Here is a 111,820-nt window from a genome sequence, read left to right on the forward strand (position 1 = left end):
GGCGGGTGTGTCGTCGTTCGGCATTTCTGGGACGAATGCGCACGTGATTTTGGAGGCTGCGCCCGAGGTCGACGCGGAGCCCGAGGCCGTCTCGGTGGGTGGTGCGGAGACGGTGTGGGTGGTGTCGGGTCGTACGGAGGAGGCGCTGCGCGGGCAGGCTGAGCGGTTGCTGTCCGCGGTGGAGGGGGCGGAGGCGCCGGACGTCGCGGCGGTGGGTGCGACTTTGCTCTCCCGGTCGCTCTTCCACCACCGGGCGGTGGTAGTGGGTGGCGACCGGGACGAACTGGTCGCCGGGCTGCGGGCGTTGGCGGTCGGTGAGTCGGGTGGAGGTGTGGCGCAGGGCGTGGCGCGGAACGGCCGCCGGGTGGCGGTGCTGTTTACCGGCCAGGGTGCGCAACGGCTGGGGATGGGCGAGGAGTTGTACGGGCAGTCGGCGGTCTTCGCGGCGGCCTTTGACGAGGTGGTGGCGGAGCTGGATCGGCATCTCGATGTTCCGCTTCGGGATGTGGTGTGGGGTGAGGATGCGGATGAGTTGAATTCGACGGGGTGGGCGCAGCCTGCGTTGTTTGCGGTTGAGGTGGCGTTGTTCCGGTTGCTGGAGTCCTTCGGAGTGCAGCCGGACTTTCTGCTGGGGCATTCGATCGGTGAGGTGGCGGCCGCGTATGTGGCGGGGGTCTTTGGCCTCGTGGATGCGTGCCGTCTGGTGGCTGCGCGGGCGAGGTTGATGCAGGCGCTTCCGGTGGGTGGGGCGATGGTGGCGATTGCCGCGCCGGAGGAGGACGTACGGCCCTATCTGCCGGACGTGGTGTCGCTCGCGGCGGTCAATGCGCCGGGTTCGGTGGTGGTTTCGGGTGAAGAGGCTGCTGTCCTCGAAGTGGGCGATCACTTCAAGTCACAGGGCGTGAAGACGACCCGGCTGCGGGTCTCGCATGCGTTCCACTCGGCGTTGATGGAGCCGATGTTGGAGGACTTCACCGCGGCGATTGCCGACGTGTCCTTCGCCGAGCCGCGTATTCCGGTGGTGTCGAACCTGACCGGCGAGCCCGCAGATATGACCTCGCCCACGTACTGGGCCCAACAGGTGCGTTCGGCCGTCCGGTTCGCTGATGGTCTGGCGTGGCTGGCCGGGCAGGGTGTGGACACCTTCGTGGATGTGGGTCCGGATGGTGTCGTGGCCGGGCTGGCGCAGGCGAATGTGGAAGACGCGGTCGCGGTGGCGTTGATGCGTAAGGACCGTGAGGGTCTGCGCACCGCGCTGCTGGCGGCCGGGGACCTCTTCGTCCAGGGTGTGCCGGTCGCGTGGGATGCCCTGCTCGGCGACCGTAGGCCGGCTTGGGTGGACCTGCCGACGTATGCCTTCCAGCGGCGCCGTTACTGGCCGCAGGCGTCCCTCGCCGGTGGTGACGTGACGGCCGCCGGACTGGCGTCCGCTGAACACCCGCTGCTGGGTGCGGTGGTGTCGGTACCGGAGACGGGCACGGTGGTGTTGACGTCGCGGTTGTCGCTGCGGGCGCAGCCATGGCTCGGTGACCATGCGGTGCACGGGACGGTGTTGTTCCCGGGAACGGGCTTTGTGGAGCTGGCGGTTCGGGGTGCGGACGCCGTTGGGGCCGGTGGGCTTCGGGAGTTGAGCGTAGAAGCGCCGCTCGTCATCCCCGAGGTCGGAAGCGTTCAGGTCCAGGTCGTGGTGGCGGACGCCCGGGTGGAGATCTACTCGCGCCCCTCGGACGACGACGCGTGGCTCCGGCACGCGACCGCCGAACTCGGCGATGCCGTCGCCGCCGGTGAGGGCGGGTGGCCGTGGCCGCCGGAGAGCGGTTCGCGCGTGGACCTCGCGGGCTTCTACGAACTGGCCGCCGACGAGGGCCTGGTGTACGGCCCGGCGTTCCAGGGTCTGCGGCAGGTGTGGCAGGCCGACGGCGCGGTGCTGGCCGAGGTCGAGGTGTCCGAGGGTGAGGCCGACCGGGCCCGCAGGTTCGGCGTGCACCCGGCACTGCTGGACGCCGCGCTCCAGGCCGTCGCCTACGCGGAGTTGGCCCCCGCGCCGTCCGGCCGGGTGCCGGTGGGCTTCGCCGATGTGACCCTGCACGCCGAGGGTGCGACCGCGGCTCGGGCCCGGGTGGTCCGTACCGGCCCGGACTGTGTGAGCGTCGAACTTGCCGACAGGGACGGTGAGTTGGTGCTGTCCATCGGCACCGTGACCCTGGGCGCACCGCCCGCGTCCGGGTCGGCGGCCGGTGCCCGCAGCGGTACCGCGCTGGCCCTCGACTGGCCGGCGCTGCCCGTATCCGACGACGGCGTGGACGACGTACGCTTCGCGTTCGTCCAGGCGCCCGGGGCCGACACCGGCTGGCTGCCGGAGGCGGCGTACCCGGGGCTCGACGATGTCCTCGCCGACGAACACCCGTGCCAGTACGTGGTGGTGGCCATGTCGGGGCAGCCCGCCGAGGGCGCGCCGGACGACATGGTGCGGACGGTCCACGCCACGACGCGCCGGGCCCTCGAACAGTTCCAGTCCTGGCGGGCCGAGGAGCGCTTCGCCGACACGACGCTCGTCGCCCTCACCCGCGGCGCCGTCGCCACCCACCCCGACGAGCCGGTGCCGGACCTCGGCGCGGCCGCCGTATGGGGCCTGCTGCGCACCGCGCAGCGCGAACACCCGGGCCGCGTCCTGCTCGTGGACGCCGAGCCGGGCCAGGCCCTCGACGTACGCCGGCTGGCCCGGGCCGTACGCACCGCGGAACCTCAACTCGCCCTGCGCGGCGCGGAGATCAGGGCGGCGCGGTTGACCCGCGTCGCTCCGCAGGACGAGCCGCCGTACGCCGCCCCCGAAGGCACGGTGCTGGTCACCGGCGGTACGGGCGGGCTTGGCCGGGAGGTGGCGCGGCATCTGGTCCGTGTGCACGGTGTGCGGAGTCTGTTGCTGGTCAGTCGTCGTGGTCTCGCGGCTGAGGGTGCACAGGAGTTGGTCGACGAGTTGGGTGCGGATGGCGCCGAGGTCACCGTCGTGGCGTGCGATGTGAGCGACCGCGATGCGCTGGCGGAGCTGTTGGCGGATGTCCCGTTGACCGGTGTCGTCCACACGGCGGGTGTGGTGGACGACGGGCTGGTGTCGTCGCTGACCGCCGACCGGCTGGACCGGGTGCTCGTACCCAAGGTGGACGCCGCCTGGCACCTGCACGAGCTGACCCGGGACCGCGACCTCACGCTGTTCGCGGTGTTCTCCTCGCTGTCCGGCATCCTCGGCAACCCCGGGCAGGCCAACTACGCCGCGGCCAACGTCTTCCTCGACGCGCTCATGCAGGCCCGGCGCCACGCGGGCCTGCCCGGCGTCTCCATGGCCTGGGGCGCCTGGACCCAGGACGTCGGCCTGACCGCGGCGCTGACCGAGGCCGACATGCGGCGGCTGGCCCGCTCGGGCATGCGCCCGCTGTCGGTGCCGCAGGGCCTGGCCCTCTTCGACCGCGCCCTGACCTCGGGCCGGGCCCTCCTCGGCCTCGCCGACCTGGACCTCGCCGCCCTCCGGGCCCGCGACGACCTACCCGTCTTCCGTGCGCTGGCGGGCGGCCCGGCGCGGCGCCGCGCCGGTGACGCGCAGCGGCTCGCCGGCGGCCTCGCCGAACGGCTCGCCGGACTGACCGGACCGGAGCGCGAGGACCACCTCCTCACCCTCATCCGCGAGCACGCGGCGGCCGTCCTCGGCCACGCCTCGGGCCAGCACCTCAACGACACCACCGCCTTCCGCGAGATGGGCTTCGACTCGCTGATGGGCGTCGAACTGCGCAACCGCGTCAAGCGCGGCACCGGCCTGCCGGTCGCCGACTCGATGGTCTTCGACTACCCGACGCCGCTGCGGCTCGCCCAGTACCTGGCGAGCCTGCTCGACGGCGTCACCGTGAACGCGGGCGGCGCGCCGGCCCCGGTCCTCGCCGACGACGACCGGCTGGCCATCGTCGGCATGGCCTGCCGCTTCCCCGGCGGTGTCACCAACCCCGACGAGCTGTGGCAGCTCGTCTCCTCGGGTGCCGACGCCATCGCCGACTTCCCCGACGACCGCAACTGGGACATCGAGCAGCTTTACGACGCCGAGGGCACCCGCAGCTCCGTCACCCACAGTGGGGGCTTCGTCGCGGCCGACGGCTTCGACGCCGGCTTCTTCGGCATCTCGCCCCGCGAGGCGCTGGCGATGGACCCGCAGCAGCGGCTGCTGCTGGAGACGTCCTGGGCCGCGCTGGAGGACGCCGGGATCGACCCCCAGTCCCTCGCGGGCAGCCCCACCGGCGTCGTCTTCGGCATCAGCCAGTCCGGCTACGGCGAACTGGTCAGCCCGTTGGAGGAGACCCAGGGCCACCTCCTGACCGGCGGTGCCTTCAGCGTCGCCTCCGGCCGGGTCGCCTACACGCTCGGCCTCGAAGGGCCCGCCGTCACCGTGGACACGGCCTGTTCGTCGTCGCTGGTGGCGCTCCACCTCGCCGGCCAGGCGCTGCGCGCGGGCGAGTGCTCGCTCGCGCTGGCCGGGGGCGTGACCGTGATGGCGACTCCGGCCACGTTCGTGGAGTTCAGTCGGCAGGGCGGTCTGTCGTCGGACGGGCGATGCCGGGCGTTCGCGGATGCCGCCGACGGCACTGGCTGGTCCGAGGGGGTCGGCGTGCTGGTCGTCGAGCGGCTGTCGGACGCCGAGCGGAACGGTCACGAGGTGTTGGCGGTGGTGCGGGCCAGTGCGGTGAATCAGGACGGTGCGTCGAACGGTCTTACGGCGCCGAATGGCCCCTCGCAGCAGCGGGTGATCCGGCGGGCGTTGGCCGCGGCTTCGCTCTCACCGTCCGAGGTGGATGTGGTGGAGGCGCACGGTACGGGGACGACGCTGGGTGACCCGATCGAGGCGCAGGCGCTGCTTGCCACCTACGGCCAGGACCGCCCCGCCGAACGGCCGTTGTGGTTGGGGTCGTTGAAGTCGAACATCGGTCATACGCAGGCGGCTGCGGGTGTGGCGGGTGTGATCAAGATGGTGCTGGCGATGCGGCACGGGGTGCTGCCGCAGACCTTGCACGTGGACGAGCCGAGCACCCGGGTGGACTGGACGGCCGGGCAGGTGCGGCTGCTCACCGAGGCCATGCCGTGGCCGGAGACGGGTCGGGCGCGGCGGGCGGGTGTGTCGTCATTCGGCATGTCCGGGACGAACGCGCACGTGATCTTGGAGGCCCCGGCGACCCCGACCTTGACCCCGACCCTGACCCCGGCAGAGGTCGGGGACGCGGGACAGGGCGAGGCCGAGGGCGCCGAGGAGTCGGCCGTGGCGTGGGTGGTTTCCGCCCGGTCCGAGGGCGGGATACGGGGTCAGGCGGAGCGGTTGTTGTCGGCGGTGGAGTCGGCGGGGTTGGAGCCGGTGGGTGTGGGTGCGGCGTTGTTGTCGCGGTCGGTGTTCGATCATCGTGCGGTGGTGGTGGGTTCGGGCCGGGAGCAACTGACGGCCGGGCTGCGCGCGTTGGCGGCGGGCGAGCCGGTGGGCCATGTGGTGAGTGGGGCCGCGCGTAGTGGTCAGGGTCGCCGTGTGGTGTTCGTTTTCCCGGGTCAGGGTGCTCAGTGGGTGGGTATGGCCGCGGGGTTGATGGGTTCTTCGGAGGTGTTCCGGGAGTCGATGGCGGCTTGTGGGGAGGTGTTGCGGCCGTTTGTGGAGTGGGATCTGCTGGGTGTTCTTGAGGATGAGGCTGCGTTGGTGCGGGTGGATGTGGTGCAGCCGGTGTTGTGGGCGGTGATGGTGTCGCTGGCTGCGTTGTGGCGTTCGTGGGGTGTGGAGCCGGCGGCGGTGGTGGGTCATTCGCAGGGCGAGATCGCCGCGGCGTGTGTTGCGGGCGGGTTGTCGTTGCGTGACGGTGCGCGTGTGGTGGCGTTGCGGAGCCGGGCGATCTCGGCGGCGCTGGCGGGCAGGGGTGGCATGGTGGCGGTGTCGCTGCCGGTGGATGCTGTGCGGGAGTTGCTGCCGGAGAGTGTGTCGGTCGCGGTTGTCAACGGCCCCGGTGCGGTGGTGGTCGCGGGTCCGGTGGCGGGGCTGGACGCGCTGGTCGCGCGGTGCGAGGAAAAGGGGGTGCGGGCCCGTCGGGTCCCGGTGGACTATGCCTCGCATTCGGCGTATGTGGAGTTGATCGAGGAGCAGGTCCTCGCGGATCTGGCTGAGGTGAGGCCGGTCTCGGCTTCCGTGCCGATGTATTCGTCGGTGTCGGGGGAGCTTATTGATACCGCGGCTTTGGATGCGGGTTACTGGTATCGCAATCTGCGTCAGACGGTCGAGTTCGAGAAGGCGACCCGGGCTTTGGCTGCGGATGGTTTCACGGCGTTCGTGGAGGTCAGTCCGCATCCTGTCTTGACTGTGGCGGTGCAGGACACGCTCGGTGAGGACATCGTGGCGACCGGCACCCTGCGCCGTAATGAAGGCGGCTTGGACCGCTTCCTGCTGTCAGCCGGGGAGTTGTTCGTGCACGGCGTCCCGGTCGCCCTGGACCGCCTGTTCGCCGGGCGCAGCGCGGAGTGGGTGGACCTGCCGACGTACGCCTTCCAGCATCGCCGGTACTGGCCGCAGGCGGCGGTGGCGGCCCATGACCCCGCGCTGCGCGACCCGGTGGACGCGGAGTTCTGGGCATCGATGGAGCGCAGCGACGTCGCCGAACTCGCCCACTCGCTGGGCGTCGACAGCGCCGCGCTGTCGGACGTGGTGCCCGCCATGCTGCGCTGGCGCGACCAGCGGCAGTCCGCGTCGGAGGCGGACGGCTGGCGCTACCGGGAGACGTGGGCGCCGGTGTCGGCGACGGGTCGGCTCGTCGCCGCGCCCGCCGCGCGCTGGGCGGTGGTCGTGCCCGCCGGGTACGCCGCCGACCCGTGGATGGCGGCGGTGGCCGAGGCCATCGGCGGCGAGCTGATCGAGGACGACGGCACGGCCCCGGCGCTGAGCCCCGCCTGCCTGGGCGTGGTGTCGCTGCTGGCGGTACGGGACGACGTCGAAGGGCTGCTGTCCACCGTCCGGCTGGTGCAGCAGGTGCGGGTGCCGGTGTGGGCCGTGACGCGCGGCGCCGTCGCCGTCCATGGCGAGGAGCGGATCGTCGGCGTGTGGCCGGGCGCGACCTGGGGCATCGGCCGGGTGGCCGCGCTCGAAGTGCCCGAGCGGTGGGCGGGTCTGCTGGATCTGCCCGAGGTCGTCGACGACGCGGTCCTGCAGCGGCTGCGCGCGGTCGTCGCGGGCGGGCACGGCGAGGACCAGCTCGCCGTCCGCTCGTCCGGGCTGTACGCACGGCGCCTGGTGCACGCCCCGGCTGCCGGCCTGCCCGCCACCTGGCGGACCAGCGGCACCGCGATCGTGACCGGCGGCACCGGCGGGGTCGGCGCCCATGTGGCGCGCTGGCTGGTCGGGGCGGGCGCCGAGCACGTCGTCCTGGTCAGCCGCCGCGGCCCGGCCGCGGACGGCGTACCGGAGCTGATCGCCGAACTCGAAGCCGCGGGCGCTCGGGTGAGCGTCGCCGCCGGAGACATCGGCGACCGGGACACCGTCGCGGAGCTGATCGCCGCGGTCCCCGCCGACCTGCCGCTGCGCACCGTCATGCACGCGGCCGGCGTGGTCGACGAGGGCGGCGCCGTGGCGGGCCTCACCGCGGACGCGTTGCGCGCGCAGCTGCGGGTCAAGGTCACCGGCGGGCTGCTGCTCGACGAACTCACCCGCGACCTGGAGCTGGACGCGTTCGTCCTGTTCTCCTCGGGCGCCGCGGCCTGGGGCAGCGCAAGCCAGGGCAGCTACGCCGCCGCCAACGCCTGCCTCGACGCGCTCGCCGGGCACCGCCGGGCGCGCGGCCTGCCCGCGCTGTCCGTGGCCTGGGGCGCCTGGGACGCACCGGGCATGATGGCCGCCGACGCCGACTACGCCCAGTACCTCGCGCGGCTCGGCGTCCACCCCATGCGGCCCGAGCTGGCGGTCGCCGCCCTGCACCGGGCGCTGAGCGACGGCGACACCAATGTCGCGGTCACCAACATGGACTGGTCGCGCTTCGTGCCGACGTTCGGCATGGCCCGGCCGAGCCGCCTGTTCTCGCTGCTGCCGGAGGTGGCCACCGCCGAACCGGAGGAGACGCAGGAAGGCGGCGGCCACCTGCGCGCCATGAGCCCGCAGGAGCGCTACGACCACCTGCTCGCCGCGGCCCGCGACCACGCCGCCGCCGTCCTCGGCCACGACTCGGGCGAACAGGTCGACGCCGCCCATGCGTTCAAGGAACTGGGCTTCGACTCGGTGACCGCGGTGGAGTTCCGCAACCGGCTCCAGACCGTCACCGGCCTGAGCCTGCCGACCACCCTCGTCTTCGACTACCCCAACGCCTCCCGCGTCGCGGGCTACCTGGCCGAGCGCTTCGGCGACACCTCGGCGCAGACCGCGCATGCACTGCCGGCCCTGCCGGTCCTCACGGCCGCCGACGCCGACGACCCGATGGTCATCGTCGGCATGGCCTGCCGCTTCCCCGGCGGCGTGGACAACCCGGCCGACCTGTGGCGCGTCGTCACCGATGGCGTCGACGTGATGTCCGGCTTCCCCGACGACCGCGGCTGGGACCTCGACGCGCTCTACGACCCGAACGGCGAGCGCGCCGGCTCCTCGGTCACCCGTGAGGGCGGCTTCCTGGACGACGCGGGCGGCTTCGACGCCGCATTCTTCGGCATCTCCCCGCGCGAGGCCATGGCCACCGACCCGCAGCAGCGGCTGGTGCTGGAGGCCTCCTGGGAGGCCCTGGAACACGCGGGCATCGACCCAGCCGCCCTGGCCGGGACCCCCACCGGTGTCTTCGTCGGCGCCGCGCCGTCCGGCTACAGCGAAGTCGCCGGCGCGACCCCCGAAGCCCAGGGGCACCTGCTCACCGGCGGCCTGCTGAGCGTGCTGTCCGGCCGGGTCGCCTACACCCTCGGCCTCGAAGGGCCCGCGGTCACCGTGGATACCGCCTGTTCGTCGTCGCTCGTCGCCCTGCACTGGGCCGGTCAGGCGCTGCGCGCGGGGGAGTGCTCGCTGGCCCTCGTCGGCGGCGTGGCCGTCATGGCCACCCCGGGCGGCTTCGTCGAGTTCAGCCGCCAGGGCGGCCTGGCCGCCAACGGCCGGGTCAAGGCCTTCGCCGAAGCGGCAGACGGCACCGCCTGGTCCGAGGGCGTCGGCGTACTGGTCGTCGAGCGCCTGTCGGACGCCGAGCGGAACGGTCACCGCGTACTGGCGGTCGTACGGTCCGGCGCGGTCAACCAGGACGGCGCGTCCAACGGCCTCACGGCGCCCAACGGCCCCTCGCAGCAGCGGGTGATCCGCCAAGCGTTGGCCGCGGCTTCGCTCTCACCGTCCGACGTGGATGTGGTGGAGGCGCACGGTACGGGGACGACGTTGGGTGACCCGATCGAGGCGCAGGCGCTGCTCGCCACGTACGGTCAGGGCCGCCCCGCCGAACGGCCGCTGCTGTTGGGGTCGTTGAAGTCCAACATCGGACACACCCAGGCGGCCGCAGGTGTGGCGGGCGTGATCAAGATGGTGCTCGCCCTGCAGAACGGGGTGGTGCCGCGCACCCTGCACGTCGACGCGCCGTCCTCCCAGGTCGACTGGTCCGCGGGCGGCGTCGAACTGGTCACTGGGCAGGTGGCCTGGCCGACGACGGACACGGACCGGCCGCGCCGCGCAGGTGTGTCGTCCTTCGGCGTCTCGGGGACGAACGCGCACGTGATTCTGGAGGCTGCGCCTGCCATCGAAGCCGAGCCGGAGGTCGAGGCTGAAGCGGTCCCGGACGGTGGTGCGGAGACGGTGTGGGTGGTGTCGGGTCGTACGGAGGAGGCGTTGCGGGCGCAGGCTGAGCGGTTGCTGTCCGCGGTGGAGGGGGCGGAGGCGGCGGCGGTGGGTGCGGCGCTGTTGTCGCGGTCGGTGTTCGAGCACCGGGCGGTGGTGGTCGGTTCCGATACGGATGAACTGGTCGCCGGGCTGCGGGCGTTGGCGTCCGGTGAGCCGGGTGGGGGTGTGGCGCAGGGCGTGGCGCGGAAAGGGCGCCGGATCGCGGTGTTGTTCGCGGGGCAGGGTGCGCAACGGCTTGGTATGGGGCGGGAGTTGTACGGGGAGTCGGGAGTGTTCGCGGCGGCCTTCGATGAGGTGGTGGCGGAGCTGGACCGGCATCTCGATGTCCCGTTGCGGGATGTGGTGTGGGGCGATGACGCGGATGAGTTGAATTCGACGGGGTGGGCGCAGCCTGCGTTGTTTGCGGTTGAGGTGGCGTTGTTCCGGTTGCTGGAGTCCTTCGGTGTACGTCCGGACTTTCTGCTGGGGCATTCGATCGGTGAGGTGGCCGCCGCGTATGTGGCGGGGGTCTTTGGCCTCGTGGATGCGTGCCGTTTGGTGGCTGCGCGGGCGCGGTTGATGCAGGCGCTTCCGGTGGGTGGGGCGATGGTGGCGATTGCCGCGCCGGAGGATGAGGTGCTTCCGCATCTGCCCGAGGGCGTATCGGTGGCGGCGGTCAACGCTCCTGGTTCGGTGGTCGTTTCGGGCGAGGAAGCGGCCGTGGTGAAGGTCGGTGAGCATTTCAAGGCGTTGGGGGTGAAGACGACTCGGCTCCGTGTCTCGCACGCGTTCCACTCGGCGTTGATGGAGCCGATGTTGGAGGACTTCATGGCGGCGATTGCCGACGTGTCCTTCGCGGAGCCGCGTATCCCGGTGGTGTCGAACCTGACGGGCGAGCCCGCGGACATGACCTCGCCCACGTACTGGGCCCAACAGGTGCGTTCGGCCGTCCGGTTCGCCGATGGTTTGGCGTGGCTGGCCGGGCAGGGTGTGGACACCTTCGTGGATGCGGGTCCGGACGGTGTCGTGGCCGGGCTGGCGCAGGCGAACGCGGAAGACGCGGTCGCCGTGACCCTGATGCGTAAGGACCGTGAGGGCCTGCGCACCGCACTGCTGGCCGCCGGGGACCTCTTCGTCCAGGGCGTGCCGGTGACGTGGAACACCCTGGCCGGTGGCCGGAAGCCGGGCCGGGTGGACCTGCCGACGTACGCCTTCCAGCGGCGCCGCTACTGGGCCCAGCCGAAGCCGACCGGTGACGTGACTGCGGCAGGGCTGGCGTCTGCGGAACACCCGCTGCTGGGTGCGGTGGTGTCGGTGCCGGATTCGGGTGCGGTGGTGTTGACGTCGCGGTTGTCGCTGCGGGCGCAGCCATGGCTCGGTGACCATGCGGTGCACGGGACGGTGTTGTTCCCGGGAACGGGCTTTGTGGAGCTGGCGGTTCGGGGTGCGGACGCCGTCGGGGCCGGTGGGCTGCGGGAGCTGATCGTAGAAGCGCCGTTGGTCGTTCCGGCGACCGGGAGCGTTCAGGTCCAGGTGGTGGTCAACGACGACGGTGGGCTTGCGGTGTACGCCCGTACGACGGATGACGAGCCCTGGACCCGCCACGCCACCGCCGTACTGGGCGACGCCTCCCCCGCTGAGTCGGCCGGGTGGGAGTGGCCGCCTGCCGGCGGTTCGCGGGTCGACGTCTCGGACTTCTACCGACTGACCGCCGACCACGGCTTCGTGTACGGCCCGGCGTTTCAGGGCCTGCGGGAGGTCTGGGCCGGTCCCGAGGAGGTCTACGCCGAGGTGGCGGTCGGGGACGACGAGGTCGACCGGGCCCGTAAGTTTGGTGTGCACCCGGCGCTGCTTGATGCTGCGCTCCAGGCGAGCGCCTTTGTGGGGCTGGAGCCTGTGCCGGCCGGGCGGTTGCCGTTCAGCTTCTCGGACGTGACCTTGCATGCCGGTGGTGCGACGGCGACCCGGGTGCATCTGGTGCGGACGGGTGCGGACAGCATGCGGGTCGAACTGGCTGACACTGATGGTCAGTTGGTGTTGAGCATCGGTTCTTTGGTGATGCGGCCGGTGGCGGTCGGGGCGGTGGCCGGTGGTGTGCGGTCCGGTCTGGTGCTGGGGCTGGACTGGTCGTCGGTGGTGGCGTTGTCGGAGGCGTTGCCGGGTGGGGATGTGGCGGTGTTCGGTGCGTTGGATGACGTGGAACCGGGCGCGGATGTGCTGGTGTTGGAGGCGTGTGGTGTCGCGGGTGACGTGGTGCGGTCGGCGCATGAGCTGACGGCGTGGGTGTTGGCTCAGGTGCAGCGGTGGCTGGAGGGTGAGCGGTTCGCCGGGAGTCGGTTGGTGGTGGCGACGCGGGGGGCGGTGGAGACGGAGCCGGGGGAGACGGTCACTGATCTGGCGGCTGCGGCTGTGTGGGGTCTGGTGCGGTCGGCGCAGGCCGAACACCCGGGTCGTATCACGTTGTTGGACGTGGACGTCTCGGTCACCGCGCTGGATGCCGGTCTGGTCGCCGAGGTGGCGGCCGGTGTGGAGCCGCAGGTCGTGGTCCGGGACGGTGTCGTGCGGGCTGCGCGGCTGGTGCGTGTGCCGGCCACCCCGGCCAGCCCGGATACGGAGCCGGCCGGCTTCGGCGGGGGCACGGTGCTGGTCACCGGCGGCACCGGCGGGCTGGGCCGGGAGGTGGCCCGCCACCTGGTCCGTGTGCACGGTGTGCGGAGTCTGTTGCTGGTCAGTCGTCGTGGTGGCGGCGCTGAACTGGTAGCAGAACTCGCCGAGTTGGGCGCCCGGGCACGGATCGCCGCGTGTGACGTGGGTGACCGCGATGCGTTGGCGGAGCTGCTGGCGGATGCCTCGTTGACCGGTGTCGTCCACACGGCGGGTGTGGTCGAGGACGCGGTGATCACCTCGTTGACTGCAGATGGGCTGGCTCGGGTTCTGGCGCCGAAGGTGGATGCGGCCTGGCATCTGCACGAGCTGACCCAGGATCAGGATCTGTCGGCGTTCGTGGTGTTCTCCTCCCTCGCGGGTGTTCTCGGCAGCCCGGGGCAGGGCAACTACGCGGCGGGCAATGTCTTCCTGGACACGTTGATGCAGCACCGCCGTCACGCCGGTCTGCCCGGTCTGTCGATGGCGTGGGGTCCCTGGTCCCAAGGTGCGGGCCTGACGGGCGAGTTGTCGGACACGGACATGCGCCGTATCACTGCCTCGGGCACCCCGCCCTTTACCGTGGACCAGGGTTTGGCGATGTTCGACGCGGCCCTGGCCGGCCCGCAAGCCGCGATCGCCCTGACCCGGCTGGATCTGAGCGCCCTCCGCACCCGAAGCGACCTTCCGCCACTGTGGCGCACCCTCGCCGGAAAGCCTGCCCGCCGCGCCGCCGGGAGCCACCATGCCGAACCGGCCGACCTGGCCCGCCGGTTGGCCGAGCTGCCCGATGCCGCGACGCGGGACGCGTACCTGCTGCGGCTCGTCGCCGACCACGTGGCCCTCGTACTGGGCCATACGCCGGGCGACGGGCCGGACGTGACGAAGGAGTTCCGTGAGCTGGGCTTCGACTCGCTGACCTCCGTCGACCTGCGCAACCGCCTCCAGGCGGCCACCGGTCTGTCGCTGCCCGCGACGCTCGTCTTCGACCACCCGGACGCCGCCACTTTGGCCGGTTTCCTGGGGACGAAGTTCGGCGACGTCGGTGACGTCGGCGGCCCGGCCGCTGCCGCGCCCGACGCTTCGGCGCCGAGGGACCCGATGCAGGACCTCTACCTCGGCGCGCTGGAGAGCGGCCGGGCCGACCTCGGCGACGCGTTCGCGCTCAGCGCGGCACGGCTCCGCCCCCGTTACGGCGACGCCGAGCGGGCGGGGCGGCGGCCGGTGCCGGTGCGGCTGTCGGCGGGGGACAGCGGTCCGCACCTGGTCTGCGTCTGCCCGCCGCTGGCGCTGAACGGGCCGCAGACGTACAACCGGTTCGCGGCCGAACTGGCTGCGGACTGGAAGGTGTCAGCGCTGGTGGCGCCCGGGTTCGTGGCGGACACCCCGCTGCCGGAGAGCGGCGAGGTGCTGATCGCGACGCTGGCCGACGCGGTGCAGGAGTACGTCGGGGACGGTCCGTTCGCGCTGGCCGGGCTGTCGTCCGGCGGTGTGCTCGCCCACGAGATCGCGCGGGAGTTGCAGCGGCGGGGCCACGACCCGCTGGCCGTGGTGCTGCTCGACTCGTACCCGATGAACAGCCCGGTGCTGAAGCGGTGGAAGAACGAGATGGCCCGGGTCGGACTGGAGCGGGCCCGCGCGCTGGACCGGCGCCAGGCCGACGAGGGGTTCCGGCTGGAGGAGATCACCGCCTCGGCCTGGATCTGCGGCGAGTTGCTGCTCGACTGGGAGGCGCGGGGGCTGACGGTGCCGTCGTGCCTGGTCCGCGCCAGCGAGCCGGTGGTGGCTGAGGACGGCAACGGCACCGGATGGCAGACCCCGGTCATGGCCTCGCAGGTCATCGACGTGCCGGGTGACCACTTCAGCATCATGGACCGGCAGTTCGCGACGTCCACGGCGGCCGCCGTACGCGACTGGCTCGCGGAGGTGACCGCACAAGCCGACTCCGTACGCGCCGACCGCCTCTACGCGGACTGACCTGTCGGCTGTGCCCCCGAGCGGCGGGGACCCGGGCGCACCGGGCCCCCGCCACCGCGCAGTTCGACCTCGTGCAACCCCGTCGCTCCACCGTCCGTCCCTGCGCGGATCTTGACCCGTCTTTGAGCTGGGCTCGGCAGGCTCTCCATCAGCGTCAGGAACTCGCATGCGCCACAGGCGTCACATGCGTCCGGACGCCGGGTGGCGCAAGAACCCTTGCGAGACTGGCTGGGGCGGCGTCCAAAGTTCCCAGTCAGGAGACTCCAATCTCCCCTAGCGGGAGGGGAGTTCGGAGCACTGAGGGGTGGTGGAGAGGCGAAGGAGCCCCGCCTCGAATCTTGCGTAGCGGTCGGTGCGGACCTCGCCGCGGTGTGAGCCGTACAAGAAGGCGGTCGACCAGTGGCTGCGGGCGGATCCGGAGGCGCCGCGCAAGCAGCGGCATACCGCGAAGCGAATCGGCAGGCGGTTGGCGGCTGGAGGAGGAGTTCAGCGTCACCCTGCCCTACACCAGTTGTTCGGCGAAGGGACGGGGACGGCCACATCGTGTCATCGCCGCCTGCGACCAGCAGGAGATCAGCCGTAGGATCCAGGGGGATTCAGGGAGATCTCGCAGATTCCCGGGGACTGCCCCGGCCGGCCGGACGTCGATGCGCCCCCTGGAACCTCCCAGAACCAGAACGCCCATGTCGCTGCCGCGGGCAGGAGCGACCAAAATGCCTTCCCAGTGGATCCGTCAGCTCGCGCTCAGTGGCATCCACATGGCCCCCTGTCGGTCCGCCTCAGCCTGTCAGCACAGCCTGATCAGCCTCGTCGCTCGTCCCAGGCCGACCGCACCTGGCCCCGCACAGCCGCTGACGGCGGTAATCCTGCGGTCCCGAATGACGCCGTTCTCCGGGCCACCTCAACTCACCTGATCTTTACCAACCACCTGCAGAATGAGGCAGATTGGAGTCGCCTGGTGGGGCCACTGGACGCTGCCTCAGCCACGAGACGCCGCAACGACCAACAGAGGGGTTCCCAGTAACATGCTGGAGCGCTACCAATGTCTGGACCAACTGACCGAGTTGCTCGACCGATGCGCCGAGGGGAACGGCGCGACGGGTGTCATCAGTGGAGCGGTGGGCTTCGGGAAGACCACGCTGTTGGAGGCCGTGGCGGCCAGAGCCGTGGCCCGCGGGTACACGGTGCTCGGCGCAGTCGGGTCCGTCGTTGAGAGTGCGATTCCGTACGCGGTGGTGGAGCAGCTCTTCCAGTGCGCCGAACTCGCCGGTACCGACACCGACTTGCAGGCACAACTCCAACGAGCCCGGGAGGAGAAGGAAGAGACCGCGCACCCGCAGTCGGCGGCAGGGGCCGCCCAGACTTTACAGGCCTTCCACGGGCTGATCGCCGAACTCAGCGCGCAGCAGCCGGTGGTGCTGTGCGTCGACGACAGCCAGCACGTCGACGCCGAGTCGCTGGCGTGCCTGCTCCACCTCATCCGGCGCTGCCGCCGCAACCCGGTCGTGATCCTGCTCACCCTCGGCCCGTCCGGTGCGGCCCCCTGTGAGGGGATACTCGCCGAGCTGGCCTGCCGGCCGGGCGTGGCGCACGTACGGCTGGGCGCGTTCGACGAGGAGGGCATGGCCCGGTTGATAGCCGACCGGTTCGGCCCGGCCGCCGCCGAGCAGTACGCGCCCGGTTTCTACGCCATGAGCGGCGGCAATCCGCTGCTCGCGCAGGCCCTGGTCAGCGATCACACCGCCCGCCCGGCGCACCCCGAGACCGGTTACCACCCGGTCGCCGCCGACCTGTTCCGCGAGGCGTCGGTGGCCTGCACCCGCCGCAGCGGCCTGCACGGCCTGCGGGTGGCCCGGGGGCTGGCGATAGCCAACGGCGCCGGTTCGCCCGCGCTGCTCGCGCAGTTGGTCGGGCTGGAGAAGTGCGAGGTGGACGCGGCGATGAAGATCCTCACCGAGTCCCGGCTGATCGAGGGGCCGCGCTTTCGGCACCCGGCGATCCGCTCGGCCGTACTGGACAACATGTCGGCCACCGACCGGGCCCGGCTGCACCACCGTGTCGCCGGGCTGCTGCGCAACGACGGCGCGCCCGCCATCGTGGTCGCCCAGCACCTGATAGCGGCGGGCGTGGTGGAGGACGAGTGGGCGCCGCGCTTCCTGATGGAGGCGGCCGACCAGGCGCTGCGCGAGGACCGGGTCTCCCTGGCGGAGCAGTGCCTGCAACTGGCCGACAACTGCTGCCACGACCGGCACAAGAGCCACGTCATCAAGGCGAAACTGGCGCGGATCAAGTGGCGCGACCAGCCCGAGGCCGCCGCGCGCATCATGCTGTCGCTGGTGGGGCCGGCCAGGAGCGGGGACCTGCCGGGCGCGCTGCGGCTGAAGGTGGCGAACCGGCTGCTGGTGCAGGGCCGGGTCGCCGACGCCGTCGAGATCATGGCACCGCTGTACGCCGAGGCCGCCACCGGTACGGCGGCGCAGGCACCCGCGGTGGCGCCGCACTGTAACGCCCCGCAGTGCTGCAGCCCCGCATCGCCCGCGTCCGCGCCGGGCCGCGTACCGGCGCAACCGCTCACCCCGGCGCAGCCGCTCGCGCTGGAGCTGGACGTGACCCGGCTGTGGCTGGCGTACACCTATCCCGGGGTGCATCAGCAACTCGTCGGCGATCTGTCGGCCGGGCGGCACCGGCCCGCGTTCTCGCACTGGATCGGCCGCCCCCGGCTGTCCGCGATACACACGCTGTGGGCGGTGCTGACCCGCGGCGCCGACGACGTGCTGGTGGCCGAGGCGGAGCGGGTGCTCCAGCACCTCCAGGTCGAGGACGACACCATCAGCTCGCTCAACTCCGCGATGGCCGCGCTGGTCTACGCCGACCGGCTGGAGTCGGCGGCCGCCTGGTGCGGCCGGCTGCGGACGGCCGCGACCGAGTGCCACGCCCCCACCTGGCACGCCCAGTTCACCTCGACGCGGGCGATGATCGCGCTGCGCCGGGGTGCGTTGCGCAGCGCCGCGGAGTCGGCCGAGGCCGCGCTGCGCAGCATGTCGGTGGAGGCGTGGGGCGTCGAGATCGGCATGCCGCTGGCCACCGCGATCGAGGCCAGGACCGCGATGGGCGACCACGCGGCCAGCGCCGAACTGGTCAACACCCCGGTCCCGCCGGGCCTGTTCGAGACCCGCTTCGGCCTGCACTACCTGTATGCCCGCGGCCGCCACTACCTGGCCACCGGCTACCACGACGCGGCGCTGCCGGACTTCATCCAGTGCGGGGAGAAGGCCCAGGAGTGGGATCTGGACTCGCCGACGCTGGCGCCGTGGCGGACCGGTGCGGTCGAGGTGTGGCTCCAGCGCGGGCAGCGGGAGCGCGCGAGCCGGCTCGCCGACGAGCACCTGGCGCTGGTGCGGCGCGGCCAGCGCCGCGCCCTCGGGGTCGCACTGCGGGTCCAGGCCACCACCCGGCCCACCGCGCAGCAGGCCCAACTCCTGGGCACCGCCGTCGACATGCTCCAGTCCGCGGGGGACGACTACGAGTTGGCGCTGACGCTGGTCGAACTGTGCCGCGCCCACCAGCGGCAGGGCGCCGCCGCGCAGGCCCGGCTGCTGGTCCGGCAGGCGTGGCGGATGGCCGGCGAGTGCGGCGCCGAAGGGCTGTCCTCCTCGCTGATACCCAAGTCCGTCGTCGGGGTCCCGGCGGAGCAGCCGCGCAGCCTGCCCCCGGCCGACAACGTCGTCACCAACGTGCTGTCCGAGGCCGAACTGCGGGTCTGCTCGCTGGCCGCCCGCGGCAACACCAACCGCGAGATATCCGACAAGCTCTTCGTCACCGTCAGCACCGTCGAACAGCACCTCACCCGCGCCTACCGCAAACTCAACATACGCCACCGCCGCGAACTCCCCGCCAGCCTCGCCTCCTGACCTCCTGACCTCCCAGAGCCGCCCCGCCCCTCTGGGAGCGGGGCGGCTCTCCACACTCCCGTGGGGTGGTTACAGGTGGTGCGGGTCAGGAGGAGAGGTGCCAGACCTGGGCGGAGCTGCCGTTGCAGTTCCACATCTGTATGGGGTCGAGGTTCGCGGTGTCCGAGGAGCGGTCGTCCCCGCACAGGGAGGAGTCGACGCCGAGGCCGTTGGGCGTGCCGGGGCCGGTGGGGCCGTCGTAGCCGGTGGTCGCGTCGCACAGGTAGGAGGTGCTGGGCGCGCCGGCCGGCGCGTCCTCGCGTCGCCCGAACCGTCGCCGGTGCCCCAGCTGTTGGAGATGACGTTGGCCATGCCGACGTCGAGCGACGCCTCGACGCCCCACCCGGTGCCCCCAGCAGGGTAGTTGCTCTGCCGGCCGCTGCGTCGACCTTGCGGAAGCAGCCGTTGGTCGTGGTGCACGCGGGCAGGCCGTACTGCGAGCGGTACGTGGCCAGGTCCGACTCGAGGTTGGGGTTGTCGGCCAGTTCCGTGACGGCCACGGTGACGCTGCCGCCCTTCGAGGCCGGTATGAGCGTCAACGCGTACGTCGTGCGCGTGGCCCGCCGCGCCGCCACCCTCGACGCCGCGCGGCAGGGAATCCAGTGACCACTTCGGCAAGATCCTCCTGCTGCCGTAACGGCCGGAGACCTCCGCTCCACCGGGCCCGACCCGCGGACAAGGGCGGAACGGCGAACTATAGGGGTGGGTTAGGGGGACGGAACACTCCTCCGCCGCCCTAGCGTCTGCGCAGCGGGGTCGAGCTGTGGTGGCCGGGGGCCACCTGGCATCCGGTCCGGTCCATCCGCGCGATGCGCGGCTGCTGTGCGGTGGGCCGGTGGACAACGCCGTACGTTTCGCACCCCACCCCCACCGCCTCCGCTGGCGCGAGCCGCCCGGCGTTCGCCCGCATCGTCGGCACAGACGAATCCGGAATGGGAGTTTCCTGATGCCACTCGACCCCTCGGTCAAGGCCGTCCTCGACATCCTTGACTCCGCCGGCGACAAGCAGCTGCACGAGCTGCCCATGCCCGTCGCGCGGGCCGCCTACGATCAACTCGCCGGGTTCGGCGGCGAGCCGGCCGTTGTCGCCCGGACCCAGCACACTTCCGCCGACGGCGTCCCCGTCCGCCTGTACTGGCCGGACAGCCCCGGCCCGCACCCGGTCCTGCTCTTCGTCCACGGTGGTGGATGGGTGCTCGGCAGCCTGGACGGCTACGACGGCGTCGCCCGGGACCTCAGCGTGCACGCCGACTGCCTGGTGGTCAGCGTGGGATACCGGCTCGCCCCCGACCACTGCTTCCCCGCCGCGGTCGAAGACGTCATCACCGTGGCCAAATGGGTGTTGAGGACCGCCGAGTCGTTCGGCGGCGACGCCGACCGGGTGGCGGTGGCCGGCGACTCGGCGGGCGGCAACCTCAGCGCGGTCCTGGTCAACGAACTGCCCGGCAGGTTCCGGGCACAAGCACTGCTCTATCCGGCAACGGACCAGACCAGGCAGCACCCTTCGATCCGGGAGAACGGTGAGGGCTATCTGCTGACCGAGGGCACGTTGCGCTGGTTCAGCGAGAACTACCTGGGCGACCAGGACCCACGCCACCCGTGGGCATCGCCGCTGTACGCCGCGGACGAGGTGCTCGCGGCCGCCCCGCCGACCCTGGTCGTCACCGGCGAGTTCGATCCGCTGCGGGACGAGGGCGAGGCGTACGCGGCACGGCTGCGGGCGCTCAGCGTCCATGTGGAACACCGGCGCTACGACGGCATGATCCACGCCTTCTTCTCGATGCGGGGCATGGTCCCGACCGCCGGAGAGGCCCTGAACCAGGTGACCGGCTTCCTCCGGGACGCCTGGAAGTAGGCCGCCGCGGGCGCGCCGACTGATCCCGTCGGTCGGGTGGGCGGTGCCGAGCCCGGCACCGCCGTACACCGCCGTCGTGGCTGAGCGCCGTGGCGGGAGGAACGGCGCCGAGGAGACCTGGTGCCGTCAGAGGGTGAGGGCCATGTGGTGTGGCCCTCACCGACTTCGATCGGGTCAGCTCTCCATGACCCTGATCGCGGACCCGGGGCAGACGATGGCCGCCTCCCGCACCGCCTCATGGGTCTCCAGCGGCGGCGACGCCGCCAGCACGATCACGCTGCCGTTGTCCTGGTCCTGGTCGAACACCACCGGAGCGATCTGCACGCAATGGCCGGAGCCGCAGCACATCTCCTGGTCGACGACTACGCGCATGACTGCCGTCCTCTCTTGTGATGTCACCACTTGACCGGCAGATCTTGCAGGCCACCGATGATGCGGTTCTCGCGGCGCTTGAGTTCCGTGGGATGAACAGCCAGGTCCAACGTGGGGATGCGATCCAGCAAGGTGTCAAGGACCGTATGCAATTCCACGCGGGCCAGCGACTGGCCGACGCAGGCGTACGGCCCGGCGCCGAACGCCAGATGCGGGTTCGGCGCGCGCCGCAGGTCCATCTCGTCCGGCTCCTCGAAGGCCTCGCCGTCGCGATGAGCGGACGCCAGGCTGCAGATCACCGTCTCGCCCGCAGGCAGGACCGACCCGTCTATCTCGGCCTCCTCGCTGACGTAGCGGGGGATGCCGAACCGGGGAAGGTCGTAGCGCAGCACCTCCTCCACGGCGGTGCGGATCAGCGACCGGTCGGCGAGCAGCGCCTCCCAACGGGAGCGCTCGGACAGCAGGATGGCCGTCATCTTGGTGATCATCACAGCGGTGGTGTGGTAACCGGCGATGAACACCTCCATGCCGGTCTGGATGATCTCGGCCTCAGTCAGCCGGCCCTCGCCCTCGTCGTCCTGGTGGAGAAGGTCGCTGATCAGGTCGTTGCCGGGGTTGACGCGCTTGTCCGCCACGAGCGCGGTGAAGTAGTCGGTGAAGTCCTGCTGAGCCTTTTCGATGACCTCCGGGCTGTTGGTATGACTCAGCCGGGTGTCGGCGAGGTTGGTGAACGTCTCACGCTCCTCGTAGGGCACGCCCAGCAGTCGGCAGATCACGCCGATCGTCATCGGGAACGCCATCACCGACGCGAGGTCGGCGGGCGCCGGCCCAGCGACGAGGTCGTCGACCAGGGAGTTCGCCCACCCCTTGATCCAGGGGCGCATGTCGTCGCTGCGCGCGGCGGTCAGCGCCCGCAACACCAGCCGCCGCCAGCGCAGATGCCCCTCGCCCACGCGGATGTCGGTGGCGCTCAGACCCTGCCTGCCGAAGGGGCCTCCCGTCTTGCTGACCCGTGCCGCGTCGTTCGCGGTGAGATAGCGGTTGAACCGCGGATCCGCGAGCATGGCGCGAACGTCCTGGTAGCGGGTGAGGAGCGTGGCCTGGTCCCCACTCGGCAGCCGGACGTGGGCGACCGGGCAACCGGACCGCAACTGCTCCAGTTCTTCGGCGGGTTCGAGGGGACTTCGCACCTCGAACGGGTAGTCGGACACCGCGCCTGCTTCTATCTCATTGCCCTCGGTCACGATGGCGAGTTCCTTACATTCAGCCGGGGTGGATGCTCGCCGAGGCTAGCCACTGCCCCACGGCGAAAGCGCTTGCCAGAACGTTTTAGGGGGCGGCCAGAGCGTGCTTAGGGGGCCGGTAGGGGCCGCCCTGATGCCGTCGCCTGACAGGATTTTCGACCCCTCAGCAATAGAGTTCGGCCCGGCCATGCCGACTCGATGAACCACGAAATCTCCTCAACGGCAACGGCAACGGCATCGACGGTCCGGCCGGGGACTGTACATCCGTTCGCGGACGAACTGGCCGCCGACTGGAAGGTCTCCACCCTGGTGGCACCCGGGTGCACGGTGCACTCCGCGGTGTACTCCACGCTGCCGGAGACCCGCGAGGTCCTGATCACCACGCCGGCCGACGCGGTGGTGCAGGAGTACATCGGTGACTCTGTCTTCGCTCTCGCCGGCTTCTCCTCCGGAGGCGTACTCGCCTACGAGATCGCACGGGAGCTGCACCGGCGGGGCAACGACTCTTCGGGCGCGGTGCTGCTCGACCGGGAGCCACGAGGACTGGCCATACCATCGGGGCGACCACTTCGGCATCATGGACCGGCAGTTCGTCGCGTCCACCGCCGCAGACGTACGTGCACGGCGGTTGGCGAGTGTGACCGGCCGGGCCGAGTGGGGAATGCGGCAGGGGCGCCGGAAAACCCATACCCCCTGCCGTTCTCAGGCCGGTATCGCGGCCGAGATCTTCGAGATGACGTCCGCGGCGTGCGTGTCCAGATAGAAGTGCCCGCCCGGCCAGATCCGCAACTGGAAAGGGCCGTCAGTGTGCCTCTCCCAGGAGTTGGCCTCCGCGGCCGACACCATCGGATCCGCGTCGCCGATGAACGCCGTCACCGGGCAGGTGAGTTTCGGCCCCGGCGCGTACACGTACGTCTCCGCGGCCTTGTAGTCACTGCGGATGGCCGGGAGCACCATCGCGGTCATCTCGGGGTCGTCGAAGATGTCGGGCGCGGTACCGGCCAGCGACCGGATCTGCTTGATGAGATCTTGATCGCTGCGCTCGTAGACGCGCTCGTTGCGGTTGAGGTCGGGAGCCCGGCGCGAGGACACGAACAGGTGGGCGAGCTTGACGTCTTCAGCCTCCAGGCGCCGCGCGACCTCGAAGGCGACGGTCGCGCCGAGGCTGTGGCCGAACAGGTACAGCGGTTGTTCGGTCAGCGGCCGGATCACCTCGGTGATCTCGTCGGCCAGTTCGGCGACTGTCTCCCGGAGCCGTTCCAGCCGCCGTTCCTGCCGACCCGGATACTGGATCGTGAGCACTTCGACGCCTGGTGAGAGCGCCTTCGCCACGGGCAGGTAATAGCTTGCCGCACCACCGGCGTGCGGCAGGCAGACCAGTCGGGCGGACGCGTGACCCGCCGGGCGGAAGCGGCGAATCCACAGGTCGGGGTCGACAGCTTGCATGGGATCGGGTCTCCTCGTCGGGTCTCTCAGGCAAGGGGAAACACGGCGATGCTATGTGTGCCCCTGGAGGATCAGGACCCCTAACTCGTACGACGTGGGGTTCGGTCTAGGGGTGTGGTCATTCGTCCGGCCCCGACTCTCCAGGTGTGACCAGATGCAAAGGGGAGGGAGTTGACGCTCATCCGGCTGCGGGGCGGCGATGACAGGGTTCGCCTCCGTCTCGCACCCATCTGGAACCGTTTTCTGTGACTCACCATGTGGAGTGCGTGGCGATCCTTGAGCCGGTGGCCAAGGTGTCCCTGACCTGTGGTTTTGTGTCAGCGCATTATGTGCGGTGTGGGCGTTACGGGCGAATCGTGACGCCGAAATGACGCTCGTCCTGATGGGTGTCAGGCGACCTGTTGCGCAGGCCAGGCCCTGTCAAGGTGGCGAGTAACGATGGTGCGCCGAGGGCAGGCGACGCTCAGTGCAGAGCTGCTGGTTCCTTCTGGTCAGCTGTCCCGGAAGAGACCAGTGAACGGGGTGACCTGCAGTGATGGGCGGTTGATGACAGCTGACCTGCGCGAATGACCTTTCCGCTGTTTCGCGTTCGTGCCGGTTGATGCGGCCGGAAGTCCCCGAAAAGTCCCGGAGGAGCCCCATTGCTGACGGACATTGTTTCGGCTCTATCCGCTCACGTGGGGCTCGTCGAACGTTCCATTGTCGTCGAGGAGAATCCGCACGCGCGGAGCTGACGGACTCGATTGCTGTCAGCCTTGCCGTGAGTCGGGGAGAGGAGTAACTGTCCCAGGCCGGGTAACGGCTGAAGTCGTGGGTCGAGTCGACGCTCTCCGGTGGACGCACGCGTGTGTACGGGCGTGGATCATTTTGTGGGATCTCAACGCACCTGTCATATATCGAAGTTGTGACCTGGTTCTCTATGTCGACTCACACCAATGCCCACGTGCTGTCTCAGGGCGTGGCCATTTCCTGGGTCTCGCTCTTGAGCGGGCTGCGGTTCGAGAGGGGGGTGGCTGGGCGCCGGGGGCGGAGTGGGTGCCCGGCTACGGCCCGGCCGGTTCTTCGTCGGCGGCAACCAGGGTGTCGCGGATTCCCATACGCAGATGCTCGACGTGGAAGAGCGCCTGGTCGAGAAGTTCGGCCACGTGGTTGTCGTAGAGGGCGTAGACGATCGAGCGGCCGTGGCGTTCGCCGGTGACCAGTCCGAGGTTGCGCAGGAGGCGGAGCTGGTGTGAGCAGGCGGAGGCTTCCATGCCGACGGCGTTGGCGAGGTCGCTGACCGAGCAGGGGCCCTCCTGGAGGCGGGCCAGGATGTACAGCCGTGAGGGCGTGGCGAGGGCCTGGAGGGTGGCGGCGACGTCGGCGGTGCCGACCGCGTCGAGGCGCTCGCGGGTGGTGGCGCTGCTGGCGGTGTCGGTTCCGTGGCCCATGCGGACATCATACCGAGTACGAATGAAGACCTGTTCAGGTGTTCCTGTATGGTGAAGGCTGTTGCTCCATCCGCCCGTGAAGGGTTGTTTTTGTCGTGTCTTCCGTCCTGGATCAGAGGCCGACGTGCGCTGTTGCCGGGCCGCGCCCGGTAGTGCCCCGGCGCCGTACGCGGGTGCTGGCGCTACCGGAGGCCCGGTGGGCGCTGGCAGCGCTGGTCCTGTTCTTGGTCGCTCTCCCGCTCAGCCTGCTCGACGCCCCCGCGTGGACGTGGGCGCCGCTGTTCGCCGTCACCTACATCACGGGCGGCTGGGAACCGGGGTGGGAGGGCCTGAAGGCTCTCATGGACAAGACCTTGGATGTGGATCTCCTGATGGTGGTCGCCGCCCTCGGCGCCGCCGCCATCGGTCAGGTCCTCGACGGGGCGCTGCTGATCGTCATCTTCGCGACCTCCGGCGCCCTGGAGGCGGTGGCGACCGCGCGCACCGCGGACTCGGTGCGTGGACTGCTCGACCTCACCCCCTCCACCGCTACCCGGCTCCTGCCGGACGGTCGGGAGGAGCTGGTCCCCGCCGAGTACCTGCGGATCGGGGACACCATCCTGGTACGGCCCGGCGAGCGAGTCGGCGCTGACGGGCAGGTCCTGGAAGGGGCCGGCGACGTCGACCAGGCCACCATCACCGGCGAGCCCCTGCCGGTGGCCAAGCAGGCTGGGGACGAAGTGTTCGCCGGCACCGTCAACGGCACCGGTGCGCTGCGCGTGCGGGTCGAGCGTGATCCGGCGGACTCGGTGATCGCACGGATCGTGAAGATGGTCGAGGAAGCCTCCGAGACCAAGGCCCCCACCCAGCTCTTCATCGAGAAGATCGAGCAGCGGTACTCGATCGGCATGGTCATCGCGACCCTCGCCGTCTTCGTCGTACCGCTCGCCTTCGGCTCTGACCTCCAGCCTGCCCTGCTCCGGGCGATGACCTTCATGATCGTCGCCTCGCCCTGCGCGGTGGTCCTCTCCACGATGCCGCCGCTGCTGTCCGCCATCGCCAACGCCGGACGCCATGGCGTGCTGGCCAAGTCCGCCGTCGTGATGGAGCGCCTGGGCCAGGTCGACGCCGTCGCCCTCGACAAGACCGGCACCCTCACCGAGGGCACCCCTCGCGTCACGGACATCCGTCCCCTGCCCGGTTCCGGCCTGGACGACGACGATCTACTGGCTCTCGCGGCGGCGGCCGAGCACCCCAGCGAGCACCCACTTGCCCGCGCCGTCGTCCTGGCCGCCCGCGACCGCGGCCTCGGCATCGCGGTAGCGGGTGACTTCTCTTCCGTACCCGGTCAGGGCGTCACTGCCGTCATCGCGGGTTGCACCGTGCAGGTCGGCTCCCCGGCCCGCCTCACCCGGACCGGCGCCCCGAAGCCGGAAGACGTCGTGCAGTCCCTCGAACGCGAAGGGCGTACTGCGGTGATCGTCCTGCGCGACGGCGCACCGGTCGGGGTGCTGGGCATCGCCGACCGGCTCCGCCCCGACGCCAAGGCGACCGTGACCGCGCTCACCGAACTCACCGGCCGCACACCGGTCTTGCTGACCGGCGACAACGAACGCGCCGCCCGCCACTTGGCGGCGGAGGTCGGCATCACGGACGTACGCGCCGGCCTCCTGCCCCAGGACAAGGCCGCCGCCGTCAAGGAATGGGAGACCGAGGGGCGACGGGTGTTGGTGGTCGGCGACGGCGTCAACGACGCCCCGGCCCTGGCCGCCGCACACACCGGTTTCGCCATGGGCAAGGCCGGATCCGACCTCGCTCTGGAGACCGCCGACGCCGTCGTCGTCCGTGACGAACTCGCCACGATCCCCGCCGTGGTGACCCTCTCCCGCCAGGCCCGTCGCCTGGTCATGCAGAACCTGGTCACCGCCGGGGTCTTCATCACCGCGCTGGTGGCATGGGACCTGATCGCCACGCTCCCATTGCCGCTCGGTGTCGCCGGACACGAGGGCTCCACTGTCATCGTCGGCCTCAACGGCCTGCGCCTGCTGCGGGAACGCGCATGGCCCCGACCCGCCAAGGACACGGCATGAGCAAACGCCCCCGACGCGCCCGCACGGCCGCCCCCGACGCGGCTGCCGGTGCCCGCTGCACGGTCACCGTCTGCCGCGGGTGCTGCTGCGGAACCCTGACCAAGGTCCCCCGCCTCGACCACGAAGCCCAACTCGCCGACCTGCGAACCGCGCTGGCCGGGGTGGCGATGATCCGGCGGACCGACTGCCTCGACGCGTGCGAGCGCGCCAACGTCATCGTCATCCAGCCCTCCGCCGAAGGCCGCAAGGTCGGCGGGCGACCGGTCTGGCTCGGCCAGGTCAACGACCCGGGCGCCACCGCCGACATCACCACCTGGGTCGAAGAGGGAGGCCCCGGCCTGGCCGAACCCCCCGACATCCTGGACCTCTACACCTTCCAGCCCTCACGGCGCGTCCGGCACGAACTCGAAGACTGATCCGCCTCGGACGGTCTCCTCTGCTCTGCCTTCGCGGCTGGGTGAACTCGGGGTCGGTCAGTGAACCTCGGGACGAAGGCCAGCCAGTGAATGGGTCAACGCCAAGGTCGGCTTCTGGTACTGAGGCGCGGAAGCGGTCCGATGAACAACTGACGGTGCTCATCGTGTTGGTGTTCGGCGTCCTGGTCCGCGCCGACCGCCTTCGGGTAGGGGATCTTGAGTGTGGTCGGACAGCTCGCCGACGGCATTACCCGGTCAGGTCACTGACATCTGTCTGTGGTCCGGGCGCCGACGCCGGACGGCCTGCGGACGGTGAACGCCGCGCCGAGAAGCCCGGGCCGGGGCAAGGTAAATGCGTCGACAGCGCCCGCCGCACCCGGCAGAGTGGCCGCCCGTGACGAGCAGTGAACTGTGGACCCGTGCGACCGCCGACCGCTACGACGCCGAAGAGACCGAGATGACCTCGGCCGCCGTCCTCGGACCGACACTCCACTTCCTCGCCGAACTCGCCGGAGACGGCCCGGCACTGGAGTTCGCCATCGGAACCGGACGAGTGGGCGTCCCGCTGAGGGAACGCGGCGTGCCGGTGGTGGGCATCGAACTGTCCGAGCACATGACAGCGGTCCTGCGGCGCAAGGTCGACGAGAGCATGCTCCCGGTCGCCGTCGGGGACATGACCACCACCGTCGTCCCCGGCGAGTTCACCCTGGTCTATCTCGTCTACAACACCATCACGAACCTGCTCACTCAGGACGAGCAGGTCGAGTGCTTCCGCAACGCCGCGCGACATCTGCGGCCCGGCGGCCGATTCGTCATCGAGCTGGGCGTACCACCGCTGCGGTTGCTGCCGCCCGGCCAGGTCGCGGTGCCGTTCGACGTCTCCGAGCGGCATCTCGGCTTCGACACCTTCGACCTGGTCGAGCAGATTCTCGTCTCGCACCACTTCACCCGCGACGGCGACGACGGCCGCTACCGCCGCGGCAACTCCCGTCACCGGTACGCCTGGCCGGCGGAACTCGACCTGATGGCACGGATCGCAGGGCTCGAACTGGAACGTCGCGTCGCGGACTGGGATGGAGCACCGTTCACGCAGGACTCCGCACAGCACATCTCCGTGTGGCGCAAGCCGACCTGAGGGCGGGTGTGAGGTGTGGGGGCGCCGGGTCACCCCGTCACGGGCGGGAAGAAGGCGGTGCGAGTGAGGAAGTCCCTGATCAACTGGCGCCAGACGAACCATTCGTGGCCGCCGTTGACGAAGTCCGCGGTCAGTCCGACGCCCTTCTCGGCCAGGGTGGACACCACGCGGGCGTGGTAGGAGTGCCCCGCTCCGTGCACGCCGCTGGGCGTGACGCTCGGTTCCTGCCAGCCGCCGCCGACGAAGACTCCCGTCTTTTTGATCGCCGCCACCTGCGCGTCAGTGATGTCCGAGGCGTCCGGGACGGTGAAGGGGGCGATGACGCCGGGGCTCAGCACCCCGTAGAAGCCGAACCGGTCGGTGTGCTGGAACAGCAGCGACATCGCGACCGAGCCGCCGAAGCCCTGTCCGCCCACGGCCCGCTGGGCGGGGGAGGTGGAGACACGGTAGTGCGACTCGACGTAAGGAATGATGTTGTCGGTCACGTTGGCGTCGAAGGCCGGATATCCGCTGGAGTCGTCCGTCTCTCCTAGGGAGTTGGGCATCACGACCACCATCGGCTGGATCTGCCCGGTGTCGATGAGTGTGTCCAGGATGTTGGACACATCGCCCTGGGTGCTCCAGTCCGTCTCGTTGTCACCCCCGCTGAACAGGTAGAGCGTCGGATACGGCTTCGACCGGTGCGTGTCGTAGCCGGGCGGGGTGTAGACGGCCAGGCGGTTCGTGCCCGCGGGAATGATCGGGCTGGACGTCGGATAGCTGATGTCTGTCAGCTTGCCCTGCTCGCCGTCGGCGGGAGCCTGCCAGCCGTAGTCGACCGTCCCGAACTCGGGATCCGAGGGAACGTAGACCTGGCTGAGGGCCTGGGCCGAGCCGGTGGTCCGGCCGCTCCTCGTGTTCCACGGCGGGTTGCTCGGATCGGCCACTTGAGCACAGCCGGTCTGCGTCGAGCTGGAACAGTCTACGTAGAAGCCGTAGTTGAAGACTCCGGACGGCAGCGGGACCGTGTAGGACCACACGCCTGTACGGGAGTTCTTGGTCATCGTGGTCACCGGCCAGTTGGCCGCGGAGGAGTTGGGGGAGCCGATGGGTATGTCGCCCGGTTCCCACTGCGCGGGCAGCAGCCCGGGTGTGGCGATGGTGGTGTCCTTGTCGCCGGCCAGGGCGGAGAGCTTGTAAGGGTTGGCGAAGTACCACTCGCCTTTGATCTGGACGCTGGTGGCGTCGGGGTCCCTGTAGCGGAACGTGACCTGGTAGCCGGTGGGTCCGGTGCCGGTGTGGACGACCTGCGGGGCGAGGCCGTGTGCGGTGTCGGATCTCTTGTCGGCGTGTGCCGGGCCACCGCCCGCGGTGAGGACGAGCGCGGCGGCCAGGACCGCGAGGGTGCGGAGCGCCGCTGTGCCGCGGCCCGTGAGGAAGGAGAGCATGGCGGTGGAACCTCCAGAAGTGGGGCGGGAGTTGGCGGGCTCCCGCCCCATGGGACGGACGCTGGGCCGGACGCCGGCTGCCGTGGGCGACCGTCAACTCGTCGGCAGGCTTGCCCAGAAGGTGAGGTCGTGCTCGGCGGCGAAACCGTCGCTGACCTTGGAGCACGCCGCCGGCGCCTTGTTGCTCGCCGGGTCGGTGTCACATGCCTTGAGGGACATGAGCGCGCCCGTAGCGGGTTTGTACGTCGGCCAGTTGGGCGTCCGCGCTCCGTTGGGGTCGCCGGAGGCGGCGAAGTCACCCCAGTAGGTGATCATCTGCCGGGACAGTTCCAGTTGGTCGTCGTCGTACGGCAGGGTCTGGCCGAGGTAGTCCCAGATGTAGCCGAGGTCGTCGACGTGGATGGCGCCGCCGAAGGGGAAGTCGCGTGCCGTCGTGCTCTTCTGTTGGAGGCGGTAGATCGAGGTGAAGTGCGGGGTGTCGTTCTCGGCGAACTCGTAGGCGTAGGTGGGCACATAGCGGGACAGTGCGGTGAACAACTGCCGGCGTGTGTAGGAGGTCGAGCCGTTCTGGACGGCGGTCCAGGCCTCACCCGGTGTCTTGTAGGCGCTGAGCGGATACTCCGCGAGCACCTTGTCGGCGTTGGCGCCGTACGTCGCGCGCACCTGTTGCTCGTACACGGCGGCCGTCATCGGAGTTCCGAGATAGTCGTAGTTCTGGAAGGTGAACAGGCCGCGTTCGCTGTTGGTCTGGCCGAGCATCACCGGGACACGGTTGAAGTTCCCTGTCTGGACGGCGGTTTGGGGGTTGAGCGGGAAGGCCGTGCCGCCGACGGACGGTGAGATGCCCGCCGTCTTCTGTGCGGCGAGGAGTTCGGCGGCGGGCTTGGCGCGCAGACAGGCGAGGACGTCGGAGGCGGTGTCGCAGCCGACGGTCTTCACGAACGTGGCGCTCTGTGTCTGCCCCGCGGCGGCCGTCTGGAGACTGCAGCCGCCGCTGACGATGACGGCGTGCGTGAACAGGCCCTTGGCGGTGGGCGAGGCCAGTTCGTCGCAGACCGCGCTCGCGCCCGCGGACTGCCCGGCGATGGTCACGTTCTTCGGGTTGCCGCCGAACTGGGAGATGTTGGTGTGGACCCAGCGCAGGGCGGCCTGCTGGTCGAGCAGTCCGTAGTTGCCGGGGCCGTTCTTGTTCTCGGTCTGGAGCTGGGGCAGGTTGAGGAAACCCAGGGCGCCGAGGCGGTAGTTGATGGTGACGACGACGGCGCCCGTCTGGTCGACGAACTTGCGCGGGTCGGTGTCCTGGCCTGCGCCGCCGGTGTTGCCGCCGCCGTGGATCCAGACCACGACGGGTGCGTTCGCTTTGGCCTTGTCCGGGGCGTACACGTTGAGGGCGAGACAGTCCTCGCTGGTGATGGTCTTCTCGTAGCCCGGGTCCCAACCGCTGTTCTGCGCACACCGGTTGGCGAAGGCGGTGGCATTGCGCACCCCGGACCACTTGGCCACGGGCTGCGGGGGCTTCCACCGGTTGGCGCCGGAGGGATCGGCGGCGTACGAGATGCCGAGCCACTCGTCGTAGCCGGTCCGGCTGTCGCCACGGACCTTGCCCGCGTCGGTCCGCACCACCAGCGAGGAGGGGTGCGTGGCGGCGACGGGGCCTGCTCCGGCGCGCAGGGCGTCCGCTGCGACGGGGGACAGCAGCCCCAGGCCGAGTACCCCCACGGCGGCGAAGGCGATGGCGGATTTGCTGAACGGTCTCGTTGTGGTCATGGTTCCCAGCTCCTGACTCTGTGATCGGGAACGGTGAACTGCGTGGGGGAGAAGGGGACTTGGGCGAAGGACGACCTCGACGGACAGGGCGTCGACGCCGTGCGCAGGGGCGGCTGCCAACCGGTGAGCCCGGTGCGGAGGGTGTGCCGCGAGCGCTGAGTGGTGTCCGGGCGTGCCGGTGTGTCTACGAGAACCTAACCGTCCGGCAAGATTGTGAGCAATATGTGCGACGAGATTTTCAGCAATCGCTGAGTGGCTGTCCGCTCAGGAGATGCCCTGCATGATCTTTGACGCGGGCAGAGCCGGCGGGGTGGCTTTGCGGCGGAAGCGCTCGGCGAGGAAATCCACGAACAGGCGGACCCGGGCCGGGCTCTGATCGTCCGGCAGACGCAGGGCGTACAACAGCCGTTCCGGTACCTCGGTTCCCGGCAGCACACGCACCAGGGAGCCGTCGGCGAGTTCGTCCTTGATCTGGCCGACCGGCAGCAGCGCGATCCCGCGGTCGGCCAGGGCCGCCTTACGGAGACTTAGGTAGCTGTTGGCCGAGTAGACCGGGTCGCTGATCTTCAGGTGGACGTCGTGCCCGGCGTGCCGTAGGTGCCAGATCTGGTAGTTGGTGTTGACGAGGCAGTCGTGGTCGGTCAGGTCGGTCACCTCGGCGGGCTGTCCCTTGCGCCGCAGGTAGCCCGGTGACGCGCACAGCTTGAAGTCGAGGTCGGCGATCTTCCGCAGGACGACATTCTGGTTACGTACATGGCGGGTCGGAAACGTCACATCGCCGGTGTGGAACGCCACGTCGAAGCCGTGCTCAAGAAAGTCGTAGGCGCGCTCGGACAGTCCGTTGACCTCGAACCGGATATGAATCTCCGGGTATCGGGCGGAGAACTCGATGACGGCGTCGACGACGTCTTTGCTGCCCACCCACTTGGGCCCCATTATCGCGAGGGGACCTTCGAGCTTGTCGTGCATGTCGCCCAGTGCGGCCTGTTCGTGATCGATCTCGTCGATGATGCGCTTCGCGAACTGCGCGTACCGTACGCCGGCGGGAGTCAGACCGATGGCCCTGGTCGTACGGTTGACGAGCCGTACTCCCAACTTCCTTTCCAGCTCGGCCACATGACGCGATACAAGCGAACCCGAGATCCCCAACTCACGGCCTGCCTGGCGGAAACTGAGGGCCTTGGTCACGCCGACGAAGCTGCGCATGATGGTCAACTGGTCCATCCCACTCCCTCCTCGCCCTTGAGGACATCTTTCGTCATGTGACCATCTCGTCGATTTCCAGGTCAACACGGGGGACCTACCGGTGGCGCATCTTCTGAATGCACTATTGGCAGGCCCCTTTGACTTGGCTTCACCGGTGGTCGGGCCTACGGCGGATCAGCGGTGGGGTGCGGCGCGGGGTCGCTCACCTGGTGTCCTCCGGGCCGGCCGAGGGCCGCATCCGGGGAGCCCCCGAGCTCGGCAGCCGGTGACCGATGTATGGAACGTACGGAGCGCGTCGCCGGGGCGAGGCCGAGTCCGGCGCGGGCCCCGGCCGCGTTCATCGCGGCGCCCGAGAGCGGGCCGCCGATCGGGCTGGACCCGTGGAAGCACACCGTCCACAACGCCATGATCCGGCCGCGCATTTGCGGACCAGCCGTCAGTTTCAGTGTGGCGTTCCCGCCCGACATGAACATCATGGTGCCGGCGGCCACCAGGATCGGCACGGCCAGTTCCACGGCCAGGTCGGTGGTGAGCGCCGCAGCCGCCAGGGGGATGCCCGTGTCTGCCGAGGACAGGACCAGATATCTGGGGACCCGTCCACCGGCGGCCCGCCGCCGGGCCGGTCGACATCGCCGCGGTCATGAACCCGAGCCCCGCCGAGCCCACCCGCAGCCCGCTGTCCGCCATACACGGCAGTGAGACCGGCCATTCGAACGCCGGACAGCCGACCAGACCCGTCATCGCCGGCGGCACCGTCAGTCGGCACGAGCCTGATGGCGTTGACCAGGAGCAGCCGCTGACTCCGGACGCCGCGATCAGCCCTTCGGCGATCGCCGGCTCCACCACCCGTGCGAGATTGACCGAGGTTGCGTAGAGGGAGACGGCGTTGACCAAGCGCTCGGCGCCCGCTGGTTCCAGGAGCCTCGACTTACGGGGCGGCTTCTCGAACGCGCCGCTCACTCCCAGCACCAGGGACTGAACGGCCAGCAGATACTCTGCACAGCGGCCCTCACGCCGACCACAGTGGCCGAGTGCGTGAGCGTCAGGACCAGCCACGCCTGCGCAGCCCCCCGCATCCAGCCGCCCACCGGCGACACCGGCCGGCCGTCAGCCGGCTTCCCCGCTCATGCCTGGGGGTAGAACCGCTCCAGGATGTTGTCGACCACGGAATTGAAGCGTTTCGGGTTCTCCCAGTAGTCCGAGTGCGGTGCGCCCTCGACCATTTCGACGTTCGCTTCGGGCAGCAATTCCCTGAGGCGGTCGTAGGCGGGCGGATACATCATCAGGTCGGCGGTGCCCTGGATGAAGGTGATGTGCACGCCGGCGTTGATCGCGTCGCGGATCTGCTGCACCCGGATCGAGTTCTTGACGGAGTTCCGGCTCGGCGTCGAGCGGCCGGGACCGGTTGTGTTGATGCTTCCCATCTGGAAGAAGAGGAAGACCTTCTCGGGCTCCTTCTCCTGGAACTCCTTCAGGAGCAGGAAGTCCTTCACCGGAAGGTCCCGCACCGCGGCGCGGCCGATGTCGTCGAGTTCGGAGATCTCGTCGCCGACCGGGCTGAGGTTGCTCGCCATCACCGCGCCCGCGACCCGCTCCGGGTGGGTGACGGCCAGCTTCAGCGAGCCGTAGCTGCCCGCCGACTGGCTGAGCAGCAGCGCCCGGTCGAGGCCGGCGTGGTCCAGCACGGCGAGGATGGCGTCGGCGTATTGGGCGTTGTCGTACTCGCCGCTCTTCGAGCGGGAGAGGCCGTAGCCCGGGAAGTCGATCGTGATGACCTGGTAGCGGTCCTGGAAGTGGGGGACCTGCTGCCACCAGGCCAGATGATTGCCGCCTCCGCCGTGCAGGAGCACGAGCGGGCGGCCCGCACCGTGGGACTCGTAGTAGACGTCGAGTTCGTCCGTCGTCGCGTAGGGCATGTCCCGGTCACCAGTCCCGGTTTCCGTGCCAGGCGATCTCCAGGCCGTGCCCGTCGGGATCGATGATCATCGCCGACCTGGACTTGTCCTGCGGGCGCTCCTTGTAGTCCTCGTACGGAATACCGAGCCGGTCCAGGTTGGCGACGAAGGTGTCCCAGTCCTCGACCTCGACACAGGTGTGGAAGAGGTGCTCGCCGCGCCGGTGGTCCACCGTCGAGACCGGGATCTCGACCGAGGGGTAGAGCTCGAAATGGAGGTGGAAGTTGCCGTTGCTCATCAGCAGCGTGGTGGCGTCCGGTACCCACTTGCTGACGTTGATCGGCGTCAGGCCGAACACATTCCCGTACCATTCCGCGGTTCGCCTGAGGTCGGTGACCGGGACGTTGGTGTGGTGAATGCTGTGCGCGAGCACAACCTTCTTCGCGTCTGATTCTTCGCTCATTTCCGTCCTTTGCATCCGGAAGAATTGCTGCTTTTCGAAGTGAGGGAGTGGCTAATGTTGTCCCTCTTTGTCGAAGGTAACAGTCGAAATGCCGACTGAGTAGCCCGTCTATTGGAATCCGAGTGATGTGCGATCTGCATCAGAGGCGGGTGGGTCGATCCGTGTCCGCCGGTACCTGTACGAGGACCTCGTCCCCGCGGACGACCACGTCGTAGGTCTGGAGCGGGATGCGGCACGGCAGCTTCGTCGCTTCCCCGGTCGTCAGGGAGAAGCGCCCGGCGTGGAACGGGCACTGGATCTCCAGGGTGTCCGGATGCACATCGCCGATGTCGAGCCAAATCGTCCCGTGGGTGCAGATGTTGGCGACGGCGTAGATGTCGCCACGGACGGCCAGTGTCAGGATCTCGTGGTCGCCGACGGTCGTGACGATGCGTCGGCCTTCGTCGAGCAGCTCCCTGACGGAGCCGACGCGCACGAGCTGCTCGGCGGCCGCGTCCGAGTCGGTGCGGCCCGCCGCCCTGTCGGGGCCGCGGTCGGTCATTGTCGCTGGTCCTCTCTCGGATCAACCGGTGACGACCCCGCCGTTCACGTCGATGACGGTCCCCGTGACGAACGAGGCCTCGTCGCTCGCCAGGTACATGATCGCGCCGGCGACGTCCCGGGGAGCGCACATGCGTCCCAGCGGGGTCTTCGCCAGCAGGTCGGCACGTACCAGCGGAGGCAGGGTGTCCAGGTCGGGCACATCCTCCTCGATGTGCCCGGTGGCCACCACATTGACCGTGATGCCGAAGGGCCCCAGTTCCCGGGCCATCTCGTAGGTCAGCGAGATCAGCCCTCCGCGGGCGGCGGCGAACGACGGGTTGAGGTCCCACCCCCCGCATCTGCCGTCGCAGGTGGTCAGGTTGATGACGCGCGGCGCATCACTCTTCTTGAGGTGCGGCAGGGCCGCCTTCGTGTTGAAGAAGGCGTCCTCCGTGACGTCCATGGAATGGCGCCAGATCTTCCTGTCGGTGTCTTCGAGGGTGTGCCGTTCGTGGGAGCCCGTGCCGTTCACGACGACGTCTATGCCACCGAATCGATCGCTGATCCAGTTCAACACGTCTTCCTGTGTGCTCTCTTCGGTGTAGAGCTCCGGTGCGTCGGCGAGATTGTCGGCGAGCCTGAACTGCGGATCCTGTGCGAAGCCGACGACCTGGTCCCCGTACTTCGGATCGAGTTTGGCGATGGCGCCGAGTGCCTTCTGGTGAAATCCGCTCAGGATCGCCACCTGCATTCCGGCTTCGAGCGCCGTCCGTACGATGGCCAGTCCTTTCGCGCCCACACCACCCGAGATGATCATGGTTTTGCCCTTGACGGTCAACATCTGTTCCACGCTCTCTGTCGGTCCGGAATCAGGCGCAAATCCCAGGCCTTTCTTGAATCCACCGGTCGACGAAGTCGTAGGTGGACCTCATGGTGTCGCCGAATTGTCCAGGATGGTCTTCCAGTGCAGTCATCGGCTTGAACTGATGATTGGCCCCCTCGATGAACGCCAGCGTCCTGTCCTCGCTGGTCGCGCTCTCGAAGATGGTTTCGGCCGCGGCGAATTCCCAGCCGGCGGTCATCCCCATGACGAGGAGCGGCGCGGCGATGCCGCGGACGTTGCCCACGGCCGTGTTGTAGCTCGACGACCAGTCGACTCCGCGGAGACTCGATTCGTCGTATCCGTAGGCGTCGGTGGTCCGCACGGCGTACGAGTCCAGGAAGGTCCGTACGGTGGTGGCCAGTGCGCCGGAGTGGTACGAGGCGGTGTACGACCGGTCGTTCTGGGGCGGCCGAACGCACCTGATCACTTCCCGGGACAGCGATCCGTCCGCCCGGAGCAGATCGCGTGCCTCCCTCGACCGTGACATCAACCGCGTGTCCTGCGGATACAGCTTGTTGTTGCGGAAGCCGTGTGCCGCGCCCGGAACGATGAAAGGCTCGTCGTCGGCATATCGACCGGAGCCGCTCTCGATCAGCCGCAATCGCCGCAACGCCTCGTCGATCAGACGGTTGTTCCGTACGCCCTGTTCGTGCTGGAACGCGCGGATGAACTCGTCCGGATATGTCGAGCCGTCAGGGGAGAAGCCGTTCGCGGGATTGAACAGGTCGAGGCTCGCGTCGATCCGTACACCTCCGTCTTCCGAGACGACCGCGGGATCCAGGCTCAACAACCGCATCGCCCCGTTGCCCCAGTTGGAGTCCAGGAGCATGAGGCCATCGGCGGGCGGCAGGCCGTCGAGCGTGGTCGAGCACTTCACGAGCTTCTCCGGGCCCGCGAAGGCCTTGGCGCCGTTCTCAGCGAGATTCTGATAGGCGCTCAGCAGCGTTCCGCCGCCGCTGTGGCCCAGCAGAATGACCTTCTCGATACCCGGAAAGCTCCTCAGGAAGCGGATCGCATGGCTGACATCGACGAGTTTGCGGTCCAGGCCGGCATTCTTTTCGGCGACGTTCGCGCACAGGACGTGGTACCCCCGTGCACTCAGTTCGTCGCCTGCCGAGAAGGACAGGTAGTCCGCATCGGAGTGCATGACGAGGACGGCGATCCCGGCCCTGGCTTCACCACGTGGTCGGTACAGGGCGCCGGGCACTCCGTGGGCGAGCCGGATCAAAGCGGCGTTGTGCTCCATGTTTTCGTGAATCTCCCGTCTTGAATGTGTGTCCGGCGACGAGGCGGCCGCGTTTCAGCCGGCTCGCCGCGCGTCGGGGTCCGGAATCAGAACGGCGTCGAAGAGCCGCCGCGTGTAGGGGCTCCAGGCGGTGCGGTCGTCGTCCTGGCTCGCGAACACATCGACGATCCGGCCCTGTTCGAGGACGGCGACACGTCGCGCGATGTATCGGACGACCGCGAGATCGTGGGTGATGAAGAGGTAACTGATCCCCAACTCAGCCTGCAGATCCGCGAGAAGGTTGAGCACCTGTGCCTGGATGGAGAGATCCAGCGCGCTGACGGCCTCGTCGCAGATCACCATCGCGGGACGTGTGATCACCGCCCGCGCGATGGCGACTCGTTGCCGCTGTCCGCCCGAGAGTTCCGCGGGACGGCGCTGCGCCGTCTCCGGCGGCAGCCCCACCCGCTCCAGTGCCTCGGCGACGCGACGCCGCCGCTCCGCCCGAGTCAGTCCCCGCTCGTGCACCAGCAGTCCCTCCTCGACGATCGAGCCGATGCGCCGGGACGGGTTGAGGGATCCGAAGGGATCCTGGAAGACGGTCTGGACGACGGACGCCAGTTCTCTTCGGTCGGCCAGGTGGCGGGTCGTGACGGGAGAGCCATTGACGCGGATGGTGCCGCTCGTCGGCCGTACCAGTCCCTGGATCGTCCGCGCGATCGTCGTCTTGCCCGACCCGGATTCACCGACCAGACCGAGCGTCTCACCGCGCCCGATCTCGAACGTCACTCCGTCGACCGCGCGGTACGGCGGCCTGCGGTGCCTCATGCCGTAGTCGACCACCAGATCGCGGACCGACAGCAACTGCTCGTCGGGGCCTCGGACTTCAGACATGCGCCACCCCCTCCCGCAGTTCCGTGCCGTGCACGCATCGGCTCGCGTGCCCGGTCTCGTCCACGTCCAGATACGACAGGGGCGGGTGCGCTCCGCACTCGTCCGCGGCCATCGGGCAACGCTCCGCGAATCGGCAGCCGGGTGGCCGCTCGTGAGCCGACGGCATCCGTCCTGTGATGACCAGGAGCCTCGAACCCCTCGACTGCAGATGCGGATCCGCGCGACGCAGGGCCGCCGTGTACGGATGCGCCGGATGCTTGAGGACGTCGCGGGTCTCGCCGATCTCGACGATCTCGCCGGCGTACACGGTCAGTACTCGATCGCACATGTCCGCGACCACACCCCAGTCGTGGGTTACCAGGACGATCGCCAGTTCGCGCTGTCGCCGAAGTTCCTTCAGCAGCCCCAGGACTTCCTTCTGGATCGTCACGTCCAGGGCGGTCGTCGGCTCGTCCGCGATGAGCAGGTCCGGTTCCCCCGCCAACGCCAAGGCGATCGCGACCCTTTGGGCCTGGCCGCCGGAGATCTCGAACGGATACTTCCGGAACGCTTCCTCCGGAGACTGGATACGGACCGCCTCAAGCAGCCGCAACGCCGCTTCGCGCGCCTCCTGCCTGCCCAGACCGCGGTGGCGGCGGACGGCCTCGACGAGTTGGTTCCCGATCCGGAACATCGGGTCGAGCGCCGACATCGGATCCTGCCCGACGTACGCGATGCGCTTGCCGCGTATCCCGGCGAGAACGTCTTCGCCGGCGGTCACCAGATCGACGCCGCCGAGCATTACGGCGCCTTCGACCGTGGTGTTGCGGAAGACGCGGACCAGGGCGCGCACCATGACGGATTTCCCGGCTCCGGACTCTCCTACGAGTCCCAGGACCTCGCCACGACGGACATCGAAGCTCACGTGGTCGACCAGTTTCACCGGCTGGGCGCCGACCGTCGAGACCGTCAGGTCCCGCACGCGGAGCAACACACCGTCCTCGTCCGTCCCGACGACGCCTCCCGCCGGGAGACCGCTCGCCCGACTTCCCACCCGCTGACGAGGCACCAGCACCACGCCGCGCACCGCACGCCGCAGCCGGCGCGAGCGGCGCCGTGCACCGGCCGGACTCTGGACGACCTCGCCGAGCACGCCCAACGCGACGATGGTCACCGCGATCGCCAGGAGTGGAGGAAGCATCATCCACGGATCGGAGGTCAGGTACTGCGTCGCGTCACTCAGCATTCCGCCCCAACTGGGCGCGGGTGGCGCGACGTCCAGGCTGAGGAACCCGAGGCCGACCTCGGTCGTCAGCGCCACCGCCGCGATCATCGAAGCCTGCACCCTGATCAGATCGGCGAGGCGTGGCGCGAGATGCCGCCGCACAACCGCCCGGTGCGACAAGCCGGTCGCTCGCGCCGATGTGACGTACAGTTCGCCGCCCAAGGTCAAGGTCGCCCCGCGGACGACGCGGTAGATGATCGGGCTCAGGAAGACCGCCGTGGCGGCCATCACGACGTAGAGGTCGTAGGGGAAGACGGCGAACACGACGAGACTGATCAGCACCGGCGGCACGGACTGCAGGACGTCGAAGACCGCGGACACCGCGTCGTCGAACCGCCCCCGGAGATATCCCGCCGCCATGCCGGCCGAGCCGCCGAGGACGACGGTGAGCACCACCACGATCGCCGTGGCCACGAGCGTCGGACGGGCGCCGTACAGAAGCCGCACCAGCAGCTCCCGGCCGAGTTCGTCGGTGCCCAGGAGATGACTCCCGCCCGGCCCCTGGAAAGGTGCCGAGAGGTTCTGCACGTCGCTTCCCCCCGGCGCGATGACCGGCGCGAGAAAGGCGGTCAATACCACGAGGGCAATCCACGCGTACGCACAGCAGGTCACCGTACGAGCCTTGCGAGCGGGCCTGCGGCGCCCGGTCGGCAGCGTTTCGCTCACCGCGTTCGTCATGACGACGCCATCCTGATTTTCGGATTGAGCACCACGTACAGAATGTCCATGAAAATGTTCACGAGAATCACGTACGCGGTGAAGAACAGCACCGCCGCCAATGCCACCGGCAGATCGTGCTGAGTCGCCGCGGAGACGGCGAGGCTGCCGACGCCGGGATAAGCGAAGACGGTTTCGATCAGCACCGTCGCTCCGACGACCGAGACGAGCTGGACGCCGATGTACGACATCGCCGGCACGATGGCGTTGCGCAATGCGTGCCTGTAGATGACGGACCGGCGCGAGAACCCGTTCGTGACATAGGTGAAGATGAACTCGCTGTGCATCACATCCGTTATGGACTGCCGGACCTGTTTCGCGATGAAGCCGACCATGCCGAACGACAGCGCGACGACCGGCAGGACCAACGTCCTGAGCCACGGGCTCACGCCCTCGTCGAGCGGGGCGTACCCGTTGAGTGGAAGCAGCCCGAGCTTGAGCGCGAACGCGTAGATCAGGACGATCCCGATGAGGAATCCCGGAACCGCGAACGCCACGAGCCCGCCGATGTCGACAACCCTGGCGACCCAGCCACCGCGCAATGCCGAGACGACACCGAGGAAGATGCCGATCACCACACTCACCAGGGTCGACAGGAACACCAGGGACAACGTCGGCTGCCAGCGGCTCGCCATCATGTGGGTGACCGGCTCGCCGGTGGTCAGCGAGGTCCCGAAGTCACCGTGCAGCGCGCCCTTCAGCCACGACCAGTACTGGACGGGGAGCGGTTCGTCGAGGTGCAGTTTCTTCGTGAGCTGGGCGACCGCCGCGGGGGTGGCGGTCGAACCCAGGATCGACTGCGCCGCATTGCCCGGGGTCAGTGCCACCAGAGTGAAGGTCAGAACCGACACCACCAGTAGGACGACGATCCCCATCGCGGCGCGGCGCGCGAGAACCAAGAACATTTTCTCCCCTGTCTCAGCTCGCCGGAGTCATGTACACCGGATCGGGGAACACGCCCCAAGCGCCGGGCACCTTCAGGTCCTTGCTCGCGTAGTAGGTGCTCGGCAGGCCGACGACGTCCACCAGCCAGGCGTTCTCGGTGATGTAGCGGCCGAGCTTCGCCCAGGCGGTGGTCGCCGCCGCGCCGCTCGCCGCGCTCGCGGCGAGGTACTGGCTCTGGTAGCTCGCCGACGGCGGCGCCGTCTCGATGGGGTTGAACAGACCGCCCGGCGTGAAGATGCGGGCCGTGGTGACGGTGAACGCCATGCCCTGCATCTGCTGGATGACCGCGGGATACTTCCCGCTGCCCATCTCGCTGCCGTATGCCTGGATGCTCGGGGCCGTCCTGAACTGCACGCTCACACCGATGGCCTTGAGTTGCGGAGCGAGCACCTGGGCGATGGTCGACGACAGGGGGTCAGTCGATTCGTACATGATCGGCAGCGTGAAGCCGTGCGGGTATCCGGCCTCGGTCAGCAACTCCTTGGCCTTCGCCACGTCGTAGGAGTAGACGTTCGTGTCGTAATGCCCCGAGTACCCGGCGGCGGCCACTTGCTCGGTGGGCGTGCCGTTGACGGCCTTCGCGTCCGCGGGCCGGTTGATCGCGTAGTTCAACGCCTGACGCACCTTCAGGTTGCCCAACGCCGGCACGAGTTTGCCCTGACGGTCCAGAAGGAGGATGCCGTAGATGCTCGTCGCGGGATTGCTGACCGTGTTGAGCCCTGCGGCCCGGGCGGTCTTGTCCTCCGAGGGCGTGCCCTGCTCCATTGAATGGCTGCCGGCCTGGACCGACTCCAGCCTCGAGGCGTTGTTCCCGATCACCTTGACCACGACCCGCTTCCAGTGCTGGAGCGCCGGGTTGAAGTAGTCGGGGTTGCGTACGAAGGTGTAGGTCGTGCCCGCCACGGTCGAGCCGGCGTCGAGCGTGTAGGGGCCCGCCCCGAACGTGGCGACCCCCAGGTCCTTGGATGTCAGCTTCTTCGCGCTCACCGGGGTGCCGAATGCGCCGCTCTGGTCGAACTGGAGCTGTGCGTCGGGAAAGGCCCGCGAGAACCTGATGTCGAGCGTGGTCGGGTCCGGGGTGGACCACCCGGACACCGGGAAGGTGTCCGTGGAGATGGCGTTGGCCTGGATCACCGCCTTCACATAGGCTTCCAGGCCCTGCGCGGTCAGAGTGCTGCCGTCCGAGAACCGGACGCCCTCGCGGAGTGAGATCCGGACCTCTCGATTGCCCGTGCCGACGTACTGGAAGGCCTTGGCGAGCTCGGGTTGGAAGGTCGTGTATCCGGTCTGAACGAGGAGGCTGTCGTAGGCGAGGTTGTTCGTCACCTGCTTGCTCGACTGCAGCATGGGGTTGAGCGTCGGGGGAGCGCTGCCTTCGTAGACCGTGAGCGTCGAGCCGTCGCCTTTCGACGACTGCGTCGCGGCGCCGCCACAGGAAATCAAGCCGGCACCGAGAACGACCGCCAGCGCGATCTTCGCCGACACTTTCATCAGATCCGGTACGCCGGCCCGTTGCCCTCTCGTCATTGAGACGGGCACATTTATCGACATCCGTACACCTCCCACTGCGTTGGGTCAATTCCGTGACATTCGAGCCGATGGACCGCTCATCCAGTGCCCGGTCAATCCAGTGCACGGTGCGAAGTACGGGCTTCCGTCATTGCTGAGAAAAGGGCCAATCAATGTCGCTCGTCTGCGTAGAAGGTAACAGCGGGTATGTGGCCTGAGTAGCCCTCGTCAGTCGAATCCGAGTGTTGTGGGATTTGCATCAGAGGCGGCCGTCCGACGCTGCGCGGTGGCCGCCGGCCAGGGTTCCGGAGTGGTTCGCACAGGCTGCGTCTTGCCTGGTCGGAAGCGGGTGGGTGCCCCGGCGCCTGCTCGATCGGACTGGCCCGGGTGACCGATCCCGGGGATCTGCGCGGCCCATGCTTCTTCGGCCAGATCGACGACGTCGGCCCGTGGTGGAGACCTCGTGGGCCCGGTGCGACACCCTCATCCTCCGAGACTCCGGCCGGTCGAGTTTCCGCGGCTGGGGTGATGCAGGTTGGGCATCACTCGGATTCGGACGACGGGGCTACTCACGGTGAATTCCGACTGTTACCTTCGATGAAAGGGGAACGCCACAGCCGACGATTCATCTGTCTGCGCGAATTCGGAAGGGTTTAGATGTCCACCACTGAGAATCCGCCGTGTTTTTCCGCGGCAGTGGGCTCCCATGAACACACCAAGCGCCTTGTCTCGGGCGAGGTCGGAGTGCCGGGATATTCCCTGGAATTCGTCGACGTGTCACCGATCATCGCCGCGTTCCGGAGGATGGTGCGGCGGCTGGAGTTCGATGTGTGTGAACTGGCGCCCACGACATACGTGGTGGCCAGGGAGGCGGGGGTGGAGATCACCGCGCTGCCGGTGTTCCTGGGGCGCGAGTTCCATTTCACGAACATCGTGTGCGGTGCGGGAAGCGGGATCGAGAAGCCGTCGGACCTGTGCGGCCGGCGGGTCGGGGTGCGGGCGTACACCGTCTCGACAGGGGTATGGGCGCGGTCGTTGCTGCGGACCGAGTACGGGGTGGACGCGAACTCGATCACGTGGATCGTGGACGACGAGGAACATGTGGAGTCGTTCGAGCTGCCGGGTAACGTGCGTCAGGCGCCCGCGGGCATGTCGTTGGCGGACCTGTTCGAGGCCGGCGAGATCGACGCGGCGTTCACGGGCCCGGCGGGGATCGGCCGGTCGGGACCTCCGCGGGAGGGCTGGGACGAGAGCACCGGTGGTCCGGCGGGGCGAGTGGCGTACCCGTTGTTCGAGAACACCGACGAACTGGCGCGTGCCTACTACCGCGCCACCGGCGTGTACCCCCTGCACGGTGTCGTCGTGGTGAGGAAATCGGTGGTGCGTCAACACCCGGATTTCTGCGGGGCGTTGCGGGAGGCGCTGGAGGCGGCGAAAGAGCCGTTCCTGGCGAGCCTGCGCGCGGGCGAAGGCGCGGGCAAGGAGTTCGACCACTTCCAGCAGATGCGTTCCATCGTCGGCGACGATCCATTGCCGTACGGGATCGAGGCCAACCTGGCAAGCATCGACGCCCTGCTCGACGCCGTAGTCGACCAGAACATCGTCCGTTCCCGTCCCGCCGTCGAGGACCTCTTCGTCGAAGTCGAATAGGCCCGATCGGTCCCGGCCCCCTGCCGACAGCCGGCCTGCACAGGAAGCGACACGACAGACCCATGACCCCTTCCATATCGATCGTGCTGGGCAACCACCCGCACACCGAACTCATCAGGTCCAGGACGGAATTGGCCTCGGTGGGGGTGTCGTTCCCGGCGATCTCCCCGGTCCACTCGGCGTTCCACGACATGGTGCGCCGACAGCGGTACGACGTGTGCGAGATGGCGCTGGCGACGTACCTCCAGGCGCGGGAGGCGGGCAAGCCGTTGTTGCTGCTGCCCGTGGTGATGGTGGGGGGTTTCCATCACGGGAACATCCGGCGTCCGCCGGGCGGTCCGGCGTGGGAGCCGGAGGACCTGGTCGGCAAGCGCGTCGGGGTGCGGGCGTACAGCACCACGATGGGGATGTGGGCCCGGTCGGTGCTGGACGAGGAGTACGGCGTCGGCGCGGGTGACGTCACGTGGGTGACGACCGAGGACCCGCACGTGGTGGAGTACGCCGAGCCGGACAACGTGGTGCGCAACGCCGGGGACCTGAAGCAGGAGCTGCTCGCGGGCGGGTTGACGGCCGCGATCCTGAACGGTCAGGAGAACCCGGACCTGGAGTCGGTGGTCCCCGACCCGGTCGCGGCGGCACTGCGCTGGTACGCCCGGCACGAGACCGTCCCGGTGAACCACATGGTCGTCGTGACCCGGTCGGTGCTGGAGCGGATGCCGGAGGTGGTGGCCGCCGTCTACGAGGACCTGGCCGCGGGGATCGACAAGGCCGAACTGCCGCCGGCCGACGGGTCGGGGGGCCAGGTGCCCTCGCCGGTCCGCTACGGCCGGGACGCGGTCCGCACCGCCGTGGAGCTGGCCGGCCGGGCCGCACTGCGGCAACGGCTGATCAGCCGTCCCGTCGGCAATGTCGACGACCTGTTCGCACTCTGAGTTCCGCCACCCGAGAGCCATCGAGAAGCATCTGACGAGGACTTGAGAAGGATGAAGTGACATGCCCTTGCGGCCACGGATCATCACCAGCATCGACCGTGCGGACGGCGCGGTCGCCAAGGCCCTCGGCGAGCACGGGGTGGCCACCGTCCACGAGGCCAACGCGCGGACCGGGGCGATGCACGGCATCCACCCGGTGACTCCCGGCCTGACCGCGTCCGGTACGGCGGTGACCTGTCTGAACCACGCCGGTGACAACACGATGGTGCACGCCGCTCTGGCCGAGTGCCGACCGGGTGACGTGCTGGTGGTGGGGGTGACCGCACCGTCGGAGCACGGGATGTTCGGCGACCTGCTGGCGACGTCGGCCAGGGCGCTGGGCCTGGCGGGCGTGGTCCTGGCCGCCGCGGTGCGCGATGTGCGGTCCCTGCGGGAGATGGAGTTCCCGGTGTGGGCGCGGGCGGTCGCCGTGAGCGGGACGGTCAAGGTGTCGCCGGGCTGGGTGAACGTCCCGATCAGTTGCGGCGGGGTCGTGGTGAACCCAGGGGATGTCGTGGTCGCCGACGACGACGGGGTCGTCGCGGTCGAACGGGCCGACGCCGCAGGGGTTTTGGCGAACGCGCAGGCGCGGACGGAGAACGAGGAGGCCGTCCGGCCGCGGTTCGCCGCGGGGGAGCTGAGCGTCGAGTTGGGCGGGCTGCGGCCGATGCTGGCCGGACTGGAGAGGGACACGCGGTGATCATCGACTGTCACGGCCACTTCACGACGGCTCCGCCGGGGCTGGCGGAGTTCCACGAGGCGCTGCTTGCGCCGGGTGCCGACATCGCGGCTCTGTCGGTGGCGGGCCCGCGGGGATTGTCGGAAGAGCAGGTGCGGGAGGCGATCGAGCCGGAGCAACTCCGGTTGCAGCGCGAGCGCGGGATCGACCTGACGTTGTTCTCCCCGCAGGCCTCGGCGATGGCACACCACCGCGGTGACCCGAAGGTCAGTGCGGCATGGACTCGGGCGTGCAACGACCTGATCCACCAGGTGTCGAGGCTCTACCCGGACCGGTTCGCGCCGGTGTGCCAGTTGCCGCAGTCCCCGCAGGCGGCTCCGAGGGAGTGCGTGTCCGAACTGCGGCGCTGCGTCGAGGAGTTGGGGTTCGTCGGGTGCAACCTCAACCCCGATCCGTCCGGGGGACATTGGACCGGGGCGCCGATCACCGACCGGTCCTGGTACCCGCTGTACGAGGCGATGGTCGAACTGGACGTGCCGGCGATGATCCACGTCAGCGGCTCGTGCAACCCCAACTTCCACACCACCGGCGGCTATTACCTCGCCGCGGACACGACGGTGTTCATGACCCTGCTCTCCTCACGGCTCTTCCGGGACTTCCCGACGCTGAGGCTGATCCTTCCCCACGGGGGCGGGGCGGTGCCCTACCACTGGGGCCGCTACCGGGGCCTGGCACAGGAACTGGGCTACCCGCCGCTGGAGGAGAGCGTCCTGGACAACCTGTGGTTCGACACATGTCTGTACGGATACCAGGGCGTACGCCTGCTGACCGAGGTCGTACCGGTCGAGAACATCCTGTTCGGGTCGGAGATGATCGGCGCCGTCCGCGGGATCGACCCCGTCAGCGGACACGCCTACGACGACACCAGGCGGTACGTCGAGGCCGCCCCGAGACTGGACGAGGGCGGCCGAGCCGCGATCTACGCGGGAAACGCGCTGCGGGTCTACCCCCGACTGGCGAGGCGGACGGCCGACGAGCCGGTGGGGAGCGGACGTTGATGCCGTACGAGGACTGGCCTTCGGGACTGCGGAACCGGAGCGGGCTGAGCAGCCGGGTGCGGACGGTGGCCCAGCCGAACATCGTGCGGGACCGGGAGCGGTTGGAGGCGGCGAGCCATGAGCCGTTCCGGGGTGTCACGACGTCGGCCGGACCGGTCGCCGGCCTCTTCGACCGGACGCGCGGGACGGCGGACCTGTCGGCGGTGGACGGCGCGGCACGGACCTACCTGGACGCGCTGAGCGACGGGCAGCGGCAGGTGACGCGGTTCCCGCTGGACGATCCGTCGCGGCGGCAGTGGGCGAATCCGTCGGTCAACCTGCTGCGGCACGGTCTGCTGCTGGAGGACCTGGACGCGACGGCGCGGGACCGCGCGCTGGACGTGGTGCGGGAGAGCCTGAGCGAGAGCGGCTTCCAGGCGGTGCTGAACTGCATGCGCCTGAACCGCACGATCGGGGAGATCCGCGACGAGGTCGCCGACCTGAACGAGTTGATGTACTGGTTCAGCCTGTACGGCGAACCGGCACCGAGCAGCCCGTGGGGCTGGCAGTTGGACGGGCACCACGTCAACGTCAACTGCACGGTCGTCGACGGCCGACTGGTCACCACTCCGACCTTCCTGGGCGCAGAGCCCGTCGCGGCCTTCGACGGGACGTTCGTCGGCACCTGGGCGTTGCAGGCCGAGCAGGACACCGGCAGCGCGCTGTACAAGTCGCTGACAGACGTGCAGCGGGCGGCGGCCACGCTGCACACCGACATGCCGCCCGACCTGTTCACCGGTGCGGGCCGCGACAACTACGAACTCGACTACCAGGGCGCCCCGTTCTCGACCTTCACCCCGCGACAACTCGCCCTGGCCCTGGACCTGATCGCGGTGTACGTGGGACGTGAACGCAAGGAAAGCGCCGAGGCGAGAATGGTCGAGGTCGTCGACCATCTCAGCGAAACCCATTTCGCATGGGTGGGACATCCGAATCCTGACGGCGTCTTCTATTACCGCGTGCACAGCCCGGTGATCCTTATCGAGTTCGAGCATTCGCGCGGCATCATGTTCGACAACGACCACCACGCGCGGAACCACATTCACACCATCGTGCGGACGCCCAACGGCAACGACTACGGCCAGGACTATCTGCGTCAGCACCATGAGCGTTTCCACGCCGGGACGTGAATTCCCCGGCGTCGTCAACAACCCGTCTGGTCACGAGCGGGATTTCCGGACCGAGGAGCGAAGGTGTCGTATCGGATTGCAGTTGATATTGGCGGGACGTTCACGGACTGTGTCGTCGTCGACGACCAGGACCGCCGGTACGTCTCGAAGGCCCTGACCCGGTACGGCGCTCTGGAGGACGGCGTCCTGGAGGCGGTGGAGGTCCTCGCCGCCTCCGAACTGGGCCTGACATTGCGGGAGTTGTTGGAACGGACCGAGTCGTTCGTACACGGGACGACCCAGGCCACCAACGCCCTGGTGACCCACTCGGGCGTGCGGGTCGGTCTGCTGGCGACGCGCGGCCATGAGGACGTGCTGCGGATCGGGCGGGTCTACTCCAAGATCGCGGGCCTGGCCGAGCGCGAACTGGTGCACTCCACGCGCCTGCACAAGCCGGCCGCGCTGGTCCCGCAGGAACTGGTGGTCGGGCTGAACGAGCGGATGGACTGCGACGGCGACGTGGTGGTCCCGCTCGACGAGGACGAGGTCGCGGCGGCGGTCGACCACCTCGTCGAGGGCGGTGCGGAGGCCATCGCGGTCTCCCTGCTGTGGTCGTTCGCCAACGACGCCCACGAGCGGCGGGCGGCCGAGATCGTCAAGGAACGCGCGCCGCACGTCTTCGTGTCGGTCAGCTGCGAGGTCGCCCCCGTACTGGGCGAGTACGAGCGGACGGCGACGACGGCGGTCAATGCGTACGTCGGGCCACGGGTGACGGTCTATCTGGAGGCGCTGGACGCCAAGCTGCGGGCGAACGGCTTCCGGTCACCGCTGCTGGTGATGCAGGCCAGCGGGGGACTGACATCGGTGGCGGACGCGGCCGCGCGCCCGGTGGTGACGCTGGACTCGGGCCCCACCGGCGGCATCATCGGCAGCCGGGCGCTGGGCGAGCTGTACGGCGAGTCCAACGTCATTTGCACCGACGTCGGCGGCACCTCGTTCGACGTGGGGCTGGTGCTCGGCGGCGAGGTGCCGCTGGCGACCGACCCGATCGTGGCGCGCTACAGCCTGCGGCTGCCCAAGGTCCTGGTGGAATCGATCGGCTCCGGCGGCGGCTCGGTGGCCTGGATCGACGAGGGCGGTCTGCTGCGGGTCGGCCCGCACAGCGCCGGCTCCCGCCCGGGTCCGGCCTGCTACGGACTGGGCGGCACCGACGCCACGGTGACCGACGCCGACCTGGTCCTGGGCTATCTCGACCCGGACGCGTTCCTCGGCGGCCGGATGAGACTGGACCGGGACCTGGCGCTGAAGGCGCTGAGCCGGCTCGGCACTCAGCTCGGCATGGAGCCGGAAGAGGTGGCGACCGGGATCTTCCGCATCATCAACTCCCAGATGGCCGACCTCATCCTGAAGCTGACGATCGAACAGGGCAACGACCCGCGCGACTGCGTCCTGGCCGCGTACGGCGGTGCGGGCCCGACCCACGCGGCGTTCTACGGCGGCGACATCGGCGCCAAGGAGCTGATTATCCCGGCGCGTTCCACGGCGTTCTCGGCCGAGGGCATGCTGGCCTGCGACATCACCCACACCGCGGACGCCAGCCACAGCCTGCGTTCTCCGCTGGCCGACCGGGAGATCCAGGCCATGGAGACCACCTTCCGGGCGCTGGAGCGGCGGGTCCGGGCCCAGTTCGCGGCGGAGTCGGGCACCGACGAGGACGTGGAGATCTCCCGGTACGCCGGTGTCCGGTTCCGGATGCAGCCGCAGACGCTGGTCATCCCGGTCGACGACGACCTGCTGCGGACGTCCGGCGGCCAGGGGCTGATCGACCGGTTCGCCGAACGCTACGGCCGGCTGTACGGCGGCGGCGCGTTGCTCGAAGGCGGCGGCATCGAGATCGACCTGCACCGGGTCGTGGGCCGGCGCCGCGTCCCGCGCCCGGCCGCAGCCCCGGCTGCCGCAGCCTCGTCGCTCACCGCCGACGCGGTCAGCGGGGTGCGGCCGATCCACTTCGAGGACCGCGGTCGTACGGAGACGACGGTGTACCGGGGCAGCGCCCTGCGGCCCGGCAACGTGCTGGAGGGACCCGCGGTGGTCCAGCGCATGGGCGACAGCGTCGTCGTACCGCCGGGATTCACCGCGCGCGTCGACGACCAGTTGAGCCTTCGACTGACCCCACGGGCCCCGGCCGGTGCCGCGGTGGACAAGTAGAGAGCGGGGAAGACGAGATGACGACTACGGCAGAGGCATCATCCGGTCCGCAGGTGGGGACGGAGGCGGCACTGGACCCGGTGACGTTCGAAGTCATCCGGCACCGGTTGTGGGCGATCAACGACGACCAGGCGCGGATGGCGGCCCGGCTGTCGGCCTCGCCGGTGGTGTACGACGGCTTCGACTTCAACGCGGCACTGGTCACCGCGGACGGCCGCGGCCTGGTCACCGGGGTGTACATCATGCACCACGGTGCGGCCCTGGACGACTTCGTGCGCAAGCTGCTGGCCGACTGGCCGGCGGACGACCTCCACGAAGGCGACATGTTCTACACCAACGACCCGTGGTGGGGTGCGCTGCACGCCAACGACGGCATCATGGCCTCCCCGCTGTTCTACGACGGGCAGTTGGTCGCCTGGACCGGGATCGTCATGCACGACGACGACGTCGGCGGCCCGGTGCCCTCCAGCTTCGTGCTGGGCGCCACCGACCGGTTCGGCGAGGCACCGCTGTTCCCGGCCCTGCGGATCGTGGAGAACTGGGAACTCAAACGGGACATCGAGCGGGCCCGGCTGCGCAACAGCCGCACCCCACAGGTCAACGCGCTCAACATGCGTGCCCGGATCGCCGCGCTCCGCGCCACGCAGGAGCGGATGAAGGAACTCATCGACCGCTACGGCCTGCCCGCGTTCCTGGCCAGCCAGGACGGCATCATCGACTACGTCGAGCGGGTGGTCCGCGGCCGGCTGCGGGAGATCCCGGACGGCACCTGGTTCGCCCAGGGCTACCTGGACCACGACGGCACCAACGACGAGGTCTACCGGATCTGCTGCCGGGTCACCAAGCGCGACGACAACCTCGTCATCGACTTCGAGGGCACCTCTCCCGAGGCCCAAGGCCCGGTCAACTGCGCCCGCCCGGCCATGGAGGGCGCCGTGGTCGGCTGCCTGCTGCTCGCCCTGTGCTACGACCTGCCCTGGTCGGTCGGGGCGCTGCGGCGGATCGTGGAGATCCGCGCCGAGGAGGGCAGCATCAACAACGCCGCGAGCACCGCCGCGGTGAGCCTGTCCTCCATTCAGGGCACCCTGTGCACCCAGGATGTCACCGCCAGCGCGATCGCCAAGATGCTGCTGAGTTCCGAGCGGTTCCGCTCCGAGGCCCAGGCCACCTGGGCGGCCGGCCACCCCGGCGCGGCGATGGCCGCGACCGGCCGCGACGGCGAGTACGCCGTCGGCGCCATCACCGACACCTTCGCCGGTGGCGGCGGAGCCCGGACCTTCGCCGACGGCGTCGACAGCGGCGGCATCTACCACTCGATGGGCTCCCGGCTGGCCAACGCCGAGACCTGTGAGGACCGGCGGCCGTTCCTCCAGCTCTACCGCACCGAACTGTGCGACTCCGGTGGTGCGGGCCGCTACCGCGGCGGCGTGTGCGTCGCCTTCGGCAGCGTGCCCCACAAGGAGCGCGGCGACGTCACGGTCCTCACCCTGTCCTCCGGAGTGGAGATGCCCGGCGGGATGGGACTGGCCGGCGGGGCACCCGGCGCGGCGGTCTCGAACGTCGTCGTCCGCGACAGCGACATCTGGTCCCGGCTCGGGGCCGGACACCTGCCGCGCACCGAGGAGGAGGTCGTCGGCGGCACCGTGCAGGCCCTCGCCGCCAAGGACCTCACCACGATCGGGCACGCCGATGTCGTCACCGGCGTCACCAACGCCGGTTCCGGATACGGCGATCCGCTGCACCGCGATCCCGCGGCGGTGGCCCGCGACGTCCGGGAGGGCCATGTGTCGGCGTGGTCGGCCCATGAGAACTACGGGGTCGTCCTGACCGACGGAGCCGTCGACGAGACGGCGACCGAGCGCCGGCGCGCCGCCGTCCGCGAGGAGCGGTTGGCCGAAGCCCGGCCGGTCGACGGCACGACCAGCACCGGGCGCGGCGTGGTGACGGACGCCGAGGTGCTGCATCCGGTGGCCGACGCCGTGGAAGCCGTCCGCGCCGTCGGCGGCGCGCGGATCCGCTGCACGGAATGCCACCTCGACCTCGGTGCCTACGAGGAGGACTACAAGCAGAGCCTGGTCTTCCGGGAGCGGCCGCTGACCTCCCTGACCGCGCTCAACAAGCGCTGCCGCACCGATGTGTTCGTCGCCCGGGAGTTCTACTGCCCCGGCTGCGGTGTCCTGCTGGTCACCGACGTCACGCACCGGGACGAACCGGTCCGCGCGGAGTGCCGCTTCTTCCCCACCCGTGCTTCGGACGTAACGGACCCGGAAGACGTCACCGCATGACGGCACGGCGCACTCCGCCCCGGACCGCCCGCGCGGCGGTCCGGGCCCCGCGACCGGAGGAGACAGCATGACCGTGGCGGCCGGCTTCGCCGAACGGATCCGCACCCGGGCCGGGCTGGTCGGCTTCTGGATCGGCACCGACAACCCCCCGATGACCGAACGCCTCGCCCGGCTCGGCTACGACTACCTGTGCCTGGACGCGCAGCACGGCCTCCTGGACGACACCGGCTGCCTGCGCAACCTGACCGCGATCGACGCCGGCACCACCGTCGGGATGGTCCGCGTCGCCGCCAACACACCCCAGCACATCGGCCGCGCCCTGGACCTGGGAGCCGCCGGCGTCATCGTCCCGCTGGTCAGCACCCCCGAGGAGGCCGCCGCCGCCGTCCGGGCCTGCCGCTACCCGCCCACCGGAACCCGCAGCTACGGACCGGTCCGCTCCGCCCTCCGCATCGGCCCCGATCCGCGGGAGGCCGACCGGGCCGTCGCCTGCGTCGTCATGATCGAGACCCTGGAGGGTCTCGACAACGTCGAGACGATCGCCCGGGTCCCCGGCGTCGACGCCCTCTACGTCGGGCCCTCGGACCTCTCCCTGGCCCTGGGTGACTTCCCGCCCGCCACCGAACGGCCCGCACCCCGGTTCGCCGACGCCCTGGACCGGGTACGCGCCGCCGCCCGGGCCGCCGGACGGGGATGCGGACTGCACACGAACACCGGAGCCGCAGCGGCCCGGGCCCTCGCCGACGGGTTCACCTTCGCCTCCGTCTCCGACGACATCGACCATCTCCAGAACGCCGCACGCCACGCACTGGACACCGCACGAAGCGCCGCCCCCGCCACAGTGCTCTCCACCAGCGCCCGAGCATCGGAGTGAACATGCGTATCGCCGGTGAACAACCGCCAGTGCCGCAACTGGTCGCACCGCCGCCGGACACCCCCTCGACCCTGCCCCCGCCGACCGACGGCGACGACGGGACACGCCTCTACCGCGACATCGTCTACGCCAACGAGATCGGCTATCGCCCGCTGCGCATGGACCTGATGGTGCCGGCGGGAGCTGGCCCCGTTCCCGTCGTGCTGTGGCTGCACGGCGGCGGGTTCCTCATGGGGTCACGCCGTCGCAGTGCCCTCTCGGGCCCGCCGTGGGAGGCGCTGCTGGCCCGGCGGATCGCGGTGGCGGTCGTCGAGTACCGCTTCGCGTTCGAGGAACGGTTCCCCGCCTGCGTGCACGACGTCAAGGCCGCCGTGCGCTGGGTGCGCCGGCACGGGCCGGATCTCGGTCTGCTGCCCGACGGGATCGGCGTGTGGGGCGAGTCCGCGGGTGGCTACCTGTCGGCCTTCCTTGCGCTGGACGGGCGGCAGCGGGCGCTGGAGGGCGAGGTGGGCGTGACCGGCCCGTCCTCCGAGGTCAGCGTAGCCGTCGCGTGGTATCCGCCGACGGACTTCCTGGCCATGGACACCCAGGCCGAGGGCGGCAGGTCGATCCACCCGCACGACGACCCCGGATCGCCCGAGTCGCTCCTCATCGGGGGTCCGCTGCGGAAGAACCCGGACGCGGCGAGTGCGGCGAGCCCGCTCAGCTACTCGGCGTCGTCCGGGCCCGCGCCGCTCCTGATGATGCACGGCACGGAGGACCCGTACGTGCCTTACCGGCAGAGCGTCGTGCTCGCCGAGGCCATGGCGGCGCGGGGCGCGCCGGTGACCCTGCGTCTGGTCGAGGGGGCGGGTCACATGTTCGAGGGCGCGGATCACGGCCCGCTGATCGAGCAGGCAGTGGACTTCTTGGCGGACCACCTCATGCGGCCAGATCCCGAGCCGACGCAACACCCGTCAGGGGAGTGAGCGACGAAAATGGAAATGGAACAGTACAGCCCGCCGAACACCTCGCAGCGGGTCGACGGGACGATCCCGCCCACCGACGAGGAGCGGATCGCCGAGCTCGTCGCCTCGCACCACGTCCTCTACGACCATGGCGTCCTGGACGGCTTCGGTCACCTGAGCGTCCGGTCCGCGGCCGACGCCGCGCACTTCTTCATGCAACGGGGCGGCGTCGTTCCCGATGACGTCACCGCCGGCGATGTCATCGAGTACGACGAGAACGGCGAGCCGTGCCGGGCAGGTGGCCGCACGGGTCCGAGCGAGCGGTACATCCACGGCGGGATCTACCGGGCGCGCCCCGACGTGATGGCGGTGGTGCACAGCCACACCGATGCCGTGCTGCCGTTCGGGCTCACCGGGGCACCGCTCAAGGCCGTGCTGCACACGGCCTACTTCCTGGGGAGCGATCCAGCTCCGGTGTTCGACATCCGGGAGGTGATGGGCCAGGACAACACCATGCTGGTCGACAACCCCGTCGCGGGTGCGGCGCTTGCGCGCACGCTGGGGGACCGGTCCGTGGTGCTCATGCGCGGCCATGGCATGACAGTGGTCGGGCCGACCGTCCACGACGCGGTCTTCCGGGCCGTCTACACCCGTGTCAACGCGCGGGCGGAGATGGAGGCGCTGGCGCTGGGGGAGCCGGTGTTCCTCAACGGGTTCGAGGTCGACCGTGGTGATCCGGTGTCGATCCACTGGGCGTGGTGGGCCGCACAGGCGGAGGCTCGTCGCGCTTCGTCCTGAGAGTTGGCGGCACTGCGCGCCGACGCGGGCGCACACGCCGCTCGACTGCCGTCGGCCAACGGCGGACCGGTGCCGGGGTCACCGGCCCTGCGGGCTAGAGGAACTCGCTTCGGTAGGTCGGGGCCAACTCGGCCGCGTGGCGGCGGCGTTCCGCGAGTTCGTGCGGCGAGTGCTGCGGGGGTGGCGCGTCCTTGCCCGCTACGACATCGCCGATGCGCAGAAAGTACTCGTCCTGGCCGGCGGGGTGCACATGCACAGCATCCGGGCGGGCGCCCCTGATGTGTTGCGGAAGTTGTGCGGTGTGGCGGTGCGTTGGCCGGGATGTTGATCGTGGATCCGGCCCGCACGGTGTGCTTCTCGCCGCGGAAGGTGAACTCGATCTCGCCTTCGGAGGTGGTTGGGTGGGGGGTCAGCAGCCGGGGGGCGATGACGACTTTGCCGCTGGGCAACAACGAATCCTTCGGAGGTGGACGAAGACCTTTGCTGGAAGCGGGCCCTCCGTGCGTTCCCAATCGCCTTCGACGGCCGACTCTCAAAAGCCCACAACTGACCCAGAACTCGCACCAGTTGACCCGTTCATTGACAGACCCAACGTGGTCGGCCGGGCCCTGCACACCTCTTGGTGGTCGGCCGAGTACGGTGCCCACCAGTCTTCGGAGACGACATGACCGTGGTGTACCCCGGAGGCAGCCGGTGCCGAACGTGGAAGTAGGGAGCGCTGAGAAGACATTCTGACTTCGTAGGGCTGTGACCGCGCAGGTTCCCCGGGTTGGGCCGAACCGATGGCCTCGGCGCCACTACAGTCGGTGCACTGAGGAGCAGGGGAGTCCCGGTGCGCAAAAGAGACTGCAACGCTGCCGGCCACAGCCAACGGGCCATGGCTGTCAGGTGGATACAGATCGTTCTGTTCGGAGTCGTTGTTCTGCTGGTCGGATTCCATATCTGGGAGCGGCATCACAGCGGTGGTTCGAGCCCGATCGTGTTCGGGCTGATGGCCGTATCAGCACTGTCCATTGGTGTGCTGGAACAGCATCGGGCAAACGTCATCAAATGATCTCGGTAACTCACCTTCCAGCCGACTCAGGCCGTCGCCGACAGGGGTCCGCCACCCCAGCGGATGCCCTTCTCGCTGTGGATGCGGATGCGGGCGCGTTCATGTCGTTCGGCGGCCAGGGCGTCGCTGTGGCGGGCGTTGGCGCCGACCGAGGCCAGCAGCATCGGCACGATCTGCTGCAGCCGCTACCCTTCCTGATCGGTCAGTCTGCGCACGCGGACAGGCTCGGCCACCGCGCCTCCAGCGGTCGGATCGGACGTCACCGCACATCCAACCGCCGCCACCACCACCAACACGGCGAACCTACGCGGTCACAGCACTAGCGAACCCATGCGATCTGGTTCGACTGAGTTTTGGAGTGGACCGGTGACAGACAACGCGCTGCGTCGTGTCCAGGCCGTGTGGCCTCCGCCCTGCTCCGTCGTGCGAACGTTCCTATGGTCAGGTGAGCGAAGTCGCTGAAGGGTGCCCATCGCAGGGAGTGTTGCCTCGATGAGTGCTGCATCGCGGAGACCCGAGCCGCAACGACCCGACCGCATCCTGGCCGTGACACTGGACGTCATCGAGGAGCGGGGCCTGAGCCTGGTCTTCACCGCGTTAGAGCGCTTCGCGAACGATCTCTTCGCCGCTCGACGAGTCCATGGAAATCTTGAACTTCGCGAGGACCCTCGTGAGTGGCTCGTCCAGATGACCGTCGCGGACTCCCGCGACCGCAGGGCGACACGGTGCTTCTCCCGCCACATCCACAGCGTCTGCGGGCATGTGATCGACGTTGTACAGGAAGGCATCGGCCTGTAAAAGTACTTCTGGCAACAGGAGTTCACCGAGGACATCGTGCGCCGCACGCTCCACGACCTCATCCCCGATGCACAGGTCCGCACACCTTGAACCGTGGGAGTAGCGACATGGCCATTACCCGCAACGTGCCTGGACTGCCTTTCACCCTCTCACCGTCGCCCGGCGAGGCGTGGACCGTCGACGAGGCGACCGACACGGTGACAGCCACAGCGGCCCCCCATAGCGACATCTTCATCGACCCGGGGGCGGATTCTCAGCTCAACGCCGAGTCCATGCTCAACGCCGCGACCCTGCTCGGCGTCCCCCCGGACGGTGACTTCCAGTTCAGCGCCCGCGTCACCGTCGACTTCAAGTCCACCTTCGATGCCGGCGTGCTGCTCTTGTGGATCGACGACCGCCACTGGGGCAAGCTCTGCTTCGAATACTCCCCCGACCGCAAGCCCATGATCGTCTCGGTGGTGGCCCGCGGCGTCGCGGACGACGCCAACGCCTTCGCTGTCGACGGCCAGACGGTGTGGCTTCGCGTCGCCCGAATCGATCACGCCTTCGCATACCACGCGTCCCTCGACGGCAAGACATGGCGGATGATCCGCTTCTTCGCCCTCGATGGCACGTCCACGCACGCCGTCGTCGGCTTCGAGGCACAATCGCCGACCGGTGACGGATGCGTGGTCACCTTCGACGACATCCACTTCACCCGCGAACGCCTTCACGAACTGCGCGACGGCTCGTGACGCAGTCCCAACGGGCGCGATTCCCAACGCTCGGACGAAGAGCCAGTGGGCTGCCTGGGCGGCCCTCGCTCACTGGACACGGGCGTACTCGCGCAGCAGCCTGACCCACTGCGGCCTCGGCGGGTACATCGTCCTGGTCGACACCCGGCCGGACTTCCCCTGGCGGCTCCTCGGCCTTACCGACCCGTTCGAAGCGGCGGTGTTCCGGCTGCTCGACGCACCGCACGGCCCGGCGGCGCTGCTGCGCAAGACGGTTGCCCGGGAGTCGGTCGAAGAGGTGGCGGGGGAGCGCGTCATCGACCTGTTGGCGCGCTGGCCGCCCTCGGCCCGGTCTTCGTCGAGGGCGAATACGTACAGGTCGCACCCGCCGTGGCCAACAAGGACCTGCTGAGACTCGACGGCGCCGGACTGCACGGGGACGAGACCTCGCTCTTCCCCGCCGCGACGGCCCCGGCCGGGGGAGACGCCCGATGCAGCCGGAGCCGACGCTGTGGAAGGACCACCCTGCTCCTCGTCCAGGAACGGTGACTCCCCGGTTCCCGGACGGTCAGCTCTACGTCAGTCTGCAGTCTGCGCGGATTCGATCTCCGGGGTTCCACGATGGATCCGGCCGAGGCGGTGCGGGGTTTCCCGGAGGCGCTCGGTGTCGGTCCTCAGCAGATCCGAACGTGGTCGATGCTCAAGTGGCCTTCTATCGCGGCCTGTTGGCCGGCCGACCGGTGCTGGCACCGCTCGACAACGCCCACGACGCCGAGCAGATACGCCCGCCGCTGTCCGCCGCGGCCGGTCGTCTGGTGCTGATCACCAGCCGGGCCCAGCTCACCAGCCTGGTCGTGGCCGACGGTGGACGCCCCCTCAGCCCGGACCTGCTGTCCTACGGCGAGGCCAGGGAATCGCTCGCGCGACGGCTCGGTGTGGACCGGGTGGCCGCCGAGCCGGAAGCGATCGAGGAGATCATCACGCTGTGCGGCAGACTGCCGCTCGTCCCCGCCGTCATCACCGCGCGAGCCCTGATCACCCCGGCCTTCCCGCTGGCCACGCTCGTCGGCGAATCGAGGGAAGCTCACGGCAGCCTCGACGCGTTCACCAACTCTCGGCGTCCGTGTGGCAGCCGCCCGGTCGGGTGCCCGGTGCGGCAGACCCGTGCCGCGCTGGACGAACTCGCCCGCGCACACCTCCTCACCGAACATGCCCCCGGCCGCTACGTCTTCCACGATCTGCTGCGTGCGTACGCGAGCGAACTCTCCCTGGAGCAGGCGAACGAAGCGGATCTCCCCAGCACTGTTCGCCGCAGCGCCTCGATCCGGCTCATGTTGGAGCGGGGCTCCGGCGCGATCGTGACCGTGGGCTCGGTGAACTCCACGCTGCCCGACCCCCTCGTGATCGACTACAACGCCGCCAAGGCCGCCCTGGCCAGCTTCAGCAAGTCCCTCCCCAAGGAACTGGGACCACGGGGCATCCGCGTCAACACCGTCAGCCCCGGCCCCGTCGCCACCGAGCTGTAGCACGGGCCGCCGCCGACTCGGCGACCGGACAGGCGAGTTGAGCGTCTCGCGTCGTGGCCATGGCCGGGAGCGGCCGCCAGTCGGCGGGGACGTTCCGCATCACCAGAGCGCAATCCAGGGTCGCGCTCCCGGGCGGAAACCGGTCCAGGTCGTCGAAGAAGGACGACTCGGCGGATCGGACCCGGCCGGCTTCCACGTGCCAGGCGTCGGTGCGCAGTTCCATGCCGTCCAACCGGTGGCTCGATCCGGTGGGCGAGAAGCCCTTCGTCCCGTCCCGGAAGAAACGGGAAGCCGCCCCGAGATCGGCGAACAACTCGCTGCCCCGCAACTCGTCGTCCAGCTCGACGGTGACGTCCACTCGTGTGCCACCGTCCCTGGTCGCCAACGCGACACGCACCTGGTCGGGCGTCTCGTGCACCTCGAAATCCGCACGGCCGTGTTCGCCGGGGAACACACGGCCCCCGGCCCAGGCATTGAGCCGCGAGCCGGTGTCGCGGCGCGGGATGTACACGCCGGTCTCGACACCGTCCGGCCCGTCCCACTCGACGGCGATCCGATGCGCCGCGTTCTCGCTCCGCAGCCCGAACGTCTCGGGTACCCAGGACGGCCGCACACTACCCAGGCGCAGGAGGCAGATGCCGGCGACCGCATAGCCGTGCACCAGGTGCGGGCGCAGCGGCTCGGGGAGTTGCCGTGCCGCGACGTCCGGGGCCACCCGGTAGTTCACCAGAAGCCGTCGTTCGATGACGCTGGACAGCAATGGCTGCCTCATGATCCCTCGCTCTGCGCCCCCGGGCGCCATGTGGTGTGGCGCAAGACGATCTGCTCGGGGCAGACGGCGCTGAGAAAGCGTCCGATGCTGGTCGCCAGGCGGTCCTCGGCCAGTGTGTAGAGGATCCTGTTGCCCTCCCGGCGCTCGGTGACCAGGCCGGCTTCCTTGAGCACACCGAGATGGCGGGAGACGGACGGCGCACTGATCGGGAACCTGCCCGCGATCTGTCCGGCAGCCAGCTCGCCGCCCCGCAGCTCCTCCAGGATCTGGCGCCTCGTCGGATCGGCGAGGGCCCGGAAGGCGCTCGCTTCGTCCTGAGCTCGTGTCATGGACTCTATTTAGCACCTTAGCTAAATACCTAACAAGGGGTCTGCGGCCCCCAATGGCACTCGAACATGACCGATGATGCATTCCATGCAGCTCTAGAGTTACTCGCATGCAACTGGACCTGAATCTGCTCACCGCCCTGGACGCTCTGCTCGAAGAGGGCAGTGTCGTCGGAGCCGCCGACCGGTTGAACCTGTCCGCCCCCGCCATGAGCCGTACGCTCGGCCGCATCCGGCGAGTGACAGGCGATCAGATCCTCGTGCGCACCGGCCGGTCGATGACCCCCACTCCGTACGCCGTGGCCGTCCGTGCCGATGTCCACCGGCTGGTGCAGGCTGCCGGGGCGCTGCTGTCGCCGCAGCGGACACTCGACCTGTCCACGCTGGACCGCACCTTCACGGTCCAGTTCCACGACGCCATTACGGCGGCCATCGGCCCTGACCTGCTGAGAACGCTGCTCGTCGAGGCCCCCGGCGTCAGGCTCAGGCTGCTGGCCGAGTCGGGCACCGACACCGACGATCTCCGGCGCGGTCGGGTCGACCTGGAGGTGGGGGCGAGTGAGCCCGCCTCGCCGGAGGTACGCAGCGAGATCCTCGGGCAGGACCGGTTGGTGGTCGTACGACAACCCGACGGGCGCCACAGGCGATTGACGATCGAACAGTACGCACAAGCCCGCCATGTGATCGTTTCGCGCCGTGGCCGGCTCCGGGATCCGATCGACGACATGCTGCGGGCGGAGGGACTCGCCCGCCACGTCGTGGCCTCGGCCCCGACGCTGGGGACCGCTCTGTCCCTGGCCGTGGCCACCAAGGGGGTCGTGACCGTACCCGAGCGGACGAGCGCCTCGACGGTGGCCCGGTACGGACTGCGGTCCTGGCCCCTGCCCTTCGAGGTGCCGCCCGCTCCGATGATCCTGGCCTGGCCCCAGCTCTACGACACCGACCCCGCGCACGTCTGGTTCCGCGAGCAAGTACGCAGGGTGGTGAGGACTGTCGTAGGCGACCCAATGATTGCGTCTGAGTAATCTCTGGCGTCCAAAGCATGCATTTGACGCATGTATAGGCCGGTCACTTCCATGGAGTCCTCGCCGGAACCTTCCCGGCACTCTCCAAGGAAAGTGAGTCCGCCATGAGCACCGCGTCCACCGGACAAGCCACCACCACCGACCTCGCCGAACTGCTCCCGCAGGTCGTACACGCTGCCACCCAAGCCGGTGACCGCCTGATGAAGGCGTTCTCCCGCGACTCCCGTCCCACGGACCGCGCCGCCATGTACAAGCTCGGCATGCACATAGAGAGCGAATCGAAGACCGCCGCGCGGACCGTCCTCAACGACGCCCTGCCCGGCGCCGGTTGGGTCGAGGAGGAACAGGAGGGCAGCCTGTTGCCCGAGGGTGACTGGTGGGTCGTCGACGGGGCGGAGGGCGGCGTCAACCACGTGCACGGACTGCCCGAGTGGGGTGTCACCGTCACGCTGATCCGCGACAACGTGCCCGTACTGGCCGTCGTACGGCAGCCCGTCGGAGACCTCACCTACACGGCCGTCCAGGGCGGCGGGGCCAAGCTCAACGGAACGTCGCTCCGCGCGTCCGACAAGACGGAGCTCGAAGCGGCGATCGTGACCGCGAGCCAGGCCGGCGGCGACGGACACGTCAGCGAGCGGTTCGGTCGCGCCGTGGCTGCGCTGTCCCAGTGTGCGTTGCTGGTGCGCAACACCATCCCGACGACCTTCCCGCTGCTGGCGGTCGCCTCCGGCCAGTACGACGTCTTCTGGCAGTACGAGCCGGACCTGCCCGGCGTCAGCGCCGGTTCCCTGCTGGTCAGCGAGGCGGGAGGGATCGTCACGGACCTGCGGGGCCGGCCCTGGACCCCGGGCAGCCGGGACGTGCTCATCGCCGCGCCCGGCTTGCACGCGGCGGCACTTGCGGTCCTGTCGCCGATCGTCTGACGCGCCCACCCACGTACGAGAAGGAACACCATGAAGATCACTGTCCTGGGGGCTTCCGGCGCGTTGGGGCGTCAGCTCACCCAGCAGGCGCTCGAACGCGGACACGACGTCATTGCCGTGGCCCGCACCCCCGAGCGCATCACCGTGCCGGACTCGGACCGGCTGCACCGTGTCGCCGCGGACGTGCGCGATCCGCACGCGATGGCCGCCGCACTGGGAACCGGGGCGACGATCGTCTCAGGGCTCGGCATCGCCGAGGGCGAGAAGCCGGGCGCCCTCACGGCCGGCGCGCGGGCGGCGGTGGCCGGTACACCGGCGCACGTGGTGTGGGTGGGCGCCTTCGGCACCGGGCAGTCCGCACCCGTGGCGGGCGGAATGACGAGAACGCTCCTCGGGCGGTTCATGCGGGAGGAGATTCCCGACCGGGTCGGGGCGGACACCACGGTTCTCGACGCGGGCGGCACCGTGTTTCACGCGGGTCCCTACTCGAACGGCGCGTTGAGCGACCGCCGACGCACTCTCACCCTGGGCGAGGTGCCCCACCGCATGTTCCCCGCCCGCATCAGCCGGGCCACTGTCGCCGCGGCCATGCTCGACGAGGCCGAAGCCCCGAAGCACTCCGGCCAGACGGTCGTTCCACTGGAGAAGTGAGGCTGCCGAACGCGGATGGCTCTGCCCGTGATGTGCGCGGGGACCGCGGCCGTAGCCCTATTTCTTCTTGCGACGCAGCAGTACGAAGACAGCCAGAAAGGCCGCGCCCGCACTGATCAGTGCGGTGCGGTGGTTCCGCACGGGCTCGGGCGCCGTGGCCTTCACCTGCTCGGCGGCCACGGCTGCTTTGTCCTTGACCGTGTCGGGCACCTTGTCAGCGAGGCCTCGGATGCCTTCACCTCGGCCTGTCCCGTCAGTTCCGCGGCCTTGGCTGTCGTCTGTTCCTTGAGGGCGGTGGCTTAGGGTGATTGCGTCATCGCTTGGCTTGATTTCGGTGGGTGGGCTGCCCGAAGTCGGCCAGGCCGGCCCCTCCGAAGAGTCCGCCACCCTTGCCGTAACGCTTGCCCTTCTCCTTCATCTCGGCCTGCGCCGGCCGCATTTCGCTCCGTACCAGCTCGGTGAGCTGTCGCGAGGCATGCTGAACCAGCTCACCGACCGGCGGCTCTGACGTGTGTCGACTCGTCTCATCCATGACTCGCCTTCCTTCGCGGTGACGACCAAGTCGACACCGGCTCGCATCGGTCGGGCCCACCGCCTTGACCGGTGAGGATGGGCACAACAGGCAATATCGCGCGGAGTCGGGGAAGAAGGTGCGACAGCCGATAGGAGGTTGTCGTGGAGGGTGGAGATCTGGAACTGGGCGAGTTGCTGGCCGCTGCGGAAGCGGCCCCGCCCGGTGAGTCTGTCGACGTCGTGGCACACGACTTGCAGAAGAGGCTTGGCGCGGAGCGTGTGTCCTTCCTGTTCGTCGACCTCATCGGGCAGCGGCTCGTACGCCTGGCCGCGGCCGGCGGCGAGGCCGACGACACTGTCCAGTCGCTGGACCTGCAGGGCAGCGTGTACGACGGAGTTCTGAAGAGCCAGCGCCAGCAAGTGGAAGAGGACGGCCAGGGCGGGCAGTGCGTCATCACGCCGGTCACCAACCGTGGTGACTGCATCGGTGTCCTGGAGGTGACTCTGCAGTGCGCCGACGACGTAGTGCTGCGGCAGGTCCGTGATGCGGCGCACGCGCTGGCCTACATCATCGTCACGGACCGCCGTTTCACGGATCTGTACCATCTAGGCCGGCGCACCACCGAGACCAGCCTGGCCGCGGAGATCCAGCATCAGTTGCTTCCCTCGGCGCCTTGTTGCGAGGCGGAGCAGTTCACCCTCGCCGCGGGCCTGGTTCCGGCCGACGACATCGGTGGCGACACCTACGACTACACCCTCGACCGCGACACCCTGCACCTGTCCGTCACCGATGCCATGGGGCACGACACGAACTCCGCCCTGCTGGCCACCCTGTTGGTCGGCGCACTACGCCGGTCGCGCCGCAGCGGCTGTGATCCCCTCAAGCAGGCCCAGCACGCCCACCAGGCCATGCTGGCTCACAGCCGCGGCCTGGCCACGGGCCAGTTGCTGTGCGTCGACCTCGACACCGGCCGGGTCAACCTGGTCAACGCCGGTCATCCCCGGCCCCTGCTGTTGCGCGATGACGCCGTCGCGGAGGTCGAACTCGCCGTCAACCTGCCCTTCGGCGTGGCGGCCCCCAGCCCGTACCGCCTGCAGGTACTGCACTTGCGTCCGGGAGACCGCCTGGTCCTGCTCACCGACGGAATGCAGGAGCGCGGCGCCGCCGCTGTCGACCTGGCCTCGCTTGTCCACGGCACCCGCGCACTGCACCCGCGAGAAGCGGTCCGGAGCCTGACCGCCGCGGTGCTCGCCGCCTGTCACGGCAATCTCAGGGATGACGCCACGGTCCTGATACTGGACTGGCACGGCAATCGCTGCGGACCGGCCGAGACCGGGCGGGCTGTGCACCAATGAACTGCGGGGTGGGGCCCCCTCCGCTCAACGGCTGCGCCACGAAGTGTGACCCGTGACAAAGCCCCTCAGCCGTCGGCGTGATGAGCCAGATCACCACGTCGGCGACCGGGGGGACGGAGCATCGGAAGGCCTCATAGGGCGGCATCACAGGTCCGCCGTGGAGTGACGAGGATCCGTGTAGGTGCTTCCACGGGCGGAGGGCGTGCGGTGCGAGGCCACCATGCCGAGTCTTCCGCAAGGGTCAGGATCGTTCGAAGAACGGGGCAACCGGGGGCGTTTCCCGTGTGTCTAGCCACTGTTGACACACCATCAGGAATCGCCGTGCGCAGTGACGGCGAACCTGTCGTCCCGAAGGGGGACTCCATGCGCATCCGCCCGGCCCTCGCCGTCGCGTCCCTGACGACCGCCCTGTCCGCATCGGTGCTTCCGGCAACCGCCCACGGCGCGGAACGGGCCGCGTCGAGCGATGCCACGTTCTCGAACGTCGTGGTCAACGGCGGCAAGGACATCGTGCTCGGCCTGACCACGAGAAAGACCGTCACGATCACCTGGACGGTCCGGGATCCGGACGGCGTCGCCGCGTCGTGGGCCTACCTGTGGCATGGTCCGAACACCGACGACGCCGACGGCATCCTGCCGCTGTATCCGCCGGCGGGTGCGTGCACTGTGTCGCCTGCCGACCCGATCACCTCCACGTGCAAGGTGAGCTTCGGTGTGGACGCCGCGCGGGACTTCGACCACAACGGCCTCGCCGGTGCCTGGAAGGTACTCGGCGCGGCACAGGACACCCACGACGATTGGACGGAGACCGACGCCACCGGCACCGCGCAGTTCAAGCGGAACGCCACGGTGACGGTGAACGCCTCGCCCGAGCCGGTGAAAAAGGGCCGGACCATCACGGTCAACGGGAAGCTGACCCGCGCCAATTGGGACACCGGGACGTACACCGGCTACCAAGGCCAGGCGGTCCGGTTGCAGTTCCGTAAGAAGGGCAGCGCCGTCTACACCACGCTGAAGAGCGTCACCAGTGGCGCCGGGGGGAAGCTCAAGGCCACCACCAAGGCCGGGAGCGACGGGTATTTCCGCTTCGTGTTCACGGGCACAGCCACGACGGGCCCGTCGACAGCAGCAGGAGACTTCGTCGATGTGAGGTGACGGACCGGTCCTCTGGAGAGTCAGGGCTGCTGTCTCGGCCCTCGCGCGCGGTTGTCTTCTCGACGTTGGGGCGTTGTGTGGGGTGGTTCTGCGGGTACGTCCGTCTGGTGTGCCCGGGGTCGGTTGCCTCGGCTGCCGGGCCCGCTCTGCTGGATCTCGTGAAGGACGAGGAATTCGTGGCGCTCCATCACGGCACCGACGGGATCCGATGCCGCTTCCGGTCGGGCCCGGCAGACAAAGGCCTTTCGCTCACCGTCGGCCAGGAACAGCGAGAGCAAGGGACTCGAGCACCAGGAGATCTTGACCTGGAGGGTATGGGGTCCACCCGACACCTGCGTCAGACACACTTCCCCGCGTCGCAACCGCCCTACCCGGGATCCGTCGAGGAAGACGTCGTACCGCCGCAGGCGTGCGTACGAATCCTCTTCGTCCCGGAGCACCGAGATACCGGCCGAACCGACCTCGGCACCGTCGGATTCCGCAGAGAGGCTGGAATCCGGTGGTGCGGGGGTCGGACGCGAGTTGCGCATGAGCAGGCCGGGCCGCCGGTGAAGGCGACCGAGAGCTCAGTGAGAAGTCCGAGGAGGAAGGCCGCAAGCCCTGCGACGGCCACGGCCTTGAGGACGGGATTCGCTTGGTCCGCGTCGACTCCGGGCCGCACCCATGCGCCACTGAGGAGCAGGACGGCGATACCACTGAGGCAGACTGCCCCCGGGACAGGGGCGCTTTCGATCCTCGTACGCTGCTCTGGCGTCAGAAACCGTGCGAAGACCGAGGGGTAGGTCGGTGGCAGGGAGCCGGTCCAGGGCCGGACGACCCTGCGGCAAGCCCGCGTGGCCAGCAGAGAAAAGATTGCCGCCCCGGCCAGGGCAGTCCATGAGGGAACCACTGCAACCAGCTTCCGAGGTCCATGATCACGGTGTTGTGCGGCGCGGTCATCAAAGCTCCGCCGTCAACGGTACTGCTGCTCGGAGGCCTGCGGCCGGCCGGGGTCGTGCCCATGGGGGTTCTGTCCCTCCGGAACATCGGATCAGGCCGAGGGGTGTGCGACGGCCGACTTGGCTCGACTCGTTCCGGATCCGGCCGTGTTGGGGGCGGCGGCTGGCTCGGTGTCGTCCGCGTCGACCGGGGACATGTGCCCCTCTCGTCATCGTCCTGTCCCTGCGGCCAGGCGCATTGGTCACCGGCAAAAGCGACCTGGTCGGCGTAGGCGTACCCCCGGGGCGACGCGACGGCGACCGGCACGGCCGACACGACGGGACGGACCAGGCTGTCCCGGCCAAGGACAAGGACAGGGTCGCGGTGTGCTGAGCAACGCGCGTCGTCCTCAAGGGTGTTGGCAGCATCCTGGTGGAGCACTGCGTTGACGATCTCCCGCATCGCGTACCGGCGGTGATGGCTGCTGACCGAGGTATGCGCGGCATTCCACACAGCGACCGCAGGCTCGACCAGCGCCCGCTGCTCGTCACGCACGTCGGTCTTGTAGGGCTTGCGCTCGCTCAGGGTGCCCAGCCCAACATGCCCATGGCCTCCGGCCGGCCAGTAGGCCGCACCGCCACATGTTCAGAGATGACAAAACCCCTATGCACTCTCATTCCGCCCTGAAGATCGCTGGCTACCTTTTGACCCGGCCACGGATGGCGAGAGCGGCGAGACCGACCAGCACTGGGTTCGGTGAGCCGAGAGCCCCTTCCCCAGCCGCGGGGCAGTTCGTTCGACGTCGGACACGGGCTCGCACGCCCCGTCGATGAGCATCAGGAGCCGGGCCCGGTGCCGCGGTCGCACTGCCGCACCCTCCGCCCGGCGGTCAGCGGGACTCCAGGACGAAGTCGAATTCGGCGTGCAGGTACGGCACTTCGAGCGTGCCGCCGTCCGGAGCGGCGGTACCGGCCGGTTGTTCGGTGAACGGGATGATCAGTACGTTCTTGGTGCCGAAGACGACGTCGGAGTCGAGGTAGTCGCTGCCCGCCTGGAACGGATGGGTGATCAGTTTCCGGTAGCCCTGCTCGTCGATCAGGAAGTGGACGTGTGCCGGCCGGAAGTGGCTGAGCTCCGTCCTACGCATCAGGTCGCCGACGGGGCCGTCCATGGGTATGGCATAACCGCGCGGTGCGATGGTGCGGATGCAGTAGGTGCCGTCCTCACGGGTTCGGTACTTGGCCCGCAGGCGTGCCTAGTCGATCTCGGGGAGCTGGGCCTCGTAGGCGCCTTCCGCGTCGGCCTGCCAGACGCCGAGTACGGCGCCCGGAAGGGACTTGCTATCGGTGTCGGTGACCCTGCCGGTGAAGAAGAGCGGTGTTCCTGGGATGCCGTCCGACATGTCGAAGCCGTGGGGTGCGGTCGGTGAGCCGTCGAGGTGGAACGGCCCGAGCACCGTCGCGGGGGTCGCCCGTGGTGTGAAGGTGTTGTTCAACTGGACGACCAGTGTGCTCAGTCCGAGCACGTCGGAGGTGAGGATCAGTTCCTGGCGCTTGGCGTCACTGATCTGGCCGGCCGCGGTCAGCCACTCGATCGCGGCCATCCACTTGTCCTCGGTGAGCCGCACCTCGCGCGAGTAGGCGTGCAGATGACGGACCAGTGCGGTCATCAGCTCGCCCAGCCGCGGGGAGTGCGCGGTGGCCCACCGCTCGACGGCCAGCTCGGTGAGGTTGTCCTCGTCGACGAACACGGTTGCGGCTCCTTGGTCTGCGGTGCTGGTGGACGGTGGGGCGGCGGTCGCGGGGTCAGTTCTCCCGCCGGTCCTTCGTGAGCGGGTTCGGGGTGAAAAGCTCGGGCCGGACAGGGGTGTTGTTGAGGTCGACGGACAGGAAGACGTCCTGGGCGACGGGGTGGCGCAGTTCCTCGGCGAGCTGCCCGATCAGTCCGGCCGTACGGGCCAACAGGGCGAAGCCGCGCAGGAGTTGGAGTGGGAGGCCGAGGTCCGCGAGGGCGGCGCCGCACACCCCCGCTCCGTTGAGGGGAAGCGTCCGGTGCAGCACTCGCGGGTGCGTCCGGCCGATGGCGGCGAACAGGTTCAGGTGCGGGCCGAGGACGCCCTCCTCCTCGGCGATCCGGATCAGTCTCGGTGTACGGGGGTCGCCCTCGACAACCCCTACACGTACACCGACTACCGCAGCACCTCGACCCACGGCCGCTGAACCGTCCACGGGCGACAAGAGTCGCGGGAGCGCGTGCGGGTGGGCGCCGATGAGGTGGGGGCGGACGGCCGGTCCTGGATACGAATCCGTCGTCCGTGACGAGATGAGGCAGAGTCCGATGAGCCACCTGACCGCACTGTTGGAGCAGCACGTCGCCGGGGGAGTCTCCCCGGAGCGGTCGCCCTCGTGGACCGCTCAGGCGAGGTGGAGACCGCGGCCGTGGGAACGACGGAGCCCGCAGGCACGGCGCCACCGCCGCCGTGCCTGCGCCCATCGACGACCGTGCCGGCTGCCGGAGCCGGCCTCCCCGAAGGTCGTCCGCACTCCCGCGAGCGAGCTGGACGACGTGGTGTCGGCCGCCCGTCTCCTCACGGTCGAGGACGTCCTGTCCTCGCACTCGGGATGGGGCTTCGGGATCAACCTCACCGCGCCCGTGCAAGGCGTGCTGGTGGTACGGGCGACGGGGCGCGGGCTGCCGGAGTTCCTGGCCGAGCCAGTCTTCGAGCCGCTCGGTCTCACAGATGGATGCCCTGGTCAGATGCCTCTCCGTCTGCGCCTGGTGCCGCATCGCGCAACGTTCGCCCCGACGTGACGCATTGTCTGGTTTCTGTGTCGGGCGGTAGGGAGACGTGTCGTCCTGGGGTGGTGCGTGGGCGGAATGGTCAGTTCGTGTTGCCAAGGACGCTGCTGGCCGCTGCGTGGAAGTCTGTCACGGCCTGGTGGAGGGCGTGCTCTCGCCCGGACGCGAGAGCGGTGTCCGCCGCCTTCTGGGAGGAGTCCTCTGCATGGGCGTTCTGCACCATCCGGCGCATCACACTGGAGAGGTCGCGGGAGGCGCGCGCCACACAGTCGGCTGCTTCCGTCGTGGAGAGCGGGCCTTCAAGGATGACGACTTCCGCGGCACGGTGGACCTCCCGGGCCAGCGCGACGAAACGGCGGACCTTCTCGTTCACATCCCGCAGGTCAGGAGTTTCCGGCTGGAGTGCGTCCAACACCGCGTCCATGGCGAGGTCCCGGTCGGGAAGAGCACTGAGGTAGTTCGCGTAGGCGTCTCTGCGGTGTTGCCTGAGCCACTGGTCGAACTGCCGGCGTGCCGTCGCACGCCCGCTCACCGACGCCGCGCCGACGGTGGCGAGGGAACCTACCGCGGCGCCGAGCAGTGCGGCGAGTCCGGCATCCACGATCCCCATTCTGTCGTTCCCTCCTGATCCGTCAGCGACGACGAGGGCGGCCGCCTGCTGCGGATCGTCCGCAGAGATACCGGGTCGGTGGTGACCTGGGGGCGGGCGCAGATGGTGCTGCTGTCCGCGCAGGGTTGGTTCGCCGTCGACGGTACCGGCTGTGCCGGGCATGAGGATCAGGGCAGCATGATCCGCCGCTACTACGGCACGAGCAGGTTCTTGGTCTGCTGGTGGTACACGGCTTGCATGGCGCTGACCAGCGCGAATGTGACGGCTGATGTGGATCTGGCGGTCTCTGGCCCGCATATGGTCCGGATCTTGGTTGTGGGTTGAGCGAGACCTCGACTGGGTTGGGTGTGGGGGCGGGTGGGTGGCGAGTGCCTTTGCGGTGGTCTACTTCACCCGCTTCTACCGCTGACTAAGGGCTGTCCCGTAAAAGATCTCCGGGGTCGGCGGTGCGCTACCCCATGACCGCGCGGGCCGCGTCCAGAAACGCCAGTCGGTTGCCCTCCAAGTAGTCCCGCACGCTCTCGCTGTCGGGCAAGCCTTCCCACACCGTCCGGTTGAGGTCGAGGAAGTATGCGCGTGCCGCGTCGTATACGGGCAGAGGGAACTTGACGCGGATGAGCCGCTCCGCAACCCACAGCCTGTTCATGACGTCCCGGGTCGTGAGGAACCAGGGGTCGGTGTCCTCCCACTCGGGAGGCCGCCTGTAGGCGGAGCCTTCGGCCTCGGCTCCCACCTCGATGAACCGCTCCAGCAGCGCCAGCCGTTCCCCGCGCCGGGCTTCCGACAAAGCGATCTGCTGCCGTTGCTGTTCAGCGCGTTCCGCCGAGAGTTGAGTCCTGTGCTGGACGAGATAGGACAACGAGCCACCGAGGACGACGCCGCCCAGCGATATGAGTGACACCCAGACCTGACCGTACATGGCGGTCATGGTGCCATGCCGTCGATCTTTGAGACGATCTCGCTGTGGCTGGTGTGATCACGGCATCCGAGCCCTCCTGGACAGCCCCGTTCACCGGGCTGAGCCCGCGTCAGCTCGGCAAGCTGATCACCGAGCTACGGCGCGAGGGCGCGGATCAGGTCCGCAAGGGCCGGCCGTGGAGCCTGCCGATCGAGGGCCGGTTGTTGCTGGTCGCCGTGTACTGGCGCACGAACCTGACACTGCGCCAGCTCGCCCCGCTGTTCGGCATCTCGAAATCCGCAGCCGACCGCATCATCGACCACCTCGGGCCGTCGCTCGCCTTCCAGCCGCGCAGGCGGTTCCGCAAAGACACCGTGCTGATCGTGGATGGAACCCTCGTGCCCACCCGTGACCACGCAGTCGCCGAGCAGTCGAAGAACTACCGGTACTCAACCAACCACCAGGTTGTCATCGATGCAGACACCCGACTCGTGGTCGCCGTCGGCCTGCCCTTGCCCGGCAACCGCAACGACTGCAAGGCGGGGGAGCTGTCCGGCGCGAAGGACGCCGTCGGCCGCACCACGGTCATCGCAGACGGCGGCTACCGGAGCACCGGCCTGGCCATCCCCCGCCGCCGCGAGCGCGGCCAGGCCGAACTCCCGGCCTGGAAAGGAGCGGTCCACGCCGAACCAGCAGGCCAGCACGTCGTGGGTGACGCCATGGCGGAGGTGGACCAACGTGGCCAAGAGCCGGTCGACGAAGACGAGCTTGTGCTCGGCACCCGCGCCGGCAACTCGCCGGCGTGGACGCGGAGTGAGGGCTGCCTGGTGCCGTTCGTGCCGCAACGGGCCGATCTGCGCCACGACTTCGGCGATCACCTGTGAACTCAGCCCGGTGATCTGCTGTCTGCGCATGACTGCTGCACGTGTCCGGTTCCCCACCACGCAGACCATGATCGATGATCAAGGTCGCGCGTGCCACCGCCAACCATGCACGAGCTCGTTAGGCAGGCACGCCGGCGACCACGTCCGCCCTTACAAAGCAGGTGTCGGCCGTTCGAGACTGTCCGGGCCCACCAGTAAAAATGGCCCCCGACTGCTTGGCCTTCTGCATCCACCCTCGACCTCAACGCGAGCCGAGCCGGACGGCTGCCTCAGCAGCCCGTCTATGTGCCCGAGCGCATGGCGCTGCGAGAAAACGGCGGTGGCATCAGGGACTCAGCCTTTTACAGTTACGCGGATGGCAGGAGCGGTTGGGAACCGCGCCTGCGTTCACGAACGGCATCGAGGTCGTCGTGGCGTCAGCCAGTTGTCCAATCCGGGCACGGCCCATTAGTCCCTTTACCTGTGACACTCTTCCCTTGGTCGTCGTACCATTTCATCGGTCTGACCTGGGCTTCGAGGTCTTTGTGCTTTTCGAAAAATCTAGGCGGCCAACATGTCTTCTTATTTACCTGCGCACCAAGTAGGGTCTTGATAGTTCTCATCTCCGCGCGGCCCAGGTTGGCACTGAGTAGCAGAGCGCCGGATAGGTCAGCCTTTCGGAAACTGGCGGTCTCCAAGTTGGCGCCGGTGAAGTCAGCACCGCGCAGATCGGCGCCGTCAAAGTCAGCACCCAGAAGCTCGGCATCACGAAAGCTCATGTCTCGCAGGTCGAGGTCGCTGAAGTCGGCACCCTTCATCTTCTTGCCGGTGAAATGCATGCCGTCCAGCGGCCGCCCCCCAGGCGTGAACCCAGGAATGCTCTCGGCGATCTCCACATTCGCACGCCAGACGGCTCGCTCCTGCGCGGCAACGAACCCATTCTCCAGAAACCACACGCTCAGTCCGACCGCGAAGCCGGTAATCAGTCCACCGCCGATACCGGAGAGGACTTCAACGCGCGCAGTCGTGCCTTCTGGTCCGTTCTTGGCCATGTGCCATCCGTAGGCCGCGAGCGCGATGCCTACGAAGATAAGAACCAGGACCGCTACAAAGTGTTCCCAGCCGATGCTACCCATCCCCCGCCTCCTTGTGATCCCGCCGGATGCTCTATCCATCACCACGCACGGCCTTCCCGCAACGGGCCAATCGGATGACTGGTCAGTCGCCGCCGGCAGCAGGGGGGACATCAAGGCCGAGGCCCACCAGCTTCTGTCAGTCCAACTGCTGTAGGCACTCGGGGCCCTGGAGTAGGTAGGCGTCAAGGGCAGGTGAGGGGCCCGTAACGGCTCAGGTGCAGGCACTGAGCGACCTGGCGGAAGGCAGGCTGGACGACCAAGTTCGAGAGCGGTCCGAGATCATCGAGCGAGGCCCTGTGCCCTGGGCCGTCTCAGTTCCCGTCTCATTCACCACCGTTCGCGGACGTTCAGGCGGGACCGCAAGCCCTCTACTGCTCCCCGGCCAGCCGCCCATGAACCCAGGTGAACGCCCCCGAACGACGTCCACCACCCCACCACCACAGTTGGAAAGCGTGTTGAGGCGCACCCCCTCACGAGTTCGAATCTCGTATCCTCCCCCAGCGCCTCACCGGGCATGATGTCGTTAGGGGACGAGGGCGTCGGCACAGCCAGGCAACCACATCGTGTGCAGCATGCCGCGCTGCTCCTTGGCGGCCTTTTTGTCCCACAGGGCCTGGAACGTCTGGCCAGTTGACTGCACTAACTCGGGCCTGGGCTCGACGTCGTATCGGTGGTGGGAAGGAGGACGTAGTCGTCGCGGAGGGGCCCCGTGAACACGTTGGACAGCAAACTGGGCTTGGTCCACCAAGGCCGCGAGGGGAGAATCGATGGACGTTGCGGGCACATCGATCACAGCGGTGGTTGCGCTGCTTGGCGTGGTTCTGGGCGGATGGTTGTCCATTCACAATCAAGATCGGTTGTGGCAACGCGACCACGCACGCCAATGGAGGGACATCCGCCTCGCTGCCTACAAAGACTTCGTGGCTGCCTACCGTCAGTACGTCGCGTACACGCTTGAGCCGACCGCCAACATCACGGCCGTCCCGCATCCGCGGGTACCCGGCCGCCTCATGCCGTTCTTTGACGAAACCGGACGGCCCTACAAAGAAGGGCTTGAGGCAACCTCGATGGCCGTTCGTCTCGTGTCGGAGTCCGCCGAGACTCTCAGTGCCACAGAAGAAGTGGTCATCAGTGTCCGCCACCTCGCCGCCCGGCGAGCCACGCATACCGAGGCTGCTCTTCCGGCGGAGGACTTCGAAAAGCTGTGGTCGGCCCAACATGCATTTTTGACGGCAGTCCGGCGGGAGCTAGGCCTTACCGAGATGCCTCTGAGCGCCTACGGAGTCAGGTGGTGGCGTTCCGAAACTTAGACCGTGTCCTACGTGGTGAGGCGGATGTTGAGCCGTACATGGCGCGGGGTACGTGGAGTTGGATTGTTCCGGATGGTCTGTGGGAGATCGCGAAACCGTTGATCCCGCCGTCTCGGGTGCGGCCGCAGGGCGGTGGAACGCCGGACACGCCTGATGAGACGCTGTTCGCGGCCATCATCTACGTCCTGGTAAGCGGCTGCGGCTGGCGCCAACTGCCGCCCTGCTTCGGGATATCGAAGTCGACCGCCCACTGCCGATTCCTGATCTGGTCGAGAGCCGGCGTCTGGGGCCGCTTGCACGAAGCGGTCCTGCACCGCCTCGACGACGCCGGCCTCATCGATGTCACCCGTGTCGTCCTCGACACCGCCCACGTCAGGGCTAAAAAAGGGGCGAACACACAGGTCCGAGCCCCGTGGACCGAGGCGAGCCGGGTTCCAGCATGCACGTCCTGTCGGATGCGAACGGACTGCCGCTTCTCGTCGGTGTCTCGGCAGGCAACACCCACGACAGTGAAGGGCTGAAGCCCATGATCGAGGGTCACCAAACGAGACACGACCCTCACCGCGGCCGGTACTTCAAGCCCCAGCGCCTCCACGCAGACAAAGCCTACGACCGCGCCGACCTGCGCAAGTGGCCCAGATGGAGGCGAATCGGAGTACGCATCGCCCGCAAAGGCATCGAATCCAGCGAGCGGTTAGGGCATCGGAGGTGGGTGATCGAGCGCACGATGTCTTGGCTGTCCGGCTACCGCAGACTCAGCCCCCGCTACGAACGTCATCCCCGGAACTACCTGGCATTTCTCGGACGCCGCCGCCCTCTGCTGCTACAAGCGCCTCGTCCGCCTCACCACGTAGGACACGGTCTAAGGAGTCATCTCATTTGGCTTGGGAGGCTCCCAGCCGTGGCAACGATCGTTGAGCGACTGGTGCCCGATGAAGTTGTGGGAGCTGTTCCAGCGTGTGGTTCCGGAGGCGCCGTTGCGGCCCCAGGGCGGAGGTTGGCGTCGGCACGGCGACCGCGAGGTGCTGCCCGCGACCGTTTTCGTGGCGGCCTCGGGCTGCACGTGGTGGCAGTTGCCGACCGCGTCGTTCGGGCCGTCGGCGCGACGGTTCACCGCCGGTTCACCGAGTGGACGAAGGCCCGGGGGTGGGCCAAGCTCCACCGCCTGGTGCTCGACGAACTTCGATCCCGTGGCGAGCTGGACTGGTCCCGGTGCGCGATCGACTCGGTCCACATGCGAGCCCTGAAAGGGGGAGCTGATAGGTCCGAATCCTGTAGACCGTGGCAAGTACGGGCCAAAGATCCATTTGATCACGGAGCGGGCCAGGCTACCCCTGTACGTTGGTCTCGCGGGTGCCAACACACACGTCAGCCAGGCGCTGATCCCGCTGGTGAAGGGCATTCCTCCGATCCGCTCCCGTCGCGGGCCCCGGCGGCGCAGGCCCCACAAACTCCACGCCGACAAAGGCTATGACTACAACCACCTGCGGCGGTGGATATCCAGCCGGGGGATCCGGCATCACATAGCCGCAGGTATCGAGACCTCGCAACGGCTCGGCCGCCACCGTTCGACGATCGAACGCACCATGGTCCCGGCTCGCCGGATGCCGACGCCTGCACCGCCGCTATGAACGCAAAGCCGACCACTTCCTGGCCTTCATCAGTATCGCCTGCCCCCTGATCTGCTACCGCACGCTCACCAAAAGAGATGACTCCCACGATGCCTTGGTGACCAACGGGGCGACCGCGCCGTCCGCGACTCTGCCGGCGATCGCCCGTACCGAACTGTCGGCGTGGGTGGCGCAGAAGGTGGGACGACCGCGAAGGAGCCGGCGCGGAGGCGGGCGGCGGTCGCCGTCGCCCGCCCCGCCGTGACCTGGCGCGTCCTGTCGTGCCGGGCGGTCGTCAGCTGCCGGTGCCGGTCCAGTTCGCCGCTACATGGCCGAGCCGGATCCGCTGCGGATGGTCGCCCACCGGCACGGAGAGGACCTTCTGTCCGGTGGCGAAATCGATCGCGGTGATCTGGTCGGCGCCGCTCTCGGAGATGACGCAGTCCTTGCCGTCGCCGCTGACCGTGGCCCAGTAGGGCTTGGAGGCGCTGACCAGGGGGCCCTCCTGGAGCGTGGCCCGGTCGACCACTGTCGCGTAGTCGTCCATCGTGCCGGCCACGCACAGCTTTGCCCCGTCCGGGCTCATCGAGAGGCCGTGGTGGCGCGAGTCGTTGACGAAAGTGGTGCGGTCGTCGCTGGTCGCCGGGTTCTTCGGCAGGGTCTTCGTCCGGGTGATCCGGTCCGAGGCGAGGTCGTACTCGAAGAAGCCGTTGAAGAACGAGACCTGGAAGTACAGCTTGGACTCGTCCGGCGAGAACACCGCCGGGCGCACGGCGTCCGAGTAGTCCGTGAGTCCGATGGCGTCCAGCCGCTGTCGCATGTCGATGATCTTGACTTGCTTGTAGGTGGTCGCGTCGACGACGGTGATGTGCCGGTCGCCCTTGGTGAAGTCCTGCCACGGGGCGTCCTGCGAGGTGTTCACGTCGCCGATCGCCATGTTGTAGATGTACTTGCCGTCTTTGGTGAAGATATTCTCGTGCGGCTTGTCGCCGGTCGTGAACGACCCGAGCTGCTTACCGGTGACGATGTCCAGGACGTGCACGGTGTTCGAGGTCGACGCCGAGACCGCGACCCGCTTCCCGTCGGGTGAGACGGCCATGTGGTCCGAACGGTAACCGGACACCGGGAAACGCCAGTTGATGTTCCCGGTGGCCAGGTCGATGGAGACGACGTCGGCGAAGCTCGGCCGCGAGACGACCACCGACGCGCCGTCCGGCGTGGTGTACATGTCGTCCGCGAACTGGTCGTGGCCCTCGCCGACCCCGTTGCGGATGGCCATGAAGTAGATCCACTTGATCGGGTCAGCGTTGATCTCCGCCATCCGGGCGGCCTTGTCGGGGATCACGTTGATCCGGCCGACCTTGGCGAAGTCACCGCTGGACTTGACGACGTCGGCGGTGCCCTCCCAGTTGTTGCCGACGAAGAGGACCTCGCGCAGGGCAGCGGCGGTCGAGGCGTCGGTGGCGGTGGCCGCGGTCGCCGGGGCGGCGACGGTCAGGATGAGGGCGGCGGCTACGGAGCAAAGGTGCCTCGATCTGAAGGCAGGCATGCTGCTCTCTCCTCTGGGTGGCTGAAGGCGTGGGGGCAGGGCGGAAGGGCCGCCCGAGACTGAACACCATTGCGTTCAGATTGACTTACTGGAAAGTAAGTTCGAGGCGCCCTACGCCACAAGACTCCGTGCACGACAAAATTGGCGGCGGGGGGCACGGGCCGACGAGGGAGGGGCCAGTGACGGGCAGGCCCCAGAGCGCCGACCGGCCGTTACGGCGGCAAGTCGGCCGAAAAGCGGCAGGCCGAGCGCCGGGGAAGATTCCTGGACGCGGCGCTGCGGCTGTTCGGCGGCGGGCCCGGCTACCGCGGGACCACGGTCGCGTCCCCCAGCGAGGCGGCCGGCCTGTCGACGCGCCCGTTCTTGTCGTGCCCGAGTGTGAACGGTGGACAGTGCGGCAGGATGGGCTTGAACTCCCCGTCCCGGATCTTCGAGTCCAGCGGGTTGACGCCGGCGGCGTGGACCCGGATCAGGACATCACTGCCGCCCAGCTGGGTTCGGTACCTCGGCAGCCCCCAGGCAGAATTCGGTGCTGCCCTTTCTGCTGGACACCTCGGTGGCGCCCAGGGTTACGGAGGTGTCCACCGCGGCGGCCAGATCCGCCACGGTCGGCTCGTCGGCCTCGATCAGCAGGATGTGGCACTGGGGGCAGGCGGCGGAGGCCATCTCCAGGTCGAACGCGGTCGGTGGCCCAGCCGTTGGCAGCCCCCGATATAGGCAGAGGACTGATGTCACCCCGCTGATTGGCTTGTGGAAACAACCGTTGCCCGTGGTGCACGCGGGCAGTGCGTAGGTCGTGCGGCAGACGGCCAGGGGGGCCTCCGCGGTCGGGTCGTCGTGGGCGCCGACCGAGGCGATGGTCCGGTCCTCGCCGCCGTCCGACGGCAGCCGGTAGGCGGGCGCAGGCGTGCTGCCCAGGATGTGCGGAGCGGCAGGCCCCGAGAACCGCCGCTGCTCCGTTGCCCGGCCGTGATCTGTGTGCGGCAGGGTGGCCGGATGAACGTCACCTGTTCCAGAGGCGGTTGGGCAACTGCACTGGCGGCCCTGGTCCTTGGCGCGCTGCTCGGCGGCTGTGATGCCGCGTCCGACGAACCGCGGCTGAAGCTGAACGCGCCGGCGGCTGTCTACGTCTCACTGGACGCGGCCCGGGCCCACAGTTCCGAGAACGATCTCAGCATCAGCCAGAAACTGACCGGCGACGGACCCGCCGACCTCTCGGTCACGTTCGACGTCCGGGACCTCGCCGGAGTCGCCGAGCTCAAGAAGGGCGCGGAACGGTGCCGGATCGCACGAATCAACCAGCCGGTCTTCGGCTGCACCATGCGCACGGACCAGCTGAACTCGGCGTCGCAGCTTTTCCACGTCGTGCCGGCCAAGGGCAGCAAGGCCGGCGACTCCGGCGTCGTGCGCTACACCGTGCGCGCACCGGGCGTCCCGGCTGTCACGGGCCGGACCACCGTCATCGTCGGCACCCCGGAACTGAAAGTCTCTCTGCAGCCGGAGCGTACGACCGTAGCTCCGGGCGGAACAGTCGGCGTCCGGGTAGTCGTACGCAACACCGGCGACGTGCCCGCGCGGGGTGTGGCCCTGCGGATGGAGGCGAAAGACGGGTTCTCCTTCGACAGCACCCACCACAACTGCCGTTACGACGGCGGTTCTGCCTGGTGCCCGCTATCGGACTCCGAAGCCGTGATCCCGCCCGGCGAGGCGTATGCACTCGACGCTCCCGAGCGGCTGCGGGCATCGGACGACGCGATGTACCCCGGTGTCAGTTACTCCGCCAGTGCCCTCGCGAAGGACTACGTCGCGCCGCCACAGGTTCTGGCGCGCTTCAGGTCAGGGTCGGGCCCCGACCTCCGGCTGGTCCCGGTCGCCGGGGCAGCCGATCCGGCGGGCCCCGACCTCCGCGTCGCCGTCTCCAATCACGCGGACCTGGCCGCCGTGGGGGCCACGGTCAAAGGTCCCGTCGGCAGCCGGCAGAAACTGCGGATCGGATTTCGTACGCACGGTCCGGGGTCCCCGCGCGACGCACCCGTCACGGTCGGCTTCACCGTGCCGGCGGGCACCACTGTCGTGGAGTCCCCCTACGATCCCTACCGGGACGAGGAAGTACTCGACCAGGACTGCCGGGCCCTGGGCTCCGACGGCGCCCCGCTGACCGGGTCGGCCAGCGACAAGCAGCCCTCCGCCCGCCGCTACGCGTGCACGGCTCCGGGCGGCAAGGCCGGTCAACTGACCCTCTTCCCCTTCACGTTGCGTATCGATCAGGACATGGCGAAGCGCGGCGGCCAGGTCACCGTGCGGGGAGTCGATGCGAAGCGCCCCAACCACGACGACCGGCACGGGAACGACACGGCCGGTGTCGCCGTACGCATCTGGCCGGGCCCAGGATGGGCCACGGCATCGTTCTACGCCACAGCGGCCGTCGCTCTCGTCCTGCTGCTCCTGGCCGCCGCCGGGCTCCGCCAACGTCGAAAGCGGCACCTGAGCGAGAGACTCGACCCACATCGAGAGTGACGTCGCGTCAGCAAGCTCCGGCATCGGTCGTAGCAGGTGCGGGAGGCGGGATCGTGCAGGACGGCGAACGCCGACAGGAACATCGCGCGTTTCAGCTGCCGGTTGCTGCCGCGTGGCACGTGTTCGCCACGGGTCGAATCGGCTGCGGGACTGGCCGTGAAGGTTCTTCAGGGTGAGACGGCGCCCGTCCCGGGTGCCGCTCTGTCGGCGATGTTTGCCACACGGTGGCGGCTCGACCCGATGGCTCTCGCTCTCCTGCGGCTGGACGACGCCCGGCTGCGCCAGAACGAGGCGATGCAGAACCCCGTCGCCAGAGAACGGCGCCGCGAGGAACTGGAGGCCATGGTCTCGTTCCTGGAGCAGCGCGTCACGGTCCCGGAGAGCGGGCGCGACCAGGGCAGGGAAGACACCCGCGCGGACGTGCAGCGCGAGCTTCTGACGCGTCCTCACCCAGTTCGTCACCGCCGGGGCAGCCGCGCGGTGCGCCCGGCCGGAGCAGCCCCTGCTGCACAGACGTTCCACCGTCGCAGCCTCAGTGCCGGCGTGCTGGCTCTGCCGTGGCTCCTGGTCGGTGAAGCCCGGGAAGATGGTTCGTCCATCTCATCGGGCTTGTGCAACTGCGTGGGTCAGGCGGTGGGGAGGTCGGCTTCGGTAGAGGCGAAGATCTGCTGCCGTCCCTCCACGTGGCCCTTGCCGCGGAGTGGCCGACGAGGAGTCCACTGCCCGCGCGACAGGTACAGGGCTGTGGGCAGTTGTCCGGTGTGAAGGCGATGCCAATGCTCGATGGATGGGGGGAGGGGGTGACGGCGAATCGAATGACTGGTCCGGTGACGACGGCTCGAAGGGCAGCGGTCCGCGCAGACTGCCTCGGGCCACGAGACCGTGACCAGACACCGGGGCGCGGAGATCTTCAACCCGCTTGCTCGATCTGACAGGGCGAATCGTCGGATCCGTTGGCTGACGCGATAGGCGCGACCCGGCTTGTAATCTTGATCCACTCTGCGATGCATGTCGTCGAGGCTCGGTCGGTCGTCGAGGGGCGTGAGGAGACGGGGTGGCGGACAGAGGCAACGGGGTCGGCACACGTCGGGTCCGCGGTGTCAGCAAAGACGGGGCCGCAGTTCGAAGGTCCCGTCGTTGAAGGGGTCAGGAATGCACCCCGGACACGCTGCGAGGGAGCCGCGTCGTGGACTTCGGCGGCCGGACGGGCGCGCAGCGGCACGCCACCAGGATCGGTTCTGCGGCGCGAGTCCGCGCTGCCGGCCGGGACGAAGCTGTCCACACACCGCCTACGGTGTGTGGACACCGACAGGGATCGCCGGTGGGAGGGACAGACGGATCGCCCGCCGCGACGTGGGCCGTCCGCTCCGGCCATGACGGGGAATCGACAGTGAACGAGACCGGAACGACGCGTGGGACGCAGCGCCATGGACCCGGCACGGCTCTCGGCCCGGCACGGGCTCTGGCCCGTCTGGCCCTGCTGTGCGTCGCGGGGGCTGTGGCCGCTGTGGTGGCCGGCACCGGCCATGGGTTCATCCTGCTGCTGGGCCTGGTCGGTCTCGGATTGGCCGGCGCGGGCTTGTGGTGGGCGTTGGCGCACCGCGGATTCGCCCGGCTCCTCGGTGCCCTGCTGGCGGTCGCCGCGCCCGTCGGTGTCCTGGTGCTGTACGCCGTGTCGGGCCTGTGGGTGGTCGCGGTAGCGGCCCTCGCGGCGTGGACGGCGGCGCTGGGCTGCGCGAGGGGTGCCCTGCGCCGTCTGCGCGAGCCGCACGGCATGCACACCCGCACGGTGCGTCCGCCTCGCCGGGCCGTGCTGATCATGAATCCGGGGTCGGGTGGCGGGAAGGTCGGGCGGTTCGGGCTCGTGGAGCGGGCCGAGGCACTGGGCGCGCGAGTGATCCTGCTCGACCTCGAGACGGATCCGGATCCGGCGGCGCTGGCCCGGCAGGCTGTTGCCGAGGGAGCGGACCTGCTGGGTGTGGCCGGCGGCGACGGCACCCAGGCCCTGGTGGCGGGAGTGGCCGCCGAACACGCTCTGCCGTTCATGGTCGTGACGGCCGGCACCCGCAACCACTTCGCCATGGACCTCGGTCTGGATCGGGACGATCCGGTGAGCAGCCTGGAGGCGCTCTCGGACGGTGTGGAACTCCGCGTCGACCTCGGGGACATCTCCGGCCGGCCGTTCGTGAACACCGCCTCGTTCGGTACGTACGCGCACATCGTGCAGAGCCCCGACTACCGCGACGCCAAAGCGGTCACCGCGCTCGACCGGCTGCCGGACTTGCTGGCGGGCGAGGCGGGTGCCGAACTCCGCGCCCGGACCGACGAAGAGCGGTTGGAGACCCCGCAGGCGGTGTTGGTCAGCAACAACCCCTACGCACGGGCCGACCCCCTGACCGGTGGCCGCAGAGAGCGGCTCGACACCGGTGAGTTGGGCGTGATCGCGGTCCGGGTCGGGGGCGCGGTACAGGCCGCCGAACTGGCGCTGCTGGGGGAGCGGGCCAGCGGTATCACGGTCCTGACGTCCCGTAGCGTCGTCGTGGAGTCCGACGAGGAGGCCATCCCGGTGGCCGTGGACGGTGAGGCACTCGTCCTGCCTGCGCCCGTCGTGTGCACGATACGGCCTGGCGTGCTGCGGGTGCGCGTGCCACGGGAACGTCCCGGAGCACCGTACGTCGCACCGGCCGTCGACTGGTACCGCGTCCTGCGCCTCGCCTTCGGCCTACCGCCCGACGGACGCGAGAGCCACGACCGGACAACCCCCTCATGCGAGAAGAACCAGGAGCAGAGCGATGATTGACCGTCGTCCTCGGCGACAACGAGCACCGCAGGGCCTGCTGCGCGATCTTGCCGCCCTCGACCAGGCGCTCTACGAGGCCGTGACAGTCACCAGCACACCCACGCTGGACCCGGCTCTGCGCCGGCTGTCCGCAGCGGCCGATCATTCCAAGATCTCTCTCGTGATCGCCGCAGCCCTGGCTCTGCGCCCGGGCCGCTCCCGCCGCGCCGCGGTGCTCGGCGTCGCGGCGGTCGGCTTGGCGTCCACCACGGCCAACTTGCTCGGCAAGCGTCTTGTTCGGCGGCCACGCCCGCACCGTGCCGAGGACTCGCCCTTCCCGGGTCGCCACGTCCCCATGCCGGCGTCCGCCTCGTTCCCCTCCGGCCACACGGCCTCCGCCGTCGCCTTCGCCGCGGCGGTTGGGCCCGCGTTCCCGGCCGTCACGGTCCCTCTGGGTCTGCTCGCCTGTGCTGTGGGCTACTCGCGCGTTCATACCGGGGTGCACTACCCGGGTGACGTTGTCGCCGGCGCCGTACTCGGAACGGGCGCGGCGGCCGCCGTCCTCGCGGCGGCCGCACACTGGGACGGCTCGGGCGCCGGCAGCGCCGATGCCTGACCCTGCGGCTCTTTGGCCCGGTAAAGGGTCTGATGTGCCAGTGCATGTCAGCCCCCGGCACCCGGATCGAAGCCGACCACGCGGTTCGGCACCGCACGGCCACCGCCGAGGCCGACGGAGTCGTCACCCTGCCCAGCGGCTACCGCTACACCAGGGCGGACAAGTCCAGTCGAAGCCGCCGAGATTGGGGTCTCCGTCGGTGGCGATCACCGTGTAGTCGCCGTCCTCGACGCGCATGACGGTGACGTCGAAGGTGCCGCCGCCCAGGTTGTAGACGGGCACGGTGCCGATCTCCGCAGCACCTTCGCAGTTCATCGCGGCGTCCTCCGTGAGGCGTTTGAGTAGCGGAGATTTCCTCAGGTCGTTACGGCGTACCGGACTCCGAGTGGTGGACGGGCTTGGATTCCCCCGTAGCGCTTGATGAACTGCACCACCTGGTCGGGAGCCGTGGCCGCGGACCGCTTCGCCTGGGAGCCGACGACGGTGTCGCCCTGGAACATCACCACGGACGGGGTGATGTTCTCGCCTTCCGGTTGCGGACGATGGATGGCCTTCCCGACCGTTCCGCGACCGCCACGGCGCAATACGTGGTCCCGAGGTCGATACCTACCGCCCGCGTCACCGCTCACTGCCTCTTGAAGTCATCCGGTGTCCTGCGCAATCTAGGAGCCGAGCCGGTCGCCTACGGTGACGGCCTGGCCATCCGGGTCCGAACCCTCGCCTGCACGGAACCGAGACAGTGCACGTCGCGAGGGAACTCGGCGTCCCGGACGGCCGCATCTGCACCGTGGCGGCCCACCGTCGGCAACGGATCTCGCCGAAACCGGTGGAGCTGCTGGTAGGGCCGACAGGAACCGAGCCGCCGTCGCCGTACCGCACCGGGAATCAGGCCGCGACGAGCTCCTGCTCGTGGTGCGGCGTCTTGACCGTGGGCTTCTTGTTCGGAAGTGAGAGCCGGAAGACCTTGTGCCACGCGGAGAACACCTGCTTGGGCAGTGGCCCGGTGACGTACGCCAGCTCGTACTTCTCGAACAGTGCGCGCACCTGCACCGCGACCTCGGCGTACCGGTTGCTCGGCAGGTCCGGGAACAGGTGGTGCTCGATCTGGTGCGACAGGTTGCCGGTCATGAAGTGCATGGCCTTGCTGCCGCTGATGTTCGCCGAGCCCATCATCTGGCGCAGGTACCACTGGCCGCGCGTCTCGCCCTTGATCGACCGGCGCTCGAAGACCTGCACGCCCTCGGGGAAGTGCCCGCACATGATCACCGAGTGGGTCCAGAGGTTGCGGACCAGGTTCGCGGTGAACGTGGCGGCGAGCGTGGGGAGGAACGACGGGCCCGACAGCAGCGGGTGGATCACGTAGTCCTTGAGCACCTGCTTGCGGATCTTGCGGCCCACGGCCTTGGCCCGCGCGCGGAACTCCGGGTTCTTGCGGCGGCGCTTTTGCAGGTTCTTTCCGAGCTCCAGGTCGTACGCCGCGATGCCGTACTCGAAGAAGCAGGCGTTGATGAAGTTCCACAGCGGCTGGCCGAGGTGGAACGGGTGCCACTTCTGGTCCTCGTCGACGCGCATGATGCCGTAGCCGAGGTCGTTGTCCTTGCCGATCACGTTGGTGTACGTGTGGTGCAGCTCGTTGTGCGAGTGCTTCCACTGGTCGGCCGGAGAGACGTGGTCCCACTCCCAGGTGGTGGAGTGGATCTTCGGGTCCCGCATCCAGTCCCACTGGCCGTGCAGGATGTTGTGGCCGATCTCCATGTTGTCCATGATCTTCGCCACGGACAGACCGGCAGTGCCGATCACCCACGCGGGCGGGAAGAGCGAGAACAACAGCACGCCCCTGCTGACCAGTTCGAGCTTGCGCTGCACCGAGATGACTTTGCGGATGTAGGCGGCGTCTTTCTCGCCGCGGCCGGCGATCACGTCGTCGCGGATCGCGTCCAGCTCGCGGCCGAGCTCCTCGATCTGCTCCGCGGTCAGGTGGGCGGTGGGGTCGATGGCGGTCAAGGTGTTCCTACCGTTCGATGTCGCAGGGGCCCGCCGCGGCGGACACGCAGGTCTGGATCAGGACGCCCGGCTCGGCCTCGGTGACCTCGCCGGTGCGCAGGTCGCGGACGGCGCCCGCCTTGAGTGGCGTGACACAACCGAAGCAGATGCCCATGCGGCACCCGGAGGGCATGAGCACGCCGGCCTCCTCGCCGACATCAAGCAACGGCGTGGCGCCGTCCGCGTCGGTGGTCTTGCCGGTGACGCTGAACGTGACCTCGCCGCCGTCGCCGGCGGCGACGATGCTGGGGCGGAAGCGCTCGGTGTGCAGGCGCTCCTGCACGCCGTGCTCGGTCCAGTGCTCTTCGGCGGCGTCGAGCAGGCCCGCGGGCCCGCAGGCCCAGGTCTCGCGCTCAGCCCAGTCGGGCACGAGTTCGTCGAGACGGGCGATGTCGAGCATGCCGTGTGTGTCGGTGTGCACCTCGATGAGCCGCAGCTTCTTGTCCGCGACCAGGTCGTGGAGTTCGTTGCGGAAGATCACGTCCTGCGGCTGTGGCGCGCAGTGGACCATGACGACGTCGTCGAACTCGCTGTCGCGCAGCATGCCCATCACGGGCGTGATACCGCTGCCGGCCGTCAAGTAGAGCACCTTGGCGGGCTTGGCCTGCGGGAGCACGAAGTCACCGGTCGCCTGGTCGAGCTGGATCAGCGTGCCCGGTCTGGCCCTGCGGACCAAGTGGTTGCTGACCTTGCCGTCCGGGATCGCCTTCACGGTGATCGTGACGCGGCCGTCCTGGCGGTCTGTCGGCGAGGTGAGGGAATAGGCACGCCACAGGCGCACCCCGTCGACATCGACGCCGATCCGCACGTACTGCCCGGCTGTGTGGCCGCGCCAGCCCCGTCCCGGTCTGATCACGATGGTCGCGGCGTCACCCGTCTCGGGGTGCACGGCCTCGATGCGCCCACGCAGGTCAGCGCCCGCGCGCAGTGGGCTGATCAGGTCGAGGTAGTCCGACGGCAGCAGTGGCGTCGTGACCATCTCCAGCAGTTTCCACGCCCTGGTGCGGAGGGCTGTACTCGTCATGACTCCAGCTTGCTGCGCCTCAAGGCGTAAAGTCCTGACCGCAGGACGTGAATCTGGTCGACTGAATTGTTCGCAGGGAACAAAAACGTGAGTCATGCAATCCAGAGGGCCAGCGAACTGGTCCTGGACGAGACGACGGTCACCGCACTTCGGGCCGCGCTGAAGACCACCGCCGACGAGGTCGTCCAGGCGATCATCGACGAGGTCCCTCCCTACGCCAACGCCCTTTCGGGCCACATGGGCGGCACCATCCGCCGAGCTGTTCGCACCGCCCTGGGGCACTACCTGGACCTCGCGAGCGGCAACGCCACAGGCGGCGACGCCGGTGACGCAGCCTACGAGCTGGGCCGCGGCGAGGTGCGCGACGGCCGTTCGATGGACGCCCTCCTCAGCGCCTACCGCGTCGGCGCCCGCGTGGCCTGGCGATGCCTGGCAGCGGGTGCCGTACCCGCAGGGCTGCCCGCCGCCGAGGTCGCCAAGTTCGCCGAGCTGACCTTCGCCTACATCGACGAGCTCTCCGCCGCGAGCGCCGCGGGCCACGCCGATGAACTGGCCGCCCGGGGTCGGGCCCATGAGCGCCACCTGGAACACCTGGCCCGCGACCTCCTCGCCGGCGCGAGCCCGGACGTGCTGCTGGCCTCTGCTCAACGGGCCGGGCGGCAGCCTCCGGTTTCGCTGACCGCGGTTCTGCTGCCCACCGCCGAGGCCCGGCCTGCCTACCGCACGCTCGACCCGAGCACCCTCGTCCTCGACGATCTGCCGGACGCCACCGGGGTGCTGCTCGTCCCCGATGCCGACCGATCACGTCTCTTGCGGCAGCTGATCGACCGCACCGCCGTGGTCGGCCCGGCTCGGCCATGGACTCGTGCGTCCGCCTCGTACGCGCGAGCCGTACGCGCGCGATCCCTCTCCTCCGATATCCGCGACACCGAGGACCACCTGCCCGAGCTGGTGCTGAGCGCCGACGCGGACGCGTTCGCAGACCTGCGTGCCCGAGCCCTCGCACCGTTGCGGACCTTGCCTGTCCCGACCGCACGGCGGCTGGAGGAGACGTTGCGGGCGTGGCTGCTGCACCAGGGCCGGAGGGAGGAGGTGGCGGCGGAGTTGTTCGTCCATCCCCAGACGGTCCGGTACCGGATGTCGCAGCTGCGGGAGCTGTTTCCGGATCTCGCATCGCCACACCGGGTCCTTGAACTGACCCTGGCGGTCGGACTTCGGGTCGGCTGAGGCGTACTTCGACCGTCCATGACTGCGTCCGCGAGCGGTTCAGGAATCGTGCCTCGTTCCCGGTGCCGGCAAGCCGGCTCCCACGGTCCTGCTGCGCCGCGGCGACAACGCCAGCTACAACGACCAACCCCTGGAGACCAAAGCCGCCACTACGCCCGCGAGAACGCCCTGGCCGCGATCCTGGCCCCCGACTTACCGCAGCAACCATCCCGCCCTGCGACGGGTTCATCGCTGACAACGACATCGAAGGCTACTTCCGTGAACCGGGCAGCGGCATGGGGCAGGCCGTCGAGATCGGCGGCGAGCCGTACGGCCGCCTGTGCCTGTGCATCTGGGACTCCCATACTGCTCGCGCGTACGAGTGTGATCGATGCCGTGCGCTGAGCCCCCCTCCAGGGCCAGGCCGGATGAACCGCCACGACACCCCGCTCGCGGAACCTCGCAGCATCGTGGTCGAGAAAGTCTGACCACCAAGGCAGTCGAACCCCCTTCGGCACCCGTCTTTACAGGATGACGAGGGAGGGCACATTGAATGCCGACGATGAACGCGAGTTTCGCGAGTTCGTGGCGGCGCGGTCGAGATCGCTGCTGCACACGGCCTACCTGCTGACCGGGGACTGGGAGCAGGGCCGTGACCTGCTCCAGGGTGCGCTGGCCTCCACCGCCCGGCGTTGGCCGAAGCTGCGCGACCGGCAGCAGCCGGAGAACTATGTGCGCCGGGCGATCTATCACGCCCACGTGGACCGCTTCCGACTGCTCAGCTGGGGCCGGGAGATGCTCACCGCCACCCTGCCGGACCAGCCGTCAGCGCAGGTCACCGACTGGGCTGACACTGTGGTCCAGCGGCAGGACATCATGGCTGCCCTGCGACGGTTGCCCAAGCGCCAGCGCGCCGTGATCGTGCTGCGTTACTTCGAGGACCGGCCGGACAACGAGATCGCAGCGATTCTGGGCGTTGCCCAAGGGACGGTTCGCAGTCAGACCCACAAGGCTCTCGCCTCCCTCCGCGCCACCTTGACCGAGGCAGGGCCGTCGGCCGCCTCTCCCTCTACCGCTTCCCAAGGAAGGGGCGTCATCGCATGAATGATTCGGCTGAACACCCGCTGCACGAAACGTTGCTGCACGATGTCCTGCAGGCCCATGTCCAGGACAGCGGCGCTGATGCCGCCGGTCGGTGTCTTGTCGGTCTGGCCGACGGCGCATTGCAGGTCGCCCGACGGCGTAAACGGCTGGCCCGCGTCGGGGCCGGCGTCGCCGCCGTCGCCGTGCTCGCCACCGCCGGAGCTGCCGTCGCGGACGGCGCAGCCCAGCACACGCACGTGGTTCAGCCCGCGGCGGAGGGTACGGAAAACACCAAGAAAGTGGCCCTCATCTCCATCCTGCCAGTCACTTCGTCCTCGGAGCATGCCTGCACCCACACCAACGGCGGCTACACCGTGCAGGCGAGTGCGACCCACCCGGCGTACTGCATCCAGGCCGACCGGGCCAGGGGTATGACCGACGTACGTGTCGCCTCCGCGCAGGCCGTCGAAAGCAGCAGTGACGGCACCTGGCAGGTTGAAGTAACCCTCAACTCCGCTGATCGGACCCGTTTTGCCGCCCTCACCGGCTCCATCGCCGAGGCCACGGCCCCGCGCAACGGGTTCGCCATCGTCATCGACGGCAAGTTGTGGGGCAACCCCTACGTGACCTCCTCGATCACCGGCGGTCGTTTCGAAATCGTCGGGCCTTTCGTCGGAGACCTGACCAGCGCCGCGGCCCACGACCTTGCCCTCCGGCTGGTGACCGACAAGTAGCCAGGTCCAGCCACAGGAGTGAAGCCCCTCTCCATGAGCCCCCTGAACCTCACCCTCCGTTCCACCCGGCCAGCACCGTCGTCGAGGTCGTCGGCGAACTCGACGACGCCACGGCCCGCGAGCTGCGGGAGCTGCTCACGCGTCTCCTCGATGTCTGCATTGGTAACTGAAGATTTCCTCCATGCGGTGCCAACCGTGTTCTGTCATCCAGTGATTCCGGAATCTGCACCGGCAGCTGAGGGCACAGAGAGAGCGAATCTGCCGGGCCGTGCAGAGGTCAGTCCTCCGGCCGACCGGGGTGGAGCGAAAGCGCGTGAAGGGAAACGGCGACTTCGAGGAGCACTGGGACACCACCTCACCCTCGAGTGGGAACACTTCTGCTCCACCCCGGTCGGCTCAGGGCGTCCGTCGGCTCTCAGGCGCGCCAGTGCACTTTGAACACCCACGCGTGCTGCCCCGTCTTGCGCGCGGCCTCGGGGACGTCGATCACCAGCGCCCCGTTGCTGAGGGTCCAGGTCAGGGGGCGGCCGTGGCCGAGCATCGTCACCTTGTCGCCGCTACGGATGGGGATCGGCGCTTCGACGGTGAGTTTGGCGCTCGGCTTGGCCAGGGAGTGGATGTAGAAGGCCTCGTCCGGGCGGACGGTGAACCGCAGGTCCTCGCCCAGTTCGGCCATCCGGGACCAGTACGTGGTGCCGTAGATCGCCTCTCCGTTGGTGCGCAGCCAGCGGCCCGTCTCGCGGAGCCGGGTCTGCATGATCTCGGGGATCGTGCCGTCGGCCCGGGGGCCGATGTCGAGAAGGAAGTTGCCGTTCTTCGACACGATGTCGACGAGGTTGTGCACGACTTCTTCGGTCGTCATGTAGCCGTCGTCGGGGGTTGCCTGGTTGTAGCCGTAGCTGAACGGGTCGAGGCCGCGGCTGGACTCCCACTTGGCGACGACGGTGTTGTCGTACGTCGTGTATTCGGGCGTGGTGAAGTCGTGGAAGGCGATCCCCGAACGGTCGTTGACGGTCACGTCGATCGGGCGGCGGCGGTTCTTGGCGTGGTTGAAGTACTCCGTCAGCACATGGAGGCTGTCGTTGGCGCCGCCGATGTCGCACCAGATGAGTGCGGGGTCGTAGCCGTGGATCAGTTCCAGCATCTGCGCGGCCTGATACTCCGTCACATAGTCCTTACCCGCGGTGTATCCGGTGTACGGCACGGGCTGAAGGGTGTACGGGTTGCGCGGGGCGTGGCCCATCCACGGGTTGTCCGGGTTGAACCACTCCGGCATGGAGAAGTAGAGCCCGCGGTGGAGTTCGGGCGTGTGGCGGCGTGACGCCTCGAAGAGTTCTTTGACCAGGTCCCTCTTGGGGCCCATCTTCACGGCGTTGCGGTCGGAGACCTTGGTGTCCCACAGTGCGAAGCCCTCGTGGTGCTTCGAGGTGAGCACGTGGTACTGGGCGCCCGCGTCCCTGAACAGTTCCACCCAGGCCCGCGGATCGAACTTCTCGGCGGTGAAACGCGGAATGAAGTCGTCGTACGCGAAGTCCTCGCCGTAGGTGTCCCGGTGGTAGGTGTACGTCGGGTTGTTCGGGTCCTGTATCTGATCCCAGTACCACTCGGCGTACTGCTTGCCGACCGGCGCCCAGGCGGGTACCGAGTAGACGCCCCAGTGGATGAAGATGCCGAACTTGGCGCTCTGGAACCAGTACGGAGCCTGGTGGCCGGCCAGGGAAGTCTCGGTGGGCTGGTAGTTTGCGACGCCGAGGGTCAACCGGCTTGTCCGCGAGTCGACTTGGCTTCCGCGTCCGGTGACGGTTACCGAGCCGTCCTGGGCCGTGCCCGGCGCGGTGCCGGCACGGTTGCGGATGCCTATGCGGATACGAGCCTGTTCGCCAGGGTCCAGGCGGCGGATCCGAGCGGCCTCGACGGTGCGTGCTCCCGGAACCTCGACGTGCACCGTCACGTCGTCCGCGGCCAGGATGGCGACCGTCCCCGCGTTGACGACGGTGGCTTCCACGCTCTGGGCGCCGGACGACTCCAGGAGCGAGTTCGTCGACCGGGCCTCGCGCACGGCCAGTGCGCGTCCCCGAGCGGCGGGTTGCAGGGACAGCGCGAACACATGGAGCGACGCCTTGTTGGCCTGTGCCGGGTTGGTTACCGGAAGGGTGATCGCTACTGCGTCGCGCTGCGGGTCGAGCCACAGCTCGGATGTGCCGATCCCTACGCGGTGTTCGTCCTTGGTGCCGTCCGGTCCGTAGCGGTAGGGCGCTGAAAGGGATCCGCCCGTGGCGTACCAGTCGGATCCGCCGAGGGTGGCGGCCGTGGTCGAGCCGTCCGCGTAGTGGATCGTGGCTTTGCCGGCGGCGTTGCCGTAACTGCCCGCTGTGAGGAAGAGGGCCGAGAGGTAGCGGCCCGTGGGCAGTTCGATGCGTTGTCCGAGTGCGACGACGTTGTTTTTCGCGCCGGTGTCCGAGGTCGGGAAGACGAAGGGCGTGCCGTCGACTTCGACACGGCCGGCGGGAAGTTCCTCGCCCGGGAAGGTGTAGCCCGAGCCGTCGAAGTCACCGCCGCGTGCGGAGGTGGTGTCGATGCCGTCGTTGTCGTAGAGGGAGTCGAGGGGGACAGGGACGGGGTCGGGGACGGCAGCCCACGGCCCGGCGTCTTCGGTGAGGGGTTCGGTGGCGTGTGCGGCGGTGGCTGAGGTGAGAGGAAAGGCTGCTACGGCGGCGACTCCGGCCGCAGTGCCAAGGACCTGACGTCTCGGATACGTACCCATGAGCGGCTCCAATTCATCGGATGTCTGATGATTGAGGGGAGTTGGGTCGCTGTCAATGGTGCGAACAGAGAGGGGAGTTGGAGAAATACATGGGATGAAAAGGAGGGTGGCTCGGCGGTGTGGGCCCTCCCTGATGTTGACGACCTGCCCTTCGCGGACTGGGTCACCCCACGCCTGACGACGATCCGCACACCCTCGCCGACATGACCGCGCTCGCCGCCCGGGGCGAAGCAGGGGCTTGAACAACCCCCGCGCCTCGTCCGGAACCGGCCGCTCGACAGTCCTCAGTCTTCGCCGTTACGGGTGGGACGCCCGACCGAAGGGGGGCTGGTGTTCTTTCCTCAACTGCCCATGGCGTGGCGGAACTTCGTGCGGACGCACGGGTCCGGGGCAGTCCGGGCCGGACGGAACACTGAGTCGGGGGGTGCGTGTGAGGCGACCTTGGTCCTGCCGCGGTGGCCCAACAGTCCGACCGCCATGCCTTCGGCACGCTCCGGGTCGTCGACGAGCCGCGGATCCCGGGACCGACGCCCTCGCGGTGCCCGGTTTCGACGTTCCGGAGGCGGCTCCGCTGGTCTCTCCCGCCATGACGACGGTGCGTCAGCCGGACACGGCCTTCGCCACCCCCGTCGACGAACCGGACGACACACCCAGTGAACGCGCCGACGGCCGCCGCGGCGGACTCACTTGCCGGTCGGCGAGATCGCCACCCGTATGCAGGTCGTCGGGCCCCATGTCACCCGCCACCTCAACAGCCTGGAAAGCAGGCGATCATCAAGCGCGCCCCGACCCCGGCGACCAAAGGGCCCGCCACCGGCTGGCCGAGCCACCCTGCCACTCGCGACGTGATCCGTCCCTAGAACTGGGTCTCTGGAATGTGTACTTCCATCCCGGCCATTTCGGCTGTCACGGGGACTTGGCAGGTGAGGCGGCTGTTGGAGGTGCGTGGCGCCGGTACCCCCTCGAGGATCATGTCCTCGTTTTCATCAGCCGGAGGGAGGACCGGCAGGAACTTCTCGTCGATGTAGGCGTGGCAGGTTCCGCAGGAAGCACAGCCGCCGCAGTCGCCGATGATGCCGGGCACGAGATGGTCAAGCGCTGCTTGCTTGAGGCTCTGGCCGACGGCGGCCTCCACGGGGTGTGTTGTTCCGTCGGCCTCGATGAACCTGATCACTGGCATGTCAGGCACGCCTTTCTACGGTGGACTGGTGTTGCTTCATCAATTCGGACAGGGGGACGTCTTCCGAGACGGCTTCACCTCGGGCCATGGCGGCCCGCGCCGTGACGAGCCGCCGACCGACCGCGAAATCCCGCGGCCGGTTGACAGCGTGCAGGCCGGTGATCACGCCGTCACGCAGATACACCACTGTGAAGGAGTGCGATGACGGGTCGCCGCGGACGACAGCTGTGTCGCCCGCCTGCGGGAGGCCGGCCATCTGGAGTTTGTGGTCGTACTGATCGGACCAGAACCAGGGCGCCGTAAAGCGTTCGGTCGACTTCCCGCACAGGGTCCGGGCCGCGATTCTGGCCTGGTCAGTGGCGTTCTGAACGGACTCGAGGCGCACGCTGCGGCCGAGGAAACCGTGCCACTGTCGTGTGCAGTCGCCCGCGGCGACGATGTCGGGGTCCTCGGTTCTGGTTGCGGCGTCGACCAGGACACCGTCGTCGACTGCCAGTCCCGCGGTGGCGGCGAGGGTGTCGTTCGGAGCGATCCCCACGCCGGTCAGGATCAGGTCGGCTCTGACCACGGTGTTGTCGCTGAGCTCCGCAAGGAGGGTTCCGTCGCGCCGGGCGACGCTGCGGACGGACGTGCCTGTGCGCAGGTCGACGCCGTGAGTGCGGTGTTCGCGTTCGACGAAGGCGGAGACGGCCGGTGAGCATGCTCGGGCCAGGACTCGCGATTGGGCTTCTACCAGCGTCACCGCGATCCCCATGTCAGTCGCGGCGGCCGCCGTCTCAAGGCCGATGAATCCGCCGCCGACGATCAGGATCGTGCCACCGGAGCGGAGTTCCTGCCGTAGCGAAAGCGCGTCGTCGAGGTGGTGCAGAGTCCTGCCCGTGATGTGGTCGGAGCCGAATCGGAGAGGACGCGGACTGCCACCGGTGGTGAGGGCCAACTTGTCGTAGCGCAGCTTGCGTCCGTCGGCCAGGGTGACGGATCGTGTCTGGCGGTCGATCCCGACCGCTGAAGTGTCGAGTTCGACCTCGATACCGGCGTTGGTGTAGGCGTCCACGGGGCGAGTCCGCAGTGCGTCCTGTTCGACCGTGCCGCGCAAGAACGCTTTGGACAGGGGCGGCCGCTGGTAGGGCAGGTGGCGTTCGGCCCCGACCAGGACGATGCGGTCGCCGAAGCCGGTCTGCCGGAGTGCCACGGCCAGTTCCGAGCCTGCCTGACCCGCGCCGACGATGACCACGGTGCTCACTTGTTCACCCGGCGGAGGGTGAGGGGGAGTGCCGTCATGTGCCGCATCAGCGAGTGAGGCACCCACGCGGGCTCGTCCCCGGCCAGCGCGATGTCGATATCGGGTGCGGTCAGCGCGGTCACGACGGTCTCGGTGAGCATCCGGGCCACGTTCCTGCCCGGACACAGGTGGCCGCCGCCACCGAAGGTCGTGCCGTGCAGGATCGGCCGGGTCAGCTGGTAACTGTCGGGGTCGGTGAACACCTCGGGGTCACGGTTTGCCGCGGCCCAGACCATGACGATGGGAGTACCGGCGGGGATGAGTACACCCTGGTGCTCGACGTCCTGCAAGGCCAGCCGCTGACTGACCATCAGCGGCGACTCCAGTCGGGTGCCCTCGAAGAACGCGTTGGCGACCAGTGCCTGGTCGGCCCGGACCTGTGCATGCGCCGCTTCATCGCTCACCAAGCGGTAGACGACGTTCACGATCGCCACGCCAACCGTGTGGAAGCCGTCGAAGAAGTTCGCGGCCACCAGCGTACCGATGTCCTCCGGCTCGCCCTCGAGGTCGATCGCGGCGAGGTCGGCCGCCATGCCGAGGAGCAACTCGTTGTCCTTCTTGGCCCAGGCTTGCCGGACCGCTTCCCCGACCACGTCCATGTAGGTCGCCACAGCGGAGAACATCCGCTGTGACTGCTCGGGGGAGCGGGAGAGCAGGAAGGTCAGGTTCATCTCCTCAATGAGGTCTTGGACGTGTGCCGCTTGGTCCCTGCTCAGGCCGAGTTGCTCGGCCCAGAAGCGGGTGACGAACCGTCCGGCGAACTCATGGGAGAAGTCGATCTGCTCCCGTCCTGCGCACTCTTTGACGAGTTCCTCTGCGAGACGCTGCGCGGCAGGGGCGAAACGCGTGATCTTCTTTGGCATCAGCTGCCGGACGAGGATGTTGCGGCTTGGCTGATGCAAGGGGGGATTGGACGTGAACACCTGATTCCGCAGGAACTGCCCGAAGCCTGCGGTCTGCTCCGGGTCCGGCTTCACCCCGGGCCCGGAGCCGAGATCCATCTCGGTCGCCATCCAGAACAGAACATCCGCCGGCATGTTGCCCACGGCCGGGTTCGCCGCCAGTGCCCTGACGTCCTTGTTGCGCAGGACGACGAGGCTGTTTTCCGGGCCCTTGAGAAGTCCTGTTCCCTCTCGGCGTATCAGCTCTCGGGCGGTCTCGACGAAGTCGCGCGAAAACTCGTCGAAAGCCATGAGGTCATCAAGCGCTGGAAGGTCTGTCATCGGCGTCGGCTGTCCGGAGTGCATATGTCTGTTACCACCTCTCGGTTGACCTGTCGGGGAAGGCTGGGTCAGTCACCCAGAACTCATTGCAGGTACTTGTTGGCGAAACGCCGGTTCGGTCCAGGCGTCCGCGTAGGTGCCACGTCCTCTTGCTTCCCCGGTGAGATCGGCGTGGGGCCTTTGGAGCGTCTAGCGGACGGAACGGATGCGGTACACAAGGAGCGCTCCGACGGCTGCGGCCGCGCCTACGAGGGCGAACAGGAGCGGGTAGCCGCGATCTGAACTGATGACCACGCCGGCGATCAACGGAGCGAGTGCCGGGGGAACGATCGAGCCGATGTTCATGATGCCGAGGTCCTTGGCCCGGCTCTCGGCATCGGGGAGAACTTGAGTGATCAAGGCCTGGTCGACGGCCATGTACGCACCGAAGCCGCCACCCATGAGAGCGGATGCCACCATCATGACGGTGAGGCTTGGGGCGCTCGCCAGCAGGAAGCCGGAAGCCGCCTGGAGCAGCGCCGCCAGGGCGACGAAGATCCGTCGTCGACCGAGGCGGTCGGACAGCACACCGGCGGCCGTCGTGGCCACAAGGCCGGCGAGAAGATAAAGCACGGTGCAGGCCAGCAGGCTGCCGTCCGGATTGGAGACCTTGAGGCCGTCGGTGAGGAAGTAGAGCGTGTAACACGTGCCCAGCGAGTTCGCCAGGTTCACCAGGAGCCGTCCGCCGAAGGCCCAGGCGAATTCCCGGTTCCTGAGCGAGCTGCCTATGGACGCGATCAGTTCTCGGATGCTGAGCGGCGTCGCGACATTGAAGGCAATGTCGCGATGAGCAGTCAGGAACGGCACTATGCAGACGATCAACAGGGCCGCGATGACTGCGAATCCGGACATGGGAGACAGCCCGAAGGCCGACACGAGGGCGATGCCGACGACCACGCCGAGGGCCTGGGGACCGTAGATGGCGCTGGAGATCATGCCTCGCTGGTTTTCGGGAACCCGGTCGGCGATGACGGCGGTGAGCCCGGCGGTGGCTGCACTGAGCCCGATCATGCTGGCAGCCCACGCCACCACCACACCGGTTACGGTCGTCTGTGCGCCGGTGACGATTAGCCCGACGGCGAAGGCCATCGCGCCTGCTGCGAGCCAGAGTCTGCGTCGGCCGAAGGAGCTGCGGGAACGGTCGCACAGGGCGCCGCACAGGGGCAGGGCGATGAGCGCGACCAGCCCGGAGACACCGTTGACCACGGCGAAGTCGTAGACCTTGGAGGACGGGTCGATCGTCTCCAGTTGCTGAGGGAGCAGAAGCTGGAGAGGGACGAGATTCGCCATCCAGAAGCCGAACCAGACCAGGCCGTACAGGGTGGTCCAGCGACGTGTGACGGATTCGGCCGGTCCATGGGCGATGGCCTGGCCGACGGAGCCCGCAAGGGCTGGAGCGGGAGAGTCGGAGTCGGGGAGCATCGGGCCTCCGGGAGACTGGGCCGCGGATGGGGGAGTGGTCAGAGGAAGGCGTGTCCTTCGCCCCGGTAGGTGAGGACCTGGCCGACGTGTTCGCTTCCGGACACCAGGTGGAGGGTGTTCACCCGCTCGCACAGTTCGCCGGCTTTGGCGTGCCGGAACCACACGTGGTCCCCGAGGCGCAGTCCGTGCGCTGCCGTGCCGAGTACCGGCGTCTGCACCTCTCCCGCGCCTTCCAGGGGGTTCATCCGCAGGCCCTGGGGCCAGGCCAGGGTGGGCTGACGGTCATGACCGGTCGGTCCGGAGGCGACCCAGCCGCCCCCGAGCACGGTGGCGATCTTGTCGGTCGGCCGGCGTACGACCGACATGACGAAGTAGGCGGCAGGCCGCGGACGGAAACGCCGGTAGAAGTCGAACAGGCCCGGTCCGTACAGGCCTGATCCGGCGCCGATCTCGGTGATGACGTGCTCGGACGCGGTCTGCTCGATGGAGCCGGTGCCGCCGCCGTTGACGAACTCCAGCGGTGCGACGGCCTCGACGGCGGCGATGGCTGCGGCGCGCCGGGCGGCCAGTTCGCGGGCGGAGAAGCGCTGCATGGCGCGGAGCGCTGCCCGCTTGAGCGGGGAGCCGGACTGGTTGTCGCCGAGGCCGGCGATCTGGCCCTCGTAGGACATCACTCCGGCCAGGCGGAAGCCTGGGCGGCCCTCGGTCTCCCGGGCCAGCGCCGCGGCCTGTCGTGGGGAGTGGACGGGGGAGCGGTACGGGCCCAGGTGGATGCGGCCGCCGGCCAGTTCCAGCGCGGCGTCCAGGTCGATACACACGCGCAGGTCGGGCCGGGAAGCGCCCACCACACTGTCGATGAAGTCCAGTTGGCCGACGGAGTCGATCACGAGGGTGATGCGGGCGGCTGCACGCTCGTCCTTCGCGAGCCGCTGCAGCGCGGCGCGGTCGGCGGTCGGATAGCCGATGACCACGTCCTCGTGGTCTTCTGCCAACCACAGGGCCTCGGGCAGAGTGAAGGCGAGGATGCCGTGGTAGCCCTCCCGCTGGGCGGCACGCTGGATCAACTCGCGGCTGCGGACCGACTTGCTGGCCACGCGGATGGTGGCGAGCCCGCCCGTCCGGCGCGTCAGATCCTCGGCGTTGGCGTCGAAAGCGTCCAGGTCCACCACGGCGAACGGCGGATCCAAGTGCTCGGTGGCCCGGTTGAGTTGGGCCATCCGGACCTCGCTCAGGCCGGCGAGGGCAGAGGCGGCCGATTTCACGTCCGGCCGGGATTCCACATGTGCGCTCACATCCGCACCCTTTCTTGGTAGTTCACGTTGACCGGCCTGGTCAGCGGCGGCCGGAGACAGCAAGGGTCAGAGGGTGGACCGGTCCGAAGGCCGTGCCGTGCCGGGCTGGTGGGTACCCGCCTTGGCGATGAGGCGGTCCCGGTGTCGCCTGCCCCTGGCCTCGGCGAGCGGAATCACCCGCCTCATCAGGCGGGGGAAGACACCGGCGATCCGCTGGACCCGACCGCCCAGCGGCGGGAACACCACCTCGACCGGCTTGGACACGATCGCGTCGACGACGGTCTTGGCGATCTCCTCGGGTGCGTACGACTTCTCGGCGAAGGAGATGGCGCAAGCGGGGTCGGCCATCTCCTGGTCGAGCATGCCGGTGCGCGTGGACGGAGGGTGGATGATCGTGAAGTCCAGGGGCCCGTCGCGTTCCTCCAGGGCCACGCTGTGGTGGAAGGCCCGCATCCCGTACTTCGAGCCGCAGTAGGTGGCGTATCCGGGGAGCGGGAGGAATGCCGTCATGCTGCAGACGGTGATGATGTGGCCGCGGCCCTGTGCGGTCATCCGTTCGATCGCCGTGCAGGTGCCCGTGATGGTGCCGAGCAGGTTGACCTCGACGATGTCGCGGTGCTGCCGGGGACTGAGGTCTCGCGCGTGGCCCGTGTGAGTGATGCCCGCGTTGTTGACCAGAACATCGACGGCACCGAACGCGGCCCCCGCCGCTTCGAAGGCCTTGGCCCAGGCTGCCGGATCGCGGATGTCCAGTACGCAGCCGGCGGCCCGGCTGCCCAGGCTGAGCACGCGGGTTTGCACGGCCTGCTCGTTGACATCGGTCAGCATCACACGATGACCGCGTGCGACCGCCAGCTCAGCGATCGCGGCGCCGATGCCGGAGGCCGCGCCGGTGACGAGAAGGACCCGGCTGTTTTGAGGCGTTTCACTCATGGCCACAGAGTCTCCTGGTCGTCTGTCCAAGTCAACTGTCCGATATGAAATCGGCCCTGGTTGTTACCGAGGGATTCACAGGCGAAACATCTCGATGCGACCGCTGTTCAGCTCGGCGGCGCGCACGGGATCGTCGGTCGGAACGGTCGCCGCGAACAGGGTGCGCCCGTCGAGCCCTGCGACCAGGCAGCTCAGGGTGTTCTGGCTGGTCGCGACGCGATCGAGGACGCGGCCGCCCTCGGCCACGCGCACGCATTCGCCGCGCAGGGCGTTCGCGATCCACATCGTTGCCCCGTCGCTGTGCCAGGCGATGCCGTCGGGGGCGATCGGCGAGGCGGAGCGCTTGGCGATGGCCGGGTGGTCCAGGAGTGCCGAGACACGCCGGGTGATCCTGCCGAGCAGTCCCGGGTGGTTCACCGCACGCCACAGGAACGGTGAGATCAGCGGGGCCCAGGGTCGGGGCCCGCCCAGAGTGCCGTCCGGGAGCACGGGGAAGGCGGAGAGTCGCATGGCGAGGGTTTCGGCCGCGACCATGGTGGCGCCGTCGGCCGTGAGGACACATCCGTTGGGGAAGAGCACCGGTTCCGTCACGCCCAGCAAGGTCCCGTCCGGGGCCAGGCATGCGATCGGCGTTTTCGGTGGCCCGGGCGGGGCGTAGAGCATGGCGTTCGCGTGCTCGCGGGCGAACGCGTGGTAATCGAAGCCGAAGTTGCCGACGTACGCGCGTCCCAGCGGATCGACGAGCATGTCGTTGACCGGGCCGCCGACAAGGTGCCGCAGATCCGCGTGCTCGACGAGGTCGCCGTCTGCTTCCAGCCGGTACACGACGCCTCCGTCCATGGAAGCGACGAGCATGCGCCCGTCCGGAAGCCAGCCGAGCCCGCCGGCCCGGCCGGGGACCTTGAGCACCGTCTCGGCTTCTCCGCTGCCGTCCCAACGGTGCACCGTGCCGTGCGCGAGATCGGAGAACCACAGGGCTCCCTGATGCCAGCGCAGGGACTCGGGAACACCGAAGCCGCTCAATGCGACCGACGTCGTCCGCTTCATTCCAGCTGCTCCTCGGTGACGGTTGCCCTTGCGTCCCTAAATGTTGGACGCTTGTACAAGACACTTGACTTGTACGGGTGACCGTCTCATTCTGGGCGAACCGAAGTCAACGTTCCGGCAGGAGGATTTCCGTGGCTCAGACTCGATCGCTCAGCCCAGGTGGCGCCCGGGTGGACGCACCCATAGCAGTGGACAATCCGGCCACCGGAGAAGTCGTCGGCCGCGTCACGGACGCGTCGGCGGAAGAAGTGGCGCAGGCGGTCGCACGAGCCCGGCGGGCGCAGCCGGGTTGGGCGGAACTGAGCTCCCGCAGTCGTGCGGAATTCTTCGCGCGTGGCCGTCAGTGGCTGCTGTCCCACCGACAGGAGATCACGGACTCCATCGTCGCGGAGAACGGCAAGGCGGAAGAGGACGCGATCGTGGAGATCGTCTACTGCGTCAACGCCTTCGCTTACTGGGCCAAGCGCGCGCGGCACCACCTCGCCGAGACGAAGATCCGCTCACTCTCGCCGTTCGTGCTCGGGCGCAGCATGTACACCCGTCGCGTACCGCTCGGCGTCGTCGGCGTCATCGGTCCGTGGAACAACCCGTTGATCAACTCCTTCGGTGACGCGATCCCCGCCCTGGCCGCAGGCAACGCGGTCGTCCTCAAGCCCTCCGAGTACACGCCGCTGACCGCGCTGCTCATGGAGAGAATGACCCGTGAGTGCGGCTGGCCCCAGGACGTGTTCCAGGTCGTGACCGGCGCCGGCGCCACCGGCCAGGCTCTGGTCGACGCCGCCGACTTCGTGATGTTCACCGGATCGACGAAGACCGGGCGAGCCGTCGCGGCGCGGGCGGGCGAGCGGCTCATCCCCTGCTCGCTCGAGCTCGGCGGCAAGGACGCCCTGGTCGTGCTGGCCGACGCCTCCCTGGAACGAGCCGTGAACGTCACCCTGCACGGTGCCCTGTGCAACGGAGGCCAGATGTGCACGTCCGTGGAGCGGGTCTATGTGGAGGAGCCCCTCTACGACGCGTTCGTCGCCAGGCTGCGCGAACGGTTCCGGGAGGTCACCTCAGGCAGGCCGGCGGGGCTGGGCAGCGCCGACGTGGGCGCCATGACCTTCCCGCCCCAGATGGCGATCATTGAGGACCATGTCGAGGACGCCGTGAGCCGAGGGGCACGCGTACTCGCGGGAGGCCACGCAGCACCGGGCCCCGGCCGGTTCTTCGAACCCACCCTGCTCGTGGATGTCGACCACACCATGAAATGCATGCGTGAGGAGACCTTTGGCCCCACGCTGCCCGTCATGAAGGTCGCAAGCGCAGAAGAGGCCGTCCGGCTCGTCAACGACAGCACCTACGGCCTGCAGGCCACCATCATCAGCTCCAGCATGAAGCGCGCCCGGCACCTCGCGGAGCAGCTCGAGGCCGGCTGCGTCACCATCAACGACGCCCAGACCAACTACATGGCCCTCGGCCTGCCCATGGGCGGCTGGAAGGACTCAGGCCTCGGTGTCCGGCACGGCGCCGAAGGAATCCGCAAGTACACCCGGCTCCAAGCCGTCAGCGTGAACCGGTTCCCGATGCGCCGCGACCTTCACATGCTTCCGTTCGACCCCTCGGCCTACCGGTCCATCCTGCGCCTGGTGGATGTCATGTACGGCAACCGCCTGCGCCGCCGGAACAAGTGACCGTGCGATCGACCACGCGACAACGAAAGGCCAGCCCGATGACCACGACACCCGCCCCGCACGCGTCTGTCGGCGCCATGCCCGAAGGCGTCACCCTGCCGATGCCCCAGCAGCACCTGAGCGTCGAGGAAGAGCGTCAGGTCCGCAAGCAGGAACTCGCCGCCGCCTTCCGCCTGTTCGCCCGGTTCGGATTCTCCGAAGGCGTGGCCGGACACATCACGGCCCGTGACCCGGAGAACTCGTCGGCCTTCTGGGTCAATCCCTTCGGCATGTCGTTCAGCCAGATACGCGTCTCCGACCTCATCCTCGTCGACCACGACGGCAAACTCCTGGAAGGCAAGCGGCCGGTCAACACCGCCGCCTTCTGTATCCACTCCGAAGTGCACCGGGCCAGGCCCGACGTGGTCGCGGCCGCGCACACCCACTCCGTGCACGGCAAGGCCTTCTCCAGCCTCGGCGTCCCGCTGGACCCGATCACCCAGGACGCCTGTGCCTTCTTCGAGGACCACGGCATCTACTCGGACTACCGCGGGGTCGTCAACGACACGGAGGAAGGCCGGAAGATCGGTGTGGCCCTGGGCGACGCCAAGGCGGTCATCCTGCAAAACCACGGACTGCTCACGGTCGGGGCCTCCGTGGCCGAGGCGGCCTGGTACTTCATCACCATGGAACGCTCATGCCAGGCCCAGCTACTGGCCATGGCCGCCGGCGAGCCGCTGCTCATCGACTCCGAGACGGCACGGATGGTGCGGGGGCAGATCACCGGCGCCCTGCCGGGCTGGTTCCAGTTCCGCCCGCTGTGGGACCAGATCACCGCGGAACAGCCCGACTTGTTCGACTGACGCGACACGCTGATCGCATAGCGACAAAAGGAGTCCAGGGTGGGGGGTCCGGCGCGCATCATCTACCCCACCCGCTCGCTTGCCGTGGCCGCCATCGGCGGGAGGGGCACGCACCCGTGTGCGGTGCGTCCATAGGCGGCTCATGTACGAGCCGGACTCAGGCGGGTGATCAAATCATCAGTCGTCCTTGGCGGCGAGGCTCAAGAGGTGTTCGCCGGTCAAGCGGAGCACCTCGCGGGTGTGCTCGCTGTTGCGGTCGGCCAGCCAGCACAGTGTGACGCCGTCCAGCACCGAATTGAGGTAACGGGCCAGGACGGGAATGGGCACGGTCCACTGGATCCCCGCGCTTTCGGCAGCTTCCGCGAGGAGCTGCTCGTGCACTTCCAGGTAATGCTCGTACTGTCGTCGAGCCAGGTCCTCGAAACCGTCCTGGCGCAGCGCGTAGTGGACGAGTTCATACCCCACCTGCTGCTCTCCCGGATTGAGCTCGACCGCCTCCCAGAAGGCGTACAGACTCTTGGCGATACGCGCGCCGAGGTCACCTTCTCCCTCGAACACGCTCCGCGCCTTGGCGACACCGCTGTCCGTGATGCGGGTGATGACTTCCTGAAGGAGCTCCTCACGTGAACTGAAACAGTAGTGAAAAACACCCAATGGCATCTTCGCCTCGTTGACGACGGCGCGTGTCGTCGTCTTGGCGACTCCTTCGCGGACCATGACACGGACCGCCGCAGCGATGAGTTCTTCCCGCCGGTCCTTCGCTGCCATACGAGACATCCGGTCCACCGTTCCCTCAAGAGTGACATGCTCACTCGTATCCTAACCGGCGTCTTGGACGATCGACCAACTTCGATGTGGCCTTTCATGTCACGGTCATCCGATGACGCGGAGTCCAGCGCATCGACCTGACGGAGCCGCCTGTGAAGACTCGCCCGGTGATTCCCCGTTCCCTTCTGGAGATCTTCAATGGCTGGGGTTGCGGCGGTTGGAGGTCGAGCCCGGTCTTCGCGATGAGGCCCTCGATGAGGCGGGGGACGGTAGTGCAATCGTTTCAGTCGCTTCTTCAGCAGTGCGGTGAGTTGGTCGAGGCTGTGTTTGCTGAGGTTGGCCAGTGACCTCTTCAGGAGCGACGACATGCCCTCGACCGGGTTGAACTCGGGGGCGTACTGCGGCAGCTGGTAGACGGTCAGCCATACTCGGGCAGCGATCAGCTCGTGCATGGTGCGGCTGACGTGCGTGTTCAGATTGATGCCCCTATGGAGAGACGTCCGTTCGCCGGGTCGGCATGCCGTTCGCACCACGGCCGGCAGATCAACTCTCTGGACAGCAAGGCCAGTCCCAGACCGAGCCAGACCGTGGTTCGAACGGCACACCGTCATTCTCACATTCCCAGACCAACACGATCGGCCCGCCGAGCTGGGGGTGGGCGGTGATGAGCAGGTCGCGGTAGTCGGTCCAGGCGAAGCTCTTGCGTCCATCGCCCCGGCCGTCGTCGCGGCGGGGCCGGTAGATCAGCCGGGAGGGCTGGCCTGGCTTAGACGTCGTTTCTTTTGGCGAGGAGAGTCGTTGTGTTGGTATGACGAGTCTTGCTGAGCATCTGGTCTCGGATGAGTTGTGGGAGCTGTTTCGGCGGGTGGTGCCGGAGACGGTAGTGGTACGTCCGCAGGGCGGGGGCCGTCGGCGGGCCGGGGACCGTGAATGCCTGACCGCGATCGTGTTCGTGGCCACGTCAGGGTGCTCCTGGCGGCAGTTGCCGCCGGTGTTCGGGCCGGCCTGGCCCACCGTCTACCGACGTTTCGCGCGGTGGAGTCAGCAGCGTGTTTGGGCCCGTCTGCACCGCGTCATCCTCGACGAACTCGGCGCTCAGGGGGGATTGGACTGGTCACGATTCGCTGCTGACTCCGTCAGCGTCCGCGCCCTCAAAGGGGGCAGCTGACCGGACCGAATCCGACCGACCGCGGCAAGTTGGGATCGAAAATCCACCTCGTCGTCGATCGTGCCGGCCTGCCCGTGTCTGTCGCCATCTCGGCCGCCAATACCCACGACAGCCTGGCCCTCCAACCGCTGATCATGGGGATCCCGCCCGTCCGCAGCCCCCGCGGACCACGGCGCCGCCGGCCGGTGAAACTTCACGGGGACAAGGGCTACGACTATCCCTACCTGCGTCGATGGCTCCGCGAGCGGAACATCATTCCTCGCATCGCCCGCCGCGGCGTCGAGAACTCACAACGTCTGGGCCAACACCGCTGGGTCGTAGAACGCACCATGTCCTGGCTCAGCGGATGCCGCCGCCTCCACCGACGCTACGAACGCAAGCCTGAACACTTCCTGGCCTTCACCGCCATCGCCACCAGCCTCATCAACCACCGCCGACTCACCAAGTGAAACGACGTCTAAAGACACCGTGCTGGACGACCTGATCCGCCGCCTCAGGAAGAGGACCGGCGTTCAGCGGCGGGCACATGATCAGCCGGACAAGTCCTAGATGAAGGGATACGGTGGTATTGGGGGATAGGGCCCGGCTTCGGAAGGCAAATGATGTGTCATGCCGGGTGATTCACCTCCCGAAAGGAATAGATGAGATGTCAACATCGGAGAGCCGGCCGTCAACGCGCCAGATAATAGCACCAGCATCACCCGGTATGTCGCACGTTCTCCAAGCGACCAGAGATGAGCGTGGACCAGCAGCTCCAGAGAAGTACAAGCACTCCGAGCCCGCCGAAAAATTGGACAGGATCGGCGGAAACGTAACGTCGATCTTCTGGGACATGAAGGGGTGGACTTGCCATGGGCAAGGGTCACGGGTAACCACCGATGATGTCAACGGTGTGAGGACCGATAGCCAGGTATCGGTATCGATCACCGAAGTCGACGCAAATGGCACCCCAATCGTTGGACTTGCCGGTCTGGCGGTGTACAACGTCGCACCGCAAGACGGGAAAGTAACCGTCCACTGGTGGGTGGGCTGGGACCCGGAACTGCACATCCGACTCAACTATATAATCGTCAACTAGCGCGCAAGGTCGCTACTCGGGGCACTCCCAGGTGACGGGGTTCCACTATCCCGGGATAGTACAGCGGCGCCAAGTCCGCCAGCCTCTGCCTTGCACGTCCACACCGTGGCGCTGCTTGGCCAGCGGAGTTGCCTGCCACCTCGCGGCCATCATCATCTGAGCCCAACGCTGACCGCAGAGACAGAATCTGGGCTGTTCGCATGCGGGCGACGGCCGGAGAGGGCAGCCGCCGCACCTACACTGACCTCGCGCCGCTGGTTGTGGGCCGGGTCGCCAGACTCCTCCAAGAGGTGGCCCGTGGCGCTGCTGGACTACTTCACCCTCGGCGGGGTCGAGATCGCAACGGGGTACGTCTCCAGGCGTACCTGGCCAGCGTCGGGTCACCGCTGACGAGCGTCGGCACATGCGTGTGCCCCACGCTGACGGCCGAGATGCTGGGGGACGAGCCCTACACCACCCCGGCCGCCGACCAAGCCCCCTGGTACGACCCGAACGTGCCCGCCTCCGAGGACTTCGCGGGGCTGCTGGTGTTGTCCATGGATGGCATCGACGACTACCCGGTCAAGCGCAGCGTCACCAACGCGGTCACCGGCGGCGGGGTCCTGGGGCCGCGGTGGTGGCGGCGGTAGTCGCCGATCGCCGTGATGAGTTTCGTGCAGGTGCGCTGTTCGTCCTCATGCTCGTCCGGCACGGTGACCTCCTCCATCCACGGCTCGGGCGGCGCTTCGCCGGCGAGCACGGCGGCCAGCGTCCGGCGGGCGGTGCGGGCGTTCTGGGCGCCATGGCTGAGCGGTGCGGCAGTGGCGGCGGCCAGGGAGCTGTGCAGGGCCGGGTAGTTGGGCAGTGCGGTCCACCCCAGAAGGGCAGGTGCTCCAAACTGCGCTCTACCAAGCCTGCAAAGACCAGGCTCAGAAATCCTGCCCGCACCTCTCCGGCACGGCCACCAGGGCAACGCCCCACCTCACCACCCGGGACCGGCTGAGCACCGACGGACAGCCCCTGGACCGCGCGGCGCCCCCCGACCCGGACTTCCTGCACCAGTGGTGGCTAAGACGTCGTTCCACTTGGCGAGGCGGCGATGGGCGATGAGGGCTGCGGCTATGCCGACGAAGGCGAGGAAGTGTTCGGCCTTGCGCTCGTAGCGGCGGTGCAGGCGGCGGCAGCCTGCCAGGAGACCGTTCTTTCGACGACCCAGCGGTGTCGGCCCAGCCGGGTGGAAGACTCGATGCCCTTGCGGGCGATGCGGTGGCGGATGCGATGCTCGCGAAGCCATTTCCGCAGGTGGTCGTAGTCGTAGCCCTTGTCGGCATGGAGCTTGGCAGGACGCCGACGGCGCGCTCCGCGGCGGGAGCGGATGGGCGGGATCCCGCGCACCAGCGGCTGCAGGCCAAGGCTGTCGTGCATGTTCGCGCCGGAGGTGCCCAGCGACAGCGGCACGCCGTTCCGGTCGGTGATGAGGTGGATTTTCGATCCGCTCTTGCCACGGTCGGTCGGATTCGGTCCGGTCAGAGGCCCCCTTTTGCCGCCCGGACGCTGACCGAATCGATCGCGCACCGCGACCAGTCCAGCGCTCCCCGCGCACCGGGTTCGTCGAGGACGACCCGGTGGAGCCTGGCCCACACCCTGGCCTGGCTCCACTGGGCGAAGCGCCGGTAGACGGTGGGCCAGGCCGGCCCGAACACCGGAGGCAGCTGCCGCCAGGTGCAGCCCGAGGTGGCCACGAAGATGATCGCCGCCAGGCATTCGCGGTCACCAGCCCGCCGTCGCCCGCCGCCCTGCGGACGTATGACCTCCGTCGGCGGGACCACCCGCCGGAACAGCGTCTAGAACTCGTCCGGCACCAACCGCTCAATCAGATCCGTCATGCACTGCTCAACGAACGATCACGCCATCAGAAACGGCGTCTAAGAGGTTCCTTCGGCGCCTAGCTGGCGCAGGAGACCGCGATTGTCGACGCGTACCCAATCCTCGATGAGGCGTCCCCGGTCGTCGAAGCGGAAGATGTTGATCAGGTCGAACACGACGCGTTTGCCGTTGGGCGCCAGCGGGGCGACCGGTGACTGACTGAACTCACGGGCGAAGGTGCCGTCGATCCACGTCTGGCAGGCCAGGTGATCGCCTTCTGCCACCACGATGCCGCGCCGGATCGACCGGTCGTCGAATGCCTCGCGCACAGACGCGAAGTAGTCGTTGAGCCCGGCGAAGTCGGACTCAAAGCCGTCCGGCCCGTGGAAGCGACTGGGTCAATAAGAGGCGGCGCCAGCACGGGACGGACGACATGTCGCAGGCCGGCGCCGAGTAGGACCACCGTCATCCAGCTGTCGGCGTCTTCCGGGTCCACTGACTCGTTCGGGGACTCTTGCGGGTGAGGCGCCGGGGCATCATGGTGATGAGTGCCCAGTTCAGGTGGACTTCGGAGTGCTGGGGCAAGTGTTCGTAGTCGCGTGCGTTGCGGCGGGCGTTCATGCACCAGCCGATCGTGCGCTCGACTTTCCAGCGACGGGGCAGGACGACGAAACCCTTGGCGCCTTTGGGACGGGAGACGATGCGCAGGCTCAGCCAGAGGCGTTCGCGGGCCCAGTCCACGAGGTCGCCGGCGTAGCCGCGGTCGGCCCAGATCTGGGTGATCTGCGGCTGGGTGAGGCGCAGGCGCCAGAAGACGTCGCGGGCGGCGTCGCGGTCCTGGATGTCGGCGGGCGTCACCGTGATCATCACGGGCAGGCCGAGCGTGTCCACCGTGATATGTCGCTTGCGGCCGTTGATCTTTTTCGCGGCGTCATAGCCCCAGCTGTCCTTGCCGACAGTGGAGGCTCCCTTGACCGACTGGGAGTCCACGATCAGGGTCACGGGAGCGGGGCAGCGGCCCTTGCCGGTACGGATCCGGCGGCGGAGCTGGTCACGGATGTAGGCGACGACCCCGGCCCGGTTCCACCTCCAGAAGAATCCGTAAACCGTCTCCCAGGGTGGGAAATCCGCAGGCAGTGCCCGCCATTTCGCGCCGTTGTCGACGATGTAGCGGATGACGTCGACGATCTCCCGCCGGGGCCACTTCTCAGGGTGGCCGCCGGTCTTGGTCTGGCAGGCCGGGATGGGCAGCAGGGGGTTCTGCTTGCCGCCGCCAAGGCTGCAGGGAGCGTGAGCTCATCACCGCGTACGCAAGCGCACTGGACCAGAACCTGGGCCGGGTGCATCGGTGGTGGCAACCACGGGGACGCGGTTCCGCTCTGCAGGCCAGAGGCCAACGCCTACTGGAACAACGAACACCGCGGCCCCTGAGGCAAGTCAGATACCAGGTCACCCGGGGCGCGAACGCGCGGGGAAGCACAACGCCGACGCCATACGAGCGGAGGGGCTGCTCACCCTGCAGGCGAATACTGCAACCCTCGAATACCTACGCTTCACCAGTGAAACGGGTCCGGGCCGGTACGTCCCGCCAGCTTAGGCCGGGTTCGAGGGGACGGCGTGTGGCTGAGGGCCTCACCGCAGGGCCCCCTCTCAGGGCATGCGGCGAAGGAGCTCATTCACCTCTGGGACGGAGATTTCCGGGGCTTTGCGTCGGGCGATAGGGGTGCGGGCGGCAACAGCCCGGTGGGGTTGTCTGCGCGGCGTCCGCCGGGCGGACGAGGTCTGCGCTGCTCCGGCGTGCCGGGGCAGCGTCCGAGGAGGGGGCGGACGAGGATACGACGGAGCCCGCTCAGGCGATGCGCACAAACGCACAGAGAGGTCCCCGTGTCCACTGACGAGAACAAGAGGCTGGTTCGCCGCTTCTACCGTGAGATCGACGAAGGCAATCTGGATGCCCTGGACGATCTGGTGGTCGAAGGGTACGTCGACCACTCGCCCCCGCCGTTTCCTGGACTCGCACCCGGACGAGAGGGCCTGAAACAGGCGTTCCGTCTGTTCTGGGAAGCCACGCCGGGAACGCACGAGATCGAAGTCCAGATCGCGGAGGGCGACAAGGTAGTGACCCGCCTGACGGCCCGCGGTGTGCACCAGGGGGATCTCCCGGGCATCCCCGCCACCGGCAGGGAGCTGACCATGACTGGCACCGTGATCCACCGCGTTGAGAACGGCAGGCTCGCGGAGAAGTGGTCGGACAGGGACACGCTCGGATTCCTCCAGCAGCTGGGCGTCCTCCCCCACCTCCGCTCCTAGGGTGTCCGCGACCATGCGTCGTGCGGCGTGGTAGAGGGAGCGCTGGTTTTGCCCCGCACAGTGCTCCGGCGGCTACCCCCTAGCCCCGGTGCACGACGATCGGTGCAGTGCTCATGGACTCCAGGGTGGCCCGCCGGGGCCAGCGCGGCGCTCCGAGGTATGCGTCCCTCACCCGCGCAGAAGCTGCGGATTCCGCTCGTTCAAGCTTCAGGAGATGCTGGCCGTGCTGGACAAGCTCACCGCCAAGCACGGCACCGTCCTTGTCGTCGTCGACCAGCCCGCCTCCATAGGTGCCCTGCCCCTGGCGGTCGCCCGGGACGCAGGCTGCCGCGTCGCCTACCTGCCCGGCCTCACGATGCGCCGTATCGCCGACCTCTACCCCGGCGAGGCCAAGACCGGCGCCCGCGACGCCTTCGTCATCGCGGACGCCGCCCGCACCTTTCGGTGCCGCGTCTGGAGCGCAGCACCACCTGGTCCGCGTCGACGGAGACCAACGCCCTGAACCCGTCCCGCTTCGGCTCCGCAGCACAGCCAGGCCGTAGATCGGGTACGGACACGGGAATGGTCAGCATCGGCTCCGGCAGTGTCCACGTCACACGGGATCCCTTCCGCCAGGAACTCGGATGCTGTCCTACTTGTGACGATCTGCTCTCGAGCAGCGGGTTGGCGTCGCGCCGAAGCCTCAGGATCGGCACGGTGCACCCCGAGGCCCGGATGCGTCGCGTGGCGGCGAGCCCGTCCAGCTC

85 protein-coding genes and 17 pseudogenes are annotated in these 111,820 nt (G+C 68.7%); 50 read left to right on the forward strand and 52 right to left on the reverse strand.

Going from position 1 to position 111,820, the window contains the following annotated elements:
- The first annotated feature begins 7 nt into the window (after positions 1-7).
- The gene (locus tag ABZT04_RS30855; RefSeq protein ID WP_356060268.1) at positions 8-14,449 is read left to right on the forward strand and encodes a type I polyketide synthase; all 14,442 of its coding nucleotides are present in this window, start codon (positions 8-10) and stop codon (positions 14,447-14,449) included.
- Positions 14,450-15,474: 1,025 nt separating this feature from the next.
- On the forward strand, positions 15,475-18,360 hold the full coding sequence (locus ABZT04_RS30860; RefSeq protein ID WP_356060269.1) for an AAA family ATPase: 2,886 nt from the start codon (positions 15,475-15,477) through the stop codon (positions 18,358-18,360).
- Between the two features lie 85 nt (positions 18,361-18,445).
- On the opposite strand, the gene ABZT04_RS30865 is transcribed toward ABZT04_RS30860, so the two are convergent.
- Entirely contained in the window at positions 18,446-18,742 is a 297-nt protein-coding gene (locus ABZT04_RS30865) for a hypothetical protein (RefSeq protein WP_356060270.1), read from the reverse strand.
- Between the two features lie 131 nt (positions 18,743-18,873).
- Here ABZT04_RS30865 and ABZT04_RS30870 point away from each other — a divergent pair, with 131 nt between their 5' ends.
- Positions 18,874-19,005: a hypothetical protein gene (locus ABZT04_RS30870; RefSeq protein WP_356060271.1), complete on the forward strand. Its 132-nt coding sequence runs from the start codon at positions 18,874-18,876 to the stop codon at positions 19,003-19,005.
- Positions 19,006-19,345: 340 nt separating this feature from the next.
- On the forward strand, positions 19,346-20,254 hold the full coding sequence (locus ABZT04_RS30875; RefSeq protein ID WP_356060272.1) for an alpha/beta hydrolase: 909 nt from the start codon (positions 19,346-19,348) through the stop codon (positions 20,252-20,254).
- 174 nt (positions 20,255-20,428) lie between these two features.
- Here ABZT04_RS30875 and ABZT04_RS30880 read toward each other — a convergent pair whose 3' ends face one another.
- Positions 20,429-20,626, reverse strand: coding sequence for a ferredoxin (locus ABZT04_RS30880; protein ID WP_356060273.1), 198 nt, complete (start codon positions 20,624-20,626; stop codon positions 20,429-20,431).
- Between the two features lie 23 nt (positions 20,627-20,649).
- Positions 20,650-21,870, reverse strand: a complete 1,221-nt coding sequence (locus tag ABZT04_RS30885; protein ID WP_356060274.1) for a cytochrome P450 — start codon at positions 21,868-21,870, stop codon at positions 20,650-20,652.
- Positions 21,871-22,068: 198 nt separating this feature from the next.
- On the opposite strand from ABZT04_RS30885, the pseudogene ABZT04_RS30890 reads away from it, so the two are divergent.
- Positions 22,069-22,398, forward strand: a pseudogene (locus ABZT04_RS30890) (thioesterase domain-containing protein); the annotation flags it as partial.
- A gap of 174 nt (positions 22,399-22,572) precedes the next feature.
- On the opposite strand, the gene ABZT04_RS30895 reads toward ABZT04_RS30890, so the two are convergent.
- A complete protein-coding gene (locus ABZT04_RS30895) occupies positions 22,573-23,316 on the reverse strand; it encodes an alpha/beta fold hydrolase (protein ID WP_356060275.1) in 744 nt (247 codons plus the stop codon).
- A gap of 1,043 nt (positions 23,317-24,359) precedes the next feature.
- Positions 24,360-24,746 carry a metalloregulator ArsR/SmtB family transcription factor gene (locus tag ABZT04_RS30900; RefSeq protein ID WP_356060276.1) on the reverse strand — a complete coding sequence of 129 codons (387 nt, stop codon included), beginning with the start codon at positions 24,744-24,746 and terminating at the stop codon, positions 24,360-24,362.
- A gap of 107 nt (positions 24,747-24,853) precedes the next feature.
- Here ABZT04_RS30900 and ABZT04_RS30905 point away from each other — a divergent pair, with 107 nt between their 5' ends.
- The 3 genes from ABZT04_RS30905 to ABZT04_RS30915 all read left to right on the forward strand — a co-directional run bounded on the left by ABZT04_RS30905 (position 24,854) and on the right by ABZT04_RS30915 (position 28,366).
- The gene (locus ABZT04_RS30905; RefSeq protein ID WP_356060346.1) at positions 24,854-26,815 is read left to right on the forward strand and encodes a heavy metal translocating P-type ATPase; all 1,962 of its coding nucleotides are present in this window, start codon (positions 24,854-24,856) and stop codon (positions 26,813-26,815) included.
- The gene (locus tag ABZT04_RS30910) at positions 26,812-27,231 is read left to right on the forward strand and encodes a (2Fe-2S) ferredoxin domain-containing protein (RefSeq protein ID WP_356060277.1); all 420 of its coding nucleotides are present in this window, start codon (positions 26,812-26,814) and stop codon (positions 27,229-27,231) included. The genes ABZT04_RS30905 and ABZT04_RS30910 overlap by 4 nt, the downstream gene beginning before the upstream one ends.
- Positions 27,232-27,625: 394 nt before the next feature.
- Positions 27,626-28,366 carry a class I SAM-dependent methyltransferase gene (locus ABZT04_RS30915; RefSeq protein ID WP_356060278.1) on the forward strand — a complete coding sequence of 247 codons (741 nt, stop codon included), beginning with the start codon at positions 27,626-27,628 and terminating at the stop codon, positions 28,364-28,366.
- Positions 28,367-28,395: 29 nt separating this feature from the next.
- Here ABZT04_RS30915 and ABZT04_RS30920 read toward each other — a convergent pair whose 3' ends face one another.
- From ABZT04_RS30920 to ABZT04_RS30935, 4 genes are all read right to left on the reverse strand, one after another.
- Positions 28,396-29,844, reverse strand: coding sequence for an alpha/beta hydrolase-fold protein (locus tag ABZT04_RS30920; protein WP_356060279.1), 1,449 nt, complete (start codon positions 29,842-29,844; stop codon positions 28,396-28,398).
- A gap of 42 nt (positions 29,845-29,886) precedes the next feature.
- Positions 29,887-31,560 (reverse strand): carboxylesterase family protein, encoded by a 1,674-nt coding sequence (locus ABZT04_RS30925; protein ID WP_356060280.1) that lies wholly within the window; start codon positions 31,558-31,560, stop codon positions 29,887-29,889.
- A gap of 264 nt (positions 31,561-31,824) precedes the next feature.
- Complete coding sequence (locus ABZT04_RS30930) at positions 31,825-32,784, reverse strand: LysR family transcriptional regulator (protein WP_356060281.1); 960 nt, start codon at positions 32,782-32,784, stop codon at positions 31,825-31,827.
- A 146-nt stretch (positions 32,785-32,930) separates the two neighbouring features.
- The gene (locus ABZT04_RS30935) at positions 32,931-33,281 is read right to left on the reverse strand and encodes a hypothetical protein (protein WP_356060282.1); all 351 of its coding nucleotides are present in this window, start codon (positions 33,279-33,281) and stop codon (positions 32,931-32,933) included.
- Between the two features lie 125 nt (positions 33,282-33,406).
- Here ABZT04_RS30935 and ABZT04_RS30940 point away from each other — a divergent pair, with 125 nt between their 5' ends.
- The gene (locus ABZT04_RS30940) at positions 33,407-33,640 is read left to right on the forward strand and encodes a hypothetical protein (RefSeq protein WP_356060283.1); all 234 of its coding nucleotides are present in this window, start codon (positions 33,407-33,409) and stop codon (positions 33,638-33,640) included.
- A 250-nt stretch (positions 33,641-33,890) separates the two neighbouring features.
- Here ABZT04_RS30940 and ABZT04_RS30945 read toward each other — a convergent pair whose 3' ends face one another.
- From ABZT04_RS30945 to ABZT04_RS30985, 9 genes are all read right to left on the reverse strand, one after another.
- Positions 33,891-34,682 carry an alpha/beta hydrolase gene (locus ABZT04_RS30945; protein ID WP_356060284.1) on the reverse strand — a complete coding sequence of 264 codons (792 nt, stop codon included), beginning with the start codon at positions 34,680-34,682 and terminating at the stop codon, positions 33,891-33,893.
- A 7-nt stretch (positions 34,683-34,689) separates the two neighbouring features.
- Positions 34,690-35,124, reverse strand: a complete 435-nt coding sequence (locus ABZT04_RS30950; RefSeq protein ID WP_355909072.1) for a VOC family protein — start codon at positions 35,122-35,124, stop codon at positions 34,690-34,692.
- A gap of 139 nt (positions 35,125-35,263) precedes the next feature.
- Entirely contained in the window at positions 35,264-35,665 is a 402-nt protein-coding gene (locus ABZT04_RS30955) for a Rieske 2Fe-2S domain-containing protein (protein ID WP_356060285.1), read from the reverse strand.
- Positions 35,666-35,686: 21 nt separating this feature from the next.
- Positions 35,687-36,487, reverse strand: coding sequence for an SDR family oxidoreductase (locus ABZT04_RS30960; protein WP_356060286.1), 801 nt, complete (start codon positions 36,485-36,487; stop codon positions 35,687-35,689).
- A gap of 28 nt (positions 36,488-36,515) precedes the next feature.
- The gene (locus tag ABZT04_RS30965) at positions 36,516-37,775 is read right to left on the reverse strand and encodes an alpha/beta hydrolase (RefSeq protein ID WP_356060287.1); all 1,260 of its coding nucleotides are present in this window, start codon (positions 37,773-37,775) and stop codon (positions 36,516-36,518) included.
- Between the two features lie 54 nt (positions 37,776-37,829).
- A complete protein-coding gene (locus ABZT04_RS30970; RefSeq protein ID WP_356060288.1) occupies positions 37,830-38,648 on the reverse strand; it encodes a dipeptide/oligopeptide/nickel ABC transporter ATP-binding protein in 819 nt (272 codons plus the stop codon).
- Positions 38,641-40,485, reverse strand: a complete 1,845-nt coding sequence (locus ABZT04_RS30975) for a dipeptide/oligopeptide/nickel ABC transporter permease/ATP-binding protein (protein WP_356060289.1) — start codon at positions 40,483-40,485, stop codon at positions 38,641-38,643. Before ABZT04_RS30975 ends, ABZT04_RS30970 begins: the two co-directional genes overlap by 8 nt.
- 101 nt (positions 40,486-40,586) lie before the next feature.
- Positions 40,587-41,528, reverse strand: coding sequence for an ABC transporter permease (locus ABZT04_RS30980; protein WP_356060290.1), 942 nt, complete (start codon positions 41,526-41,528; stop codon positions 40,587-40,589).
- 19 nt (positions 41,529-41,547) lie between these two features.
- On the reverse strand, positions 41,548-42,921 hold the full coding sequence (locus tag ABZT04_RS30985; RefSeq protein WP_356060291.1) for an ABC transporter substrate-binding protein: 1,374 nt from the start codon (positions 42,919-42,921) through the stop codon (positions 41,548-41,550).
- 936 nt (positions 42,922-43,857) lie between these two features.
- On the opposite strand from ABZT04_RS30985, the gene ABZT04_RS30990 reads away from it, so the two are divergent.
- The 10 genes from ABZT04_RS30990 (at position 43,858) to ABZT04_RS31035 (ending at position 55,701) form a co-directional block, all read left to right on the forward strand.
- Positions 43,858-44,733, forward strand: a complete 876-nt coding sequence (locus tag ABZT04_RS30990) for a 4,5-dihydroxyphthalate decarboxylase (protein ID WP_356060292.1) — start codon at positions 43,858-43,860, stop codon at positions 44,731-44,733.
- Between the two features lie 62 nt (positions 44,734-44,795).
- On the forward strand, positions 44,796-45,665 hold the full coding sequence (locus tag ABZT04_RS30995) for a hypothetical protein (RefSeq protein WP_356060293.1): 870 nt from the start codon (positions 44,796-44,798) through the stop codon (positions 45,663-45,665).
- A 61-nt stretch (positions 45,666-45,726) separates the two neighbouring features.
- Positions 45,727-46,404 carry a 4-carboxy-4-hydroxy-2-oxoadipate aldolase/oxaloacetate decarboxylase gene (locus tag ABZT04_RS31000; RefSeq protein WP_356060294.1) on the forward strand — a complete coding sequence of 226 codons (678 nt, stop codon included), beginning with the start codon at positions 45,727-45,729 and terminating at the stop codon, positions 46,402-46,404.
- A complete protein-coding gene (locus ABZT04_RS31005) occupies positions 46,401-47,441 on the forward strand; it encodes an amidohydrolase family protein (protein ID WP_356060295.1) in 1,041 nt (346 codons plus the stop codon). The genes ABZT04_RS31000 and ABZT04_RS31005 overlap by 4 nt, the downstream gene beginning before the upstream one ends.
- Positions 47,441-48,610 (forward strand): DUF3500 domain-containing protein, encoded by a 1,170-nt coding sequence (locus ABZT04_RS31010; protein WP_356060296.1) that lies wholly within the window; start codon positions 47,441-47,443, stop codon positions 48,608-48,610. The genes ABZT04_RS31005 and ABZT04_RS31010 overlap by 1 nt, the downstream gene beginning before the upstream one ends.
- A gap of 63 nt (positions 48,611-48,673) precedes the next feature.
- A complete protein-coding gene (locus tag ABZT04_RS31015) occupies positions 48,674-50,797 on the forward strand; it encodes a hydantoinase/oxoprolinase family protein (RefSeq protein ID WP_356060297.1) in 2,124 nt (707 codons plus the stop codon).
- Between the two features lie 17 nt (positions 50,798-50,814).
- Positions 50,815-53,082, forward strand: a complete 2,268-nt coding sequence (locus ABZT04_RS31020; RefSeq protein ID WP_356060298.1) for a hydantoinase B/oxoprolinase family protein — start codon at positions 50,815-50,817, stop codon at positions 53,080-53,082.
- Positions 53,083-53,149: 67 nt separating this feature from the next.
- Complete coding sequence (locus tag ABZT04_RS31025) at positions 53,150-53,956, forward strand: aldolase/citrate lyase family protein (RefSeq protein ID WP_356060299.1); 807 nt, start codon at positions 53,150-53,152, stop codon at positions 53,954-53,956.
- Between the two features lie 2 nt (positions 53,957-53,958).
- Positions 53,959-54,924, forward strand: a complete 966-nt coding sequence (locus tag ABZT04_RS31030; protein ID WP_356060300.1) for an alpha/beta hydrolase — start codon at positions 53,959-53,961, stop codon at positions 54,922-54,924.
- A 15-nt stretch (positions 54,925-54,939) separates the two neighbouring features.
- Positions 54,940-55,701: a class II aldolase/adducin family protein gene (locus tag ABZT04_RS31035; protein WP_356060301.1), complete on the forward strand. Its 762-nt coding sequence runs from the start codon at positions 54,940-54,942 to the stop codon at positions 55,699-55,701.
- Positions 55,702-55,795: 94 nt separating this feature from the next.
- Here ABZT04_RS31035 and ABZT04_RS31040 read toward each other — a convergent pair whose 3' ends face one another.
- Positions 55,796-55,951: a hypothetical protein gene (locus tag ABZT04_RS31040; RefSeq protein WP_356060302.1), complete on the reverse strand. Its 156-nt coding sequence runs from the start codon at positions 55,949-55,951 to the stop codon at positions 55,796-55,798.
- A gap of 582 nt (positions 55,952-56,533) precedes the next feature.
- On the opposite strand from ABZT04_RS31040, the gene ABZT04_RS31045 reads away from it, so the two are divergent.
- A complete protein-coding gene (locus ABZT04_RS31045; protein WP_356060303.1) occupies positions 56,534-56,755 on the forward strand; it encodes a hypothetical protein in 222 nt (73 codons plus the stop codon).
- Positions 56,756-56,781: 26 nt separating this feature from the next.
- Here ABZT04_RS31045 and ABZT04_RS31050 read toward each other — a convergent pair whose 3' ends face one another.
- Positions 56,782-56,925, reverse strand: a complete 144-nt coding sequence (locus tag ABZT04_RS31050) for a hypothetical protein (RefSeq protein WP_356060351.1) — start codon at positions 56,923-56,925, stop codon at positions 56,782-56,784.
- 322 nt (positions 56,926-57,247) lie between these two features.
- Between ABZT04_RS31050 and ABZT04_RS31055 the strand changes: the two genes are divergently transcribed.
- The 4 genes from ABZT04_RS31055 to ABZT04_RS31070 all read left to right on the forward strand — a co-directional run bounded on the left by ABZT04_RS31055 (position 57,248) and on the right by ABZT04_RS31070 (position 59,792).
- The gene (locus tag ABZT04_RS31055) at positions 57,248-57,553 is read left to right on the forward strand and encodes a hypothetical protein (protein WP_356060304.1); all 306 of its coding nucleotides are present in this window, start codon (positions 57,248-57,250) and stop codon (positions 57,551-57,553) included.
- 107 nt (positions 57,554-57,660) lie between these two features.
- Entirely contained in the window at positions 57,661-58,287 is a 627-nt protein-coding gene (locus ABZT04_RS31060) for a DUF1349 domain-containing protein (protein WP_356060305.1), read from the forward strand.
- A 369-nt stretch (positions 58,288-58,656) separates the two neighbouring features.
- Entirely contained in the window at positions 58,657-58,815 is a 159-nt protein-coding gene (locus ABZT04_RS31065) for a hypothetical protein (RefSeq protein WP_356060306.1), read from the forward strand.
- 140 nt (positions 58,816-58,955) lie between these two features.
- Entirely contained in the window at positions 58,956-59,792 is an 837-nt protein-coding gene (locus ABZT04_RS31070; protein WP_356060307.1) for an SDR family NAD(P)-dependent oxidoreductase, read from the forward strand.
- Here ABZT04_RS31070 and ABZT04_RS31075 read toward each other — a convergent pair.
- On the reverse strand, positions 59,761-60,564 hold the full coding sequence (locus tag ABZT04_RS31075; protein ID WP_356060308.1) for a DUF2071 domain-containing protein: 804 nt from the start codon (positions 60,562-60,564) through the stop codon (positions 59,761-59,763). The two genes, ABZT04_RS31070 and ABZT04_RS31075, sit on opposite strands and share 32 nt — an antisense overlap.
- Positions 60,561-60,902, reverse strand: a complete 342-nt coding sequence (locus tag ABZT04_RS31080; RefSeq protein WP_356060347.1) for a metalloregulator ArsR/SmtB family transcription factor — start codon at positions 60,900-60,902, stop codon at positions 60,561-60,563. The genes ABZT04_RS31075 and ABZT04_RS31080 overlap by 4 nt, the downstream gene beginning before the upstream one ends.
- Before the next feature lie 98 nt (positions 60,903-61,000).
- On the opposite strand from ABZT04_RS31080, the gene ABZT04_RS31085 reads away from it, so the two are divergent.
- From ABZT04_RS31085 to ABZT04_RS31095, 3 genes are all read left to right on the forward strand, one after another.
- A complete protein-coding gene (locus ABZT04_RS31085; RefSeq protein WP_356060309.1) occupies positions 61,001-61,915 on the forward strand; it encodes a LysR family transcriptional regulator in 915 nt (304 codons plus the stop codon).
- A 104-nt stretch (positions 61,916-62,019) separates the two neighbouring features.
- Entirely contained in the window at positions 62,020-62,838 is an 819-nt protein-coding gene (locus ABZT04_RS31090) for an inositol monophosphatase family protein (RefSeq protein WP_356060310.1), read from the forward strand.
- 30 nt (positions 62,839-62,868) lie between these two features.
- On the forward strand, positions 62,869-63,489 hold the full coding sequence (locus ABZT04_RS31095; RefSeq protein WP_356060311.1) for an NAD(P)H-binding protein: 621 nt from the start codon (positions 62,869-62,871) through the stop codon (positions 63,487-63,489).
- Between the two features lie 57 nt (positions 63,490-63,546).
- Here the strand turns inward: ABZT04_RS31095 and ABZT04_RS31100 are convergent, their stop codons facing one another.
- Both ABZT04_RS31100 and ABZT04_RS31105 read right to left on the reverse strand, forming a co-directional pair.
- Positions 63,547-63,699, reverse strand: coding sequence for a hypothetical protein (locus ABZT04_RS31100; RefSeq protein WP_356060312.1), 153 nt, complete (start codon positions 63,697-63,699; stop codon positions 63,547-63,549).
- Positions 63,700-63,847: 148 nt separating this feature from the next.
- Positions 63,848-64,021 (reverse strand): annotated as a pseudogene (locus ABZT04_RS31105) (phage holin family protein); the annotation flags it as partial.
- Positions 64,022-64,164: 143 nt separating this feature from the next.
- Here ABZT04_RS31105 and ABZT04_RS31110 point away from each other — a divergent pair.
- Positions 64,165-65,358 carry a PP2C family protein-serine/threonine phosphatase gene (locus tag ABZT04_RS31110; RefSeq protein ID WP_356060313.1) on the forward strand — a complete coding sequence of 398 codons (1,194 nt, stop codon included), beginning with the start codon at positions 64,165-64,167 and terminating at the stop codon, positions 65,356-65,358.
- Between the two features lie 363 nt (positions 65,359-65,721).
- Positions 65,722-66,513: a hypothetical protein gene (locus ABZT04_RS31115; RefSeq protein ID WP_356060314.1), complete on the forward strand. Its 792-nt coding sequence runs from the start codon at positions 65,722-65,724 to the stop codon at positions 66,511-66,513.
- Between the two features lie 1,807 nt (positions 66,514-68,320).
- Here ABZT04_RS31115 and ABZT04_RS31120 read toward each other — a convergent pair.
- Positions 68,321-69,181, reverse strand: a pseudogene (locus ABZT04_RS31120) (dioxygenase).
- Between the two features lie 55 nt (positions 69,182-69,236).
- Positions 69,237-69,596 (reverse strand): annotated as a pseudogene (locus ABZT04_RS31125) (citryl-CoA lyase); the annotation flags it as partial.
- A gap of 172 nt (positions 69,597-69,768) precedes the next feature.
- On the opposite strand from ABZT04_RS31125, the gene ABZT04_RS31130 reads away from it, so the two are divergent.
- Positions 69,769-70,242 (forward strand): hypothetical protein, encoded by a 474-nt coding sequence (locus tag ABZT04_RS31130; RefSeq protein WP_356060315.1) that lies wholly within the window; start codon positions 69,769-69,771, stop codon positions 70,240-70,242.
- A gap of 70 nt (positions 70,243-70,312) precedes the next feature.
- On the opposite strand, the gene ABZT04_RS31135 is transcribed toward ABZT04_RS31130, so the two are convergent.
- Entirely contained in the window at positions 70,313-70,840 is a 528-nt protein-coding gene (locus tag ABZT04_RS31135; RefSeq protein ID WP_356060316.1) for a proline dehydrogenase, read from the reverse strand.
- 45 nt (positions 70,841-70,885) lie between these two features.
- Here ABZT04_RS31135 and ABZT04_RS31140 point away from each other — a divergent pair.
- Together ABZT04_RS31140 and ABZT04_RS31145 are read left to right on the forward strand one after the other, a co-directional pair.
- Positions 70,886-70,963 (forward strand): annotated as a pseudogene (locus ABZT04_RS31140) (helix-turn-helix domain-containing protein); the annotation flags it as partial.
- A complete protein-coding gene (locus ABZT04_RS31145; protein ID WP_356060317.1) occupies positions 70,943-71,164 on the forward strand; it encodes a hypothetical protein in 222 nt (73 codons plus the stop codon). The pseudogene ABZT04_RS31140 and the gene ABZT04_RS31145, both read left to right, overlap by 21 nt.
- A gap of 127 nt (positions 71,165-71,291) precedes the next feature.
- Here ABZT04_RS31145 and ABZT04_RS31150 read toward each other — a convergent pair whose 3' ends face one another.
- Positions 71,292-71,768, reverse strand: coding sequence for a hypothetical protein (locus ABZT04_RS31150; protein WP_356060318.1), 477 nt, complete (start codon positions 71,766-71,768; stop codon positions 71,292-71,294).
- A 35-nt stretch (positions 71,769-71,803) separates the two neighbouring features.
- Between ABZT04_RS31150 and ABZT04_RS31155 the strand changes: the two are divergent.
- Positions 71,804-72,409 (forward strand): annotated as a pseudogene (locus tag ABZT04_RS31155) (transposase family protein); the annotation flags it as partial.
- 48 nt (positions 72,410-72,457) lie between these two features.
- On the opposite strand, the pseudogene ABZT04_RS31160 reads toward ABZT04_RS31155, so the two are convergent.
- Both ABZT04_RS31160 and ABZT04_RS31165 read right to left on the reverse strand, forming a co-directional pair.
- Positions 72,458-72,691 (reverse strand): annotated as a pseudogene (locus tag ABZT04_RS31160) (transposase); the annotation flags it as partial.
- A gap of 347 nt (positions 72,692-73,038) precedes the next feature.
- Positions 73,039-73,737: a pentapeptide repeat-containing protein gene (locus ABZT04_RS31165; protein ID WP_356060319.1), complete on the reverse strand. Its 699-nt coding sequence runs from the start codon at positions 73,735-73,737 to the stop codon at positions 73,039-73,041.
- Between the two features lie 767 nt (positions 73,738-74,504).
- Here ABZT04_RS31165 and ABZT04_RS31170 point away from each other — a divergent pair.
- The 3 genes and pseudogenes from ABZT04_RS31170 to ABZT04_RS31180 all read left to right on the forward strand — a co-directional run.
- Positions 74,505-75,047, forward strand: coding sequence for a hypothetical protein (locus ABZT04_RS31170; protein WP_356060320.1), 543 nt, complete (start codon positions 74,505-74,507; stop codon positions 75,045-75,047).
- A 38-nt stretch (positions 75,048-75,085) separates the two neighbouring features.
- Positions 75,086-75,901, forward strand: a pseudogene (locus ABZT04_RS31175) (IS5 family transposase).
- Between the two features lie 47 nt (positions 75,902-75,948).
- Positions 75,949-76,748: pseudogene (locus ABZT04_RS31180) on the forward strand (IS5 family transposase); the annotation flags it as partial.
- A 204-nt stretch (positions 76,749-76,952) separates the two neighbouring features.
- On the opposite strand, the gene ABZT04_RS31185 reads toward ABZT04_RS31180, so the two are convergent.
- Positions 76,953-78,206 (reverse strand): YncE family protein, encoded by a 1,254-nt coding sequence (locus tag ABZT04_RS31185; protein ID WP_356060321.1) that lies wholly within the window; start codon positions 78,204-78,206, stop codon positions 76,953-76,955.
- Between the two features lie 195 nt (positions 78,207-78,401).
- On the opposite strand from ABZT04_RS31185, the pseudogene ABZT04_RS31190 reads away from it, so the two are divergent.
- Positions 78,402-78,563: pseudogene (locus ABZT04_RS31190) on the forward strand (TetR/AcrR family transcriptional regulator); the annotation flags it as partial.
- Here the strand turns inward: ABZT04_RS31190 and ABZT04_RS31195 are convergent.
- Both ABZT04_RS31195 and ABZT04_RS31200 read right to left on the reverse strand, forming a co-directional pair.
- Positions 78,509-78,718, reverse strand: coding sequence for an alcohol dehydrogenase catalytic domain-containing protein (locus tag ABZT04_RS31195; RefSeq protein ID WP_356060348.1), 210 nt, complete (start codon positions 78,716-78,718; stop codon positions 78,509-78,511). The pseudogene ABZT04_RS31190 and the gene ABZT04_RS31195 sit on opposite strands and share 55 nt — an antisense overlap.
- A complete protein-coding gene (locus tag ABZT04_RS31200; RefSeq protein ID WP_356060322.1) occupies positions 78,684-78,941 on the reverse strand; it encodes a hypothetical protein in 258 nt (85 codons plus the stop codon). The genes ABZT04_RS31195 and ABZT04_RS31200 overlap by 35 nt, the downstream gene beginning before the upstream one ends.
- A 261-nt stretch (positions 78,942-79,202) precedes the next feature.
- On the opposite strand from ABZT04_RS31200, the gene ABZT04_RS31205 reads away from it, so the two are divergent.
- From ABZT04_RS31205 to ABZT04_RS31215, 3 genes are all read left to right on the forward strand, one after another.
- The gene (locus ABZT04_RS31205; RefSeq protein ID WP_356060323.1) at positions 79,203-80,723 is read left to right on the forward strand and encodes a hypothetical protein; all 1,521 of its coding nucleotides are present in this window, start codon (positions 79,203-79,205) and stop codon (positions 80,721-80,723) included.
- Between the two features lie 1,390 nt (positions 80,724-82,113).
- The gene (locus tag ABZT04_RS31210; protein WP_356060324.1) at positions 82,114-83,523 is read left to right on the forward strand and encodes a diacylglycerol kinase family protein; all 1,410 of its coding nucleotides are present in this window, start codon (positions 82,114-82,116) and stop codon (positions 83,521-83,523) included.
- Entirely contained in the window at positions 83,516-84,118 is a 603-nt protein-coding gene (locus ABZT04_RS31215) for a phosphatase PAP2 family protein (RefSeq protein ID WP_356060325.1), read from the forward strand. Before ABZT04_RS31210 ends, ABZT04_RS31215 begins: the two co-directional genes overlap by 8 nt.
- Before the next feature lie 123 nt (positions 84,119-84,241).
- Here the strand turns inward: ABZT04_RS31215 and ABZT04_RS31220 are convergent, their stop codons facing one another.
- The 3 genes from ABZT04_RS31220 to ABZT04_RS31230 are packed head-to-tail and all read right to left on the reverse strand — an operon-like array spanning position 84,242 to position 84,740.
- Entirely contained in the window at positions 84,242-84,433 is a 192-nt protein-coding gene (locus tag ABZT04_RS31220) for an Hsp70 family protein (RefSeq protein ID WP_356060326.1), read from the reverse strand.
- 41 nt (positions 84,434-84,474) lie between these two features.
- Positions 84,475-84,618, reverse strand: coding sequence for a hypothetical protein (locus ABZT04_RS31225; protein WP_356060349.1), 144 nt, complete (start codon positions 84,616-84,618; stop codon positions 84,475-84,477).
- Entirely contained in the window at positions 84,618-84,740 is a 123-nt protein-coding gene (locus ABZT04_RS31230) for an Hsp70 family protein (RefSeq protein WP_356060327.1), read from the reverse strand. Before ABZT04_RS31230 ends, ABZT04_RS31225 begins: the two co-directional genes overlap by 1 nt.
- Before the next feature lie 19 nt (positions 84,741-84,759).
- On the opposite strand from ABZT04_RS31230, the pseudogene ABZT04_RS31235 reads away from it, so the two are divergent.
- Positions 84,760-84,914, forward strand: a pseudogene (locus ABZT04_RS31235) (NADP-dependent oxidoreductase); the annotation flags it as partial.
- An 89-nt stretch (positions 84,915-85,003) separates the two neighbouring features.
- On the opposite strand, the gene ABZT04_RS31240 reads toward ABZT04_RS31235, so the two are convergent.
- Both ABZT04_RS31240 and ABZT04_RS31245 read right to left on the reverse strand, forming a co-directional pair.
- Positions 85,004-86,122, reverse strand: coding sequence for an acyl-CoA desaturase (locus ABZT04_RS31240; protein WP_356060328.1), 1,119 nt, complete (start codon positions 86,120-86,122; stop codon positions 85,004-85,006).
- A 7-nt stretch (positions 86,123-86,129) separates the two neighbouring features.
- On the reverse strand, positions 86,130-87,185 hold the full coding sequence (locus tag ABZT04_RS31245) for a ferredoxin reductase (RefSeq protein ID WP_356060329.1): 1,056 nt from the start codon (positions 87,183-87,185) through the stop codon (positions 86,130-86,132).
- Positions 87,186-87,272: 87 nt separating this feature from the next.
- Between ABZT04_RS31245 and ABZT04_RS31250 the strand changes: the two genes are divergently transcribed.
- The 3 genes from ABZT04_RS31250 (at position 87,273) to ABZT04_RS31260 (ending at position 90,208) form a co-directional block, all read left to right on the forward strand.
- A complete protein-coding gene (locus ABZT04_RS31250) occupies positions 87,273-88,412 on the forward strand; it encodes a helix-turn-helix domain-containing protein (protein ID WP_356060330.1) in 1,140 nt (379 codons plus the stop codon).
- Positions 88,413-88,940: 528 nt separating this feature from the next.
- Positions 88,941-89,495 (forward strand): SigE family RNA polymerase sigma factor, encoded by a 555-nt coding sequence (locus ABZT04_RS31255; protein WP_356060331.1) that lies wholly within the window; start codon positions 88,941-88,943, stop codon positions 89,493-89,495.
- 32 nt (positions 89,496-89,527) lie between these two features.
- On the forward strand, positions 89,528-90,208 hold the full coding sequence (locus tag ABZT04_RS31260) for a hypothetical protein (protein ID WP_356060332.1): 681 nt from the start codon (positions 89,528-89,530) through the stop codon (positions 90,206-90,208).
- A gap of 415 nt (positions 90,209-90,623) precedes the next feature.
- On the opposite strand, the gene ABZT04_RS31265 is transcribed toward ABZT04_RS31260, so the two are convergent.
- From ABZT04_RS31265 to ABZT04_RS31300, 8 genes are all read right to left on the reverse strand, one after another.
- Positions 90,624-92,972 carry an alpha-L-fucosidase gene (locus ABZT04_RS31265; RefSeq protein ID WP_356060333.1) on the reverse strand — a complete coding sequence of 783 codons (2,349 nt, stop codon included), beginning with the start codon at positions 92,970-92,972 and terminating at the stop codon, positions 90,624-90,626.
- An 856-nt stretch (positions 92,973-93,828) separates the two neighbouring features.
- Entirely contained in the window at positions 93,829-94,152 is a 324-nt protein-coding gene (locus ABZT04_RS31270; protein WP_356060334.1) for a 2Fe-2S iron-sulfur cluster-binding protein, read from the reverse strand.
- Position 94,153: 1 nt separating this feature from the next.
- Positions 94,154-95,395: an FAD-dependent oxidoreductase gene (locus ABZT04_RS31275; RefSeq protein ID WP_356060335.1), complete on the reverse strand. Its 1,242-nt coding sequence runs from the start codon at positions 95,393-95,395 to the stop codon at positions 94,154-94,156.
- The gene (locus tag ABZT04_RS31280) at positions 95,392-96,681 is read right to left on the reverse strand and encodes a cytochrome P450 (RefSeq protein WP_356060336.1); all 1,290 of its coding nucleotides are present in this window, start codon (positions 96,679-96,681) and stop codon (positions 95,392-95,394) included. Before ABZT04_RS31280 ends, ABZT04_RS31275 begins: the two co-directional genes overlap by 4 nt.
- 165 nt (positions 96,682-96,846) lie before the next feature.
- The gene (locus ABZT04_RS31285) at positions 96,847-98,118 is read right to left on the reverse strand and encodes an MFS transporter (protein WP_356060337.1); all 1,272 of its coding nucleotides are present in this window, start codon (positions 98,116-98,118) and stop codon (positions 96,847-96,849) included.
- A 38-nt stretch (positions 98,119-98,156) separates the two neighbouring features.
- Complete coding sequence (locus tag ABZT04_RS31290; protein ID WP_356060350.1) at positions 98,157-99,335, reverse strand: amino acid deaminase/aldolase; 1,179 nt, start codon at positions 99,333-99,335, stop codon at positions 98,157-98,159.
- A 141-nt stretch (positions 99,336-99,476) separates the two neighbouring features.
- Positions 99,477-100,343, reverse strand: coding sequence for an SDR family NAD(P)-dependent oxidoreductase (locus ABZT04_RS31295; protein ID WP_356060338.1), 867 nt, complete (start codon positions 100,341-100,343; stop codon positions 99,477-99,479).
- Between the two features lie 75 nt (positions 100,344-100,418).
- Positions 100,419-101,390 carry an SMP-30/gluconolactonase/LRE family protein gene (locus ABZT04_RS31300; protein WP_356060339.1) on the reverse strand — a complete coding sequence of 324 codons (972 nt, stop codon included), beginning with the start codon at positions 101,388-101,390 and terminating at the stop codon, positions 100,419-100,421.
- A gap of 131 nt (positions 101,391-101,521) precedes the next feature.
- Here ABZT04_RS31300 and ABZT04_RS31305 point away from each other — a divergent pair, with 131 nt between their 5' ends.
- Together ABZT04_RS31305 and ABZT04_RS31310 are read left to right on the forward strand one after the other, a co-directional pair.
- The gene (locus ABZT04_RS31305; protein ID WP_356060340.1) at positions 101,522-103,063 is read left to right on the forward strand and encodes an aldehyde dehydrogenase family protein; all 1,542 of its coding nucleotides are present in this window, start codon (positions 101,522-101,524) and stop codon (positions 103,061-103,063) included.
- A 38-nt stretch (positions 103,064-103,101) separates the two neighbouring features.
- A complete protein-coding gene (locus ABZT04_RS31310) occupies positions 103,102-103,905 on the forward strand; it encodes a class II aldolase/adducin family protein (protein WP_356060341.1) in 804 nt (267 codons plus the stop codon).
- A 177-nt stretch (positions 103,906-104,082) separates the two neighbouring features.
- Here the strand turns inward: ABZT04_RS31310 and ABZT04_RS31315 are convergent, their stop codons facing one another.
- The 3 genes and pseudogenes from ABZT04_RS31315 to ABZT04_RS31325 all read right to left on the reverse strand — a co-directional run.
- Positions 104,083-104,673 carry a TetR/AcrR family transcriptional regulator gene (locus tag ABZT04_RS31315; RefSeq protein WP_356060342.1) on the reverse strand — a complete coding sequence of 197 codons (591 nt, stop codon included), beginning with the start codon at positions 104,671-104,673 and terminating at the stop codon, positions 104,083-104,085.
- Positions 104,674-105,053: 380 nt separating this feature from the next.
- Positions 105,054-105,383: pseudogene (locus ABZT04_RS31320) on the reverse strand (hypothetical protein); the annotation flags it as partial.
- Positions 105,292-105,483: pseudogene (locus ABZT04_RS31325) on the reverse strand (IS630 family transposase); the annotation flags it as partial. The pseudogenes ABZT04_RS31320 and ABZT04_RS31325, both read right to left, overlap by 92 nt.
- Between ABZT04_RS31325 and ABZT04_RS31330 the strand changes: the two are divergent.
- Positions 105,482-106,290 (forward strand): IS5 family transposase gene (locus tag ABZT04_RS31330; protein WP_356060343.1). Its coding sequence is split into 2 segments (ribosomal slippage): positions 105,482-105,829 and positions 105,832-106,290, totalling 807 coding nucleotides; the frame shifts between segments, so codons are not numbered across the junction. The pseudogene ABZT04_RS31325 and the gene ABZT04_RS31330 overlap by 2 nt on opposite strands.
- Before the next feature lie 1,036 nt (positions 106,291-107,326).
- A complete protein-coding gene (locus ABZT04_RS31335; RefSeq protein WP_356060344.1) occupies positions 107,327-107,548 on the forward strand; it encodes a hypothetical protein in 222 nt (73 codons plus the stop codon).
- 440 nt (positions 107,549-107,988) lie between these two features.
- On the opposite strand, the pseudogene ABZT04_RS31340 reads toward ABZT04_RS31335, so the two are convergent.
- The 3 pseudogenes from ABZT04_RS31340 to ABZT04_RS31350 form a co-directional block, all read right to left on the reverse strand.
- Positions 107,989-108,739, reverse strand: a pseudogene (locus tag ABZT04_RS31340) (IS5 family transposase); the annotation flags it as partial.
- 84 nt (positions 108,740-108,823) lie between these two features.
- Positions 108,824-109,144: pseudogene (locus ABZT04_RS31345) on the reverse strand (ester cyclase); the annotation flags it as partial.
- Between the two features lie 18 nt (positions 109,145-109,162).
- A pseudogene (locus ABZT04_RS31350) lies at positions 109,163-110,018 on the reverse strand (IS5 family transposase).
- A 630-nt stretch (positions 110,019-110,648) separates the two neighbouring features.
- Between ABZT04_RS31350 and ABZT04_RS31355 the strand changes: the two are divergent.
- On the forward strand, positions 110,649-111,074 hold the full coding sequence (locus ABZT04_RS31355; RefSeq protein ID WP_356060345.1) for an ester cyclase: 426 nt from the start codon (positions 110,649-110,651) through the stop codon (positions 111,072-111,074).
- A gap of 211 nt (positions 111,075-111,285) precedes the next feature.
- A pseudogene (locus ABZT04_RS31360) lies at positions 111,286-111,513 on the forward strand (transposase); the annotation flags it as partial.
- Positions 111,514-111,820: the final 307 nt, after the last annotated feature.

Source organism: Streptomyces sp. NPDC005492 (assembly GCF_040605995.1).
GTDB lineage: Bacteria > Actinomycetota > Actinomycetes > Streptomycetales > Streptomycetaceae > Streptomyces.

Coding starts and splice junctions, on each gene's coding strand:
- ABZT04_RS30860 (WP_356060269.1), top strand. CDS start 15,475: ATGCTGGAGCGCTACCAATGTCTGGACCAACTGACCGAGTTGCTCGAC.
- ABZT04_RS30875 (WP_356060272.1), top strand. CDS start 19,346: ATGCCACTCGACCCCTCGGTCAAGGCCGTCCTCGACATCCTTGACTCC.
- ABZT04_RS30880 (WP_356060273.1), bottom strand. CDS start 20,626: ATGCGCGTAGTCGTCGACCAGGAGATGTGCTGCGGCTCCGGCCATTGC.
- ABZT04_RS30895 (WP_356060275.1), bottom strand. CDS start 23,316: ATGCAAGCTGTCGACCCCGACCTGTGGATTCGCCGCTTCCGCCCGGCG.
- ABZT04_RS30900 (WP_356060276.1), bottom strand. CDS start 24,746: ATGGGCCACGGAACCGACACCGCCAGCAGCGCCACCACCCGCGAGCGC.
- ABZT04_RS30910 (WP_356060277.1), top strand. CDS start 26,812: ATGAGCAAACGCCCCCGACGCGCCCGCACGGCCGCCCCCGACGCGGCT.
- ABZT04_RS30920 (WP_356060279.1), bottom strand. CDS start 29,844: ATGGGGCGGGAGCCCGCCAACTCCCGCCCCACTTCTGGAGGTTCCACC.
- ABZT04_RS30925 (WP_356060280.1), bottom strand. CDS start 31,560: ATGACCACAACGAGACCGTTCAGCAAATCCGCCATCGCCTTCGCCGCC.
- ABZT04_RS30930 (WP_356060281.1), bottom strand. CDS start 32,784: ATGGACCAGTTGACCATCATGCGCAGCTTCGTCGGCGTGACCAAGGCC.
- ABZT04_RS30940 (WP_356060283.1), top strand. CDS start 33,407: ATGAACCCGAGCCCCGCCGAGCCCACCCGCAGCCCGCTGTCCGCCATA.
- ABZT04_RS30945 (WP_356060284.1), bottom strand. CDS start 34,682: ATGCCCTACGCGACGACGGACGAACTCGACGTCTACTACGAGTCCCAC.
- ABZT04_RS30950 (WP_355909072.1), bottom strand. CDS start 35,124: ATGAGCGAAGAATCAGACGCGAAGAAGGTTGTGCTCGCGCACAGCATT.
- ABZT04_RS30955 (WP_356060285.1), bottom strand. CDS start 35,665: ATGACCGACCGCGGCCCCGACAGGGCGGCGGGCCGCACCGACTCGGAC.
- ABZT04_RS30960 (WP_356060286.1), bottom strand. CDS start 36,487: ATGTTGACCGTCAAGGGCAAAACCATGATCATCTCGGGTGGTGTGGGC.
- ABZT04_RS30965 (WP_356060287.1), bottom strand. CDS start 37,775: ATGGAGCACAACGCCGCTTTGATCCGGCTCGCCCACGGAGTGCCCGGC.
- ABZT04_RS30970 (WP_356060288.1), bottom strand. CDS start 38,648: ATGTCTGAAGTCCGAGGCCCCGACGAGCAGTTGCTGTCGGTCCGCGAT.
- ABZT04_RS30985 (WP_356060291.1), bottom strand. CDS start 42,921: ATGCTGCAGTCGAGCAAGCAGGTGACGAACAACCTCGCCTACGACAGC.
- ABZT04_RS30995 (WP_356060293.1), top strand. CDS start 44,796: ATGACCCCTTCCATATCGATCGTGCTGGGCAACCACCCGCACACCGAA.
- ABZT04_RS31000 (WP_356060294.1), top strand. CDS start 45,727: ATGCCCTTGCGGCCACGGATCATCACCAGCATCGACCGTGCGGACGGC.
- ABZT04_RS31010 (WP_356060296.1), top strand. CDS start 47,441: ATGCCGTACGAGGACTGGCCTTCGGGACTGCGGAACCGGAGCGGGCTG.
- ABZT04_RS31020 (WP_356060298.1), top strand. CDS start 50,815: ATGACGACTACGGCAGAGGCATCATCCGGTCCGCAGGTGGGGACGGAG.
- ABZT04_RS31025 (WP_356060299.1), top strand. CDS start 53,150: ATGACCGTGGCGGCCGGCTTCGCCGAACGGATCCGCACCCGGGCCGGG.
- ABZT04_RS31030 (WP_356060300.1), top strand. CDS start 53,959: ATGCGTATCGCCGGTGAACAACCGCCAGTGCCGCAACTGGTCGCACCG.
- ABZT04_RS31035 (WP_356060301.1), top strand. CDS start 54,940: ATGGAACAGTACAGCCCGCCGAACACCTCGCAGCGGGTCGACGGGACG.
- ABZT04_RS31055 (WP_356060304.1), top strand. CDS start 57,248: ATGAGTGCTGCATCGCGGAGACCCGAGCCGCAACGACCCGACCGCATC.
- ABZT04_RS31060 (WP_356060305.1), top strand. CDS start 57,661: ATGGCCATTACCCGCAACGTGCCTGGACTGCCTTTCACCCTCTCACCG.
- ABZT04_RS31075 (WP_356060308.1), bottom strand. CDS start 60,564: ATGAGGCAGCCATTGCTGTCCAGCGTCATCGAACGACGGCTTCTGGTG.
- ABZT04_RS31085 (WP_356060309.1), top strand. CDS start 61,001: ATGCAACTGGACCTGAATCTGCTCACCGCCCTGGACGCTCTGCTCGAA.
- ABZT04_RS31090 (WP_356060310.1), top strand. CDS start 62,020: ATGAGCACCGCGTCCACCGGACAAGCCACCACCACCGACCTCGCCGAA.
- ABZT04_RS31095 (WP_356060311.1), top strand. CDS start 62,869: ATGAAGATCACTGTCCTGGGGGCTTCCGGCGCGTTGGGGCGTCAGCTC.
- ABZT04_RS31115 (WP_356060314.1), top strand. CDS start 65,722: ATGCGCATCCGCCCGGCCCTCGCCGTCGCGTCCCTGACGACCGCCCTG.
- ABZT04_RS31130 (WP_356060315.1), top strand. CDS start 69,769: ATGAGCCACCTGACCGCACTGTTGGAGCAGCACGTCGCCGGGGGAGTC.
- ABZT04_RS31135 (WP_356060316.1), bottom strand. CDS start 70,840: ATGGGGATCGTGGATGCCGGACTCGCCGCACTGCTCGGCGCCGCGGTA.
- ABZT04_RS31145 (WP_356060317.1), top strand. CDS start 70,943: ATGGTGCTGCTGTCCGCGCAGGGTTGGTTCGCCGTCGACGGTACCGGC.
- ABZT04_RS31150 (WP_356060318.1), bottom strand. CDS start 71,768: ATGACCGCCATGTACGGTCAGGTCTGGGTGTCACTCATATCGCTGGGC.
- ABZT04_RS31165 (WP_356060319.1), bottom strand. CDS start 73,737: ATGGGTAGCATCGGCTGGGAACACTTTGTAGCGGTCCTGGTTCTTATC.
- ABZT04_RS31170 (WP_356060320.1), top strand. CDS start 74,505: ATGGACGTTGCGGGCACATCGATCACAGCGGTGGTTGCGCTGCTTGGC.
- ABZT04_RS31185 (WP_356060321.1), bottom strand. CDS start 78,206: ATGCCTGCCTTCAGATCGAGGCACCTTTGCTCCGTAGCCGCCGCCCTC.
- ABZT04_RS31205 (WP_356060323.1), top strand. CDS start 79,203: ATGAACGTCACCTGTTCCAGAGGCGGTTGGGCAACTGCACTGGCGGCC.
- ABZT04_RS31215 (WP_356060325.1), top strand. CDS start 83,516: ATGATTGACCGTCGTCCTCGGCGACAACGAGCACCGCAGGGCCTGCTG.
- ABZT04_RS31220 (WP_356060326.1), bottom strand. CDS start 84,433: ATGAACTGCGAAGGTGCTGCGGAGATCGGCACCGTGCCCGTCTACAAC.
- ABZT04_RS31225 (WP_356060349.1), bottom strand. CDS start 84,618: ATGTTCCAGGGCGACACCGTCGTCGGCTCCCAGGCGAAGCGGTCCGCG.
- ABZT04_RS31245 (WP_356060329.1), bottom strand. CDS start 87,185: ATGACGAGTACAGCCCTCCGCACCAGGGCGTGGAAACTGCTGGAGATG.
- ABZT04_RS31265 (WP_356060333.1), bottom strand. CDS start 92,972: ATGGGTACGTATCCGAGACGTCAGGTCCTTGGCACTGCGGCCGGAGTC.
- ABZT04_RS31270 (WP_356060334.1), bottom strand. CDS start 94,152: ATGCCAGTGATCAGGTTCATCGAGGCCGACGGAACAACACACCCCGTG.
- ABZT04_RS31280 (WP_356060336.1), bottom strand. CDS start 96,681: ATGCACTCCGGACAGCCGACGCCGATGACAGACCTTCCAGCGCTTGAT.
- ABZT04_RS31285 (WP_356060337.1), bottom strand. CDS start 98,118: ATGCTCCCCGACTCCGACTCTCCCGCTCCAGCCCTTGCGGGCTCCGTC.
- ABZT04_RS31290 (WP_356060350.1), bottom strand. CDS start 99,335: ATGGCCCAACTCAACCGGGCCACCGAGCACTTGGATCCGCCGTTCGCC.
- ABZT04_RS31295 (WP_356060338.1), bottom strand. CDS start 100,343: ATGAGTGAAACGCCTCAAAACAGCCGGGTCCTTCTCGTCACCGGCGCG.
- ABZT04_RS31300 (WP_356060339.1), bottom strand. CDS start 101,390: ATGAAGCGGACGACGTCGGTCGCATTGAGCGGCTTCGGTGTTCCCGAG.
- ABZT04_RS31310 (WP_356060341.1), top strand. CDS start 103,102: ATGACCACGACACCCGCCCCGCACGCGTCTGTCGGCGCCATGCCCGAA.
- ABZT04_RS31315 (WP_356060342.1), bottom strand. CDS start 104,673: ATGGCAGCGAAGGACCGGCGGGAAGAACTCATCGCTGCGGCGGTCCGT.